Origin of the sequence: Pseudomonas sp. BRG-100, from assembly GCF_000737955.1 — a bacterium.
Classification (GTDB): domain Bacteria; phylum Pseudomonadota; class Gammaproteobacteria; order Pseudomonadales; family Pseudomonadaceae; genus Aquipseudomonas; species Aquipseudomonas synxantha_A.
The window spans coordinates 465,964-581,306 of record NZ_JPRX01000001.1; the positions used below are offsets into that span (position 1 = coordinate 465,964).

Annotated in this window: 90 protein-coding genes and 2 pseudogenes (1 of these 92 running past the window's edge); 45 read left to right on the forward strand and 47 right to left on the reverse strand. The window is 60.2% G+C overall.

What is annotated here, in order from left to right; genetic code table 11:
* On the forward strand, window positions 1-2,835 hold the 3' portion of the coding sequence (locus JH25_RS24780; protein ID WP_236648012.1) for an SET domain-containing protein-lysine N-methyltransferase. Its footprint begins 1,347 nt before the window's first position; the window shows 2,835 of its 4,182 coding nt (coding positions 1,348-4,182); its start codon lies beyond the left edge, outside the window; its stop codon occupies window positions 2,833-2,835.
* Window positions 2,836-2,876: 41 nt separating this feature from the next.
* Here the strand turns inward: JH25_RS24780 and JH25_RS24775 are convergent, their stop codons facing one another.
* Together JH25_RS24775 and JH25_RS24770 are read right to left on the reverse strand one after the other, a co-directional pair.
* Entirely contained in the window at window positions 2,877-3,902 is a 1,026-nt protein-coding gene (locus JH25_RS24775; protein ID WP_032875949.1) for an acyltransferase family protein, read from the reverse strand.
* A gap of 81 nt (window positions 3,903-3,983) precedes the next feature.
* Window positions 3,984-6,275 carry a fatty acid cis/trans isomerase gene (locus tag JH25_RS24770; RefSeq protein WP_032875951.1) on the reverse strand — a complete coding sequence of 764 codons (2,292 nt, stop codon included), beginning with the start codon at window positions 6,273-6,275 and terminating at the stop codon, window positions 3,984-3,986.
* Window positions 6,276-6,442: 167 nt separating this feature from the next.
* Between JH25_RS24770 and metH the strand changes: the two genes are divergently transcribed.
* On the forward strand, window positions 6,443-10,153 hold the full coding sequence (metH, locus tag JH25_RS24765) for a methionine synthase (protein ID WP_032875953.1): 3,711 nt from the start codon (window positions 6,443-6,445) through the stop codon (window positions 10,151-10,153).
* Window positions 10,154-10,197: 44 nt separating this feature from the next.
* Here metH and JH25_RS24760 read toward each other — a convergent pair whose 3' ends face one another.
* Window positions 10,198-17,439, reverse strand: a complete 7,242-nt coding sequence (locus JH25_RS24760) for an NEL-type E3 ubiquitin ligase domain-containing protein (protein ID WP_032875956.1) — start codon at window positions 17,437-17,439, stop codon at window positions 10,198-10,200.
* Window positions 17,440-17,618: 179 nt separating this feature from the next.
* Here JH25_RS24760 and JH25_RS0126755 point away from each other — a divergent pair, with 179 nt between their 5' ends.
* Both JH25_RS0126755 and JH25_RS24755 read left to right on the forward strand, forming a co-directional pair.
* Complete coding sequence (locus JH25_RS0126755) at window positions 17,619-22,163, forward strand: dermonecrotic toxin domain-containing protein (RefSeq protein WP_236648013.1); 4,545 nt, start codon at window positions 17,619-17,621, stop codon at window positions 22,161-22,163.
* A gap of 416 nt (window positions 22,164-22,579) precedes the next feature.
* Entirely contained in the window at window positions 22,580-22,798 is a 219-nt protein-coding gene (locus tag JH25_RS24755) for a DUF2970 domain-containing protein (protein WP_032875959.1), read from the forward strand.
* Here JH25_RS24755 and JH25_RS24750 read toward each other — a convergent pair.
* Window positions 22,795-23,862, reverse strand: coding sequence for an ABC transporter substrate-binding protein (locus JH25_RS24750; protein ID WP_032875962.1), 1,068 nt, complete (start codon window positions 23,860-23,862; stop codon window positions 22,795-22,797). The genes JH25_RS24755 and JH25_RS24750 overlap by 4 nt on opposite strands.
* Window positions 23,863-24,286: 424 nt before the next feature.
* Here JH25_RS24750 and JH25_RS24745 point away from each other — a divergent pair, with 424 nt between their 5' ends.
* The 3 genes from JH25_RS24745 to poxB all read left to right on the forward strand — a co-directional run bounded on the left by JH25_RS24745 (window position 24,287) and on the right by poxB (window position 28,466).
* Complete coding sequence (locus JH25_RS24745; RefSeq protein ID WP_032875965.1) at window positions 24,287-25,945, forward strand: nitrite/sulfite reductase; 1,659 nt, start codon at window positions 24,287-24,289, stop codon at window positions 25,943-25,945.
* Window positions 25,929-26,423 (forward strand): DUF934 domain-containing protein, encoded by a 495-nt coding sequence (locus JH25_RS24740; RefSeq protein ID WP_005788729.1) that lies wholly within the window; start codon window positions 25,929-25,931, stop codon window positions 26,421-26,423. Before JH25_RS24745 ends, JH25_RS24740 begins: the two co-directional genes overlap by 17 nt.
* 318 nt (window positions 26,424-26,741) lie before the next feature.
* On the forward strand, window positions 26,742-28,466 hold the full coding sequence (gene poxB, locus JH25_RS24735; protein WP_032875968.1) for a ubiquinone-dependent pyruvate dehydrogenase: 1,725 nt from the start codon (window positions 26,742-26,744) through the stop codon (window positions 28,464-28,466).
* Between the two features lie 51 nt (window positions 28,467-28,517).
* Here the strand turns inward: poxB and JH25_RS24730 are convergent, their stop codons facing one another.
* On the reverse strand, window positions 28,518-29,075 hold the full coding sequence (locus JH25_RS24730) for an NADPH-dependent FMN reductase (protein ID WP_005788734.1): 558 nt from the start codon (window positions 29,073-29,075) through the stop codon (window positions 28,518-28,520).
* Window positions 29,076-29,302: 227 nt separating this feature from the next.
* On the opposite strand from JH25_RS24730, the gene JH25_RS24725 reads away from it, so the two are divergent.
* Entirely contained in the window at window positions 29,303-29,539 is a 237-nt protein-coding gene (locus JH25_RS24725; RefSeq protein ID WP_032875971.1) for a hypothetical protein, read from the forward strand.
* Between the two features lie 62 nt (window positions 29,540-29,601).
* On the opposite strand, the gene JH25_RS24720 is transcribed toward JH25_RS24725, so the two are convergent.
* On the reverse strand, window positions 29,602-29,940 hold the full coding sequence (locus JH25_RS24720) for a hypothetical protein (protein WP_032880976.1): 339 nt from the start codon (window positions 29,938-29,940) through the stop codon (window positions 29,602-29,604).
* Between the two features lie 183 nt (window positions 29,941-30,123).
* On the opposite strand from JH25_RS24720, the gene JH25_RS24715 reads away from it, so the two are divergent.
* A complete protein-coding gene (locus JH25_RS24715; protein ID WP_032875974.1) occupies window positions 30,124-31,032 on the forward strand; it encodes a LysR substrate-binding domain-containing protein in 909 nt (302 codons plus the stop codon).
* A gap of 8 nt (window positions 31,033-31,040) precedes the next feature.
* Here the strand turns inward: JH25_RS24715 and JH25_RS24710 are convergent, their stop codons facing one another.
* The 5 genes from JH25_RS24710 to JH25_RS24690 all read right to left on the reverse strand — a co-directional run bounded on the left by JH25_RS24710 (window position 31,041) and on the right by JH25_RS24690 (window position 36,116).
* Window positions 31,041-31,610 carry a GNAT family N-acetyltransferase gene (locus JH25_RS24710; protein WP_032880978.1) on the reverse strand — a complete coding sequence of 190 codons (570 nt, stop codon included), beginning with the start codon at window positions 31,608-31,610 and terminating at the stop codon, window positions 31,041-31,043.
* Between the two features lie 23 nt (window positions 31,611-31,633).
* A complete protein-coding gene (locus JH25_RS24705; RefSeq protein WP_032875977.1) occupies window positions 31,634-33,889 on the reverse strand; it encodes an Orn/Lys/Arg decarboxylase N-terminal domain-containing protein in 2,256 nt (751 codons plus the stop codon).
* Window positions 33,890-33,994: 105 nt separating this feature from the next.
* Window positions 33,995-34,735 carry a DNA polymerase III subunit epsilon gene (gene dnaQ / locus JH25_RS24700; RefSeq protein WP_164699548.1) on the reverse strand — a complete coding sequence of 247 codons (741 nt, stop codon included), beginning with the start codon at window positions 34,733-34,735 and terminating at the stop codon, window positions 33,995-33,997.
* A gap of 84 nt (window positions 34,736-34,819) precedes the next feature.
* Window positions 34,820-35,272, reverse strand: coding sequence for a ribonuclease HI (gene rnhA / locus JH25_RS24695; protein ID WP_003173571.1), 453 nt, complete (start codon window positions 35,270-35,272; stop codon window positions 34,820-34,822).
* A gap of 85 nt (window positions 35,273-35,357) precedes the next feature.
* A complete protein-coding gene (locus JH25_RS24690) occupies window positions 35,358-36,116 on the reverse strand; it encodes a class I SAM-dependent methyltransferase (protein ID WP_032875979.1) in 759 nt (252 codons plus the stop codon).
* 65 nt (window positions 36,117-36,181) lie between these two features.
* On the opposite strand from JH25_RS24690, the gene gloB reads away from it, so the two are divergent.
* From gloB to JH25_RS24650, 8 genes are all read left to right on the forward strand, one after another.
* Window positions 36,182-36,949, forward strand: a complete 768-nt coding sequence (gene gloB / locus JH25_RS24685) for a hydroxyacylglutathione hydrolase (RefSeq protein ID WP_032875982.1) — start codon at window positions 36,182-36,184, stop codon at window positions 36,947-36,949.
* 98 nt (window positions 36,950-37,047) lie between these two features.
* On the forward strand, window positions 37,048-38,448 hold the full coding sequence (locus JH25_RS24680) for a transglycosylase SLT domain-containing protein (RefSeq protein ID WP_032875985.1): 1,401 nt from the start codon (window positions 37,048-37,050) through the stop codon (window positions 38,446-38,448).
* A gap of 210 nt (window positions 38,449-38,658) precedes the next feature.
* A complete protein-coding gene (locus JH25_RS24675; protein WP_032875987.1) occupies window positions 38,659-40,488 on the forward strand; it encodes an extracellular solute-binding protein in 1,830 nt (609 codons plus the stop codon).
* The gene (locus JH25_RS24670) at window positions 40,485-42,323 is read left to right on the forward strand and encodes an extracellular solute-binding protein (protein WP_032875990.1); all 1,839 of its coding nucleotides are present in this window, start codon (window positions 40,485-40,487) and stop codon (window positions 42,321-42,323) included. The genes JH25_RS24675 and JH25_RS24670 overlap by 4 nt, the downstream gene beginning before the upstream one ends.
* Window positions 42,324-43,397 (forward strand): microcin C ABC transporter permease YejB, encoded by a 1,074-nt coding sequence (locus tag JH25_RS24665; RefSeq protein WP_032875993.1) that lies wholly within the window; start codon window positions 42,324-42,326, stop codon window positions 43,395-43,397. It abuts the gene before it with no gap.
* A 1-nt stretch (window position 43,398) separates the two neighbouring features.
* Complete coding sequence (locus tag JH25_RS24660; protein WP_005788757.1) at window positions 43,399-44,418, forward strand: ABC transporter permease; 1,020 nt, start codon at window positions 43,399-43,401, stop codon at window positions 44,416-44,418.
* A 1-nt stretch (window position 44,419) separates the two neighbouring features.
* On the forward strand, window positions 44,420-46,021 hold the full coding sequence (locus JH25_RS24655) for an ABC transporter ATP-binding protein (RefSeq protein ID WP_032875996.1): 1,602 nt from the start codon (window positions 44,420-44,422) through the stop codon (window positions 46,019-46,021).
* 77 nt (window positions 46,022-46,098) lie between these two features.
* The gene (locus JH25_RS24650) at window positions 46,099-46,992 is read left to right on the forward strand and encodes an AraC family transcriptional regulator (protein ID WP_032875999.1); all 894 of its coding nucleotides are present in this window, start codon (window positions 46,099-46,101) and stop codon (window positions 46,990-46,992) included.
* Here the strand turns inward: JH25_RS24650 and JH25_RS24645 are convergent.
* A complete protein-coding gene (locus JH25_RS24645) occupies window positions 46,934-47,521 on the reverse strand; it encodes a LysE family translocator (protein WP_032803577.1) in 588 nt (195 codons plus the stop codon). The two genes, JH25_RS24650 and JH25_RS24645, sit on opposite strands and share 59 nt — an antisense overlap.
* Before the next feature lie 173 nt (window positions 47,522-47,694).
* Between JH25_RS24645 and JH25_RS24640 the strand changes: the two genes are divergently transcribed.
* Entirely contained in the window at window positions 47,695-49,152 is a 1,458-nt protein-coding gene (locus JH25_RS24640) for an alpha/beta hydrolase (RefSeq protein WP_032876003.1), read from the forward strand.
* 58 nt (window positions 49,153-49,210) lie between these two features.
* On the opposite strand, the gene JH25_RS24635 is transcribed toward JH25_RS24640, so the two are convergent.
* The gene (locus JH25_RS24635) at window positions 49,211-51,280 is read right to left on the reverse strand and encodes a PTS sugar transporter subunit IIC/EAL domain-containing protein (RefSeq protein WP_032876006.1); all 2,070 of its coding nucleotides are present in this window, start codon (window positions 51,278-51,280) and stop codon (window positions 49,211-49,213) included.
* A 343-nt stretch (window positions 51,281-51,623) separates the two neighbouring features.
* Here JH25_RS24635 and JH25_RS24630 point away from each other — a divergent pair, with 343 nt between their 5' ends.
* Both JH25_RS24630 and JH25_RS24625 read left to right on the forward strand, forming a co-directional pair.
* Window positions 51,624-51,878, forward strand: a complete 255-nt coding sequence (locus JH25_RS24630; protein WP_228309798.1) for a hypothetical protein — start codon at window positions 51,624-51,626, stop codon at window positions 51,876-51,878.
* Window positions 51,879-51,888: 10 nt separating this feature from the next.
* A complete protein-coding gene (locus JH25_RS24625; RefSeq protein WP_032876009.1) occupies window positions 51,889-52,218 on the forward strand; it encodes a DUF6388 family protein in 330 nt (109 codons plus the stop codon).
* A gap of 8 nt (window positions 52,219-52,226) precedes the next feature.
* Here the strand turns inward: JH25_RS24625 and JH25_RS24620 are convergent, their stop codons facing one another.
* The 15 genes and pseudogenes from JH25_RS24620 to tssA all read right to left on the reverse strand — a co-directional run bounded on the left by JH25_RS24620 (window position 52,227) and on the right by tssA (window position 69,533).
* Window positions 52,227-53,069, reverse strand: coding sequence for a serine/threonine-protein kinase (locus JH25_RS24620; RefSeq protein WP_032876012.1), 843 nt, complete (start codon window positions 53,067-53,069; stop codon window positions 52,227-52,229).
* Window positions 53,066-53,797 (reverse strand): PP2C family protein-serine/threonine phosphatase, encoded by a 732-nt coding sequence (locus JH25_RS24615; RefSeq protein ID WP_032876015.1) that lies wholly within the window; start codon window positions 53,795-53,797, stop codon window positions 53,066-53,068. The genes JH25_RS24620 and JH25_RS24615 overlap by 4 nt, the downstream gene beginning before the upstream one ends.
* Window positions 53,794-57,162, reverse strand: a complete 3,369-nt coding sequence (gene tssM, locus JH25_RS24610) for a type VI secretion system membrane subunit TssM (protein ID WP_032876018.1) — start codon at window positions 57,160-57,162, stop codon at window positions 53,794-53,796. The genes JH25_RS24615 and tssM overlap by 4 nt, the downstream gene beginning before the upstream one ends.
* Window positions 57,163-57,178: 16 nt before the next feature.
* Window positions 57,179-58,039 (reverse strand): type IVB secretion system protein IcmH/DotU, encoded by an 861-nt coding sequence (gene icmH / locus JH25_RS24605; protein ID WP_032876021.1) that lies wholly within the window; start codon window positions 58,037-58,039, stop codon window positions 57,179-57,181.
* Window positions 58,040-58,044: 5 nt separating this feature from the next.
* Window positions 58,045-59,373, reverse strand: coding sequence for a type VI secretion system baseplate subunit TssK (gene tssK / locus JH25_RS24600; RefSeq protein ID WP_032876024.1), 1,329 nt, complete (start codon window positions 59,371-59,373; stop codon window positions 58,045-58,047).
* Between the two features lies 1 nt (window position 59,374).
* Window positions 59,375-59,860 carry a type VI secretion system lipoprotein TssJ gene (gene tssJ / locus JH25_RS24595; protein ID WP_032876027.1) on the reverse strand — a complete coding sequence of 162 codons (486 nt, stop codon included), beginning with the start codon at window positions 59,858-59,860 and terminating at the stop codon, window positions 59,375-59,377.
* 5 nt (window positions 59,861-59,865) lie between these two features.
* Complete coding sequence (gene tagH, locus JH25_RS24590; RefSeq protein WP_032876030.1) at window positions 59,866-61,062, reverse strand: type VI secretion system-associated FHA domain protein TagH; 1,197 nt, start codon at window positions 61,060-61,062, stop codon at window positions 59,866-59,868.
* An 11-nt stretch (window positions 61,063-61,073) separates the two neighbouring features.
* The gene (locus JH25_RS27760) at window positions 61,074-61,205 is read right to left on the reverse strand and encodes a type VI secretion protein (protein WP_078821533.1); all 132 of its coding nucleotides are present in this window, start codon (window positions 61,203-61,205) and stop codon (window positions 61,074-61,076) included.
* Window positions 61,206-61,239: 34 nt separating this feature from the next.
* Window positions 61,240-62,769, reverse strand: coding sequence for a sigma-54 interaction domain-containing protein (locus JH25_RS24585; RefSeq protein WP_032880979.1), 1,530 nt, complete (start codon window positions 62,767-62,769; stop codon window positions 61,240-61,242).
* An 8-nt stretch (window positions 62,770-62,777) separates the two neighbouring features.
* The gene (gene tssG, locus JH25_RS24580) at window positions 62,778-63,791 is read right to left on the reverse strand and encodes a type VI secretion system baseplate subunit TssG (protein WP_032876032.1); all 1,014 of its coding nucleotides are present in this window, start codon (window positions 63,789-63,791) and stop codon (window positions 62,778-62,780) included.
* Window positions 63,755-65,542, reverse strand: coding sequence for a type VI secretion system baseplate subunit TssF (tssF, locus tag JH25_RS24575; protein ID WP_032876034.1), 1,788 nt, complete (start codon window positions 65,540-65,542; stop codon window positions 63,755-63,757). Before tssF ends, tssG begins: the two co-directional genes overlap by 37 nt.
* The gene (tssE, locus tag JH25_RS24570; RefSeq protein ID WP_032876037.1) at window positions 65,532-65,933 is read right to left on the reverse strand and encodes a type VI secretion system baseplate subunit TssE; all 402 of its coding nucleotides are present in this window, start codon (window positions 65,931-65,933) and stop codon (window positions 65,532-65,534) included. The genes tssF and tssE overlap by 11 nt, the downstream gene beginning before the upstream one ends.
* 14 nt (window positions 65,934-65,947) lie before the next feature.
* Window positions 65,948-67,426 (reverse strand): type VI secretion system contractile sheath large subunit, encoded by a 1,479-nt coding sequence (tssC, locus tag JH25_RS24565; RefSeq protein ID WP_005788785.1) that lies wholly within the window; start codon window positions 67,424-67,426, stop codon window positions 65,948-65,950.
* Window positions 67,427-67,453: 27 nt separating this feature from the next.
* On the reverse strand, window positions 67,454-67,951 hold the full coding sequence (tssB, locus tag JH25_RS24560) for a type VI secretion system contractile sheath small subunit (protein WP_032876040.1): 498 nt from the start codon (window positions 67,949-67,951) through the stop codon (window positions 67,454-67,456).
* 28 nt (window positions 67,952-67,979) lie between these two features.
* Window positions 67,980-69,533 (reverse strand): annotated as a pseudogene (gene tssA / locus JH25_RS0126760) (type VI secretion system protein TssA).
* A 483-nt stretch (window positions 69,534-70,016) separates the two neighbouring features.
* Here tssA and JH25_RS24555 point away from each other — a divergent pair.
* Window positions 70,017-70,532: an Hcp family type VI secretion system effector gene (locus JH25_RS24555; RefSeq protein WP_005788794.1), complete on the forward strand. Its 516-nt coding sequence runs from the start codon at window positions 70,017-70,019 to the stop codon at window positions 70,530-70,532.
* Window positions 70,533-70,585: 53 nt separating this feature from the next.
* On the opposite strand, the gene JH25_RS24550 is transcribed toward JH25_RS24555, so the two are convergent.
* Window positions 70,586-71,407 carry an aldo/keto reductase gene (locus JH25_RS24550; RefSeq protein ID WP_032876043.1) on the reverse strand — a complete coding sequence of 274 codons (822 nt, stop codon included), beginning with the start codon at window positions 71,405-71,407 and terminating at the stop codon, window positions 70,586-70,588.
* A gap of 106 nt (window positions 71,408-71,513) precedes the next feature.
* Here JH25_RS24550 and JH25_RS24545 point away from each other — a divergent pair, with 106 nt between their 5' ends.
* The 12 genes from JH25_RS24545 (at window position 71,514) to JH25_RS24490 (ending at window position 87,044) form a co-directional block, all read left to right on the forward strand.
* Entirely contained in the window at window positions 71,514-72,008 is a 495-nt protein-coding gene (locus JH25_RS24545; protein ID WP_032876046.1) for a DUF1543 domain-containing protein, read from the forward strand.
* Window positions 72,009-72,115: 107 nt separating this feature from the next.
* A complete protein-coding gene (locus JH25_RS24540; RefSeq protein WP_005788801.1) occupies window positions 72,116-72,397 on the forward strand; it encodes a peptidylprolyl isomerase in 282 nt (93 codons plus the stop codon).
* A 130-nt stretch (window positions 72,398-72,527) separates the two neighbouring features.
* Window positions 72,528-74,387, forward strand: a complete 1,860-nt coding sequence (locus tag JH25_RS24535; RefSeq protein WP_032876050.1) for an extracellular solute-binding protein — start codon at window positions 72,528-72,530, stop codon at window positions 74,385-74,387.
* Complete coding sequence (locus JH25_RS24530) at window positions 74,387-75,445, forward strand: microcin C ABC transporter permease YejB (protein ID WP_032876053.1); 1,059 nt, start codon at window positions 74,387-74,389, stop codon at window positions 75,443-75,445. The genes JH25_RS24535 and JH25_RS24530 overlap by 1 nt, the downstream gene beginning before the upstream one ends.
* The gene (locus JH25_RS24525) at window positions 75,445-76,467 is read left to right on the forward strand and encodes an ABC transporter permease (RefSeq protein WP_005788807.1); all 1,023 of its coding nucleotides are present in this window, start codon (window positions 75,445-75,447) and stop codon (window positions 76,465-76,467) included. Before JH25_RS24530 ends, JH25_RS24525 begins: the two co-directional genes overlap by 1 nt.
* Window positions 76,468-76,477: 10 nt before the next feature.
* Entirely contained in the window at window positions 76,478-78,049 is a 1,572-nt protein-coding gene (locus JH25_RS24520) for an ABC transporter ATP-binding protein (RefSeq protein ID WP_032876056.1), read from the forward strand.
* A 22-nt stretch (window positions 78,050-78,071) separates the two neighbouring features.
* Window positions 78,072-79,475 (forward strand): sigma-54 interaction domain-containing protein, encoded by a 1,404-nt coding sequence (locus tag JH25_RS24515; protein ID WP_032876059.1) that lies wholly within the window; start codon window positions 78,072-78,074, stop codon window positions 79,473-79,475.
* A 280-nt stretch (window positions 79,476-79,755) separates the two neighbouring features.
* Window positions 79,756-81,147 (forward strand): GntP family permease, encoded by a 1,392-nt coding sequence (locus JH25_RS24510; RefSeq protein WP_005788811.1) that lies wholly within the window; start codon window positions 79,756-79,758, stop codon window positions 81,145-81,147.
* A gap of 7 nt (window positions 81,148-81,154) precedes the next feature.
* Window positions 81,155-81,928 (forward strand): 3-hydroxybutyrate dehydrogenase, encoded by a 774-nt coding sequence (locus JH25_RS24505; protein ID WP_032876062.1) that lies wholly within the window; start codon window positions 81,155-81,157, stop codon window positions 81,926-81,928.
* A 162-nt stretch (window positions 81,929-82,090) separates the two neighbouring features.
* A complete protein-coding gene (locus JH25_RS24500) occupies window positions 82,091-84,046 on the forward strand; it encodes an acetoacetate--CoA ligase (RefSeq protein ID WP_032876064.1) in 1,956 nt (651 codons plus the stop codon).
* 141 nt (window positions 84,047-84,187) lie between these two features.
* Window positions 84,188-86,725, forward strand: a complete 2,538-nt coding sequence (locus tag JH25_RS24495) for a PAS domain-containing hybrid sensor histidine kinase/response regulator (protein WP_032876067.1) — start codon at window positions 84,188-84,190, stop codon at window positions 86,723-86,725.
* Window positions 86,726-86,768: 43 nt separating this feature from the next.
* A complete protein-coding gene (locus JH25_RS24490) occupies window positions 86,769-87,044 on the forward strand; it encodes a peptidylprolyl isomerase (protein WP_003174397.1) in 276 nt (91 codons plus the stop codon).
* Window positions 87,045-87,153: 109 nt separating this feature from the next.
* On the opposite strand, the gene JH25_RS24485 is transcribed toward JH25_RS24490, so the two are convergent.
* The 8 genes from JH25_RS24485 to JH25_RS24450 form a co-directional block, all read right to left on the reverse strand.
* Window positions 87,154-88,059: a sugar kinase gene (locus JH25_RS24485; RefSeq protein WP_032876070.1), complete on the reverse strand. Its 906-nt coding sequence runs from the start codon at window positions 88,057-88,059 to the stop codon at window positions 87,154-87,156.
* Between the two features lie 109 nt (window positions 88,060-88,168).
* Entirely contained in the window at window positions 88,169-89,377 is a 1,209-nt protein-coding gene (locus tag JH25_RS24480; protein WP_032876073.1) for an amino acid deaminase, read from the reverse strand.
* 9 nt (window positions 89,378-89,386) lie between these two features.
* Window positions 89,387-90,151, reverse strand: a complete 765-nt coding sequence (locus JH25_RS24475; RefSeq protein ID WP_032876076.1) for an IclR family transcriptional regulator — start codon at window positions 90,149-90,151, stop codon at window positions 89,387-89,389.
* A 167-nt stretch (window positions 90,152-90,318) separates the two neighbouring features.
* Window positions 90,319-90,708 (reverse strand): RidA family protein, encoded by a 390-nt coding sequence (locus JH25_RS24470; protein WP_005788829.1) that lies wholly within the window; start codon window positions 90,706-90,708, stop codon window positions 90,319-90,321.
* Window positions 90,709-90,723: 15 nt separating this feature from the next.
* Window positions 90,724-91,506 (reverse strand): amino acid ABC transporter ATP-binding protein, encoded by a 783-nt coding sequence (locus JH25_RS24465; protein ID WP_032876079.1) that lies wholly within the window; start codon window positions 91,504-91,506, stop codon window positions 90,724-90,726.
* Window positions 91,503-92,165 (reverse strand): amino acid ABC transporter permease, encoded by a 663-nt coding sequence (locus JH25_RS24460; RefSeq protein ID WP_032876082.1) that lies wholly within the window; start codon window positions 92,163-92,165, stop codon window positions 91,503-91,505. The genes JH25_RS24465 and JH25_RS24460 overlap by 4 nt, the downstream gene beginning before the upstream one ends.
* A 12-nt stretch (window positions 92,166-92,177) precedes the next feature.
* On the reverse strand, window positions 92,178-92,840 hold the full coding sequence (locus tag JH25_RS24455) for an amino acid ABC transporter permease (RefSeq protein ID WP_005788836.1): 663 nt from the start codon (window positions 92,838-92,840) through the stop codon (window positions 92,178-92,180).
* Between the two features lie 52 nt (window positions 92,841-92,892).
* Entirely contained in the window at window positions 92,893-93,741 is an 849-nt protein-coding gene (locus JH25_RS24450; RefSeq protein ID WP_005788838.1) for a transporter substrate-binding domain-containing protein, read from the reverse strand.
* Between the two features lie 325 nt (window positions 93,742-94,066).
* Between JH25_RS24450 and JH25_RS27765 the strand changes: the two are divergent.
* A pseudogene (locus JH25_RS27765) lies at window positions 94,067-94,339 on the forward strand (thioredoxin family protein); the annotation flags it as partial.
* Between the two features lie 37 nt (window positions 94,340-94,376).
* On the opposite strand, the gene JH25_RS24445 reads toward JH25_RS27765, so the two are convergent.
* The 3 genes from JH25_RS24445 to rpiB form a co-directional block, all read right to left on the reverse strand.
* A complete protein-coding gene (locus JH25_RS24445; protein ID WP_032876087.1) occupies window positions 94,377-95,945 on the reverse strand; it encodes a TerC family protein in 1,569 nt (522 codons plus the stop codon).
* A gap of 331 nt (window positions 95,946-96,276) precedes the next feature.
* Complete coding sequence (locus tag JH25_RS24440; RefSeq protein WP_005788844.1) at window positions 96,277-97,257, reverse strand: sugar-binding transcriptional regulator; 981 nt, start codon at window positions 97,255-97,257, stop codon at window positions 96,277-96,279.
* Window positions 97,258-97,320: 63 nt separating this feature from the next.
* A complete protein-coding gene (gene rpiB / locus JH25_RS24435; protein WP_032876090.1) occupies window positions 97,321-97,782 on the reverse strand; it encodes a ribose 5-phosphate isomerase B in 462 nt (153 codons plus the stop codon).
* Between the two features lie 283 nt (window positions 97,783-98,065).
* Between rpiB and JH25_RS24430 the strand changes: the two genes are divergently transcribed.
* The 7 genes from JH25_RS24430 to dhaL all read left to right on the forward strand — a co-directional run bounded on the left by JH25_RS24430 (window position 98,066) and on the right by dhaL (window position 105,429).
* Window positions 98,066-99,553 (forward strand): sugar ABC transporter ATP-binding protein, encoded by a 1,488-nt coding sequence (locus tag JH25_RS24430; protein WP_032876092.1) that lies wholly within the window; start codon window positions 98,066-98,068, stop codon window positions 99,551-99,553.
* Complete coding sequence (locus tag JH25_RS24425; RefSeq protein ID WP_005788849.1) at window positions 99,550-100,527, forward strand: ABC transporter permease; 978 nt, start codon at window positions 99,550-99,552, stop codon at window positions 100,525-100,527. The genes JH25_RS24430 and JH25_RS24425 overlap by 4 nt, the downstream gene beginning before the upstream one ends.
* 34 nt (window positions 100,528-100,561) lie before the next feature.
* Window positions 100,562-101,569 carry a substrate-binding domain-containing protein gene (locus JH25_RS24420; RefSeq protein ID WP_032876095.1) on the forward strand — a complete coding sequence of 336 codons (1,008 nt, stop codon included), beginning with the start codon at window positions 100,562-100,564 and terminating at the stop codon, window positions 101,567-101,569.
* A gap of 153 nt (window positions 101,570-101,722) precedes the next feature.
* The gene (locus tag JH25_RS24415; protein WP_032876097.1) at window positions 101,723-102,478 is read left to right on the forward strand and encodes an SDR family oxidoreductase; all 756 of its coding nucleotides are present in this window, start codon (window positions 101,723-101,725) and stop codon (window positions 102,476-102,478) included.
* 27 nt (window positions 102,479-102,505) lie between these two features.
* A complete protein-coding gene (locus tag JH25_RS24410; RefSeq protein ID WP_032876099.1) occupies window positions 102,506-103,621 on the forward strand; it encodes an MDR/zinc-dependent alcohol dehydrogenase-like family protein in 1,116 nt (371 codons plus the stop codon).
* Window positions 103,622-103,777: 156 nt separating this feature from the next.
* Window positions 103,778-104,779, forward strand: a complete 1,002-nt coding sequence (locus tag JH25_RS24405; RefSeq protein WP_032876100.1) for a dihydroxyacetone kinase subunit DhaK — start codon at window positions 103,778-103,780, stop codon at window positions 104,777-104,779.
* Window positions 104,780-104,781: 2 nt separating this feature from the next.
* Window positions 104,782-105,429: a dihydroxyacetone kinase subunit DhaL gene (gene dhaL / locus JH25_RS24400; protein ID WP_005788858.1), complete on the forward strand. Its 648-nt coding sequence runs from the start codon at window positions 104,782-104,784 to the stop codon at window positions 105,427-105,429.
* On the opposite strand, the gene JH25_RS24395 is transcribed toward dhaL, so the two are convergent.
* Entirely contained in the window at window positions 105,386-106,282 is an 897-nt protein-coding gene (locus JH25_RS24395) for a LysR family transcriptional regulator (protein ID WP_032876102.1), read from the reverse strand. The two genes, dhaL and JH25_RS24395, sit on opposite strands and share 44 nt — an antisense overlap.
* 150 nt (window positions 106,283-106,432) lie before the next feature.
* On the opposite strand from JH25_RS24395, the gene JH25_RS24390 reads away from it, so the two are divergent.
* The gene (locus tag JH25_RS24390; protein ID WP_032876104.1) at window positions 106,433-107,941 is read left to right on the forward strand and encodes an MFS transporter; all 1,509 of its coding nucleotides are present in this window, start codon (window positions 106,433-106,435) and stop codon (window positions 107,939-107,941) included.
* Window positions 107,942-108,417: 476 nt separating this feature from the next.
* Here the strand turns inward: JH25_RS24390 and sohB are convergent, their stop codons facing one another.
* Window positions 108,418-109,443, reverse strand: coding sequence for a protease SohB (gene sohB, locus JH25_RS24385; protein WP_032876106.1), 1,026 nt, complete (start codon window positions 109,441-109,443; stop codon window positions 108,418-108,420).
* A 194-nt stretch (window positions 109,444-109,637) separates the two neighbouring features.
* Here sohB and JH25_RS24380 point away from each other — a divergent pair, with 194 nt between their 5' ends.
* Together JH25_RS24380 and JH25_RS24375 are read left to right on the forward strand one after the other, a co-directional pair.
* Window positions 109,638-110,348 (forward strand): histidine phosphatase family protein, encoded by a 711-nt coding sequence (locus tag JH25_RS24380; RefSeq protein ID WP_032876109.1) that lies wholly within the window; start codon window positions 109,638-109,640, stop codon window positions 110,346-110,348.
* Window positions 110,349-110,404: 56 nt separating this feature from the next.
* Window positions 110,405-110,719 carry an SCP2 sterol-binding domain-containing protein gene (locus JH25_RS24375; protein WP_005788868.1) on the forward strand — a complete coding sequence of 105 codons (315 nt, stop codon included), beginning with the start codon at window positions 110,405-110,407 and terminating at the stop codon, window positions 110,717-110,719.
* 68 nt (window positions 110,720-110,787) lie between these two features.
* Here JH25_RS24375 and JH25_RS24370 read toward each other — a convergent pair whose 3' ends face one another.
* The 4 genes from JH25_RS24370 to JH25_RS24355 form a co-directional block, all read right to left on the reverse strand.
* Window positions 110,788-111,375: an NUDIX domain-containing protein gene (locus JH25_RS24370; RefSeq protein ID WP_005788870.1), complete on the reverse strand. Its 588-nt coding sequence runs from the start codon at window positions 111,373-111,375 to the stop codon at window positions 110,788-110,790.
* Window positions 111,376-111,403: 28 nt separating this feature from the next.
* Window positions 111,404-112,267, reverse strand: coding sequence for an SDR family NAD(P)-dependent oxidoreductase (locus JH25_RS24365; protein WP_032876113.1), 864 nt, complete (start codon window positions 112,265-112,267; stop codon window positions 111,404-111,406).
* 348 nt (window positions 112,268-112,615) lie between these two features.
* Complete coding sequence (locus JH25_RS24360) at window positions 112,616-113,245, reverse strand: ribonuclease T2 family protein (RefSeq protein WP_032876116.1); 630 nt, start codon at window positions 113,243-113,245, stop codon at window positions 112,616-112,618.
* Between the two features lie 44 nt (window positions 113,246-113,289).
* On the reverse strand, window positions 113,290-114,267 hold the full coding sequence (locus JH25_RS24355; RefSeq protein ID WP_032876119.1) for a Gfo/Idh/MocA family protein: 978 nt from the start codon (window positions 114,265-114,267) through the stop codon (window positions 113,290-113,292).
* Between the two features lie 126 nt (window positions 114,268-114,393).
* Here JH25_RS24355 and JH25_RS24350 point away from each other — a divergent pair, with 126 nt between their 5' ends.
* Window positions 114,394-114,756, forward strand: a complete 363-nt coding sequence (locus JH25_RS24350) for an NUDIX hydrolase (protein WP_032876122.1) — start codon at window positions 114,394-114,396, stop codon at window positions 114,754-114,756.
* Between the two features lie 15 nt (window positions 114,757-114,771).
* Here JH25_RS24350 and JH25_RS24345 read toward each other — a convergent pair whose 3' ends face one another.
* Window positions 114,772-115,020, reverse strand: a complete 249-nt coding sequence (locus tag JH25_RS24345; protein WP_032876124.1) for a DUF1652 domain-containing protein — start codon at window positions 115,018-115,020, stop codon at window positions 114,772-114,774.
* Window positions 115,021-115,343 lie beyond the last annotated feature (323 nt).

Consider the following 115,343-nt stretch of genomic DNA (forward strand, 5'->3'; position numbering starts at 1 on the left):
CAATCCCTGCTTGCCCACCTGGGTTCTGACACCCTTAATGTGGATCAAGACGAAATCACGGTGTACTCATTGCGAAAAGCCCTGGACAAGGTTCCGGTCGAATATGAAGACAAACGCAAGACCGATGCCGTTCGTTACCGGGCAGGTTTCATCCTTCGAATCGTAAAACCACGCCAGCCCTTCCAGGCCAACTACATCGAGGTGTTCCCCCTCGCCGGATTGATTCGTCGACGTCCTGACATCAAGACCCTGCCGCTGGACGGCAAGGTCGTAGAACTACGCGATGCGATGAGTTGGTGTAAATACAGGTTGGCCACCGAAGTCCCCTTTGATCCAAATGCCTACAAGGAGAGCAATACCCCTGTTGCAGGCCGCAAGGCCGAGTTGATCGTTGAGCAAGTCGGCGAAACATTGCCGGCCATCGATGCCCTGGGACGTCGAATCGAATCGTTCGCCCCTAATACCCTGTATGCCCCGCGCAGTGAACAATTGGCGAGTATGATCGCCCGAGAGCTGTTTTTCCGCGACGAAGAAGCGCTCCTGGAACAGACCCGCAAAAGCACACGAGAAATGGACATCGGCCGCGATGTACTGGAAGACATGACGTTCTGGGGCAAGGTATTTGTTCCCTTCTGGGCCGGCATTGACGACCTCGCATCCGGGGATCCCCAGCGCATCAAACCGGGGATCGCGAGCCTGACCATCGACTTCGTGTCTTTTGCCTTGCCGGTCGGAAGGTATGTTGCCGGCTCCAGCCGTCTGATCATCCAGGCCGGGAAAACCGGGTTGCGCCTGGCCTTGCCAAAACTCGCAAAACTGACAGGCACGCTGGTGATTTCAGTTCTGCAGGAACTCAACCCCCTGGCGGCGGTACCCAACCTGCTCAGGCTGGCGCGCTTTGGACTGGTCAAGCTTGGCCGTATTGCCATGCGCCAGACGAAACGCGGGGTCGCCCTCCTACGCGATGGAACCCTCGCTGCCCGCCACATGAAGTCAGTTGACCCCACGACCTGGAAGCCACTTCAGGCCGGCGATCGACTCTTTACCGTCGACGGTTTCCCTGACATTCCGATGCGTAACGTCGGTAGCCTCGACGCGCCAGATTTTCGCCTCATCGATGCCGCGTCCAATAAAGCCTTCGGCCCGCGTTATCGCGAACCGATCACGGTGATCAGCAACAGCAGCCCGTTGATCCGTCAATACGCCGTCGACCCTCAGTTGATCAGCGGTCTCAAACCCGACGCACGCGGTATCTTCTCCCGCGCGGACTACAACCAGAAGTTCATCTGCAATGTCGATGACAAGGGCAAGATCGCGGTGTATCAGGTACGTGACAATTCCTATGGATTTATCCAGGAAACCGCCGCGGGCGCCGACAACAGCTTCTCGGTGGTCATGGTCAACCCGAAGAACAATCGCGACCTGTCGATCACGCTATCCTCCGTAGAACCGGGGCATTGGTACTCAAGCCAGATCAAAGTCACGGGTGGCGCGCCGGATGTCACGAACGTCGTGACCCCCTCGATCCTGCAGAAATGGACCGAATCCAGTGAACACGCCTTGAAAAAAACCCTGGACACCTTCATCAAGACCTACAATCTGGACCCCACCGCATTCCGCCAATTTGTCAAAAGCCGCGACACGTTGACACCCCGAGGGCAACAGATGCTCGACCGTGCGGGAACCGCCCGTACCGCCATTACCCACGACCATCTGGAGCATTGGCGCAACAGCTCGCAACGAGAACGCAACAGCCTAACCCTTGAAGGCTTCGCCGCTGACCATAACCTGGACCCACGGGATTTGGCACAGTACGTCAACCTCGATGGCAGCTATCGCGCCGCCGGCAAAGTGCTCGCCAAGCATGCCAACGGTGGAGAATTCACCGTACTGACACCTGAACACCTGGACGAATGGCACAAGCACTACATTACCCCTGGTTCAAGGCATTCCGTGCTCACGTTTGTCGATGAGAAAAACCTCAATCCGGTGATCTGGAGCGCCTACGTCAATGACAATGGCAGCATGACCCGCGCCGGCAGGGAAATGTTGATCTTCGGGCAGAGGAGCCCGCTGGATCAACCGATCGCCAGGAAACGCCCCGCTCCGCCACCTACGGCAGGCGGCTCGAAACATCCGCGCCTGGATGAAGAGGCCGTCCCTGCCCGCCGGCGCTCCACTTCAATCACGGCGTCCTTTGACCATAAAATCAACAACAACGCACCGATCCTGCAGGACCCAAACGATGTCAGGCGCAGCTTGACCCTGGAACTGGAAGGCCCACTGCAAAACATCAAAATTACCGATGCCAACGGCTTTTTCGATGAGTTCATCGGCATGCAACATGTGGAAGTCAAGGAGGCTGCCACCAAGAGCATTCGCGAATGGATCTCCAAGGAGGGCAACCATCATCGCAAGCTCGATCGATTGCTGGAGGTCAAGAAACTCAACGAGGGCACGGAACGCGGACTCTCGGTCGTGGCCCGCACCGACATCAAGCGGTTCGATGTGCTGGGGCCGTACACCGGCAAGCTGCACTTGGACCAAGCTTCGGTGAATACCGAAATACTTGAAAAGGGTGAAGCGGCGGTCGGCACATATCTATTTCAGACCAACACCAGCGGTGCCAGCATTAGCGGCCACGGCAACAGTAATACGCTGAGCCTGATCAATGCGGTCAAGGTACCGGGCATTACCGATGTCGGTATCGAGAACGTCGGCTCCCTGTGCGTAGGTAAATACATGGTATTCATTGTCGCGTGGCGGGATATTCCGGCCGGGACCGAGTTATTGATGGACTATGGCAAAAGCTATTGGAAGTACTTGAAGCCCTGAGACCGGCCACTTGTAAAGCGCTTCGCCGACCAGATCCCTGGTCACCGAGGCGCTGTCGAAAGGGGTGCCGGAGCATCAACGCCAAACCAGCGTGTGAGCGTGCGGTAGGCAGGCCTCTCCAGCCATTGGTAACTCACAAATGCGCCCAGTCCGATGATGACGATACATCCAGGCAATATGGCGTAAGGGTCGATCCCCGTGCGGTCGGCGATCCAACGCCCGGCGCTGAGCACCAACACGTGGAGTAGATAGACCGAGTAGGAGCAATCCCCGAGCACCTTCAACAAGCGCGCGCCCTGGAAGTAAGGTTCCAGTGCCACGCAACTGAAGACCACTATCGCGCTGGGCACTCCCCACTCCAGGGCTCGGGGTATGTCCGCGCCATGATCAATAGCCACCAGGGCCGCTGCGATACCCAACAATGCCAGCCACGGCTTGGCCCGGCATAGGCCGCGCCGATACAGCATGCCGATCACCACGCCCATCAGGAACTCGAAAATAATGTCCTCATGGTAGAAGCCACTGGCCAGGTCAACGGCGGGAGTGATGATGTAGCACACCAGATACAGCAGCGCTGCTACCACCCACAAGCGATAGGCCGCGGGCACCAGCAAGGCAAAGGCAAACAGGCAATAAAACAGCATCTCGAAATTCAGTGTCCACCCGACATCGAGCAGTGGGTAGACGCCGAAGCCTCCCGGGTTTTGGGCCGGTATAAAGAGCATCGACATGAGTACATGACCGGGTTCGAGCCGAGCCTCTGGAAAGATCGCAGGCACAACGGCAACCACGAGAATCATGAGCAGGGTATAGAACCAATACGCCGGAACAATCCTCGCCACGCGCATCAGCATGAAACGCCCGGGGTTCAGCGCTTTGTCGGCAGTCGCCAGGTAAATCACCAAGCCACTGATGACAAAGAACACATCCACCCCAATGGCGCCTTTGTCGACAAACAGAAATTCCAGCGCGTTGCTGGCTTCAAAGTTGAAAAACCCTTGCATGAAATGGTGGCCCACCACACTCCATGCCGCCAAGGCGCGTAGAAACTGCACTGAAATCAACATCGGTGTCCCCTGTCCAGTCCGTAGGTAGGTATCCGACTGCTTCAGCGCTCACTTGGAGAAATGACCGGACCAATACAGTAGTTATAGATTCTCGTAGCGGTTCATGTCCAATACACCCTCTTCCACTGGCGTGGTTTCACGAATGTACCGCGACAAATCGTGGAAGTATTGCCAGAACTGCGGATGACTGCGGCGTACCCCCCAGCGATCGACTATTTTCTCAAACCGCTTGGCATCCTTGGCCTGCTCCATTTGCGTGACGAATTGCGGCACCTCTTGAGCTGGAATGTTGAACATGAAGTTCGGGTAACTGCTCATCACCCCCGGATAGATGGTCAGTGTGTCGAGGCCCGGCTGGTAGCGATAAGCCTCACCCAACAGGAAAGCCACGTTACTGTGGGCACGGTTACGCAGCATGCTGTAGACCACGCGCTGGCCACTCTGGGTTTCGATGCGCAGCATGGTGGCTTCGGGCAACTGGTCGATCACCTTGAGCCCCGCCGCCGGGCGCGACGTCAGGCGGCTAAGCGCCTGTTCGGCGTCCTGCAAGGCCGGGTCGATACCGGTGCGCGAGCAATAGGCCCCGGTGCAGCGGTTGATCGGGTCCGGGCTGACGTTCAAACCGCCGTAACGCGTCAGCAGTTGGTTGGCAAAATCGCGCTTGGGATCTTTCTCGTCCAGATGCAGCCCCGTGGGCTTGTCGTCATCAATGGCTTCATAGTCCAGCCACAGCTTGAGCTTGCCACTGTTCTGGTACCAGTCGTCAAGGAAGTCCTCGCGGGTGTCGGCCGGCATCAGACGCAGGAAGTTCTGTTCGGCGCCGTTGCGGATCAGGTCGAAGTACAAGCGCGTCTGGGCCTGGTGCGACACATTGCCGAACACGTCGAAGTTGACTGCCAACTGGTAATAAGTGCGCTCCAGCAGTGGGTAATCGAACAGCCACATCGTCTGCGGCACCTCACCGATCAGGCCCTTGGTCACCGAGGCGCTGTCGAAATGGCGAAAGATGGTCAGCAAGGCATTGTCATTACCCGCCCACAAGCTCGACCAACTCGGCGGCGGCACATCTGCGTAGCTATCGCGGCGCAACGCCTCATACTGATTACGCTTGTCGCGATAGGCCAGCCACAGGCCCAGCACACTGCCCACATCATCGTTTTGCCCAGGCATGGCCAACAATGGCGTGGCCTGGCCGCGGTAACGGGCATCGGTGATGTACAGGTCATGGTCCGGCTCCTGGAACAGTGTCCAGAAGTTGTCACGGATCACGTCCGTGGCGATCTGCCCACGGCATACAGGACCGCGGATGAAGGTGCGCACGAAGTATTCGGCGTTATCCAACATGAACTGATAACGCGCCTTGGCCGGTATGGCTTCGAAGGTTTCGAACGGGTTGGCACGGCGCCCCGGTCCGTAGCCCGGCAAGGCGCTCACCTGCCAGTCACCGGAATAGAACAGGTCTTTGATCCGTGCCATTTTCGCCGCGCTGAACGGGTAAGTGATGTGGGTTTTATGCACGATCACGCCCTGTACCGGCCACAGGCGGTAATAGACCTGAGTGCCTGGGTCATCGTTAGGACGACGGGTCGCGATCAAGTCGATCGGCTGCCCGCTCGGCGTACGCGAACGCACCCACTGGAAGTAATGCCCCGGCTCGCCGTTTTCGAAGTAAATGTGGGCGAGGAACAAATGCTCGTACAACCAGCGCGCCACCAGGCTTTGCCGGGCGCCCGGCTGGTTGAACAGGGTTTCCCATTGCTGCACCTGCAAGGCTTCCCTGGTGCTGGGAGCCAGACTCTGCTCATCAATCGGCGCACCGGAGGCCAGCCAGCGTTGCAGGGTCTGGTATTGCTGGTCGGTCAGGCCGGTGACGGCCAGCGGCATGCCCTCCTTGGGATGGGCGCCGGCATAGGCGTTGAACTCGCCGGGCGTCGCGCACATGTTTTGGCGGTTCAGGCCCAATACAATCTCGTCGGGCAGTTTGGCATTGGGTGGCAATGGCGCGTTATGCCCCAGCTCCAGCATACGTGCCATCAACGCAGCCTGGCTGCCCTGGGCATCCAGTACCGAATAGAAGCCCTTCTGCTGCCAGGCTTGTTTGCCGAACGCGTCATAGAACAGCCGTGTAGTCGGTGTGGCCTGGCTACGCTCGCCGTCGTACACCGGCACCTTGCTCGCGCCACGGGCCGCGCCCTCTGCGCTGCCAAGGTTGAGTTGGCAAGCAGAGTCGTAGCAGGCATGGCAGGCCACGCACTTCTCGGTGAAGATCGGTTGGATATCGCGGGTATAGGAAATCGCCGAAGCGCGGCCGTCAGCCTGCGCGGTACTGGCTATCAAGGCCAGGACGGCGCTGACGATCAAACGAAGTGACATGTATCGGGTCCCGATTCAAGGCGTGCGGTCTGTGAAGTGGCGGTGATTCTACCGGGCCATGACTGCCGACAACATGAGCGATATTCATGCAGAACCCTGACATGCTCTAAATCGGCACAGGTTTGCTATGATTCACGCCCTCCGTAATGCCTGACCAGAGTAGTCCCATGCCCGATCGTAGCGCTCGCCTGCAAGCCCTTCACAAAGCCCTCAAGGACCGTATCCTGATCCTCGACGGTGGCATGGGCACGATGATCCAGAGCTATAAGCTTGAGGAGCAGGACTACCGAGGCAAACGCTTCGCCGACTGGCCAAGCGACGTGAAGGGCAACAACGACCTGCTGGTCCTCACTCGTCCCGACGTGATCGGCGGAATCGAGAAGGCCTACCTGGACGCCGGCGCCGACATCCTTGAAACCAACACCTTCAACGCCACGCGGATCTCCATGGCCGACTATGGCATGGAAGAGCTGGCCTATGAACTGAACGTGGAAGGCGCCCGCCTGGCGCGCAAGGTGGCCGACGCCAAAACCCATGAGAACCCCGCCAAGCCGCGTTTTGTCGCCGGTGTACTGGGCCCGACCAGCCGTACCTGCTCACTGTCCCCGGACGTGAACAACCCTGGCTACCGTAACGTGACCTTCGATGAGCTGGTGGAAAACTACACCGAGGCCACCAAGGGCCTGATCGAAGGCGGTGCCGACCTGATCCTGATCGAAACCATCTTCGATACCCTCAACGCCAAGGCGGCGATCTTCGCCGTGCAAGGCGTGTTCGAAGAACTTAATATCGAACTGCCGATCATGATCTCCGGCACCATCACCGATGCCTCCGGCCGTACCCTGTCGGGCCAGACCACCGAAGCGTTCTGGAACTCCGTGGCCCACGCCAAGCCGATCTCGGTCGGTTTGAACTGCGCTCTGGGCGCAAGCGAGCTGCGCCCCTACCTGGAGGAGTTGTCGAACAAAGCCAACACCCACGTTTCGGCGCACCCCAACGCCGGCCTGCCCAACGAATTCGGCGAGTACGACGAACTGCCGTCACAAACCGCCAAGGTCATCGAAGAGTTCGCCCAGAGCGGTTTCCTGAATATCGTCGGCGGCTGCTGCGGCACCACACCGGGCCATATCGAAGCCATTGCCAAGGCCGTTGCCGGTTATGCGCCGCGCCCGATCCCGGACATTCCCAAAGCCTGCCGCCTGTCTGGCCTGGAGCCGTTCACCATCGATCGCAGCTCGTTGTTCGTCAACGTCGGCGAGCGTACCAACATTACCGGCTCGGCCAAGTTCGCTCGGCTGATCCGCGAAGACAACTACACCGAAGCCCTGGAAGTCGCCCTGCAGCAGGTGGAAGCCGGCGCCCAGGTGATCGACATCAACATGGATGAAGGCATGTTGGATTCGAAGAAGGCCATGGTCACCTTCCTCAATCTGATTGCCGGGGAGCCGGACATCTCCCGTGTGCCGATCATGATCGACTCCTCCAAGTGGGAAGTGATCGAGGCCGGCCTCAAATGCATCCAGGGCAAGGGCATCGTCAACTCCATCAGCATGAAGGAAGGCGTCGAGCAGTTCATTCATCACGCCAAACTGTGCAAGCGTTACGGCGCTGCGGTAGTGGTGATGGCCTTCGACGAAGCCGGGCAGGCCGACACCGAAGCGCGTAAAAAAGAGATCTGCAAACGCTCCTACGACATTCTGGTGAATGAAGTCGGCTTCCCGCCGGAAGACATCATCTTCGACCCGAATATCTTCGCCGTCGCCACCGGTATCGAGGAGCACAACAATTACGCCGTCGATTTCATCAACGCCTGTGCCTACATCCGCGACGAACTGCCGTATGCGCTGACCTCCGGCGGCGTATCCAACGTGTCATTCTCGTTCCGCGGCAACAACCCGGTGCGTGAGGCGATCCACTCGGTGTTCCTGCTGTATGCGATCCGCAACGGCCTGACCATGGGTATCGTCAACGCCGGCCAGTTGGAGATCTACGACCAGATCCCGGTCGAGCTGCGTGACGCCGTGGAAGACGTGGTGCTTAACCGCACGCCGGAAGGCACCGACGCCCTGCTGGCGATTGCCGACAAGTACAAAGGCGACGGCAGCGTCAAGGAAGCCGAGACCGAGGAATGGCGTGGCTGGGACGTCAACAAGCGTCTGGAACATGCGCTGGTCAAGGGCATCACCACGCATATCGTCGAAGACACCGAAGAGTCGCGCCTGTCGTTCGCACGTCCGATCGAAGTGATCGAAGGCCCGCTGATGTCCGGCATGAACATCGTCGGCGACCTGTTCGGCGCCGGCAAGATGTTCCTGCCTCAGGTGGTAAAGTCCGCCCGCGTAATGAAGCAGGCCGTGGCCCACTTGATCCCGTTTATCGAGCTGGAAAAAGGCGACAAGCCGGAGGCCAAGGGCAAGATCCTGATGGCCACGGTCAAAGGCGACGTGCATGACATCGGCAAGAACATCGTCGGCGTGGTGCTCGGGTGCAACGGCTATGACATCGTGGATTTGGGTGTAATGGTGCCTGCCGAGAAGATCCTGCAGGTGGCCAAGGAGCAGAAGTGCGACATCATCGGCCTGTCCGGCCTGATCACGCCGTCCCTGGATGAAATGGTGCATGTGGCCCGCGAGATGCAGCGCCAGGACTTCCACCTGCCGTTGATGATCGGTGGCGCGACCACCTCCAAGGCGCACACGGCAGTGAAAATCGAGCCCAAGTACAGCAATGACGCCGTGATCTACGTGACCGACGCCTCGCGCGCCGTGGGTGTGGCCACGCAGTTGCTGTCCAAGGAACTGAAGGCCGGTTTCGTCGAGAAAACCCGCCTGGAATACATCGACGTGCGTGAACGCACCTCCAACCGCAGTGCGCGTACCGAACGCCTGAGCTACCCGGCGGCCATCGCCAAGAAGCCGCAGTTCGACTGGAGCACCTACACCCCGGTCAAACCGACCTTTACCGGCGCCAAGGTGCTGGACAATATCGACCTCAACGTCCTGGCCGAGTACATCGACTGGACGCCGTTCTTTATCTCCTGGGACCTGGCCGGCAAGTTCCCGCGCATCCTCGAAGACGAGGTGGTCGGTGAAGCCGCCACTGCGCTGTACGCCGATGCCCAGGAAATGCTCAAGAAGCTGATCGACGAGAAACTCATCAGCGCCCGCGCGGTGTTCGGTTTCTGGCCGACCAATCAGGTGCAGGACGATGACCTGGAAGTCTACGGCGACGACGGCCAGCCCATCGCCAAACTGCATCACCTGCGCCAACAAATCATCAAGACCGACGGCAAGCCGAATTTTTCCCTGGCCGACTTCGTCGCGCCCAAGGACAGCGGCGTGACCGACTACATCGGTGGTTTCATCACCACCGCCGGCATCGGTGCCGAGGAAGTGGCCAAGGCTTACCAGGACGCTGGCGACGACTACAACTCGATCATGGTCAAGGCCCTCGCCGACCGCCTGGCCGAAGCCTGCGCCGAATGGCTGCACCAGCAAGTGCGCAAAGAACACTGGGGCTATGCCAAGGATGAACAACTGGACAACGAGGCGCTGATCAAGGAGCAGTACAGCGGCATCCGCCCTGCCCCCGGCTACCCGGCGTGCCCGGATCACACCGAGAAAGCCCAGCTGTTCCAACTGCTGGACCCCGAGGCCCGTGAAATGCACGCCGGGCGCAGCGGGGTGTTCCTCACCGAGCACTATGCGATGTTCCCCGCAGCAGCAGTCAGCGGCTGGTACTTCGCCCACCCGCAGGCGCAGTACTTTGCCGTGGGTAAGGTCGACAAGGACCAGGTCGCCAGCTACACCGCGCGCAAAGGCCAGGACCTCAGCGTGACGGAGCGCTGGCTGGCGCCGAACCTGGGGTATGACAACTGAGGTTAAACCCCGACCACCCGGTGCGGCGCTCTTATAGTGCTGACTCAGGGGCGCCGGGACGGGCCCGGCTGAGGTGACGACGGAGCGGGCATGACAGGTTCCATGCCCGATAACCGTTGTATCTCCGCCCGGGACAGCTCCATGCGTTTCTGAGTACGGGCGGCGGCCCGTTCGATCTCCAACTGGCCTATGGCTTGCTCATAGCGCGCCATGCTCTGGGCATCGCCCCGATCACTGTGCGCGTCCTCCAAGGCTTCATAACGGCGTGCCAGTTCGTCCTCAAGGGCCTCGAACTGTTCGGCGTAACGCTCATCCAGATAACGCAACCAGTACTCACGTTGAATCAGGCTTTCGACAAACGCATCGGTACTTTCAGTTGCCAGGATTTGTGCGCGTAACTGTGCCTGTAGCTCGGCATTGATCGGGTTTGCGAACGCCATGTAGGTCGGCTGCCCAGGCAGCTCCAGGCCGTCGGGCCAGCCGCGGGTCAAGCCGATCCGGTAACTCAAGCGCACCTCGGCCCGGTCCATGCCCACCGCGGCGGCTTCTGCGAGTTGATCGGCCCTGCTCAACCGAAACAACTGCCGCGACAGGTTCAGCAGCGCCCGGCCCCTGAGGTCGAGCCGCTGCTGTGGGATATCGCGCAAGGCGCGGTATTCGAACACCCGCACTTCCATCTCACTGAACGTGAGGATGCGGCCATCGATACAGGTGCCATGGGTTTCGGCTTCGATGAACAGGGTACCGCGCAACTCGGCATTTTCTGCGGCCCCCGCGATAACGCCCCATACCCGTTGCGTGAGGCTTGGACGATTGAGGTTGAATTCCGAGGTCAGGCGCAACAGCGAAATGAGGTGGAAAAACCGATCATGATCCTGCGCCTGTGCCAGTTGATTCCACAGCGCTGTTCGTTGTGTCGCCAACTCCGCTGAGGTATCGGCCAACCAGGGGTCAAGTGCCGGCTGCGCGGTATTTTGCAGCGGGTTTTCAATGCTCTCAGCCGGCAGGTAGCCGGCGTCCGGATCACTATCATCGTCGTCAGAACCAGAGCCCGAATCAGCATCGGAGTCGGAGTCCGGGTCCGACTCAGTGTCGGACCCGCCATAATTGCGACGATGGGCGCGGTCCAGTTCTGCTCGCGAAAAGCCCATGACCTCATTGGCCTCATGCGCCTCGGCGTAATTGCGCATTTGTTCAAGGGCTTGCGCGGTCAGGTTATGGTTATCGGACAGGTCCGTACCTGACACCAAGCCGTCGTGCGCGCCTTCGAGTAAAGACTGCGGGAAGGACACCAGCGCATTGCCGCTCAGGTTCAGCCGGGTCAGGTGCTGCGACTCCAACGCACCCTCGGGCCAGCTTGCGATGTCGTTGTAGCTCACGTCCAATGTCTCCAGGCGACTGAAGTCCCGCATATCAAAGGCCTGCAGGTTGTTATGATTCAAGTCCAACCAACGCAAGCGCTCACTGCGCAATCGAGCAGGCAACGACGGCGCTTGCGTGAAGGCGTTGTAGGCCAGTTCCAGACGCTCAAGCTGCTCCATGCGTTGAACGGCTTCGGGCAGTGCTGTCAGCTCATTACCACTGAGTATCAACCGGTTCAATGGGCCAAAGGCGGCTAAAAACCCGTTGCTGCCTTGCGCAGTGAGCTTGACCCCCGTCAGATTGAGGCTGCGCACATGGGTAAACGGCACGGAGAGCGCGGGAAAATCACCAGGTTGGGTCGCCTGCAAGCTCAACGTCTCGACCTCGCCAGCCGGGCGCCCTTCTACCACAGCCCGAACCCAGGATTCGCGGATCGCCTGCGCGGGGGTTACTCGCTTCAGACTGTCGAGACTGTCGCCAAAAGCGCGCGCCTCGCGGGTAAACAACCAACCATTCAACTCACGCGTCAGCACGTCGTGGGTCTGATACCACCGAGCGACCTGCGTATCTATTTGCAGGTCGCTCAGCCCCGTCTCGCGCAGTTGCCTGACCCTGGCCATGGCTTGCTCTTGCGTCAAGAGCGGGCTTAACGCCCTTATCGCATTTTCCGGAACCCCCTCAAAGTGTCCACTACCCGATGGCAAGGGCAGCAAATAGTGCGCTACCGAACCTGCGGTGTGCTTCGGGGGAAACACCAGGGGTTCCTGATCCAGCGCAAACCGGCTCAACGCCCCCTCAGGCAATCCTTTGGTCGTCTCGATCCGACGCCGCGCTGCATTGAGTACCGTCGTGCCTTCGACGCTCAACGGGTTGCCTGCCAACTCAGTGCGCATCAACACATCTGAATCATCAATCGCAAGCGGTGCAAGGCTCGTCAACTGATTGTCACGTAAGTCCAGGCAAGCCAATTGCGCGAGGTGTTCAGCGCCTTGCGGCCATTCCCGTAGCATCGATTCGCGCAGGTTCAGCGCCGTCAGGCGGGTCAGTGCGCTGACGTCGAGGGTGCCCAGCCGGTTGTATTGCAGGCTCAGCACTTGCAGCCTGTTCAACCCATTGAATTGAGCCTGTACTGCCGGGGTCACTGCGATCTGGTTGTCGGACAAGTCCAGGTGTGTCAATTCCGGCAGGATGCCCGCACTGATCGGTACATCAGTCAGGCGACTGAAGCGCAGTTCAAGGCTTTGCGTTCCGGCGAACGCCTGGATGAAACCACTGAGCTGATCAGGCGGCACATCCTCCAGCCAATTCACCTTTAACGTTTTGACATGCGAAAAGGTACCGGCCGGCAACACCGGCAATTCGCGGATTTTTTCAGCGACCAGGGGATTGGTCGGCGACATCTTTGGATCCGGCAGTTCAAACATCGAAATATCGATATCGGTCGGCAGGCCATAGCGTTGGCATACCGCCCCGCGCCAGCTTTTCTTCAGCAACGCCAGGATGCTTGCATTCTGCCCGTCCCTCCAGCGCACCCGGAGTACGGGGACCAAAGAGGGTTCGTAGAACGGCTTGAAAATGCCGAGGTGTTCTTCACGCAGCGCTTGCACGGCGTTCATCCGCGTTTGTGGCGTGTTCCACAGGCCCATGACCACGTCCGTCATTCGACGGCCGACAGGGACCTCGCCCATCAGCAGGCTCAATTCTCCGCGTGCAAAGCCTCTGACCATTTCGTCCAGGTTCGCCAGGTGTGGCCCGAACGACCCCGCATAATTCCTGACGTGCTCATAGGCTGGCTTGAAGTCTTCATAGCTGAACGTCGACCAGTCCAGCGATAACCCGCTCCATAACCGCTCGTACCCGCTATAGAGCTCGGCAGGCAACGTGGCAATGGCGGTCTGGGCCAGATCCAGTCGCTCCAGAAGCGGCAGTTTCTGCACATAGGCGGGCCATTGCATTGGCACGTTGGGCGCCACGATCTTCAAGCGTTTCAAGCGTTGCAAGGGGCTTAAATCCAGGCCGTTGAGGACGTGGCCGTCGTAGGCGAAATAACCGAGCTCCAGGTGTTCAAGGCCGGCCAGTGCCGTCAATTGCGACGATAACTGCGCGGTCAACTGATGTGCATCGAAGCTGACTGCCAAATGTTTGAGCCCTGTGAACTGTGCCAACACCTGGGGCACGCGGGTCAACTTCGGGCTGGCATCCGTGGTTTCTACGGTTGGGAAATAGGGCGGCCGCAAGGTCAGTTTTTCGAGAGAGGGAAACTGGCTCAGAAACCCATCGATATTGGTGTCATGCAGGGCCGTACCGAGAACAGATAGTTCACGCACGTATGAAAAGTTCGCCGTCAATGAAGGCAACGGTTCATTGAGGGTCAACGCCAAGGCATCGGCACTCGGCACTTTCCCGGCCAACCAAGAACGGCCCCAGCTACGCTTGAGCGCTTCCCCGGCGAGGAAATTGCTCTGACGATTGGCTACCGACGAGCGATTGACCCAATGATTGAGCGCGTCATGCAGCGCCTGGCGCTCTTCAAACAGCGCTTTCAACCTGCTGACGATTGCTCGGCCATCGTTCCCCGCCCGTACCAGCTCAAGGAAAAACGCATTGATCTGCACCTCATCCAGATCCGGATAGATTATGCGCACCTGATGAGCCAGCAGCGGGCTCACACTCGGCCCCCGCCCACTGGCCTGATAACCTATCAGCGTGTCGTTGATGCGCACCGGCGGCTTGAACCTGGGCACTTTTGGCTCCAGCCACGCCGAGGCCTCCAGACGATGCGCATCGGCTTGCTCGATCAGTTTGCGTTGCAACACGGCGTGTTGGCTGACCTGCGGCACTCCCAGGCTCTGGCGCGCCTCATCGGGCAAGGCATGCATCAGCGAGGCGAAAAAGTTGTCGCCCTCCGGTGCCAGACTGTTGAGTGCTTCGCCCCGCTCATCGAACGCCTGGTAGCTGGGGCCGTGCTTGACCAAGTATTTTTTCTGCGCCGCGGTGGGCGCACCAATGCTGTCGATCAGCGTGCCACGCGTGTGGGTGCTGCGCACTTCCAGGCGCAACGTATCCGGCCAGCCCGGCAGCGTTTGAAGGGCATGCAGCGCCAGCCGTCGGCTGTCGGCCGCGGCAATCGTCTCGCTACGCAGCCCGGCGTAGGCTCGGGCCAACCGTCCTTGTCGCGCATACCAGCGAGCTTCCTCGAGCATGTTCAAGGGTACGCGCGCGGTGGCGGCTAGCCGTTCAAGCTCATCGACACGGGCGTGGTCGAGCACCGTTTGCGCTGCCGCCTTGCTGAGCCCCGGGCAAGTGCGTTGCAGCAGGCTGATACGCTTGTCCAGCGGCTCGGTGCCGCCGTAGATACTGTCGAAAATCGCCGGCCTGCGCTCGCGCGCATAGTCGGCCAGTCGCTGGTTGAACCTCGCCTTGCGCGCGTCGAGGCTGCCTGGGCCGTCGGTGCCGAGCAACTGCACCCGCTCTGAATCGTCCAACGCCAATAGAATCCGCGCAGGCACTTCGCCGCCGAGAATATCGCTGCGCCCCACCTTGATCGGCAGCGCTGCGCGCCCACCTTTAAACGAGCGGTGAGCACCATACTTGACCGACCGGCCGAAGGTACCGGCCCCCTCGAACACTTCCAGTACGCGCCCTCGCGGCCAACCGGGCATTTCAACGATCAACGGCAGCGCATACAGGTACAGGTCATCAATATCACGGGTACCCTCTAGTTGCTCGATCACCCGCGACACATCTGCATCCGCCTTGAACAGGCGCAGCGCATCAATCAGCTCGGGCGGCCCAAGCGTATGGTCCATATGCATCTTGCGCAGCGTGTTGTCGCTGACGCCGCTGACATCGGCGACCTTGAGCAACTCCTGGTCAGTGAATACCTCGGTTTGATGCCCCATGCGCCGCAACAGCGTCAACCGATCCCACTCCAGCGGGCGCTCCAGGGTATGCCGCCAGGCGCCGTGACCGTTGTGCTCAAGCATCGGTTGGTAGGCCTGGGGGTCGGTGGGGTGCTTGATCCGCCACTTCTGAATTGACTCGTCAAAGTATTGCTCGTAAACCTGAGGGCCTTGGCGGATATAGGTCCTGCCCTCTTTCACATACTGCCCTTGGGCGTTGGGGTAGGCGGCGCGGTCCAGGGTCACGGGGTGTTCATAACCACTCAGGCTCGGCTTCCACAAGCGTACCTGGCCATCGGGCCGCTTAACCTCGCTAAGTGCCTCGATCACCGGCTCGGCCTTGGCCGCTCGCCAGCGACTGACGCCCGCCCCCACACCGGCCATCACGGCGATCTGTGCCAGGTTCTCGGCCACGTCAATCAAGTGCGCCTTGGCCGCCTGGCGGTCACCTTCGCCCCATTCAATCGCACCTTCCAGGGTTTCATAGAGCAACTGCCCGGCCATCACCCCCATCATGACCTCGCCCAGCACCGGTACGAACATCGACACCATGTTCAACCCCAGCATGCCGATTTCCAGCAGGTGCGCCAGTTTGGCGTCACGGGCCTTGGCATCCACGTCCGCGGTGGGCACGGCATGGGCCCGTGCATCTGCGATTACCTGCTCGCGGTGTTGCTCGTAGAAGTACTGCCAAGGGTCGATGTTCGCCGCCCAGATCCCTTTACCGCGCCGCGTGCGCGTTGAGGGATCAAGGAAAGGGTCGGGGTTGGGTTCAAGCTTGGCAGGCGCCTCGGGCGGCAACTCCTTGATGCCGGTGATGAAGTGCGGCGTGGTGAAATCCAGCAATTTCTTCCACGGTGAGCGCCAGATGTCGGTGGGTGAGTCGGCGGCTTTCTGGGTGAACTGGCTGAAGTAGTAGGGCCGCTTGTCGTAGGGCACGAAGCGACTGAAAAACTGCTGGTACGGCGTCGGCGAGGGATCATTGGCCTTGGCCGGGTCGCGGGCGGTGAACAGGCGCTTGAATTCAGCCTGCATTTGCCGCCAGCGGTAGCGCTTGAGCGGATGCTCAGGGTCCTGGGGCACATAGATGATCAGCTCGTCCGGGTAGCTGTATTTCTTGCAGATCGAGAACACCATGCAGCCGGTCATCCGCAGCCGCATCAGGCCCAGGGTCCTGAACCAGACCTGCTTGTCGCCCATCCAGGGATGAATTTCACCCTCGATCACCGACAGCAGCATGCGGTGATCGGCCGGCTCGATATCGCCGGTCAACAGTGCCTGCTCGGCGGCGGCCCTGACGGCGGCCTTCTGATTGGCGATGAACTGGTCACGCAGGGTGACTTGCGCGCTGGCGTCTTCGGGGTAGAAAAATGATTGCAGGTAGGCCTGGTATTTGGCGCCGATATTGAGGTTTCGACACAGCGTCAAAAACTGGCTGACCTTCAGGTTGATCGCCACCGAGTGGTAGGTGCCGGAGGTGCCGGTGGCTTGCATGAACCCGGAGGTCTTGTGGTAAGCGCCCTCCTTGCACTCGTAGGCCTCAAAGTTGTGCAAGGCCGCTTCCAGCAGGGGCAGTTTCAAAAACTCGAAATCCCCCGCCTCGACTTCGGCAATCCCCACCGCCAGCGGGCGGCGCAGGCACAACAGGGTTTTGTCGACATCGAGGTCCAGTCGGTACTGATCCTTCAGGGCTGTGAGCAGCAAGGGCCGGGCGAAGTCGTCGATGCCCTGGAAGGAGGCCATCGTCTTGTCCAGTTGCGTCTGGGTGGTGAGGTTGGCAAGAAAACGGCCGGTCACCTCATTGCGTTGCTCAGGCGTGGCGTTCGCGAGCCACGCTGGCATGACCGTGCTGGCGTCCTTGAGCGCCTGCTTGCGGGCCGGCGTCGCGCTGATCAGCCAATCAGGACTGCTGCGCTCCAGGAAGTCACCGTGCAAGCTTTGGGTGGCGTTGAGCTTTTTCACCGGCTCAGGTACGTCGTTGGTTGGCACGCCCGGCGAAGAAAGCTGGGATGAAGAGTCCATCGTGTCACTCCTTTGAAATGGACTGACAGCACATCACGGCGCCCGCTAGGCCAGGCGGTGCATATATGACGTCGTGCGCGTTCGGGGCGGGGCGCCGGCAGTGGTATTCCTGTACCGCCTGCGGGGTCACCACATTCGATTTCCTGTCGCTTCTCTCAAACAGGTAAAAGGATTTCATCATGCCCACCCCGAGCACCCCCACGACCCTGAGCCAACTGCCCGCCCAGGCCATCCATGCGCATTTCGCTACGCGCCCGGCCTTGTATTCCGTGGTGTTCAATACCCTGCGCGACCGTATCCTGGAGCGCTATCCGTCGCTCAAGCTGGACTTGGCTACCGTCAAGCTGGCCATCCCGCACCCCGATGGGGTGTACACCTACCGGTCGTTGATGGAAGTTGCCATCGCCCATGTGCTCAACCCACAGCTGCTCGACCTGCAGCCAAAACGCGAGCTGGCGTACTACTTGACGCAACAGATCCCCACGATCCTCAAGCCTGATGCCGCGCCGCTGATCGACATGCAGGCAATCGCAAGCATCATTGATGAACTGCCCGAATCGATTCACCTGTATTTCCAGGCTGCGCTGGCCGACTACTGGAGCGAAACCGACAGCCATGGCAGCAGCCGTTGGCAGTGGCTGGGCGAATTTCTCAACGGCCGGATGACGGCAATAGCCGCCAGCCAATCGAGCTTGAACCCGACCCAGCGGGACATGCTCAGGGTCGTCGCTACCTGGCCGGTGCAAGCCGAGCGCCTACCCCAATCCTCACCCGCCACCTATGTTTATTTGATTGAGAACACATTCACCCATGCCGGCGAACAGGTCAGCCTGCTAACCCCCGACCTGCTGCTGGTGCGCGACAAGCAGGTGCTGCTGTACAGCGTGGCCGGGGATATCCAGGCGTTTGACGGCCTCGATGACTTCGGTGTTGCCTGGGGAGCCAGGATGCAGGCGCGCTTCCAGTTCGACAGCCTTACGTGGCGGCGCAACGAACCGGACGGCAATGTGTTCGAGCAGCAGGCCGGCCTGATCCTCAATCAGCAACTGGAAGATCTGGCGACGTTGAAATTTCAGGGCCAGGACGAAAGAACGCTTGAACGACGCCTGGGAAAACTCACCGATCCGGCGCTGCTGTTTACCCAGGTGCCGACAGCCGCTGAGCCGACCTTGCAAAAGGTCAATGAGCAACTGCCGCCATGGCTCGCCCAGGCCAGCGCCACCGACCGTTTTGCCTACCATCGCCACGTACAGGACATGGCGCAGGTGCTGCAACGCAACCAGGGCCGCTCGTTCAACGAGGGCATTGAAAACATCTACGGTTTCAGCCGCGCCGCGCTGCGCAAGCAGATGCAAGCCGATCATGGCGACTGCGACCCTGACGAAGTGGTGCTGGACTTTGCCGTGGCCGCCGGTTATCCAGGCGGCGCCGGTATTATCGAGCATGTGCGCATGTCGCTGACGGAGTTGGCGCTGAAGAACCTGGCCGGCAAACCTAAAGGCACACTCACGCTGTCCTCCAAAAATGCAACGCCCCTTCCAAGCTGGCTCAATGAAGACTACCTGCTGGGCAGTACCGGGCTGATCCAGCGTGTCGATATCGGCGCCACCTATCCACAAACAATCAAAGACACCTTGTTGTCCGACACGGTTGACGCGCGCCGCCGGGAAACCCTGTTTACCCGCGAACTCAAGGTCAAGCTGCCGATGCAGGCACTGGAATACAAGATTCGCGGGCAGCATGGCGTCACCGTCACCGGTTATCGCTACGTCAAAGCGTTGATGGGTGAAATGCCCTCGGACCGAATCGTCGACGAACAGGAGATTGTTCTGCGCCCATTGGCCCTGTGCCGCAAGCCCGGGGCCGCACCGGATGAAGTCAACAACGCGTTCATTATCGAGCCGCGTGATACGAGTGTCGGCCCGCACCTGCTGTACCAGCCGCTGTATGCCGAGGCCCTGCATGAATACCCGACCCGCCAGGCCTTGCTCGACGCACTGGCCGCGCCCGGTGCGTTGCAAGACACGGTGCTGGCGTGGCTGAGCGACACGGCCCGCCCCATCTATGACCATGGCGGCATCAAGGAACCGCACATCATTCGTTTCCTGCCCGGGGATGAATTCAGCATCCCTGAAAAGCCAGCACCTGCGACGCTCGCCGTCGATGAAGGCGCGGGCGAATGGCTGCAATCGCAAGTCAACGGTCAACTGCTCAATCATCTGTTCGGCAGCACGGCACGGGCCTTGGTCGACCTGGCGGACCGCGAGTCGGTGTCCAACCACGAAAGCCGCTGGGCCGTCGTGATGGAAGGCGCGTGGTTGCTGTTCAATACCCTACTGTTACCGCTGGTACAGGGCCCGGCCATGCTGGCTGGTTGGTTCATGGTGCTGGTCAGCAGCCTGGAGCAGGATCTGGCCGGCCTGGACAGCAACGATCCCACCACCCGTGAGGTGGCCCTGATCGATCTTTTGCTCAACACCGCCATGGTGCTGCTGCACGCCACTGCCCGTTCCGATCGGTCTCGACAGCCGTTGTCGGAGCCCTCCGCGCAGGAGCATGCCCTGCACCTGGAAACGTGGCACCGCTCGGCGGGACTGCCCGCTGCGCAAGAAGCGCCCATAGTGCGCCATGGCCCAGTATCGCTGCCCGGTGAACCACCGGCGACCGGCCACACGGCCCTGGACTTCGGTCACTCGATTGCCAGCCCTCAAGCCGGCGCGAAGTTGCTCAAGGCGCTGCTCGATGTGCAAGTTCCGTGGCCCACTCCGCTACCCTCCCCTCTAACACACGGTGTTCTCAAAGGGCTGTACTGGATTGACGGCAAGTGGCACGCCAGCATCGGCGGGTTGTTGTTTCAGGCGAACGTGGTGCCGGGTTTCAACGAGGTCTACCTGGTGCATCCGGACCATCCCCAGCATCCCGGCTTCAAGCTGGTCAGCGATGGCCAAGGGCATTGGCGGCTGGACCGGCGTGCCAGGCTGGAGGGTGGCATGCCCAGGGACAGCTTGAGTGGGTGGAAGTCAAAGCGTGACCAGCGTATTCGCACGTTAAAACAAGAATTTGACGCGCTCTTGATAGAGATGAATTCAGAAGTGATCTCTACCGCTGTGTTGGAGTCCATCTTGAATACGACCCGCGCCAATCTGGCCGACCAGGCAACACTTCTGAGAAAGGACTGGCTACTCCTCGGCACCTCAGCCAGCATCCCGCAGCTTCACGCCCAGGTCGCCAGGCGCCACGCGGCCAGGCGAGTCGATACAGCACATGCCAGGGCCCAGTGGGAAACAGCACTCGACAACTACCAACAAAACGGCCGGACATTGATCCCTGTGATGCAACGAATCGAAGCCAAGGCCGATGAACTGATGCAAGCCGACCGCACAGATTCCACACGCAGGCAAACACGAGATAAGGCCACAAGAATCATCTATAGCTACTGGAGTTCGGTCTTTGCGTGTCTGGCGCAAAAAATGGCCGACACTCTGGTAAGCGACAACGGCGAAAACTCCGACGAGCTCGGTGAGCGCGCCAATCGAGAATTACCGGAAAACATCACACATGCCTACGATGAGTACATCAACACCAAAAAGCGCCAAGTAGCGGCCCTCAATCAAATGATCGAGCCGGCAGAAAAGATCGAGACCTTCCTCAAGCAAGCCGACCCTGCACTGCGCCCATTACTGTTGGAAGGAGACCCTTCCGATCAAAACATCTCCTCAGTGGCGATCAAACAGCATGCACTGCTAGTGTTCACTGATTTGGTGTTCAATCGAACCCATCGCCCAATGGGGGTGATGGAGTTTCCGTTCATCCGTGTACTCCACGACCCCCAAATCGTCAGCATTGTGCTCGCACATACAGAAATGCGCACCACCTCAGGCTACTCGACGGTGGAGCAAATCAATGTCCTCAAGGGTGCCCTTGAGCGCTATGAGCAACTGGAGAATGCCGTTAAGTCGTTGTACGAAATGAACTCCGGTTTCGTGCGGGAGGCTTATCGCGTGTCGTACCTGGAACACCTGGGTGAGGCACGTTCAAGCCTTGAGGCGCAACTGGCCAACTTGATCCTCGTTGAAGAAAAGATTGCCCCCAGGCCGGCTCTCGACAAAACCAAACGACAAAAATCCACCACCCGGCGGGTGATCAAAACCGCAGACAAGAAGAGTCTGGTGGGCGACATGCGTACGCACCAGCCCAATGAACCGGGCAATTATGTCGACATTGCCGACCCACTCACCGGCGCAATCATCGCCTCTTACCACGAACATCCCAGCGAAGGCGTTTGGAAAATCGTCAAGCCCGAGAGTGTGCCGGCAAAAACGCCCGCGCCTGTGGTTCGCTCATTGAAAAGAATCAAAGCGGATGCACAAACCATCGAAAACGAGCGAACCAGTATCAATGAACGTATTAGCTTCCAACAGCGCAAACTCCAGGAGCCCAGTCAACGCGAGACAGTCAACCCCAGGGATTGGGAGGAGATGCTGAGTCAACATGCGGCAAAATTTTCAGCATTGGCCAAGGAGCTTGAGAGCGCGACTGGCGAAGAAGCCGCTGCCCTGCGCAAGCGCTACGATGACGCGGCAAAAGCTGCCTCTAAACAGGCTCACAAGGTGTGCGCCGAAGGGTATCTGTTACAGCGCCCCAAAGCCTACAAGGTCGATTATTTACACACACATGGTTTTGTTGATATCAACCTGGTGAAGAAAAAAAACGTATTCCACTGAAGGCCGGTGACTTTCTCACCGAATATGTCATACGTGACAAACGTAAAATCAAACCAGGAATAAAGTGGGAGGAAGCTAACCTGTGGTACGCGCACTTCCATTACACCTCCGTCGACTCTCCCGTCTCACCGCCTAATTACGGCCACCTGAAGACCCCAGCAGAACGCCTGTTTACGCGCAAAGAACTGATGGAGCGGGACAAGGCCAATAACCGCGTCGTGATCTATCTGGATGACGCACGGATCGATGCGCCGCTTGATCAGAAGCTGTTCCTGCACCTGGAGGTGTACGGTCGTTCTTGATCGTTTCCACTCGTGGGAACGATCAAGAAGCAGGGTTCAGAGGGCTGATACAAGCCAGCCGCGTGCTGCCCAATTGTCTATGCTCTGTAAGACAGCCTTGCGCACGAGGGTTTTATGAACGATCCAGCCAACAACAAGCCGCCAACCTTCTGGCAAATGCTCCACAGCGTCCTGGCAGCGGCCTTTGGTGTTCAGAGCGGCAAGAACCGCACCCGTGACTTTACCCACGGCAAGCCCAGCCACTTTGTGATCCTGGGCCTGCTTTTCACGGCGGTATTTGCCTTGACGTTGTTCGGCATCGTCAAGCTTGTGCTGCACTTGGCCGGGGTTTAACGCAGCAGTAATTGCAGGCTGAACGGGTACCGGTAGGATGCCGGCTTGCCTACGGCCGACAGTGCGCGAAAATCCACCGACGGCGTCGACGCCTGCAACTGTCGCGCCTGGTCGGCATCGATCAGTTGGAACAATGCTTGTTGACGGTCGCGCGTGCCGGTCGCGCCGATATCGATACCCTTGGCATGGTCATTGATCAACACCATCGCCCATCCGCCCAAAGTGAAGTGCCCTGCCACCAAGGTACTCAGGCGCCCATCCAAGCGTGCCCTGAGGATTTCTGGCGAGCTATTGAGCGCACTGAACAACACGTCTTTACCCGGCACCCGCCCGCTGTCTTGCAGGGCCTGCATGGCACCCAGTGCCATTTCATCATTGGCCGACCACACCAATGCGGCCTGCGGGTAGCGTTTGAATAACAGTGTGGCCTGCTCAAAGGCACGCTGGCGGTTCCACTCACCGTAGACAAGCTGACGCAGACGCACTTGGGGGTGCTCGGCCAACGCACGGCGCAAACCTTTTTCACGCAACTGCGCAGCCGGGGTGTTCTTGGCTCCGGAAAACGCCAACAGCTCAAGGGATGCCCCTGGCGCGAGCGGGGCATGGTTGCCTAGCAGGTCGATGAGCATCAGGTAACCGGCCTGCTCATCGTCGGCCACCAGGCTGCCGATCCACTCAGCGTCTTTATGGGCATCCAGCAATTGCACCTGATCGCCGGTCAGTGCGTTATTCACAATCAGTAGCTTGACCCCACTGCCCCGGGCCATGCGCAAGATCGGCGGGGCTACATATTGCTCATTGACCAGCACCAGATAGTCGGGCCGCTGACTGCCTTGCAGCGTCTCACGGGCTTGTGCCAGGGTGTTATCGGCATTCCGCTCGGAATAGCGCACGCGCAAATCCAGGCCGAGGTCCTTGGCGGCGGCCTGCATGAATTGCGCATAACTGACCCAAAAGGTTTCCGTGGACGAGCCTGGGTTAAGAAAAACCACCGACGCCGCCCGGGCCATCGCCCCGTACGTCGATCCTGCTAACCACATACACGTAATCAGAACCTTCAACATGGTTGTTTCGAGCCTGGAATATTGATCGCCATAATAGTGGCAATGCGACAGCAAATCGAGGCTCAGTCAACGCTCTTTTACTGGTGGCTGACCCAGAACACGGCCGTCCCGACCACCAAGATGATCAGGAACAGAATGGCCCAAGCATCCACGGTACTGTCAGGTTTACGGGCTTTGGTGGAATTGCTCATTGCATCGCCTCTTGTCAGTTTTATAGGTGACGGCACTAAGACTCGACCACAGTAAAGACCAGAGTTGCCCCTATGACAAATGTGGGTATGGCGATAACAGTTCTCATTAGTCAGTTTGGTTATTTACATATACCCAAACATCACTTTTGCGCATATACGCAAACTGGTATCGTGCGCCGGCTCCGTTGGGAGTGCGCGGCCGTGCGCGCAGATTTGCCGAGAACAGGACCTATATGTACGTATACGACGAATACGATCAGCGCATCATCGAGGACCGCGTCAAGCAGTTCCGTGATCAGACCCGACGCTACTTAGCAGGTGAACTGAGCGAAGAAGAGTTCCGCCCTCTGCGCCTGCAAAATGGCCTTTATGTTCAGCGCTTTGCGCCGATGCTGCGGGTCGCCGTGCCCTATGGCCAGCTGACTTCGCGCCAGACGCGAATGATGGCCAGGATTGCCCGCGACTTCGACAAAGGCTATGCCCACATCAGTACCCGCCAGAATGTGCAGTTCAACTGGCCGGCCCTGGAAGACGTGCCGGACATCCTGGCTGAACTGGCCACTGTGCAAATGCACGCCATTCAGACCAGCGGTAACTGCCTGCGCAACGTGACCACCGATCAGTTTGCCGGCGTCGCTGCCGACGAGTTGATCGACCCACGGCCGTGGTGCGAGATCGTGCGCCAGTGGACTACCTTCCACCCTGAGTTCGCCTACCTGCCGCGCAAGTTCAAGATCGCCATCAATGGCTCGACCTCGGACCGCGCCGCCATCGAAGTGCACGATATCGGCCTGGAGCCGGTGTACAACGCTGCCGGTGAGCTGGGTTTCCGCGTGCTGGTGGGTGGTGGATTGGGCCGTACCCCGGTGGTCGGCGCGTTCATCAACGAGTTCCTGCCGTGGCAGGACCTGCTGAGTTACCTCGACGCCATCCTGCGGGTCTACAACCGCTACGGCCGTCGTGACAACAAGTACAAAGCCCGGATCAAGATCCTGGTCAAAGCGCTGACCCCTGAGGTGTTTGCCCAGAAAGTCGACGCCGAAATGGAACACCTGCGCGGCGGCCAGACCACCCTGACCGAAGCCGAAGTGCACCGCGTCGCCAAGCATTTTGTCGATCCTGAATATAAAGCCCTGAGCAACCAGGACGCCGAACTGGCCGCCCTTGACCAGCAACACCCAGGTTTCGCCCGCTGGCGCACGCGCAACACCCTGGCGCACAAGAAGCCAGGCTATGTGGCGGTGACCCTGTCGCTCAAGCCCACCGGCGTTGCCCCAGGCGATATCACCGACAAGCAGCTGGACGCCGTTGCCGACCTGGCCGAGCGCTACAGCTTTGGCCAACTGCGTACCTCCCACGAGCAGAACATCATTCTTGCGGACGTCGAGCAAAGCCAACTGTTCACCCTGTGGGGCGAGTTGCGCGAAGGCGGTTTTGCCACGCCGAACATTGGCCTGTTGACCGACATCATCTGCTGCCCGGGCGGCGACTTCTGCTCCCTGGCCAACGCCAAGTCGATCCCGATTGCCGAATCCATCCAGCGCCGTTTCGACGACCTGGACTACCTGTTCGACATCGGCGAGCTGGACCTGAACATCTCCGGTTGCATGAACGCCTGTGGTCACCACCACGTCGGCCACATCGGCATCCTGGGCGTGGACAAGAAAGGCGAAGAATTCTACCAAGTGTCCCTGGGTGGCAGCGCCAGCCGCGATGCGAGCCTGGGCAAGATCCTTGGCCCATCCTTCGCCCAGGAAGCCATGCCCGAGGTGATCGGCAAGCTGATCGACGTCTACATCGAACAGCGCACCGAAGATGAACGTTTCATCGACACCTACCAGCGCATCGGCATCGACCTGTTCAAGGAGCGCGTCTATGCAGCGAATCATTAAGAACAACGAAGTCGTCGACGAAACCTGGCACCTGCTGCCCAAGGACGCGAGCTTCGACGGCATCTCCAACTGCGACGACCTGATCGTGCCGCTGGCCCTGTGGCGCGAACACGGCCACGCCCTCAAGGCCCGCGATGGCGGCCTGGGCGTGTGGCTGGACGCCGATGAAGAAGCCGAGGAAATCGGTGACGACGTGGAACACTTCCAGGTCATCGCCCTGAACTTCCCGGCGTTCACCGATGGCCGCAACTACTCGAACGCCCGCCTGCTACGTGACCGTTATGGCTACAAGGGCGAACTGCGGGCGATTGGCGATGTGCTGCGTGACCAGTTGTTCTACCTGCACCGCTGCGGGTTCGATGCCTTCGCCTTGCGCGCCGACAAAGACCCGTACGAAGCGCTGGAAAGCCTCAAGGACTTTTCGGTGACCTATCAGGCTGCGACGGACGAGCCGCTTCCGCTGTTCCGTCGACGCTGAGTATCAAAATGTGGGAGGGGGCTTGCCCCCGATGACGGAGTACCAGTCAACAGATTCGTTGCCTGATCCACCGCTATCGGGAGCAAGCCCCCTCCCACATTTGGTCCTGCTTGGCTCTGCAAATTTAGGTGGGCAGACCAAGGCCAACGTCGCCCCGTGCATTGCGCTGGTACGTGACCAGTGGTTCATCCCCCGGCGCCCCCGCCAATACCGCGTGGCCATGAAGCAATCTTCACACTATAGGGTGAGCATTCGCTGTAATCGAACTGTCCTCTACTGATCAGCAGTTTTTAACCTCACTGACGACTGGAGTTCCTTATGGCGAAAATCAACCTGGCCCAGCAACTGGCGACCACCCTTGAACAGGCGGGTATCAACCGCATCTGGGGCCTGACCGGTGACAGTCTCAATGGCCTGACCGACGCACTGCGCAGCATGGACAGTATCGAGTGGATGCATGTGCGCCACGAAGAAGTCGCCGCCTTTGCCGCCGGTGCCGAAGCCGCCGCCACGGGGGAGTTGACGGTGTGTGCCGGCAGTTGCGGGCCGGGCAACCTGCATTTGATCAATGGTTTGTTCGACTGCCATCGCAACCATGTGCCGGTGCTGGCGATTGCTGCGCAAATTCCGTCGTCGGAGATCGGCCTCAACTATTTCCAGGAAACCCATCCCCAGGAACTGTTCAAGGAGTGCAGCCATTTCATCGAGCTGGTGAGCAACCCCGAGCAGATGCCCCAGGTACTGCACCGTGCCATGCGCTCGGCAATCCTCAACCGCGGCGTAGCGGTGGTGGTGATTCCGGGGGATGTGTCGTTGCTTGAAGTGGAAGATAAACTCAAGCCCTGGCCAGCTCTGCACGCACCGCGCACCTTACCGGCTGAGCAGGACCTGCAACGCCTCAGCGAGATCCTTCAGGGCAGTGAAAAGGTCACCCTGCTGTGCGGCAGCGGCTGTGCCGGTGCCCACGACCAAGTCGTAGCGCTGGCCGATGCGCTCGGCGCGCCGGTGGTGCACGCGTTGCGCGGCAAGGAACATGTGGAGTGGGATAACCCGTTTGACGTGGGCATGACCGGCCTGATCGGTTTCAGTTCCGGTTACCACGCCATGCTCGACTGCGACACTTTGATCATGCTCGGCACCGACTTCCCCTACCGCCAGTTCTACCCCACCGATGCCAAGATCATTCAGGTTGATCGCGACCCGCAAGCCCTGGGACGACGCGCCACGCTGGATCTGGGCATCGCAGCCGATGTCAGGGAGACCATCGATGCCCTGCTGCCGCGCCTGACCCGCAAGACCGATCGCAGCTTTCTTGAGACCTCGTTGAAGCACTACGAGAAGGCCCGTCAGGGGCTGGATGACTTGGCGCAACCCTCCAAGGCGAATCGACCGATCCACCCCCAGTACGTCGCACGCTTGCTCAGCGAGCTGGCCGACGATGATGCGATCTTCACCGCCGACGTCGGCTCACCCACGGTGTGGGCGGCGCGTTATTTGAAGATGAATGGCAAACGCCGGCTGATCGGCTCGTTCAATCATGGCTCGATGGCCAACGCCATGCCTCAGGCCATCGGCGCCCAAGCGGCATTCCCTGGGCGCCAGGTGATTTCGATGTCGGGCGATGGCGGTTTTACCATGTTGATGGGGGATTTCATTTCACTGGCGCAGTTGAATTTGCCGGTCAAACTCATTGTGTTCAATAACTCGTCCCTGGGGTTTGTGGCCATGGAAATGAAGGCTGCCGGGTACCTGGACACTGGCACCGAGCTGAAAAACCCGGACTTCGCGGCCATGTCCAATGCCATGGGCATCCTGGGGATTCGCGTGGAGCAATCCGAAGACCTCGAGCCGGCTTTGCGCCGCGCATTGGCCCATGATGGCCCGGTGCTGGTAGACGTGGTGACCGCCACTCAGGAACTGGTGATGCCGCCAAGTATCAAGCTGGAACAGGCCAAAGGGTTCAGCTTGTATATGCTCAAAGCGGTGATGAGTGGGCGCGGGGATGAGGTGATTGAACTGGCCCGGACCAACTGGCTGCGTTAAACGAAAAGGTGGGAGGGGCTTGCTCCTCCCACACCTGAGCGCATTGCCCGATCAAGCCTTCTGTTTTTCCACCCATTTGCCGTAGGCATCGATAAATGCTTGCAAGAATGGTTTGGTCTTTTCCGACACCTTGCCCGCCTCATCGAACACACTGCCCGCCCCACCCAGGTAAGCTTCCGGCTGCTGCATGCACCACACATCCAGGAACACCAGTGACTGGCGCAGGTGATGATTGGCGCCGAAACCACCAATGGCACCCGGCGACACACTGATGATCGCACCAGGCTTGCCGCTCCAGGCGCTTTGCCCATATGGACGAGAACCTACGTCGATAGCGTTCTTCAACGCTGCCGGTACGGAGCGGTTGTATTCCGGGGTCACGAACAGCACCGCGTCGGATGAACTCACCTGTTGGCGGAAAGTACTGTAGGCTGCGGGCGGTGTTGCACCGTCGATGTCCTCGTTGTAGAGCGGCAAGTCGCCGATTTCAACAATGTTCAACTTGAGATTGGCAGGCGCCAGCTCGGCCAAGGCCAGGGCGACCTTGCGGTTGATCGACGCTTTTCTCAAGCTGCCCACCAGGACGGCAATCGTGTAGACCTTGCTCATTGAGGTTTCCCGACTTCTGAATAAAGGAGCTTGTAGTTATAAAGGCTTAGCGGCGTGTTCACCAGAGGGTTTCGATGATTACCGGGGCGTTTTCCTTGCAGTAACCTGCGTAGGAAGTGTCTGAAAATATCAGCGAATAGTATTTTTTTCTTATAGGTAAACTACCCCGCTCCCTGACGGTCTACAGAACCGCAAATCGAGCGTTTATCTCCAGAGGTTCTAAACAGATGGCAGCAGTACTAGTCGGACAGTTCCATGCCAGAGACGCGGAAGGCCGCGTATATTCGGTGCATGAGTTCCAGGAATCCAACCCGGCGCAAGGCGACCTGGCTGGCTCGACGCCCACCACCACCTACAAGCTGGCCATTGGCGACCGTGTAGAGAAACTGGAAGGCGATGAATTCAAACTGATCCAGTCGGGGACCATTCTCGTCCGCGAATCGAAAACTACCCTGGCATCATAAGGGTCCCCGTTTGTACACCCGCTCAGTCCTGGCCATCGATGGCGTTGACTGGGCCGGGGCCATCAAGGACTGCGGATCTGCGTCACTTCGATGCCCTGCTCACTTTGTTTGAGCGTCACCACCAGTTGCCCTCTCTCCCCCTCCACCGCGTACATCGAGCGCTTGTAGCCCGACCGGTTGGACGCGGGGTACGCCTCCACTTGCTTGATCAAGGTAACCGCCAACACGGTGCCGACCTGCTCGTTCACTTTTTCCTGGGAACGGATGAACGTTTCAAGTGCAAGGCCTTCGGATGGGTGTTCCGTGGGGTCGTTGAAGAGGTAAGCCGCCACGCATCCCACGGTCACAAGAACCACGAGTTGCTTGGCCGTCACCCCGAAGAACGTCGAGGGTAGAGGCATTTGAGACCAGACCTGTTTTTTGCTGTAAGTACCGGCAAGCCGGCATTGGTCGTTGCTGATCAGACGCACCATTCTAATGAGGTCATGGCCGAGCGCCATAGGCCGGGGCGACCCGCGCAGTCTTTTTTGCGCCTGAGGGCTTGCACCATTGAATACCCATCGCGCTGCACATAGACTCCGGCCATGCGTTTACGTCATATCGAAGTGATTCAGGCCATCTTGCAAACCGGACACCTGGGCACGGCCGCCGAATGGTTGCAACTCTCTGTGGGTGAAGTAGACGCAATCCTGAAGGACGCCGAGTTGCAGCTGGGGTTCATGCTGTTTGCCAGCGTGCGCGGTCGGCTCCAGGCAACACGGGAAACGCTGGAGTTGCAGACGCACATTGCCCAACTGTACGAAGCCTTTGAGCCAGTACAGCGATTGGCCAGCCGTTTGAAACACCATCACGCTCCAACCCTGCGTGCCCTTTGCACCCCGCCCCTGGCCAACCAGCTGTTGCCGCACAGCATCGCCGTGCTGCGCAGACGTTTCCAGGATACGCCGTGCAATCTGTCGAGCCAGCCGACCCGGGATATCGTCAGGAGCCTGCTGCTGCACGAAGCGGATGTGGGCCTGAGCCTGCATGACCCGGAACATGCGCAAATCCAAAGCACGGTGCTGGCCCAGGGCAAGCTGCAATTGCTCGCGCCCCATGGCTGGCTCAAACCCAGGCAGAAGTACATTGCGCTGCAAGACCTGGCCGGGCAGTCGCTGATCGGACTTGAGGGGCATGACCCGCTCAGCCGCCTGCTGGATGCCAAGCTGCAAGCCCTGCGCCCGCTGCCGGTGGTGCAAACGCGGGTGCAGACGTACCAGATGATGCGCAGCATGGTCGAGGCCGGAGAAGGCTTGGCGATTGTCGACCCATTTACCGCCTTTGGTGCAAGGGAGGCCGGGCTGGATGTATGCCCGGTGTCGCCCCCCATACTGGTCAGCCTCTATGCACTGACCCTGAAGGACGGTGCGACATCACCAGCCTTGAATGCGCTGCTGGAAATAGTCACCCAGAAAGCCGAAAGCCTGGCTTGCAACGACACCAAACCCTTGTAGAAGCGAGTTCAGACTGCTTCCACCTCGGTCTTGAACAACCGATACCAGAAAATCGCCACCTCGCGTGTTTGTGGATCAATCCCGCGATAACGCAGTTGGTCTATCCCGCCCATCACGTACCCGCAGCGCTCATACAGGCGGCAGGCACCCAGATTATTGTTCTGGGTTTCCAGCATCATGCCCGGTAGGTTTTTCTTGCGCGCCCAGAACTGCGCCACATCCAGCAGCGCCTTGGCCACGCCATGGCGTCGCGCCGGCAACACCACGGCCAACTCATCAACATGCGCAAAACCGTTCCAGTTGGTGCTGACCACAATGTGCCCTACCGCACGGTCATCCAGGTAGGCCATGAAGATCGCACTGTCGGCGGCATCGCGAAAGCTGGCGAACTCTTCCGGGTCGATGCCATAGCATTTGCGATACGTCAGGACGCGCTCAACCGGCCATTGCTCGACGCGCTGGCCCATCTGCGGTATGCCATAGGCGCTGACCTCGAAGCTGAAGTCATTGCCCCATACGTATGCGTCGAAGCCTTCGTCGGCGACGCGCACACTGAGCCCTGGGTACTTCGGGTTCATCACAGCTTGCTGCATAAACATTCTTAACCCTTGATGCAATCGACGGTGTAACGACGGCCACTGCCGTCATCTTCGTGTTGCAGCCCATGAACATCGGCGACAAAACCGGGGAAACTGCTATCGAACGTGCGGGCAAATGCCAGGTAGTCGATGATTGACCGCGTTGATTCAGTAAAGCGCTCGCCGGGCATTATCAATGGAATGCCCGGTGGATAAGGCACCAGCATTACGGCTGCGACGCGTCCTGGCAAGGCATCGATGGATACCGCTTCAACTTCGCCTCTGACCAGTTGGTCGTAGGCATCGGCGGGTTTCATCGCTATCTGCGGCAATACCGTGTACATGCGCTTGAGATGCTTGGCGGTGGCGTTGCTACGGTAACAGCTGTGCAACTGGTCGCAAAGATCGCGCAGGCCCAAGCCCTGATAACGTACCGGCCCCTGGGCGTACACCGAGGGCAAACAACTGGCCAGGCTGACGTTGGCATCGTAACTGCGCTTGAACTCCAGCAACTCGGTGAGCAAGGTGCTCCACTTGCCTTTGGTGATCCCCATGGAAAACAACACGAGGAACGAATAAAGCCCGGTTTTTTCCACCACCAGGCCGCGCTCCCAGAGAAACTTGCTGACCACCGCGGCGGGAATCCCACAATCGCTCAAGGCGCCACCTGCATTGAGGCCAGGCATCACCAGGGTGACTTTGATCGGGTCCAGCAAGACATAATCTTCAGCCACATCGCCAAAGCCGTGCCAATCATCCTGGGGATGCAATAGCCAGTCCGCCGTGGCAACGCGGTCGATACCCGCCACCGATTGTGGCTGCCAGATCGAAAACCACCAATCCTCGGCAGCAATATGCTGGCGCAGATTGGCCAGCGCGCGGCGGAAACTCAGGGCCTCGTCGAACATTTCCTGCAACAGCGAGCGCCCGGCGGGGCCTTCCATCATCGCCGAAGCGACATCCAGCGAAGCGATGATGCTGTATTGCGGTGAAGTCGAGATGTGCATCATGAAGGCTTCGTTGAAACGGTCACGGTCCAGCTGCCGTGCGCCGCCATCCTGCACATGAATCATCGATGCCTGGCTGAATGCGGCCAGCAGTTTGTGGGTGGAGTGGGTGGTAAATACCAGCGGGCTGTCCGGTGTGCGCGAGGTGCCCATGCCATAGCGCCCGGCGAAAAACTCGTGAAATGCCGCATAGGCATACCAGGCTTCATCGAAGTGCAGCACCTCTACGCTATTACCCAATTGCTGCTTGATCAGTTCGGCGTTGTAGCACAGGCCGTCGTAGGTGGAATTGGTCACCACCGCCAGCTTCACCTTGGGTGGCCGGCCATATGCCAACGGGCTGGCGTCGATCTTGGCGCGGATTGACTCGGGGCTGAATTCGCTCAGGGGGATCGGGCCGATGATCCCCAGTTCGTTGCGCTCCGGGCACAGGTACAGCGGGATAGCGCCGGTCATGATGATCGAGTGCAACACCGATTTGTGGCAGTTGCGGTCCACCAACACCAGGTCGTCGCGACCGACCATGGAATGCCAGACGATCTTGTTGGCGGTGGAGGTGCCATTGATGACGAAGAACGTATGGTCGGCGCCAAAGTTGCGCGCGGCGCGGGCCTCGGCTTCGGCCAGGGGCCCAGTATGATCGAGCAGCGAGCCCAGTTCAGGGACAGAAACAGACAAGTCCGAGCGCAGGGTGTTCTCCCCGAAGAACTGGTGAAACGCCTGCCCCACCGGGCTTTTACGATACGCCACGCCACCGCCATGGCCAGGGGTGTGCCAGGAATAATTGGAATCGGCGGTGTGCTGCACCAAGGCCTTGAAGAACGGCGGTAACAGGCCGTCCAGGTAAGTGCGTGCAGAGCGGGCGACCTGGCGCGCCAGGAACGGTACGGTGTCTTCGAACAGATAAAGAATGCCGCGTAGCTGGTTAAGCTCGCTCATCGCATCGGCCGGCGCGTTTTCCAGGGTGACTTGCTCACCCAGGGCAAAGATCGGCAGGTTGGGTGCCCTCACCCGCGCCAGGCGGATCAGCTCGACCATGTTTTGCAGCAGGTGGGTATTTTCCCCGGCGCCTTCTGCTGCGATCAACATGCACGCCAAACCGTGATGGGTGGAAGCCACCAACCGCCCTTCGGCGTAGTCCACCGCAGAAAATATACTGAAGCCCTCTTGTTCCAACTCCCTGGCGATGCCTCGAACCCGGTCACCGGCAACGGTGTCGGCCTTGATGTCACGGTGCACGATAAGAATAGGGAACTTGAGGTCTTTGTACATGAGCGCTCTTACTCCGGAGGGCTTTGCACTCAGGGTAGAAGCTGGAAGCGAATGTGGCGAATGAAGATTTGGCAGCCCATCAAGATCAACTGCACTGCCCCGTGCTTATTGTTGTGTCAATTGAGTCCACAACGCCGGCGCACCCGCCGCCTTGGCAATCGCTTCCAGCCGCGCCACGTGCTCGGCCAGGTCCTGCTCGCTGGCGCGGATGATCGGCGTAGGCTTGCGATCGGCCGGCAGGCGGCGGATTTCCGAAGGGCGATTGCCGGAGCCTTCTGCCGAGCCGCTGCCATCAGAGGCATTACCAGCCAGGGACAGGCTGGTTTGCCCGCCGGTCATGGTCAGGTAAACGTCGGCCAGGATCTCGGAGTCGAGCAAGGCGCCGTGCAGTTCACGGCCGGAGTTATCGACACCATAACGCTTGCACAAGGCATCGAGGCTGTTGCGTTGGCCCGGGTGACGCTCACGGGCCATCATCAAGGTATCGAGGATCGTGCAGTGCTGGGAAATGTCCGCACGGTCCGTCTGCCCCATCAGGGCAAATTCGTTGTTGATGAAGCCGATGTCGAACGCCGCGTTATGGATGATCAACTGGGCGCCGTTGATGAACTCGAAGAACTCATCAGCGACTTCGGCAAAGCGTGGCTTGCCCTTGAGGAATTCATCGGTGATGCCGTGGACGCCGATCGCGCCTTCGTCACTGTCACGGTCCGGTTGCAGGTAAACGTGGAAGTGGCGGCCGGTCAGCCGGCGCCCCATCAGTTCGACGCAACCGATTTCGATGATCCGGTGACCATCGGTCACCGGCATGCCGGTGGTTTCGGTATCGAGTACAACAGATCGGATGGCCATCAGGGTTCAGCTCTCAACGGTGTGGTGTGCAATGTGATGTGGTGAATCAAAGGGCGCGATGTTAACACGTGAGCTGATTCAGCTCTGCTTGTAGCCGCGCACTTCATCCACGCCACGATTGGCCAACTGGTCGGCGCGTTCGTTGCCAGGGTGGCCGATGTGCCCACGCACCCATTTCCAGGTGATGTCGTGACGGTTGCATTGCTCGTCGAGCAACTGCCACAAGTCAGCATTCTTGACCGGCTCCTTGGCCGCCGTCTTCCAACCGCGCTTCTTCCAGTTGACCATCCACTCGTTGATGCCCTTCATCACGTATTGCGAGTCGGTCACCAGCAAGACGTTGCAGCGCCGCTTGAGCTCTTCCAGGCCACGAATAGCGCCCATCAGCTCCATGCGGTTATTGGTGGTATTGGCTTCACCGCCCCACAGTTCCTTCTCCACGCCCTTGCACACCAGCAAGGCGCCCCAACCGCCGGGGCCGGGGTTGCCCTTGCAGGCGCCATCGGTGAAGAGTTCTACGCTATCGGTCATCGGTTGTATCCATCAAAACGGGCTGGCGGTAATCGACCGACAGTATCCCGAGGCCGGACAAACCGGCCTGAAATCAAAAAAGGGTTCAGCGTTCGCTTTGCTTGCGGTTGACCTTGGCCATCGGCATCGGCACGAGCTTGCCAATGGGCTGGCGCGCAACCTGACGCACCGGCCGCAAACCGACCACGATCTTGCGCGCTACCAGTAGATAGAAGCCGCCGCCGGATAATTGCCAGGCACCCGCACGGCGTTCCCAGCCCGCCAGGCGGCCCTGCCACTTGGCTGTCGCAAGCGGCGGACGATAGCACCCGAAGCGACGTTTCTCCAGCGCAAAGCCCAGCAGGTTCAGCCAGTCTCCCACCCGCGATGGCGAGATGCAGCGCGCCTGACGCAGGCCATCACGGGCGAACACACGGCGCAAGCCCCAACTGCTCCAGGGGTTGATACCGACAATCAGCAAATGGCCACCTGGGCGCACGCTGCTCGCGGCTTCGCGCAGCAACCCATGGGGCGACAGGCAGAAATCCAGGCCATGCTGCAGCACCACCACATCAGCGGCGTGCTCGCTCAAGGGCCAGGCCTGTTCCTCACAGACGATTTCCACCCCCGGCAGCGGCGCGCCCAGGCGAACATTGCGTTGCACCTGGGGCGCCGAAGGCGGCGTCTGGGCCGAGGGGCCGTAATGCACCAGATAGCCGCCAAAGAACCGGCCCAGCTCGTCGTCGAGCATACGCCGCTCTTCGTCCAGCAGAAATTGTCCAATCGGCCCGGACAACCATTCGCGGGCCGCGCTGATCAGGGCCAGCCACTCAGGATCGGCCTGGGCGAACGCTTTATCAGTCATTGCATTCTCCAACTCGCCTAGACGTTCTAAGATGCACCAATGTGTTCAGCTTGGCGAATCGAAGAATGATACAGATCAGTGCCCTACCCGCCTTCACCGACAACTACATCTGGTTGTTACAAGACCCTTCCACCCTGCGCTGCGCCGTGGTCGACCCCGGCGATGCCGCGCCGGTGCTGGCCTGGCTCAAGCAGAACACCGAGTGGACCCTCAGCGACATTCTGGTCACCCACCATCACCATGATCATGTGGGCGGTGTCGAGCAACTGAAAAATATTACCGGCGCCAAGGTCTACGGCCCGGCCAATGAAAAGATTCCGGCGCGGGATGTAGCCCTGCACGACAATGACCGCATCAACGTGCTGGGCTGGGACTTCGACGTGTACGCCGTGCCGGGGCACACGCTGGGGCATATCGCCTTTTACCACCAGGGCGTGTTGTTGTGTGGCGATACGCTGTTCGCTGCCGGTTGCGGCCGCCTGTTCGAGGGCACGCCGGAGCAGATGCATGCCTCCCTGCAGCGCCTGGCTGCCCTGCCTGCCGATACACTTGTGTACTGCACCCATGAATACACACAAAGCAACCTCAAGTTTGCCCAGGCCGTTGAACCGGACAACATCGATATCGCCGAACGGGTGGAAAATGTTGCCCAACTTCGCGCCCGTGGCGAGATTACGCTGCCTTCGAGCCTGGCGCTGGAAAAACTCACGAATCCCTTTTTGCGCACCGCTGAAACATCCGTTAAACAAAAAGCGGACGAACGGAATGGCCGCGACAACCGCTCTGGGGCCGAGGTGTTTGCTAGCTTGAGGGCTTGGAAAGATAAGTTCTAAGAGGATGCAGTCTGATACGTAATTTCTGAATGGTTGACCGGAACCAAAGCGCTTTCTAGAATCGCCCGACATTTTTGCCCGGAACTTACTTCCAGCCAATGTCGTCATCTATTCGTAAATCCATTTCTTCAGACGCATTGACCCGCCTGGCTCAAGCCGTGGCGGTGGCCGTTTCCGCAACTCTGGCGGGCTGCCAATCGACCAATTACGCTGCACAATCCACCGTGCAACCCAAACCCAATCTTGCTGCCAAGATCAAGCAAAAACCTATTTGGCTATCAGAGAAGCCCAGCCCCGAAGTACCCCAGGATGTCTGGGAACGCATGCGTCGGGGCTTTCAATTGCAGGACGGTGTCGGCGTCAACCCACGCATCGAGCAACAGCGTCTGTGGTTCGCCAGCAACCCGTCCTTTCTGGAGAACGCCGGTGAACGCGGCAGCCTCTACATTCATTACATCGTCGAACGCCTTGAAGAACGCAACATGCCTCTGGAGCTGGCCCTGCTGCCAGTGATTGAAAGTGCCTACAACCCGATGGCTTATTCGCGCAGCGATGCGGTCGGCTTGTGGCAGTTCATTCCCTCCACCGGGCGCTACTTCAACCTGCGCCAGACCCGTGCCTACGACGGCCGCCGCGACATTACCGCCTCCACCACCGCCGCCCTGGACTATCTGACACGTCTGCATGACATGTTCAACGGCGACTGGCTGCTGGCATTGGCGGCTTATAACGCCGGCGAAGGTACGGTCAGCCGGGCGATCGAGCGCAACGAAAAGCTCGGCCTGCCTACCGATTACTGGAACCTGCCCCTGCCCCAGGAAACCAAGGACTATGTGCCCAAGTTCCTGGCCCTGTCCCAGGTGGTTCTGGCGCCGGAGGCCTACGGTGTCAACCTGAACCCGATTGCCAACACGCCGTATTTTGAAGTGGTTGAAGTCAAGCAAAGCATGGACCTGTCACGGGTTGCCGCGTTGGCCGAGATCGACGAAGACGAACTGTTCCAGCTCAACCCGGCCCTGAAACAACGCACCACCCTGGACGGCCCCCAGCATTTGCTGGTGCCGACCTCCAAGGCGCAGCTGCTCACCAGCACCCTTTCGACGATGAAGCCGGAAGAATTGCTGAGCATGCGCCCCAAGAAGCCGGTGTTCGACGAAGTCGAGACCAAGTCGGTGGCCGGGCGTACCCGCAGCTACAAGGTGCGCAGTGGCGATAACCTTACCTTGATCGCCAAGGCCAACAAGGTCGACGTGCATGACCTGCAACGCTGGAACAAGCTCAACGGCCAGGCACTCAAGGTCGGCCAGACCCTGGTGATGCAGGACACCCGCAAGGCCGCCGCGAGAAAACCGGTGCAGTACAAGGTCAAGAAAGGTGACTCGTTGTACATGGTCGCCAAGCGTTTCAACGTTGAGATGCAACATCTCAAGCGCTGGAACCCGCGCACCGGCCAGGCGTTAAAGCCAGGGCAGATGCTGGTGGTTTCCGGGCCAAGATAAAGCCCTCAAGAACACCGGAGGCTAATGTGGGAGGGGGCTTGCTCCCGATAGCAGTGGGTCAGTCAGCCTATGTATTGGCTGACATGCCGCTATCGGGAGCAAGCCCCCTCCCACATTGGATCGCCATCGCCCTAACTGGCTTTTTCCAACCCGAACAAGCTGTTACTGTACCGATCATAAAGCCCAAGCCGCCTGGATCGGATCTCTGACTTGAAGCGTCCTCTCCTTCTACTAACAAGTCTGGCCTTGAGCTTTGCTGCGAACGCGACGATTACCGAGAGCCACGGTTACGCGCAGTTCGGCTCACTCAAGTACCCGGCCAAATTCACCCATTACGATTGGGTAAACCCTGCAGCGCCCAAAGGCGGCACGCTGCGGGTTATGGCCTTTGGCACCTTCGACACGCTCAACCCCTATACCTTCAAGGGCACCAGCCCGGTTTCCACCGGCAATTTCCTGCAATACGGCGTCAATGAGCTGAACGAACCCTTGATGGTCGGCACCGGCCAGTACGCGCCGTCGGGCGACGAGCCCACTTCCAGCTATGGCCTGATTGCCCAGTCGGTGGAATACAGCGAGGACCGCAGTTGGGTGGTGTTCAACCTGCGCCCCGAAGCGCGCTTTCACGACGGCAAGCCGATCACCGCCGCAGACGTGGCGTTTTCCTATCGCACGCTGTTGACCGAAGGCCATCCGCAATACCGTACGAGCCTGCAGGAAGTGGCCCGGGTCGATATTCTCAACCGCCACCGCATCCGTTTTGTATTCAAGCGTGCGGGCAACCCGTTGCTGATCCTGCGCCTGGGCGAATTGCCGGTGCTGCCCCTGCACTACTGGAAGAACCGCGATTTCAAGGCCACCACCTTCGAGCCGCCGCTGGGCAGTGGACCGTACCGCATCACCAAGGTCGCCCCTGGGCGGCAGTTGGTGTTTGAACGGGTCAAGAATTACTGGGGCAAGGACCTGCCGGTCAACCGAGGCTTCTACAACTACGACAAGGTCGAGGTGGAGTTCTATCGCGACAGCGACGTGGCTTTTGAAGCCTTCAAGGCTGGTGAATTCGACATTTATATCGAGCATCAGGCCAAGAACTGGGCCACGGGCTACAACTTCCCGGCGGTCAATCGTGGCGATGTGATCAAGGCGCAGATTGCCCACCAGATCCCCACCCAGAGCCAGGGCCTGTTCATGAATACCCGGCGGCCCGCCTTCAGCCAGACCAAGGTCCGCGAAGCCCTGGGGTTGATGTTCGACTTCGAGTGGACCAACCGCACCCTGTTCAGCAGCGCCTACAAGCGTTCGGTGAGCTATTACCCCAACAGCGAATTCTCGGCCACCGGCCTGCCCGTGGGCCATGAGTGGCTGATGCTCTCGCCCTATCGCGACCAACTGCCGGCCGCACTGTTTACCCAGCCGTTCAGCCTGCCGCAGACCGACGGTCGCGGTATCCCCCGCGACACGCTGCGTCGCGCCCTGGCACTGCTCGGCGAAGCCGGCTGGAAACTGTCGGGCCAACGCCTGCTCAACAAGGATGGGCAACCGCTGCGCCTGGAGATCCTGTTGGTCAACCCGAACCTTGAGCGCATCCTGCAACCTTATGTCGAAAATCTGACCCGCATCGGCATCGACGCCCGCTTGCGCACCGTCGACCGGGCACAGTACAAACAGCGCCTCGATCAATTCGATTTCGACATGATTCTGATGACCCTCAACCAGACCTTGAGCCCGGGTCTAGAGCAGTGGCAGTACTTTCACTCCAGCCAGGCCACGATCAAAGGCAGCAAGAACTACGCCGGCATCGCCAACCCGGTGGTCGACCATCTGTTGGATCAACTGCTGGCGGCGCAGACCCGCGAAGAACAACTGGCGGCCGGCCGCGCCCTGGACCGCGTGCTGCTGTGGCAGCACTACAGCATTCCCAACTGGTACCTCAACTATCATCGCCTGGCGTACCGCAACCGGTTCGCCTTCGTTACCACGCCGCCCTATAGCCTGGGCCTGAGTGCGTGGTGGCTGAAAGCTTCGGAGAAAGCCCAATGATGTCTTTGCGTACTACCCTGTTCGCCAGCCTGTTGCTGTGCACCGCGGCCCAAGCCGCCCCGCAACACGCGCTGACCCTCTACAACGAGCCCCCCAAGTACCCCGCCGACTTCAAGCATTTCGACTACGTCAACCCCGACGCCCCCAAAGGCGGCACCTTCCGCGAATCGGCCATGGGCGGCTTCGACAGCCTCAACCCCTACATCAGCAAGGGCGTGCCGGCGGATAACCTGCCGTTGATCTACGACACCCTGGCCATGCAAAGCCTGGACGAGCCCATTACCGAATACGGGCTGGTGGCGGGCAAGATCGAAAAAGCCCCGGACAACAGTTGGGTGCGTTTCTACCTGCGCCCCGAAGCGCGCTTCCACGATGGCCATCCGATGCGCGCCGAGGACGTGGTGTTTACCTTCCAGACCCTGATCAAGGACGGTAACCCGCTTTACCGCAACTACTACGCCGATGTCGACGAAGTCGTGGCCGAAGACCCGTTGCGTGTGCTGTTCAAGTTCAAGCGCACCAACAACCGCGAATTGCCGCTGATACTCGGGCAGTTGCCAGTACTGCCCAAGCACTGGTGGGCGACTCGCGACTTCTCCAAGGGCAACCTGGAAGCGCCCCTGGGCAGCGGGCCGTACCAGGTGTCGGAGGTCAAGCCCGGACGCATGATTCGCTACGAGCGGGTCAAGGACTACTGGGCCAGGGACCTGCCGGTGAACAAGGGCTTCTACAATTTCGACACCCGCATCACTGATTACTACCGTGACAGCACCGTCTCCCTGGAAGCCTTGAAGGCCGGGCAGTTCGATTACTGGCTGGAATTCAGCGCAAAGAACTGGGCCAATGCCTATAACATCCCGGCGGTGACCCAGGGCCGACTGATCAAGGAAGAGATCCCCAACGGCAACCCCACCGGTATGCAGGGCTTTGTGTTCAATATGCGCAAGCCGATGTTCCAGGATGTGCGGGTGCGCAAGGCGATCAGCCTGCTACTGGATTTCGAATGGAGCAACAAGCAGCTGTTCAACGGCGCGTACACCCGAACCCGCAGCTATTTCGAAAACTCGGAAATGGCCGCCACCGGTTTACCTGGCCCGGATGAACTGGCGATCCTTGAGCCTTTGCGCGACAAGATCCCGCCCGAAGTCTTCACTCAGGCCTTCGAACCTTCCAAAACCGATGGCAGCGGCATGATCCGCACCCAGCAGCGCGAGGCTTACCAGCTGTTGCAAGCTGCCGGCTGGAAGATTGTCGATGACAAGATGGTCGACAGCACCGGCAAACCGGTGACTATTGAATTCCTGCTGGCCCAGACCGAATTCGAACGCATCCTGCTGCCGTTCAAGCGCAACCTGGCCGACCTGGGCATCGACCTGGTGATTCGCCGAGTGGATGTCTCGCAGTTCGTCAACCGCCTGCGCTCACGGGATTTCGACATGCTGGTGGGCAGCTTCCCACAGTCCACCTCGCCCGGTAACGAGCAGCGCGAATTCTGGAAGTCGTCCAGCGCCGACAAACCCGGCAGCCGTAACTACATGGGCCTCAAGGATCCGGCCGTTGACCAACTGGTCGAAGAGCTGATCGATGCCGGCTCGCGCCAAAGCCTGATTGCCCACGCCAGGGCGCTCGACCGCGTACTCCAGTTTGGTTACTACGTGGTGCCCAACTGGCACATCAAGACCTTCCGCGTGGCGTACTGGGACCACTTGGGTCATCCCAAGGTCTCGCCACGCTACGACGTGGGCACGGCCACCTGGTGGGCCAAACCCGATGTCAAACCGGCGGTCTCCCTGGACACCACACAAAACGCCGATGCGGCGAGCGGAGGCGATTGAATGCTGGCCTATATTGTTCGCCGCCTGTTGCTGATCATTCCCACGCTGTTCGGGATTTTGCTGATCAATTTCGTCATCATCCAGGCCGCCCCCGGCGGGCCGGTGCAGCAGATGATCGCCAAGCTGGAAGGCTTCGACGGCGCCACCAGCCGTATTGCCGGGGGCGGGGCCGAAGTTGCGGTGGCCGGCTCCAGCTACCGTGGCGCCCAGGGCCTGGACCCGGCGCTGATCAAGGAAATCGAAAAGATGTACGGCTTCGACAAGTCGGCGCCGGAACGCTTGTGGATCATGGTCAAGAACTACGCCCGGCTGGATTTTGGCGACAGTTTTTTTCGTGACGCCAAGGTCATCGACCTGATCAAGGAAAAGATGCCGGTGTCCATCTCTCTCGGGTTATGGAGCACCCTGATCATGTACCTGGTGTCGATTCCGCTGGGGATCGCCAAGGCCACGCGACACGGCAGCCACTTCGATGTGTGGACCAGCTCGGCCATCATCGTGGGTTATGCGATTCCGGCGTTCCTGTTTGCGATCTTGCTGATCGTGGTGTTTGCCGGCGGCAGTTATTTCGACTGGTTCCCCTTGCGCGGGCTGACCTCCAACAACTTCGACGAGTTGAGCGTTGGCGGCAAGATCCTCGATTACTTCTGGCACTTGGCCTTGCCCGTCACCGCACTGGTGATCGGCAACTTCGCGACCATGACCCTGCTGACCAAGAACAGCTTTCTCGACGAGATCAACAAGCAATACGTGGTCACTGCCAAGGCCAAAGGGCTGACCAACCACCGCGTGCTCTACGGCCACGTGTTCCGTAATGCGATGCTGCTGGTGATCGCCGGCTTCCCCTCGGCGTTCATCGGCATCTTCTTTACCGGCTCGCTGCTGGTGGAGGTGATCTTCTCCCTCGACGGCCTGGGCCTGATGAGCTTTGAAGCGGCAATCAACCGCGACTATCCGGTGGTATTCGGCACGCTGTTTATCTTCACCCTGCTGGGGCTGGTCGTGAAACTGATCGGTGACCTCACCTATACCCTGGTCGATCCGCGTATCGACTTCGCCAGCCGGGAGCATTGAGATGAACCTGTCCCCCCTCAATCGCCGCCGGTTCGAGCGGTTCAAGGCCAACAAACGTGGCTGGTGGTCGCTGTGGCTGTTCCTGATCCTGTTCGGGCTGAGCCTGGGCGCCGAGCTGATCGCCAACGACAAACCCCTGGCCGTACATTACGACGGCGACTGGTATTTCCCGGCGCTCAAGCGCTACCCCGAGACCACCTTCGGCGGCGAATTCCCCCTGGAAGCCAACTACAAGAGCCCGTATATCCAGGAGCTGCTCAAGGCCAAGGATGCCTGGACCTTGTGGGCACCGATCCCGTTCAGCTACCAGAGCATCAACTACGACCTGAAGGTCCCCGCCCCTGCCCCCCCTTCAAGCGTCAACCTGCTGGGTACCGATGACCAGGGGCGTGACGTGCTGGCGCGGGTGATCTACGGCTTTCGCGTATCGGTGCTGTTTGCTCTGACCCTGACCGTGCTCAGCTCGATCATCGGCGTGATTGCCGGCGCGTTGCAGGGGTTCTATGGCGGCTGGGTCGACCTGGCCGGGCAGCGCTTTCTGGAGATCTGGTCGGGGCTGCCGGTGCTCTACCTGCTGATCATCCTCGCCAGCTTCGTGCAACCCAACTTCTGGTGGCTGCTGGGGATCATGCTGCTGTTTTCCTGGATGAGCCTGGTGGATGTGGTGCGCGCCGAGTTCCTGCGCGGGCGCAACCTTGAGTACGTGCGCGCAGCACGGGCGCTGGGCATGCAGAACGGCGCGATCATGTTCCGCCATATCCTGCCCAATGCGATGGTCTCGACCATGACCTTTTTGCCATTCATCCTTACCGGCGCCATCGGCACCCTCACCGCCCTGGATTTCCTTGGCTTCGGCCTGCCGGCGGGTTCGCCGTCGCTGGGTGAACTGGTGGCCCAGGGTAAATCCAACCTGCAAGCGCCGTGGCTGGGCATGAGTGCCTTTGCCGTACTGGCGATCATGTTGAGCCTGCTGGTGTTTATCGGCGAGTCCGCTCGCGATGCGTTCGACCCGAGGAAATGAGATGAATCCGGACAATCTGATTGAAATCCGTGACCTCAGTGTCGAGTTTGTCACCGGTGAACATCACCACCGCGTGGTCAACCAGGTGAGTTTCGACATCAAACGGGGTGAGACCCTGGCACTGGTCGGCGAAAGCGGCTCCGGAAAGTCGGTAACGGCCCACTCGATCCTGCGGCTGCTGCCCTACCCGTTGGCGCGACACCCGAGCGGCACTATCGAATACGCCGGGCAAGACCTGCTGACCCTTAAAGAAAAGACCCTGCGGCATATTCGCGGCAACCGCATTGCAATGATCTTCCAGGAGCCGATGACCTCGTTGAACCCGCTGCACTCCATCGAGAAGCAAATCAACGAAGTACTCGGCCTGCACAAGGGCCTGACGGGCAAGGCCGCCACCCGGCGCACCCTGGAATTGCTGGAGCTGGTGGGCATCCCCGAACCGCACAAACGCCTCAAGGCGCTGCCCCACGAATTGTCCGGCGGCCAGCGCCAGCGGGTGATGATCGCCATGGCGTTGGCCAATGAGCCGGAGCTGCTGATCGCCGATGAGCCGACCACGGCCCTGGATGTCACCGTGCAGTTGAAGATCCTGGAGTTGCTCAAGGAGTTGCAGGCGCGGCTGGGCATGGCGCTGTTGCTGATCAGCCACGACCTCAACCTGGTGCGACGCATCGCCCATCGCGTGTGCGTGATGCAGCAAGGTTGCATCGTGGAGCAGGCCGAGTGCGAGACATTGTTCCGGTCGCCCCAGCACCCCTATACCCAGGAATTATTGGCAGCAGAGCCCAGCGGCGGGCCGGCCGGCAATGAGGTCGGCCCACCGTTGCTGGAAGTAGACGACCTGAAAGTCTGGTTCCCGATCAAGAAAGGCTTTTTGCGCAACACCGTGGATTACGTCAAGGCGGTGGACGGCATCAATTTCAGCCTGCCCCAGGGGCAAACCCTGGGCATCGTCGGTGAAAGTGGCTCGGGCAAGTCCACCCTGGGCCTGGCGATTTTGCGCCTGATCGGCAGCAAGGGCGGGATACGCTTCGAAGGCCAGCAACTGGACACGCTTACCCAGCAACAGGTGCGCCCGTTGCGCCGGGAAATGCAGGTGGTGTTCCAGGACCCATTCGGCAGCCTGAGCCCGCGCATGTGCGTCAGCGAAATCGTCGGCGAGGGCTTGCGCATCCACAAGATGGGCACGCCTGACGAGCAGGAAGCAGCGATTATCGCAGCGCTCAGGGAAGTGGGCCTGGACCCCGAATCCCGTCATCGCTACCCCCACGAATTCTCCGGTGGCCAACGCCAACGTATCGCCATCGCCCGCGCCCTGGTGCTCAAGCCGCGCCTGATTTTGCTGGACGAGCCCACCTCGGCCCTGGACCGCACGGTACAACGCCAGGTGGTTGAGTTGCTGCGCGGCTTGCAGGCCAAGTACAACCTGACGTACCTGTTTATCAGCCATGACCTGGCGGTGGTGAAGGCGCTCAGCCACCAACTGATGGTGGTCAAGCAAGGCCAGGTGGTGGAGCAAGGCGATGCCAAGGCGATTTTTGCCGACCCACAACATGCCTACACCCGCCAATTGCTCAAGGCCGCCTTTTTGGTACCTGCCTGACATCACATCAAGGCTGACGCCACTGGCGGTGTGTGTAAAGATCAGCCCTCGATCTCTCAAGGGATGGAGCCACCGCCATGTCGCTGAACACCACTGCCCGCCCCGCTCAGGCGCCTTGTTTCTGGCGCGACGAACGCTTGCCGTTTATCGAGGCGCGCACCATTGCCGACGGGCGCAAAGTCACCTATACCCGGCACGCCCATGAGCACTTTTCCATCGGCGCGATTACCGCCGGGCGCAGCTATTACCACTACGACATACAGACGTTCGAGATCAGCGCAGGCACCGTGGTGCTGATGAACCCCGGCGACGTGCACGCCTGTAACCCTATCCAGAATGAGCATTGGTCCTACCATATGCTCTACCTGGACACACCCTGGCTGACCGACCTGCAGCACCAGTTGGGTTTCAGCACCGACCAGGGTTACCGCCCGTTCAGCACCCCCTATACCCTAGACGTCTCGCTGTATAACGGCTTATTGGCGTTGTACCGACTGTTGGTGGATGAGCAGGCCGAACTGCTGCACAAACAGAGCGCGCTGGTGGGTTACTTCAGCGAAGTCCAGCAGCGTTTGAACCCCTCGCTTACGCCGATACGGGAGGTCAATCACAAGCTGGAGCGTGCAGCGGACTTCATCCGTGAACACTGCACCGAGGCGTTGAAGCTGGAGGACATTTGCCTGGCAGCCGAGCTATCGCCGTCGTACCTGATTCGCGCCTTCAAGCAGTATTACGGGCTGACACCCCATGCCTTCCTGGTCAATCGCCGTATCCAGTTCGCCCGCGCTCGATTGCGCGACGGCGAACTGATTGCCGATGTCGCCCTGGCCGCAGGCTTTGCCGACCAGGCGCACTTCCAGCGCACGTTCAAACAGCACTTTGCCGCCACGCCCGGGCAGTACCGCGAGAACCTCAAGCCATCAGCAAATAACCCACACTGGCCACCAGCAACGCGGCCATTGAGCGGTTGAACAGGCGCACGCCCTGCGGGTTGTTCAGGTAGCGACGCAAAAACGTCCCGGCATACGCCCAGCACGCTACCGACAGGTAGCAAATCACCAGGTAAAGCGCCGCAAACAGCCATACCTGCCCCGCATCGCCATCGGCCACGAACAGCCCCATCCCGGCCACGCATGCCAGCCAGGCTTTGGGGTTGAGCCATTGCATGATCGCGCCGTACAGCATCGATGGCGCGGTAGCGGCGCCTTCAGCGTCAAGTCGACCGTCATCCATCGCCAGTTTCCAAGCCATATACAACAGGAAAGCCACCCCGCCCCACTGGATCACCTGAGTCAGTATCGGCCAGCGCACCAGCACTTCATGCAGCCCCAGGCCGATCAGCACCAGCAGTAAAGTGAAGCCGACTGCCGCGCCGAACACATGTTTCTGGCTGGCGGCAAAGCCAAAGCGTGCACCGCTGCTCAGGGCAACCACGTTGACCGGGCCAGGGGTAATGGAGGTGGCCAGGGCGAAAGCAGCCATGGAAATGATCAAGCTCATTGCAGTCCCTTCTTGTTAAGTCAAACACAGGTGACTTCACGGTAAAGGCTCAGACACTGCGGATATTGAACAAAATGCCCCTTGGTGAACATTTGTGGTGATTCTGTAAAGGCGTGATTCCAGGCCACCTATCTCGGTTAAGGTAGGCGCCCTTTGGCCTTGACTCACTCTTCATGTCAACACTCAAGCACCTGCTGGTACTGCTCCCGCTGATCATCCTGTCCCAGTCTGCCCACGCCCAGCCCGGCGCTGTGCGTTGGCAGCCGTGCACCGACAGCCCGTTCGACAATTGGTTTGACGCTGAGCCACCGGAGGATCTGCTGTGCGGCTATGTTGAGGCGCCTTTGGGATATTCGGGCCACGCCAAGGCGGACAAGGTACGACTCGCGCTGACCCGCTTGCCTGCCACCAGCGTCAAACAGGGCAGCGTAGTGGTGATCAGCGGGGGACCGGGGCTGCCCGGGATCAACCCCTTCCTGGCCGATGACGACACCGTGGCCAGGCTCACGCGGTCCTACGACATTATCGGCTACGACCCGCGAGGCGTGGGGCAGTCAACACCGAAGATTTCCTGTGCCTTGCCCGAGCGAGACGAAAAAACGGTCATCGACGAAAACGACGTTGGCGCCTTGGAAGCCCAGGTCCGCAAAACCCTGGCCGCCTGCATCGAACATACCGGCGCAAAGGTCTTGCAGCACATGGGCACCGACGACGCGGTCAATGACCTTGATGTGATCCGGGCTGCGTTGGGCGAACCCGGTTTAACCGCAGTGGCCTACTCCTACGGCACCCAGGTCGCGGCACTCTATGCCGAACGTTTTCCAGCGCAAACCCGTGCATTGGTGCTGGACGGCGTGGTGGACCTTTCAGAGGACGATTACACCCAACTACTGAATCAGGCTCGCGGCTACCAGCAGACCTTCAAGCGCTTTGCAGCGTACTGCGCGAAAAACCGTGACTGCCCTTTACCGCCCGATGAGGCGGGAGCGAACGAGGCGTTTCATCAACTATTACGCCAGGTATACGACACAGCCTTGATCACGCCCGACGGGGACGAAGTGACCGCCGACGACCTATTGACCACCACTCAAGCACTGCTGCTGTGGTCCGACCGCTGGCCCGAGCTGATGGCTTTGTTGCAAAAGGCCAACGACAGGATCGCCGATGAACAGGTAGCCGGGTTGATTGACGAAAACGTCGGGGAAGATGCCGATGATGCCCTGAGCGTAATCTCTTGTGCAGACGTCGCAATCCCGGGTCGCGATGTTCAGTTATTGCGCAAACAGAGACAGGCGATTCGAGAGGCCTCGCCCTTCACCAATTACCTGGCGGTGCAGCAGTCGGGCCTGGAACTGTGCGACCTGTGGCCATGGCGCGGCACACTTTCAGCCCACGTGCCGGTGGCCGCACCGAGCCTGCCACCGTTGCTGTTTGTCGGCCAGCGATTCGATCCGACTACGCCCTACATCAACGCACGGCAGATGGCGAAATGGTTTAAAAGCCCACTGGTCACCCGTGAGGGAGACGGGCACACCCTGGTGCTCAACGGCATCGACCGCTGCGTGGACGAGGCTGTCGTCGACTATCTGCTGGCGCCTCGTGAGACCAGAACGGACAAGACCTGCCGCTAGCCAAGTGCCGAGTGGTGGGGCAAGAGCGTCTGGCTATCCGGTCGTCCCCACCGCCGGATCAAACCACCGCCGCCCGCTCGCGCACAAAGCGCGGCAACTGATCACCCGGCAATGCCTTGCTGAAATACCACCCCTGGATAAACAACTCAGGTCCCGTACTCAAGAACGCCAGTTGCTCGGCAGTCTCCACCCCCTCCACTACCACGCCCAGGTTCAACGCCTCACAAAACCGCAACATGCCGGTCAGCACTTGGGCGCCCTTGGGGTCGCGCTGGGCCACCACAAAACTGCGGTCGATCTTGATAAAGTCCACAGGGAACTGGTGCAGGTAACTCAACGCGGAAAACCCGGTGCCAAAATCATCGAGATACACTTTTGCTCCGGTGGCCTGCAGTTTATGGATGGTTTGGCGGGCGGCGGGAATATCGCTGACCAGCGCATCTTCGGTGATTTCCACCGACACCCGGCCATCGGCCTGGGCAAGAATTTCCACCAGGCGATCACCATAGGCAGCGTCCTTCAAGGTGGCACTGGAAATGTTTATGGTCATGGGCAGTTCAAAGCCGATCTTGCGCCACTTCTGATACTGGCGCACGGCCTGGGACGCCACCCACACGTCCACGTCCGGCATCAGCCTGGCTTGTGCCAGCCATTGCAGGAACTCCCAGGGTGAATGCACCGTGCCGTGGCTGTCCCGGGCGCGCATCAATGCCTCGCACCCGGTGCACAAGCCGGTACGGGTAGACACCTGGGGTTGGAATTCAAGGTAGAACTCGTAATCGCTGATCTGCTGGATCCGGCTCAATTCAACGGCCTGCCGCGCCAGGGTCCGGTGGGAGGCCATTACCGGATCGAACTCCAGCAGGCGGCCTTTTTCTTCGAGGCCGCGAAAGGTCATGTCAAGAGACTTGAGATAAACCGTGCCACCGTCGATGGACTGACGATGAATGGCCCGCACGTAGGGCGCATACACCAGCGTGCCCATGCCCAACAGCAACACTTGCAGGGCCACAGCCGCCACGTCGCCATGGGTGCTGAGGTAGGCATTGAGCAGCACCGGCGCGGTAAACGGCACGCTGGCCACCGCCGGCGAGACCCAGCCCAATTGCACCACCGTCAAAGCCACCATCGCGTTGAACGCCGGCACCAGTAGAAACGGTATGAACAAACGCGGGTTGAGAATGATCGGCAAGCCAAACAACAGCACCTCGCTGACGTTGAATAACGACAACGGCAAGCTGGCGATCGCCAGCAACCGCATGGAGTGGCTGCGGGAAAACACCAGGATCGCCAGCAGCAGGCACAAGGTCGCGCCCGATCCGCCGATAAACGCAAAACTGCCGAGCAGGCCGTTATTGAGCAGGTATTGGACCGGCTGCCCCGCCGCCAGCGCCGCACCGTTGAGCACCACGGCCTGGTCCAGTACATCGAACAACGGCTGCATGGCATAGACGCCGTGAATGCCGAAGAACCACAGCAGCGAATTCATCAGCGTTACAAACAACCCAGTGCTGTAAGGCGATTGCAACGCATCGAGCACCTGAGGCCCCTGCAATTGCGCCACGTAGGGAATCAGCAACAGCAACGTCAGTATCATCACCAATGACAACGCCGTGATCGCGCCAGGGATCACCATGTTGATGGTGCCCTTGAGGTTATGCCCAACCAGGTCTTCGTTGACCAGGCGTGTCCAGCGAAAACGGTGCAGCCAGGCAATGACCGGCACATTGATCAAGGGCGAAGCGATGGCAATAAACAGCAGGAAGGTGGCCGACGCCCGGGGATACTCGCGCAATACAAACGTGGCAACCACCACGTGGGTCAGGCACAGGAAGGCGACCGGCAGCTGTGGCAGGCGATGCTGGATCGCCAACATGTAACCGATGGAGGCCGCAACCAGCAAGGGAATCACCGAGCTGATCTGGTTGTGCAACCCCGCCAGGAAACTCACTACCTGGGGGGCGAACCCCAACGCCTGGGCGCACTCGGACAGGATCAGGAATCCGGCGGATACCAACAAACACGGCAGTATCCACAACAACCCCTCGCGAATCGCACGCAACGACTCGGTGCTGGCCAAGACCGCCAGGCGCTGGGTAAGGAAAAGTTTGAACAGCGTTTGCGCCATGAGCCGTCCTCTGCCCGTCACCTATTGCCGCTGGAAGCCAGGGCCGGAAACACACGCTAACGCTACACGCCCTGAGAGCAGGAGCGAAAGACTTTTGCCAACCCGTACCGCGCTTCTTGGGATAAAACGCACGATAGCCGCACCTATTTCCCACCGAATTATCGAACTTTCTGACTTGAAGCAACCCCTAAGGCTATCTGAGTCGGTATCATCCGCGTCTGTCTGCGTGTTAAAGGATGTTACAACTTGCAAACCAGCAGGTACGCAGTCAGGGAATCAGGCCTGGAACGACAACAGGCACAAAGGAGAGAGCTTCACTATGCAAGACAAGCGGTCAAGCAACATGCGTCCCCTATTTGTCACCATTTTGCTGTGGTTGTGCAGTGTGGTGCTGCTGTTTGTAATCAAGAATGTCATTGAGCTGTTCACCGGGCCTGTCGCTGAAACCTGGGTTGACCTGGCACTGGTGCTAGTCGCTTACCTGATGTTCTTCTTGCTGGCGCCGTTGCAGAACTGGATGCGACGCAGAGCCCGCAAACGTGCGCGCCTTCACCCCAGCGCGCACTCAGGCGATTCCAAGTCCCGTCCTTCGCACTAAGGGCACATCCTTGTCAGCACCCAGCGATACTTACCAGCTCGCCTTGGACAGGTTTTTGCGCGATCAGCCACACATCGCCGCTGAGCTGGACAACCTCAACCCGTTGGCCGCCCAGGCCAGGGGGGAAACCCTGGCGCAGTATCGCGCCGAGCGCTTGCACGAAGCGTTCGAAGCCCACGCGGAGCAGCAACACCTGTTCGCCTGGGAACTGACCCTTAAACTGACGGCCGACTCCACCGAAACCTTCGAGGCCCAGCGCCGCGAAGTGCATAAAGAAGTCGCACAGATGGCCGGTATGGACTGGGTGGAGTATTGCCAGCTGCATGGCCTGGCGGTCTGACCTTTACCCTACAAGTACCAGCGTGGCCGGCTACAGGCCATCACTTGGCGCAATTCGGCGACTGTTACGGTTCGACGCTGCGGATCTATCGCCAACGCCGAATGTAATGCCGGCCAGCAGTGCCTGGGTAATTGCGCGGGCCGGGCCAGCCGGTCAGTGAAAGAGCGTGCGCCGATGCGCTGGCCACTAGCCAGCTCATACACAATGCAAGCCATGCCGTATACGTCCGCAGCGCCGCTCAGCGCACCGCCGTCCAGTAACTCCGGGGCCGCGTAGGCGGGTGTCCAGGCATTGAAACGAGTACGGCTGACACTTGGCAAACCCATCGCCTCCTGCGTCTGAGCATGCCCCAGGCCAAAATCGAACAAACATACGCCCTCCTCTCCCACCATGACGTTGGCGGGTTTCACATCGCCATGCAGGACGTTCTTCTGGTGGATGTAGGCCAAAGCATCCAGCAACTGCAGCGCGATGGGTTGCAGTTCCTGCCAGGGCAAACCATAGGGGCACTCCAGCAGCAGCCGGTCGAGGGTCACCCCTTGCAGCAGCTCCATGGTGAAAAACGCAATTTTGCTGTGGGTGTCGACCTCAAAGGAAAACACCCGTACCACACGGTCATGTCGCAGGCTGCGAGCCAACGCAAACTCGCCGTACAACAGCACATGCGCGTCGGGGCACTGGGAAATGGACTCGCCCAGCAGCTTAAGTGCCACCCTGGAGCAAGGCTGGCCCAATTGCTCATGCAACAGATCGCGCGCGCGGTACACCACACCCATGCCGCCGCTGCCCAGGACGTGCTCAAGGTGATAACGCCCTGCCAGCAGACGGGATGGTGCGACCGCCAGGTTCAAGGTTGCACCACAACTGCGGTCAGGTCATCTCGCACCGGCCTGCGCAACGCCCCGGCGAATAATTGTTCCACCGCCTGCCGGGGCGTTCTCCTGCTCAACGCCCGTCCCACCTCGACATGGCTGAGGGTCTGATACAGGCCATCGCTGCACAGCAGGAATACATCCCCAGGGCGAGTACTGAGCTCCAATACCTCAAGGTCCAAACGCGAGCGCGCACCAACGGCGCGGGTCAAGGCCCTGGCATCGGGGTGCGCCTGGGCTTGCGCCACGCTGATATGACGCTCGTCCATGAGGCGCCGCAGCAGCGAGTGATCCTTGGACAACTGGTACAAGTTCTGGCCCCGCCATAGATAGCAGCGACTGTCTCCAGCCCAGACACAGGCCGCCCGCCCGTTCTCCAACAGCAAGGCAACCACGGTACTGCCCATCGTCGCGCCATCATTTGTGTCGGGCTCTGTCCACGCGCGCCGCAATCGCTGGTTAACGCCTTGCAAACTTTCCCGAACGGCATTGATCCGTTGATGGAGGTTGCCATGAGCCGGCACTGAAGCCAGGTGGCTGACCACCCAACGACTGGCGACATCACCGTGCCGATAGCCGCCCATTCCGTCCGCCACAGCCCAGCAACCGCCATGCGGGTTGTCCAGAAACGCATCTTCATTACGCAGTCGCGCCTGCCCTCGCTGGGTGCGCCCGGCACTGCGCCAATGGGCGCCGGCCTGGCTCACAGTTGCTCCGGCAATCGAAAGGTGCGCCATGTGTCCATATCAAACGGCCCTGGCGTGCGCTGGCTGGTCAGCAGGTAATTGGCGCGCAGACCGGCGAGGTCTGCCTTGAAAATCTGCATATTTGCACCACTTGCGGGTTCTTTCTGCAGCAGATCGAAAAACCGGAACAGCGACCAGGCCCCTGCGTTTTTCTCGATCCCCAACGGGCGCTGCTCCGTACCTCTGTCCAGCACAAGGCTGCTGCGCCCATTCTCTGCCTCGGTGGGCCAATGAAACGGCATGGGCGTGATCGGGCCGTGCCGATATTCCAACTGCTGGTCGCCAAACCGCAGTACGGCTCGGCTGACCGATTGGTCCAGGCTGTAGGGCGCCAAGGTAAATCGCACAGATAACTCCCCCGAGTCCTCGCTGAAAAAGCCGCGGCGGATTACCTGGGTTTTCGTCAGTTGGTCCAGCAGCGAGCGCGAAACCGGCAAACTCTGGCCATCCAACCCACGCAACCTGTAGCGGCTGCCATCGGCGCTGATGAAAGGCCGAAGATATCCCTCATAAAAACGTGCCATTACCCCCTGCGGCTTGAAGAACTCCTGAAAATCATGCAGCGCAACATCACTGCTTGCATGGGCATTGAATGGATAACGTCGGCGAAGGGCCTTGGCATAAAGGCTATGTACGTCGCTTTGATACCGTTGATTGACATGCACATACGCCTGCTCCAGCAAATGCCGCCAACTGTCGTCGGCCACGCCCTCGAACCAACCGGCAAGCGGCAGCGGCAGACGCGCAGCAGCATCACGCAAATTGCCCAGTACATCCTGCTGCCCCTCCATACGCTGTCGAGCCCGCAGGAAGGCCGCCTGTTCTGGCGCACTGTCACGGTTCAATGCCGTGAGTTGCAGGTGCAGCTCACCGAGCAAACGCAACGCCTGGGCCAGCTCTGCGCCGGGGTTGTGCTGCTCATCGAGCAACTGATGCAAGGGTTCAAACCGCTGCTGCAATGCCCGCCGTGGCGCATCGTCAAAAACCGACTGCCCATCCGTCAACGTCGCCTTGGCCAGCCCTGCCAGCTCTCCCGAATGCTGGGACACCTTATCCAGCAGCACATGGCCTGGCAGCAAACGAGTGTTTTCCCGCAACTGCTGCAATAGCCGAATCAACGGGGACTGTGCCGAGGTCAGGCTCATGAGCTGGTCGGCATCCTGGCGCAGGCTGTCGGTCTGTTGCAGCCTGACTCGTCCGAGTACGTCGCTCCAGGCATCGGCATACTCACTGAAGTAGCGTTGCTGCAGTTCTGCCATCAACCGCCGCAGATCCTGTGGCCCCAGGTCGGTGCCCTGCCCCAGCACCCAATTATCCTGAGCGATGGCATTGACCAGCCTCGGGCCCTGCGCCTCAAAGTACTGCACATATCTTTTTGTATAGAAACCGGGAACAGGCGGGTCGATCGTGGCAAATACCTTACCCTCGGCCAGGCGCAACGGTTCCAGGTTGCGCGCTTGTTCGCGCAATACTCGATACACGCCATCGGCCAAAGATTCCCCTCTCAGCACTTCGCGGGCCTGGGCCACTCGTTCATCGTTGAGCGGTGTGACAAACGGCCGTTCAAGCAGCCGTGCCAAGTGCTCTCCCAGACGCTTCTGCGTGGGCATATCCCCGGCAAAACGCACTGACCAAAGGCCTGTCACATGCTGTGCCAGCCAGGTGGCGTCACGGCGCTCGCGCAGATTGAGCATCAAATACGCACGCAGGTTATCCAATAACCGTTCGCGGTCCCCCAGGCTTGCGTCTATCTGTTCTTCAAGCTGCGCGGTTATCCAGACCAGCAGCTGCTGTTGCAGCGCCTGCTCATAAGCCTGGTCTACCCAGGCACGACTCACCTCGCCCTGATACAGGCCGAGGCGCTCGACCAAGCGCACATCCTGCGCCGCCGGAAACACCCGGGTCGCCGCCAACCGCGCATCCAACAGCCCCAACAACGCCGGGCTTTCATCGTTTTGAGCCCCTGTGGCCGGCATCGTCTGGGCGACCAATGCCGCCAGTTGGACCAGGCGTAGCTGGTTGACGCTGTAGCTGTACATCCACAGGCCACCGACACCGCCAAGAATCAGCGCGACTGTCATCGCTTGCAGGCCCTGGCGCTGACGGATGCGCTGCTGCTCCTGGGCTTGCAGGCTGGCAAGACCGGCTTCGGCAAAGATCACCTGGCTGAACAGCCCCCTCACAAAACGTGCATGCCTGTCATCGGCACAGGTCAGGAAGAACCCTCGCAAACCATTGATGGGTTGGTAGCGATGAGCAGAAAAGGCCATTTCAGCGAACAGGCTTACACGCTCACCGACGCGTGCCGCCTGTTGGGGAAACTCCAGGATCTGACCACGACGTTCAACGTTGCCCTCCTGGTGCAGTCGCGCAATCAGCTCACCGTTCAAACGCTGCAACAATCCCTCGACGGCCTCGTGCACCTGAGTAATTTCAGCCATGCCGCTGCCGACGTCCAGTGGCTGCCCCAGCAGACTGTCGGCACTTTCCCCATGGGGTGAATCAAAGAACTCAGCGAATCCCGGCAATCGATCGGCCTGGGTCAACACCAGATAGATCGGCACATCCACATGTAGCGTTTGCCGGATCTCCTGCAAGCGCGCGTGCACACGACGGGCATGGTGATCCAGGTCGTACTCGCTGGTGTTGAGCAACGTGTCTACCGACAGCGCCACCACCACGCCGTTGAGCGGGCGCACCCGGCGGCGCCACCTGAGGAGATTCAGCAGGGTGGCCCAGCCTGCGGCATCCACTGCACTGTCAGGTTGGGTCAGATAGCGCCCCGGGGTGTCGACGAGTACGCCTTCGTCGGCGAAGTACCACTCGCAATGAGCACTGCTGCTCGTCGGTCGCCTGTCAGCGTGTTCAGGCGATAACTGCAAGCCGGCTGCCGCCAGCAGCTGCGTCTTGCCACTGCCCGGCTCACCCATCAACAGGTACCAGGGCAACTCATGGCGCCAACGCGCGCTGCGCTCTCCATAACCGCTGGAGGTTTTCAGCAGGTGAACCGCATCCTTGAACCGAGTGCGTACGCAGCGGTATTCGTTCTCCACACGTGTCGACGGCTGCTGGCGGGGCTGGCGCTCAGACCGTGGACGCCGGGCGGCACGACCACCGCCGGCAAGGACCATCACCAACCCCCAAAGCAGAAACACGACACTGATGGTGACCAGGCGAGCCGTCGCGCCCTGCCAAACAGGCTGATCATTCACCGCCAGCAGCGGCCCCCAAAACCACACCACTGCCGCACACGAAAGCGCCAGCAACAGGCTCCAAACCCAAATCCGGCCCAGCACGGCGCCCACACCCTTGAAGAATGCGCTCATTCTTTGCTCCCTGCGTTTACAAGGACGTGCGGATCAAATCCGACGCCGAAAATTGAAGCGGTTGCAGCGCGTTCGCGCGCTCCGTGCTCAGCACCCAGGCAAATCCTGTGTACATTGCCAGCAAGCAAACCAGGGTGAAGATGACCAACCAGGTAACGGGAACAACGCACAACCCCGTACGCCGGCTCGCCCCGTGCATCGCGGGTACGGGTGGCGCCGGCGACGGCTCCCCGCGTACGTGCCGGATCTGGCGATACAAGGCATCGCGAACACCCTCCAGTTGCGACATGCCGCGCTCCATCACTCGGTATTTGCCCTCGAACCCCAGGGATAGGCACAGGTAAAGCAGCTCCAGCATCGGCAGGTTCTTCACCGGGTCGCGTGATAGACGCTCCAGCAGTTGGAAAACTTTTTCGCCCCCGAAGGTTTCGTTATGAAAGCGGCTCAACAGGCTAACCTTCGACCATTCACTCTGTGCCCCCCACGCCGTAGTAACAACCGCCTCATCGATCACACTGCACAACACATAACGCGCCGACATGACTTGGCTGCTTTCAACACCGCCCTGCAAGGCGCGGGTTTCGAATTGAGTCACCGTCAATGACAATCGGTCGTTGAGCGTGCCCAGGTCTTCGCGACCAGAGCAGACCCTGAGCGCCACGATCTCGGACAACACCGCCCAAGCCGCAGCCACCAGCGGGTTGAGCCCAGCCTTGAAGCTCGACGCATCGAGCATACGGCCGGCATAGATCATGCGATCTTCCAGCTGCTCATAGCGTGGCGGCGATGGGAAGTCCGTCAATGCCCCCTGTGCAGGCCCATGACCCTCGCGGTCGAGCAGGACGGTTCTTTCATCCTGTGTGTACTCACTGTCCATGGCATTCAATTCCTGATGGCCCAAAAGTTGAGTTCAAGCCCGGCGAAGTCACCGCCTACGTGGAACGCGAAACCGCCCGACTGCTGCAATTGCGCGATCTCGGGGGCACTCATATCGAGGATGAAGTAGGTCTTGCCGGCATGAAACGGAATCTGCCGCGGCGCCACTGGCAGCGGCTTGACCTTGATACCGGCCAGGTGCAGGTTGACCAACTCACGTATGCGCTCTACCGGCCCGACTTTCAGGTGTGCCGGCAGGCGCTGGCGCAGTTCCTCTGCCTCACACTGCGCGGTGGCTGCCAGGATGAACGTGGCCGTGCCGAGCAATTTCAACTCGTTGACCGGGCAGACCAGAACGCCGTACTGGCGTGGTTGCAATGTCAATTCGATCGCATGTTGCTCAAGCACCACCGACAGGACGGCGCGTAGGCGCTCCATCAACCCACGAAAACTGGCGCCCTGGTCGCTGTGTCGATAATGCACGTCCAGCTGCGCGCGTTTACTGTCACAGGCGAACGTTGATAGCTCGCCGAGCATCGACACCAACAGGCGGAACAGCGCTTCGGGTCGAACCTGGGCCTGGCTCAGGCAGTGCCGCAGCGCAAGTTCGGTACGATTGATCACCTGCAGCATCAGGAAATCACCGAGTTGTGTGCTTGCAGCCGTGCTCTCGCCACGAATGCGCGCCGCGATGGCATCGCCGCGGCTGGCAAGCAGACCGACGACTTCGTTAAGGCACGACGCCAAGTAGCCATGCTCCTGCACGAAAATGAAGGTCGGGATGAACGCGGTATCCAGGCTCACGCCCCCTTCACCGCTGACCTCCAGTACCTGGGCAACCTTGAGTTTGACGAAGCTCTGATCACCCGCCTGCTCGCCCAATACAAGGCGTAAGTCGGGCCGTGCGCAGCTGATTCGGCAACGCGCATCTACACCCAGGTTGGAGTCTCCCACTTCCACTTCGCATCGCAGGTAACGCGCCAGAACATCGCTCTGTTCAGGCTGGCGGACCTCAAGGTGATTGCCGCTGGCCAGGGGCAGTGCCAGGTAAATGCCCTGCCTGCCCGCATCAGTTGGCACCTGCAACACCAGCGGTTCCATAGCGGCACTCAAATCAAACAAGCTACCGTCCGGCAAGACGCCACTCGCCTGGTTGACCACCAGCTTGCCCAGCTTTAGGTATTGCTCATTCAATTCCAGCGTAAGGAAGCCCCAGGCATCACTGCCCAACAGGCGCGTCTGGTTGAGTTGCTGCTGGTAATAGCGGTCGTTGTGCTGCAAGTGCTGTGGCCGCAGCAACATGCCTTCTTGCCAGATCACTTTATGAACAGGCATCTCAGCGCACCTCCATCCCGGCGAGCGAGTCGACGACGCGTATACCGTCCTGGTCCAGCACCAGATCGGCACGGTTGCGCTGGTGCATAGTCACGGGGATCAACTGCCGCCATTGAACGTGCGGCAAGTCTCGGTAAGCCGCCAACACCCCTACAAAACGACTGTCGGGACCGATACGGAGTTTGAGCGCCAGGTGGTCACCTGGACGCAGCTCGACTTCTTCACTGCTTACCCAGTCCTTTGCCAGCAATTGCTGCGCCTTGTCATACAGGCTGAAGAAGTCGGCATGTTCGAAGGCTACGCCATGGCGCAGTTCGATCAACTGCACCACCACGGGAGAGGGGCGACCGTGCAGGTCAGGGTTGACGTGCTCGTTGGCGGTCAACACAACGTCCAGCTTGGTCAGCGTGGAAAAAGGCGATACGGCGCTGCAACCCGCCAAGAAACCAAACAAAAGCAACACCAAAGCACGGGTAGCTCGATACATGAATATCATCCTGAAAAATCAATGTGCAGGGAGGAGATCAGGCGCACCTGTTCTTCATAGGCCGTGGCGAAATCGCCGTTCAACGGGCGATCGTTCAACGGCCCTTGCGCCACCAAACGCTGGTAGTGACGCTGGTAAGCACGCCAACGCGCGCCATCGGTGAAAAATCGTGGCGGCTTGCCCTGAGATTCAAAGCACCAGGCCAAATGGTTCGGCTCGAAGGCCGTGTACACCTTGTTCACGGTGCTGCGACAGGCAGCCTGCAGCGCGACCTGATGTACCTGCAGCTCCCGATGAGCCAGACCAATGGCCCGCGAGGCGGGCATTTGGCCCAAAGCCCCTGTATCCAGCAGTGCGGATAACGCCGCGTTGGTGTCGCTGAACATTTTCAAAGGGTTCCGGGCTGCGCCCTGACTGTCGAACGACGACCTCCCCCATTCGTGATGCAACTCTTCACGCGTGCGCAGGGCTTGTTGCAGCCCCTGGATCGTCAAGCGAAACAAGCCCGCGACCTTGATCGCCAGCACCTCCCTGGCCGCTGGGTCGAGTGCGTCGAGCCCCACGCCCAAGGCCGCCGCGAACTTTGACCAGAACACTTCATCAGTCGAGGGTGCCATTGCACTAACGTGCACCGCAGCAACCTCTACCCCGGGTTCTGCCCGGCGCGGGAATGTCACATGCTCCCTATCGGTCCCGTGGCGTTCGGCCCACACCCCTTGCTCATCAACGGCCTCGCTCAATGCTGCCAGGTCATCCGAGATGGCCTGCTGCTGGTGCTCCAGGTCCAGCGCGTGCAGAGGGTCCAGGGACAGGAAGGCATCATCGGGAATCGGTACTGCCACACTGGCACGCAGCTCGCCGCAAGGTCGTGCGGGTTGCAACAAACGCGCACGTAGCACCAACGCCCCAAGTTCGAATACATCGCCATCATTGATCAATCGCGCCTGCCCCTTGCGCAGGCGTTCAGCACTGCCTGCCACGCCAATACCGTTGCGGCTGATATCAGTCAGGAAATAGCGTCCCTCACGGTAACCGACTAATCCATGGTGACTGGAGAGCACGCGGCTGGGGTCGGGTATCACCCAGTCACATCCGGGGCCGCGGCCAATCACGCCGCCCACTGCGTCAAATACTTTGTGGGCCGAGGGTTCGGCGCTGGCGCTGTCGACCGTACAGACCTCAAACACAAGCTGCATCGTCATGATCCCTCTATTCATCGGCCACGAATAATTGCCTGTGGGTCACCCAGAGGACGGTACTCGGCATCATCGAACACGTAGTTGGCGTTACAGCCACCCAGCAAACACAACACAAGCAACACGGCGTGCCATGGACGGTCAGGCATCAGGTTTCTCCCACAGTAAAAATCAAGTGCACCACTAGCATTTCCCCCTGGCATCGCCGACGGGGATATTCAAGCGTGCAAGACGGTAAAGCAGCGTGCGTCGGGCAACCCCTAGCTCCCTTGCGGTACGGGTGCGATTGCCATGGTTCTTGTGCAAGCAATCGAGCAGGAACACTCGCTCTACTCGTTCCATGCGCTGGCGCAGCGTCACATCGTCGCTCGCGGCCGGCGCCGCAGTCGGTGGCAGCGCCAGGTGCTCCGGCAAGATCACGCCGGCGTCACACAACAACACGGCACGCTCAACCATGCATTTAAGCTCGCGTACGTTGCCGGGAAAGGCGTGGCCGGACAGTTGATCAAGGGCCAGGGTGGACCAACCCACGGGTGACCTCTCCAGCGCCGCGCACGCCTCGTCAGTGAAATAGCGCGCCAGTTGCAGCAGGTCGCCGTCTCGCTCGCGCAGGGCCGGTAACGTGATCGGAAACTGCACGAGCCGGTAATAGAGGTCTTCGCGAAAGCGCCCCTCGGCGACCATCGCAGCGAGGTCGCGATGAGTGGCCGCAATGATCCGCACGTCGACCTTATGCGCCGCGCTGGCACCCAGCGGCCGGACCTCGCCCTCCTGCAAGGCCCGCAGCAATTTGGCTTGCAGTGCCAGCGGCATGTCGCCGATTTCATCCAGCAGCAACGTACCGCCGTGCGCGGCATCAAACAGACCCGCATGATTGCGCTCGGCCCCCGTGAACGCACCTTTGCGATAACCGAAGAGCTCGCTCTCAAGCAGCCCTTCAGGGAACGCTGCGCAGTTCTGCACGACGAAGGCTTTCTCCCGGCGCGGGCCGGCCGCATGAATGGCCCGAGCTACCACTTCCTTGCCGGTACCGGTCTCGCCGCACAGCAGTACGGTATACGGGGTATGCAGGACTTTACTGATCAAATGGCACGTCTGTTTCATCGCCGCACTGGAGCCAATCAATCCGTACTCCCTGGCCAATGGCTTGTTGCACCTGAGCCTTGAATCAACGTTGGGCTGCATACTGCGCAGTACCAGCAGCTGGTTCACGGCGAAGCTGCCCAACTGCGCCAGGGAGGTGGCGTAGCCTTGCAACTGGCCCGGCTGTTGCCGAGCGCACAGCAGCACACCGGCGACCCGCTCACCACGATTGAGCAACGGCACGCTCAACAGCGCCCGCCAGGGCTTCACCGGTACGGGCAGGAAATTAACGTCATGGCAACTGCTCTGCACATCTTCCAGGCTCAGGACAGCACCTTGGCTCAAGGTATGGTTCAACAGGGGTGGATGGTGCAGATCAGAATCTGCGACCGCGACGACCATCGATGCCGCCTCGGACAAATGTTGGGCAATCAGTTCAAGGCGACCGGTCACTTCATTGAGCAGGTAAAACTGGCTGAGTTCGCACTGGCTCAGTTGTGCCACACCGGCGACGAGCGCGTCAGGCAGCGCCTGTTCATCACGGTACAACGCCAGGCGTGTAAAGCAGGCGGCCAGCGCATTGGCGTATACCAGTGGGTCGGACAATTCGCCTGGCAGGTCCACATTCATCATGATCATCAACCCCTGTGAAAATTGCTGGCAAGCGTAACCACGCCGTCGGCCTGTTCATGCGCCAGCCAGGTGGTCCAGCCCAGGCGGCAAAGCGTGTTTTCGCCGATGTGCAACGGCCTGACCTCGCCCGGCGCCAACGTCAGGCGCAGGTCGTATTCCAGAGGGTCGCGCAGGGTCAGTCGCACCAGCGCGCACAGCCGCTGGTACGCCTCAGCGATAGGCAGAAAATCATGGAAACGCTGCCAACCCAGCGCCAGAAGATGCACCCTGAACTTACCGCTGCGGTCAGCGATGCGATGCCCCAGGACAAGGTCCTGACCAAGGGCACTGTTGGCCCGCCCCAGATGATTGCATTGCAACTGGCTGACCTCGACCGTGCGTTCCACCCATTGCTCGATAAACAACGCGTCGTGCTTGAAGTAGTAACGCAGGACAGCCTCGATCAGCGCAGCCGAGTGCACTCGCAAACTCAGCAGGCCCAGGTAAGGCAGCAGGCGCTTGCAATCAAGCTGCGAAGCACTGCGAATTGCGCTGTCGCCCAGCCCCATCAAGGCAAACATCTGCTCGGAAAACCTGTCGTTAGCACCTGCCCGGAAACACGCCCGATAACGGTATTTGCGCCAGATCGGCAACATCAAGCGCTGCAGGCGATGATGGAACAGATCAAGGAAATCTCGAGTCGGGTTGCCGCCCGAACGCTCGGCAAACGCTTGCTCGGCGTAAAACGCAGGTAGCGGCGAGCCAGCACCGAATAACCCCAATACGTTGAGACGCAAGCGAGCGCGCAAGGCCCCGTGCTCGCTGAAAAACTCCACACGGTCGATATCGTGCGCGGCAAACCCAAAACCGGGGTTGGCCTGGAACTCCAATTGGTCATACAGCGCCTCGTCATCCAGCAGCGGATGAGCCTCGCGCAGTCGTTCGATGACCTGCACAATCGCCTGAAATAGCGTGTACTCACGAATCACACGGCAAAGTTGAGTCAAAACAGCGGTTGCTGCCCCATCCGGGATGGCCATAGGTACACGTCTCCTTGTGTGCTGATGACCCGCAACTCGTGATACGAATTGAGGCTTGCATAGAGCGCAAAGAACTGATTGAGAACAGAGGCGAATACAAACAGATCGCCCTGACCGACAAAGCCCTGGGAATCAACCGTCAGCTCGACCTGCAAGCCTCGAACAGGCAGACCGCGGTGCAGACGGTCCACTGCCTCATGGCGAATGGAGCGCAAAGCGCTCAACCTTTTCTGACTGACCTTCAGCGCCTGTCGATCGTGATAGCGCGGCAAGTCGTAGGTTTGGAGTATCACTTTCAAGGCATTGATATCGGTCAACGACAGATAGTTGACTGACATATTGCTGATGAGCTTCCACAAAAAATCCTGGTCCAGTGGCGGCGCAAAGCTCGCGGTGGGCGTGGTGATGTTGCAAAACCCCAATGACTCCGGGGTCTGTTCCCCGGGCAGGGTGATTTCGCCTGCACGAAGTTGGCGCGGCAGGTTGCAATTGGTACAGGTCAGTTCGACCGACAGGGTTTCCTGGCCCTGTTCGCGGCGGCTGGGGAATCCGATCCAGGTATCAAGCCCGCCATGCTGTACCGACGAACGCTGGCGAATGCTGTAACTGGAGGGGGCCGCCATAGCCTCGTGATCGCCGTCATGTTCAAACGACTCGAACGGCACATAGGTCTGGTAGCCCAACCCGCCGGGGCGCCACCCGGTGACCTGGTCCACGGAAAACACACTGGCATTGCCCGGCGTATATTCCCCAGGTACCAACAGGTACTCATCCTGTTTACCGTCCAGGCGAATGGGGATCGCATCCTGTTTGAACAGGTTGACGATGGGCGTGCAATACAGCTTCACGTTGTCCAGGGTTGGACGCAGGGGATCACGGCCCTGGGTGTGAAGTTCGAAGCGCATCACCATGCCATGCGCCTCCCGGAGCAGCTCGTCAGGCAGCGTGTGCACCACGTTCAGCCCTTCGACGTCGACAAACAGGTATTTCTCGGGAAAAGCGAAGTACTCCTGCAGATGCCGATAACCATCGAAGGTGTTCTGCGGATAAGGAATCAGCGCCTGCTCCGGGGAAAACCCCACTGGCTGAACCTGGCCGGCACTGAGGCGCAGCGTCACAGGTTGCCCGTCGCGCGTCCTCACCGGTACACCCTCGTGATCCAGCAGCGACAGGCAGATACTGTCGACATGGCGCAACAGGCTGAGGTACAGGCCCTGACTGATGTAGTGGTCGCCAGCCAAGTGCAGCCTCAGCGAATCAAATGCCAACTCACTGAAGTTACCTTGGGTACTCATGGTCAGTTGCAATTCCAGCCAGGCCCCCTCGCCCTGGCAGCGGTATTCCAGGCCACTGAGTTGCAGGGGCATGATGTCGGTGGCATAGCATGTGCGGAACCGGCAACGCTCACCCTTGGTGGGAGCGCTTTCCACGGCGGTGTCCCGGGCCACTCGAACACTGGGGCCGGCACGTTTCAAGGGGTCGAATTGCAGGATGCTGAAGGCCGGTGTTGGCCGCATGTAATGGGGCCATAACAAGTGCATCAACGAATGCGTCAGCTCCGGCAGTTCGTCATCCAGCTTTTGTCGCAGGCGAGCGGTCAGAAATGCAACCCCCTCCAGTAAACGCTCGACATCCGGGTCCTGGCCGGCCTCAGCAAGAAACGGCGCCAGAGCTGGATTGCGCTCGGAAAAACGCCGCCCTTGTTGGCGCAGCGCGCTGAGTTCACTTTGAAAGTAGCGGTTAAACGTCATGGACGAAAACCTCTACCCGCCCGGCTTGCGCAAGACGGGCCTGAAACACGACCGGTTGCAGGACGCCGTCGATAACTCGCTCAGCTTCAATTGCAAATGCCAGGACCAGGGACCCACGCACATCGGGCAACAGCCTGACATGCACATTCGCCAGTCGCGGTTCGTAGGCCTGGATAAAACGCTCGATATGCAGCCGCGACTGAGTCAATGATTCATGCAGGCTCAGTCGCATGTCGTTGAGATCAGGCAAACCATAATCAACCAGTGTCTGGACACTGCCCGCACGTGTGCTGAGCATTTTCCCCAGATGTGCGGCGATGGACGCCACAGGACACCCTTGCGTCGATGCACCGTATTCAAGACGCTCGAAAAGGCTGTTGTGCTGAATCATGCCCTGGCCTCTGCTCATTCTTTATCGAGCTTGCCAACCAGGGACAAGGTGAAGTCTGCCCCCATGTACTTGAAATGCGGGCGCACTGTCACGTTGACGCGGTACCAGCCTGGCTCGCCCTCGACATCACTGACGACGATGCGCGCGGCACGCAGTGGGCGCCGTCCACGCACTTCGGCGCTGGGGTTTTCCTGATCCGCCACATATTGGCGAACCCACTTGTTGAGTTCCTGCTCAAGGTCCGTGCGCTCTTTCCAAGCGCCCAACTGTTCGCGTTGCAGCACCTTGAGGTAATGGGCCAGGCGGTTGACCACCATCATGTAGGGCAATTGGGTGCCCAAGCGGTAATTCAGTTCTGCCGCCCTGCCTTCTTCACTGATGCCAAAGGATTTGGGCTTTTGCACGGAGCTGGCGGAAAAGAACGCTGCATTGTCGCTGCCCTTGCGCATGGTCAAGGCGATGAACCCTTCTTGGGCCAGCTCGTATTCGCGCCGATCCGATACCAGCACTTCGGTAGGGATCTTGGTTTCAATCTCGCCCATGCTCTGGAAGTGATGCAGTGGGAGGTCCTCGACGGCCCCGCCGCTTTGCGGCCCGATGATATTCGGGCACCAGCGAAAGCGAGCGAAACTGTCTGTCAGGCGCGTGGCAAAGGCATAGGCGGTATTGCCCCACAGGTAATGCTCGTGGCTGTTAACCACGTTTTCCTGATACGCAAAGGTTTTGACTGGGCACTCAAGGGGGTCATACGGGGTGCGCAACAGAAAGCGCGGGACGGTAAGGCCAATGTAACGGGCGTCTTCGCTCTGGCGAAAGCTTTGCCATTTGGCAAACTGCGGCCCTTCGAAGTGATCCCGCAGGTCTTTCAGGTCGGGCAGCCCGGTGAAGCTTTCCAAGCCAAAGAAACTCGGCCCCGCCGCAGCAATAAAGGGGGCGTGAGCCATGCTGGCGACGCTGGAGGCGTATTGCATCAGCTTTACATCGGGCGCACTGGGCGAGAGAAAATAATTGGCAATGATCGCACCCACCGGCTGCCCACCGAACTGACCGTATTCAGCGCTGTAAACATGCTTGTAAAGCCCGGACTGAGTGATTTCCGAGGAATCCTCGAAATCATCCAGCAGGTCTTCGCGTGAGACATTCAACAGCTCGATCTTGATGTTCTCGCGAAAATTGGTGCGGTCGACCAGCAACTGCAACCCCCGCCAGGAAGCTTCCAGCGCCTGGAAGTCGGGATGGTGCAGGATCTCATCCATTTGCTGGCTGAGCTTGGTATCGATTTCGGCGATCATCCGGTCGACCAGGCGTTTCTTTACCGGTTCGTCACGGTTGTGTGGCTTGAGCAGCTCCGCGATAAACGCCGATACGCCGCGCTTGGCGATGCCGTAAGCCTCGTCGTCGGCGCTCAGCAATGTCTGGGCAGTGATGTTGTCGAGGATGCTGCAGGTGTGGATAGTCTGTACCGATTGCAGCTCGTGTTGAATCGTGGTCATGGTATCAGTGTCCTTTTACTGAAAATGTCAGGCGTCTGGGCTGGGCAGCCCAAGCTCGGCCAGAACTCGTGCGCGGGAATCACCATGGGTCAATGCCTGCTCGATCGCCTTGCGAAAGCTTGGGGTGTTGCCCAATGGTCCCTTGAGCGCCACCAGTGCTTCACGCAGTGCCATCAGCTTTTGCAACTCCGGGATCTGCTCGACAAGATTCGCGGGATTGAAGTCTTTCATCGCGTTGATGCGAACCTGGATCGCCAATTCTTCCACGTCGGCTTGATCCTGGAGGCGATTGGGTACGTTCAGCGTCAGGCTCACTGCTTGCTTGGCCAACACCTCGTCGAGGGTGTGCTTGTCGATACCGATGGGCTTGCGATCTTCCAGCTTGCGCAGGTCCGCACGTTTGGAAAAATCCCCCAGCACCAGCAGCTTCAACGGTAGCTCGACCTCTTCCTGGGCACCGCCGAGCGCGGGTTTGAAGGTAATATTGATACGTTCCTTGGGGGCTACCGAACCGTCTTTGGCCATGGTGCTTTTCCTTTTATTTGATGAGGCGCTATTGAAGTACTGCTTCCAGGTCGAAATGACACAACCGGCGATGCAGGGCATCCTTGCCGTCGCGTATGGCTTGGCTTTGAGGTAGCAGGTCGTAGCAGCGGTACAGGAGCTGAGCGACTTGCAGGGCCAACGCCGGCTCCCAACTTTCCAGGCCCGTGCGCTGTAATTGAAGATCGAGTTGCTCCAGCTGGATCCTGGCCAGCTCGTGTTTGCCGGCCGCCATGCACAGCCTGGCCAGCGCCAGGCGCCAATGAAAACGGCAGCGATCACTGACCGCGCCCTACAAGCCTTGCTTGATCACACCCACCGCGGCTTTGAGCCCGTCCTTGCGCAGACAAGGCATTACCGCTTCCAACGCCGCGTCCCAGGGTTGGGTCGTCAGGTCGGTCACGACTTCACTGGGCGCAGGCTTGCGCACATGGCGCATCACGTGCAGCGCAATCCACTCGGCTGTCGCAGTGTCGGCAAAGGGGGTGCCGTCGTCGAAGCGGTACTCCGTCAGGTTTGGCAGGCGCTGCAGCAGCAGCGCGAAATGTATCTCCAGTTCGGCCATGGCCAGGTCCGCGTGCAAGCCGTCCAGACACTCCCAGGCCATGCGCAAACCATCGAACCAGAACAACGCACCGGCCAGACTGACTTCCAGTTCGAACAACACATCGGCGTAATGGCCTTGGCTCAAGCGCTCCTGATAACGCTTGAGCTTGTCGGCGGCCAATGGGCGCAGCGCGGTTATGCGTTCACTGTTGGCGTCGGGGTAGTTGACGAGCATCAGCCATGCCAAGGTTCGGCCCAGGCGCAAAGCCCGCAGGTCGGTGGCGTTCTGACGCAACCACCAGGCGCATAAAGGCCGGGCCTGTTCCTGTAATGAGCGCAGTAATTTGTGCGCCTCTTTTTCGCTGTTGACCGATTGCTCGGGGGTGGGCAACTGGACCGCTGCTTGCCTCACGCCGGGAATAGCACCCGCGCGCCCATCAGTTTCTGGCGCCCCTTGCGCGGCATCGGCCAGGCGCTCCGCCAATTGCCGTCGAATCGGCAGCAGCACGGGAGCATCACTCCCCAGATGTTGGGCCCATAGTTGGTCCAGATGTTCGAGGTGTTCCAGCAACGCTTGAAATAAAGGCTGTTGATCATTGAGCGAGATCTTTTTTGCAAACGCTTGCTCAAGGCGCGACACCAACCAGCCAAACGCTGCAACGCGGGTACGCAGTTTGCCAGGGTAGACGTGCACCCAATGGTGCTCGCAGAGCTCACGCAGCACACCGAGGCCGGCCAGCAATCCAGCCAATGAATCACGCTGATACAAGGCCCAGGTCAACCAGCAGGCGACACGCAGATCCTTGGAGTGCTCACGCAGCAGGCATTCGCTGATTTCGCTGACCCGCTGCCAATCCGGCAGCCCATTGCCATGAACCGACTGCGCTTTGCCAAGTTCGCCTTCCAGCGCTTCGAACTCGTTGGAAAAGCGCATATCAATGCCCACGAAACTACCTGGCGAACAGGCTGCTCGTGCAAGTAGCAAATAATAGGCATACAGTTCTTTTGAATGACTCATTTTCGGCCGCACACAACCATCCAAGGCAAAATAGGCAAACTTAACGCCATTAAAGTACGTATCAGAGAGCCCTTAAGTTCCGTTCAAACATATCGAGACACAAGAACCTTAGCCATGCATAAAGCAATGAGCAAGCGACGGACCAAAACTTAAGAAACATCCTACGCGCCGCTATAATCTTGGCCTGCGCAGCTATTTGCGCACACATTCGAGTAACAACAACTCTGTTAGCTCGGCCAGCCGTATACTTCACCGTAAAAACACGTGAGCAACTAAGTGCGCATCGATGCGCAACTTTTATAACTAAAAACAGCCCATAGCCCGGAATAAAAACCCAATACGCAGCGCACCAAACAGTGCTCACCCTTATTTCATTGAACTTCACACTTTCAGGCACGCTTCTTGTTATAGGTTATAGGCACCTACCCGTTCAGCCATTTCGCTGTTCGGCAAAACCTACTCAACCCGGCAAGGAAACCAATCATGCCAACACCCGCGTACCTCTCCATCACCGGAGTCAAACAAGGTTTGATCACGGCAGGCACATTTACTCAGGACTCGGTAGGCAACATTTATCAGGAAGGTCATGAGGATCAGATACTGGTCCAGGCATTTGCCCATCAGGTGATCATTCCTCGCGATCCGCAATCGGGCCAGCCGACAGGTCAGCGCGTGCACAAGCCGCTGATGATCAGCAAGGTTTTCGATAAATCGTCACCGTTGCTGTTCAGCGCCCTGACCAGCGGTGAAGAAGTCTCCTGCCGCCTCGAATGGCTGCGCACCTCGTCCGCCGGAACCCAGGAGCACTACTTCACCATTGAACTGGAGGGTGCGACTATCGTGGACATCCAGTCACGCATGCCCAACTGCCAGGACCCCGACAACGCCCACTTCACTCATCTGGAGGATGTGCACTTCACCTATCGCAAAATCATCTGGACTCACGAAGTGGCCGGAACTTCCGGCTCGGACGACTGGCGCAGCCCAGTGGCCGGCTAACCACGGCTAGAGCGGGAACAGCTGCCAGGGAAGGCGCCGTTCCTGCTGGCCGGTTACACCATCGCCAATGGGTGCTTACGCTTGGGCGCTGCGAACACACGATCGATAGCGTCCAGGTCATGTTCATCCAACACCAGCTTCGCAGCTGCGGCGTTGAGTCGGATGTGTTCAGGTGTGACCGCCTTGGGGATTGCGATGACACCCTCCTGGCGCAGGACCCACGCCAGCGATACCTGGGCCGGTGTGACCTCATGGCGACGTGCGATCTGCTTGAGGGTCGGGCTCGACAGCAGCTCACCACCCTGGGCGATGGGACAATAAGCCATCAGTGGCAAATGATGCTGTTGCCACCATGGCAACAGGTCGAACTCGATCCCGCGCTCTTCAATGTTGTAGAGCACTTGATTGGTCGCACATGCAGGGGATGCGAGCTCCTGCAGGTCTGCCACATCAAAGTTGGAAACACCCCAGCGGCCGATTTTGCCGGCCTCGCGCAAACGCTCGAACGCTTCGACAGTTTCTTCAAGTGGGTACTGGCCGCGCCAGTGCAACAGATACAAATCAATGTAATCGGTGCCAAGGCGCTGAAGGCTGGCTTCGCAGGCGCGAGGCACCCCCTTTTGGCTGGCGTTATGCGGATAGACCTTGCTGACCAGAAATACCTGGTCGCGCTTGCCACGAATCGCCTCTGCGACCACCTCTTCGGCACCGCCGTCGCCATACATCTCGGCGGTATCGATGAGCGTCAGGCCCTCATCTATACCCAGTTGCAGCGCAGCAACTTCGGCGCGGCGCCGGCTTGGGTCTTCGCCCATGCGCCAGGTCCCCTGGCCGATGACAGGGACGGGAACACCGGCCAGATCAATGGTACGCATGACAACCTCCTGGTGAGTGTGCTGATTAACAATGTGGCATTGAGCGGACAAAAGGGTTCAATCGCAGTATGGTTGCCCTTTCGCCAGTCGCCAGGAATCACCGGTAATGCTGTTTGTCGTCATGCTCGGGGGCAAGCATCCACGGGCAAAAATCGAAGTACACGATGTAGTGTTCGCCGTGGCGGATACGTTGCAGGCCAGCTACCCGCAATTGCGCGACGCCTGGTTTGGCAGCCCCAAGGGTGTGCACATCGACTCATGGATGGCGGTCGACGGCGTCGACGGCTGGAAAGTTGAACTGAGCCATCTGGCGCCTCATGGCGACGCGCCCCGCCTGTACTTCATCAACCTCGGTGGCTATGAAGCCCATAGCTTCGGCGAGGCCCATCACTACCTGCTGGTAGTCGCTCGTAACAAACAGCAGGCCATGAGCCAGGGCAAGCAGCAGATGCTGCGCCACTGGTCCCAGGCCCACACCGACGGCGTGCTGGATATTGACGACTGCCTGCCGATCGACTTGGTGGACGGCCGTTACATCCACCTGGTGCAGGGGCCGCACCAACCGATCGTGCAGCGCAACGACTACATCGTGTTGCCTTGAACCGCCACGCTGAAAAAGACAGGACTGAACAACAGCGGAACTTTGCCAGGAAATAACCGCCTGAATCCGGTACGCTCACCGTTTTTTTACTCTAGGAGTTATTCCCCATGGCCAAAGCCACCGCCCGTCACATCCTCGTTTCCACTGAAGACAAGTGCAACGAACTCAAGGCCCAAATCGAAGGCGGCGCTGATTTCGCAGAAATCGCCAAAGCCAATTCGTCCTGCCCATCCAGCCGCCAGGGCGGTGATCTGGGTTCGTTCGGCCCAGGCCAAATGGTCAAGGAATTCGACACTGTCGTATTCAGCGCCCCGGTCAATACCGTGCAGGGCCCGGTTAAAACCCAGTTCGGTTATCACCTGCTGGAAGTCACCAGCCGCCAGGATTGATTCAATCGGCGCAGATGCGATAAACAACGGCCCGCCCTTTGGCGGGCCGTTGTGCATGTGATGACTGGCGATGCCCAGGCCGTTAGCGTACAAATCCCTATTCTTCTTAACCCGGCGTTCAAGGCTGATAATGCGATTGGCTTTTTCATCTCTGCTCTGCTCCACCCTGGCCCTGCTGATGGCCAGCACTGCGGCGATCGCGGCCCCGCAAACCTACCTGACGGTTTACGGCGAGCCCGCCAAGTACCCCGCCGGTTTCAGCCACTTCGACTATGCCAACCCCAACGCGCCCAAGGGCGGCAGCCTGCGGCGCTCGGCGCTGGAGGTCGGGCGGTTTGATCATGTGCTGCCGTATATCGACAAAGGTATTGGCGTGTCTCAGGTCGACGGCTGGGTGTATGCGCCCCTGGCGCTGCGCTCGCTGGATGAGCCCTACACCGTTTATGGCCTGGTGGCAGAAAAAATGGAGCGCGCCGACGACGGCCTGTCGCTACGTTTCTACCTCAATCCCAAGGCGCGTTTCGCCGACGGTACCCCGATTACAGCCGAAGACGTGCGCTACAGCTTCGATCTGCTGATGACCCAAGGCAGCCTGCGCTTTCGCACGTTGTTTGCCGACGTCAAGCACGTCGAAGTCGAAGGCGAGCGTCAGGTACGCTTCGACTTCTCCAGCAACGACAACCGCACCCTGCCCCTGGATATCGCCACCTTGCCGGTGTTCCCGGAGCATTGGTGGAAGACCCGCGACTTTGCCAATGGCGGCGGCTACGAAGCCCCGCTGGGCAGCGGCCCGTACAAGGTCAGCAAGATCGACTCCGGCAGCACCATCACCTTTACCCGCGATCCGGATTGGTGGGGCAAGGATTTGCCGGTCAGCCGTGGCCTGTACAACTTCGATCACCTGAGCCTGGAATACTTCGGCGACACCGAAGTGGCGCGCCAGGTGCTGCGCGGCGGCGCCTACGACTTCAACCGTGAATTCTCCGCCACCGGCTATTCCATCGGCTACAACGGCCCGGCGCTGGACGATGGTCGCCTGCAGCGCGCACACCTGGCCAAAGAGATGCCGCAACCGGCCCAAGGCTATGTGTTCAACGTGCAGAAGCCGATTTTCAAAGATCGCCGCGTGCGCCAGGCCTTGGCGATGCTGTGGGATTTCGAATGGGCCAACCGGCAAATGATGCGCAACCTGTACATCCGCCAGCAAAGCTACTTTTCCAACAGCCCGCTGGCGGCCAGCCAATTGCCGACCCAGGAAGAACTGGCGATCCTGGAACCGTTGCGCGGGCAAATCCCGGATGAAGTGTTTACCCAGGTATTCAAGGCCCCGGTCACCGACGGCAGCGGCATGATCCGCGATAAACAACTGCAAGCCCTGGCACTGCTTGAGGACGCTGGCTGGAAACCGGTGGGTGACAAACTCGTCAACGCCCAGGGCGAGCCGCTGGAGTTCACCTTCCTCAACGTCCAGAACGGGCTTGAGCGCCTGTTGCTGCCCTACAAGCGCAACCTGGCGCAGATCGGCATCACCCTCAATATCCGCCGCATCGACTCGTCGCAGTACGTGAACCGCCTGATGGCCCGTGACTACGACATGATCGTCACCGGTTTTCCGGTCACCACCTCGCCCGGCATGGAGCTGTACAACTACTTCGGCTCCGCCGCTGCGTTCGATCCGGGCGCCAACAACTACATCGCACTCAAGGATCCGGCCGTCGATACGCTGATCAACGGTTTGGTGAAGGCCGACACCCAGGCGCAGATGCTCACCTACGCCCACGCCCTGGACCGTGTGCTGCAATGGAATTACCTGTGGATCCCCAACTATTACCCCCCGGGCACCTCCGCCGCGTGGTGGAACCGTTTCGGCCGCCCGGCGATCGAGGCGAAGAATGACGAAGCTCTGGAAACCTGGTGGGAAGTCAGCCCCACGCCACTGACTAACGAGCAAATGCAGGCCGAGCTGAAAAAACGCGGAGGAGCCCGTTGATGTTTGCCTATATCGTACGGCGCCTGCTGCTGATCATCCCGACGCTGGTGATCATCCTGCTGGTGAACTTCGTGATCGTGCAGGCCGCGCCCGGCGGGCCGGTGGAACAGGCCATTGCCCATCTGCAAGGCATTGGCGGCGGCGGTGTAGCGGGCGCATCCGGCGAAGGTATCAGCGGCTCCCGGGCCAGTCGTGGCCTGGACCCGAAGCTGATCAAGGACATCGAAAAACAATACGGCTTCGATAAGTCCGCACCGGAACGCCTGTGGCTGATGCTCAAGAACTACGCCCAGCTGGACTTCGGCAACAGTTTCTTTCGCGGCGCGACGGTGACCGACCTGATCCTGGAAAAGATGCCAGTTACCATTTCCCTTGGCCTGTGGGCGACGCTGATCACCTACCTGGTGTCGATACCCTTGGGGATACGCAAGGCCGTGCGCCATGGCAGCAGCTTTGACATGTGGAGCAGCACGGCCATCGTGATCGGTTACGCGATGCCGGCGTTCCTGTTTGCGATGTTTCTGATTGTGGTATTCGCCGGCGGTACGTCGCTGAACTGGTTCCCGGTGCGCGGGCTGGTGTCGGAAAACTTTGCCGAACTGAGCACCGTGGGCAAGGTTGCCGACTATTTCTGGCACCTGGTTTTGCCGGTGACGGCGCTGGTGATCGGCGGGTTTGCCACCTTGACCATCCTCACCAAGAACTCTTTCCTCAATGAGATTACCCGCCAGTACGTGGTGACCGCCCGTGCCAAGGGCCTGAGCGAACGCCGGGTGCTGTATGGCCATGTGTTTCGCAATGCCATGCTGCTGGTGATCTCGGGGATTCCCCAAGCGTTTATCAGCGTATTTTTTGCCGGCTCACTGCTGATCGAAGTGATCTTCTCCCTCGACGGCCTGGGCCGCATGAGCTACGAGGCGGCAGTGTCCCGTGACTACCCGGTGGTATTCGGCTCGCTGTTTATCTTCACCCTGTTCGGCCTTTTGATAAAACTCATCGGTGACCTCTGCTACACCCTGGTGGACCCGCGTATCGACTTTGCTGCGAGGAACGCCTGATGCTTGACCTGTCTCCCGTTGCGCGTCGGCGTTTCGAACGCTTCAAGAAAAACCGGCGTGGCTGGTGGTCGCTGTGGTTGTTTATCGGCCTGTTTATCCTGACGCTGGGCGGCGAGTTGATCGCCAATGACAAACCCTTGGTGCTCAGCTTCAAGAACGAACTGTATTTTCCGGTGTTCAAGCGCTATACCGAACAGCAGTTCGGCGGGCAGCTGCCGTTCCAGGCGGATTACCGCAGTGACTATGTGCAAAAGCTGATCAAGCAGGACGGCGGCTGGATGCTGTTCCCGCCGATTCCCTTCAGCGACGACACCCCCAATTATGAGCTGACCCGCCCTGCCCCGAGCCCACCGTCGGCGGTGAACTGGCTGGGCACCGATGACCAGTCCCGCGATGTACTGGCGCGGGTGATCTTCGGCGCAAGGGTGTCGATCTTGTTTGCCCTGGCCTTGACCGCCATCAGCGCCGCCATCGGCATTGCCGCCGGGGCGTTGCAGGGTTACTACGGCGGCTGGGTGGATTTGCTCGGGCAGCGCATTCTGGAGGTGTGGTCCGGCCTGCCGGTGCTGTACTTGCTGATTATCCTGTCCGGGTTCGTCGAGCCGAATTTCTGGTGGTTGCTGGGGATCATGGCGCTGTTTTCCTGGCTGGCGCTGGTGGATGTGGTGCGCGCCGAGTTCCTGCGCGGGCGCAACCTGGAGTACGTCAAGGCCGCGCGCGCCCTGGGCCTGGGCGACGCCAAGATCATTCGCCGGCATATCCTGCCCAATGCCATGACCGCGACGCTGAGCTATCTGCCGTTTATCTTGACCGGGGCGATATCCACCTTGAGCGCCCTGGATTTCCTCGGCTTCGGTATGCCGGCTGGCAGCGCGTCCCTGGGTGAGCTGATCGCCCAGGGCAAGCAGAACCTGCAAGCCCCCTGGCTGGGCCTGACCGCGTTTTTCACCTTGGCGCTGATCCTGTCGTTGCTGGTGTTTATCGGCGAGGCGTTGCGTGACGCCTTCGACCCTCGCTCATGAGTAATTGCCTATGAACCTGATCGAAATCCGCGACCTGTGCGTCGCGTTCAGCGGCCAGACCGTGGTACGCAATCTGAGCCTGGATGTGCGCCCCGGCGAGTGCCTGGCGCTGGTGGGTGAGTCGGGCTCGGGCAAGTCAGTGACCGCCCATTCAATCCTGCAACTGCTGCCGCAAGCCGGTACCGAAACCACGGGCTCGATCAAGTATCGTGGCCAGGAGTTGATCAGTGCAGCGCCGTCTACCCTGCAAAAACTGCGCGGTAACCGAATTGCGATGATCTTCCAGGAGCCGATGACGTCCCTGAACCCGTTGCACAGCATCGAAAAGCAAATCGGCGAAACCCTGCTGCTGCACAAGGGCCTGGGCGGCAAGCAGGCGCGGGCGCGGATTCTCGAACTGCTGGAGCTGGTGGGTATCCAGAAACCCCAGGAACGGCTCAAGGCCTACCCGCATCAGTTGTCCGGCGGCCAGCGCCAGCGGGTGATGATCGCCATGGCCCTGGCCTGCGAGCCGGAGTTGCTGATTGCCGACGAGCCCACCACCGCGCTGGACGTGACCGTGCAGCGCAAGATCCTGCTGCTGCTCAAGTCTTTGCAGCAACGCCTGGGCATGTCGCTGCTGCTGATCAGCCATGACCTTAACCTGGTGCGCAGTATCGCCCAGCGGGTCTGCGTGATGCGCGCCGGGGAAATTGTCGAGCAGGCTGACTGCCAGACCTTGTTCACGGCCCCACAGCACCCTTACAGCCGCCTGCTGCTGGACGCCGAGCCCACGGGCGATGCGCTGTGCAGCGATGCGTGCGAGACGGTGTTGCAAGTAGACAACCTCAACGTCGATTTCCCCTTGGGCGGCGGGTTGTTTCGGCGCAAGACCTACCTGCGTGCGGTCGACGGCATCAGCCTCAGCGTGCAGCGCGGCAAGACCCTGGGGATTGTCGGTGAGTCCGGCTCAGGCAAATCGACGTTGGGCCAGGCGATCCTGCGTTTGCTTGACTCCACCGGCAGCATCCGCTTCCAGGGCGAGGCCCTCGACCCGCTCAACCATCAGCAGATGCGCCCGTGGCGCAAGCAGATGCAGGTGGTGTTCCAGGACCCCTATGGCAGCCTCAGCCCGCGCATGTCGGTCGAGCAGATCATCAGCGAAGGCCTGGAAGTGCATGCGCCATGCAGCCTGGCCGAGCGCGATGCCCAGGTGATCCAGGTGCTCAAGGACGTGGGCCTCGACCCCGCCAGCCGGCATCGCTACCCCCATGAGTTTTCCGGTGGCCAGCGCCAACGCATCGCCATCGCCCGCGCCCTGGTGCTCAAACCGGCGCTGATGCTGCTCGACGAACCCACTTCGGCCCTGGACCGTACGGTGCAGAAACAAGTGGTGGCGTTGCTGCGTGAACTGCAGGACAAATATGGCCTGACTTATCTGTTTATCAGCCATGACCTGGCCGTGGTGCGCGCCATGGCCCATGACATGATCGTGGTCAAGGATGGCAAGGTAGTGGAGCGCGGTGCCAGTCATGATGTGTTTGATTCGCCCCAGCACCCCTATACCAAAGAACTGCTGGCTGCAGCGCACATCCCTTTGTGATGATCAACAGGACTCTGCCTCCATGAGTACCAGCCTCAAGGATTATCAACACGTTCGCGGCCTGGCCATTCAGTCGTTGTTCGAGATCATCGAGCAGTCCAGCGAAGGCACGGTCATCGTCGACCGCGACGCGAACATCGTGTGGATGAACGAGCGCTACGCCAGGCGTTTCGGCCTGCACAGCGCCGATGAGGCCATCGGCCAGCCCTGCGAGCAGGTGATTTCCAATAGCCTGTTGCGCCAGGTGGTGCACAACGACCGGCCGATACTGCTGGATATCCAGGACACCCCCAAGGGCCCGCTGGTGGTGATGCGCCTGCCGATCCACGACGATGCCGGAGTGGTGATCGGTGCGATTGGCTTTGCGCTGTTCGATGAGTTGCGCAACCTGTCACCGCTGATCGAGCGCTACCTGAGCATGCAGCAAGAGCTGGCCTCGACGCGCTCGCTGCTGCGCTCGCGGCAAAGCAAATACAACTTCGCGCATTTTATCGGCACCAGCGCTGCCAGCCTGGAGGTCAAGCGCCGGGCGCGGCGCAGTGCGAGTGCCGAGTCGCCAGTGTTGCTGCTGGGGGAAACCGGCACCGGCAAAGAACTGCTCGCCCAGGCTATCCACGGTGCGTCACCGCGGGCGCACAAAGCCTTCGTGAGCATCAACAGCGCCGCGATTCCCCATGACCTGCTCGAAGCGGAGTTCTTCGGCACCGCCCCCGGCGCGTTTACCGGCGCCGACCGCAAGGGTCGCCCCGGCAAGTTCCAGATCGCCCAGGGCGGCACGCTGTTTCTCGATGAAATTGGCGACATGCCGCTGCCGCTGCAAAGCAAATTGCTGCGGGTGTTGCAGGAAAAGGAATTCGAACCGGTGGGCTCCAACGAGATGCTGCACAGCGATGTGCGGGTGATTGCCGCGACATCCATGGATCTGGAGGCAGCGATCAAACGTGGCGAGTTTCGTGCGGATTTGTATTACCGCCTCAACGTACTGCCGATCCAGGTACCGCCGTTGCGTGAACGGCTGGAGGATATTCCAGCGCTGAGCGAGGCGATCCTCGAAGAGCTGCGCAGCCAGCACGAACTGGACCCTGAGGCGCTGGTGTTGCTCGCACAACATGCATGGCCGGGCAATATCCGTGAACTGCGCAATGTGCTGGAGCGGGCGGCGTTGCTCAGTGATGACCTGATGTTGAATGCCGCGCAGGTTCGTGCAGCGATTGGTACGTTCAGCCCAGTAGTCCGTGGCCCGGTGGACGCGATCGAGGGTGAAACCTTTGCGGCGGCGCGGGAGCGGTTTGATCGGCAGGTGATTGGGGCGGCGTTGCAGGCGTGTACCGGGAATGTGGTAGAGGCCGCCAGGCAGTTGGGGCTTGGACGGTCGACGCTGTACAAGAAAATGGTGGCGCTGGGGCTAACTCAGTCTCCATATTGAGACCCAATTCTCAATACAAAGACAATCCATTGTGAGAGGGGCTTGCTCCCGATGGCAGCCTGTCAGGCTGAGCATCTGTACCTGACCCACTGCTCTCGGAAGCAAGCCCCCTCCCACATTAGGCATTTGCTTGTCTCAAAATAGAGATAAAATTTCAAAGCGCTGTTGAAAATTCTGAAAATATCGTTGTTTTTCAAATAGTTAATAACATGGCACACATCTAGCTATAGCCCTCCCACCGCTTCACCCCACAACAATAACAATCCGATGGAGACACACCATGAGTGTGATCATTGCCCTGGCCGCGCTCGCGCTGCTGATGCTGGCTGCGTACCGTGGCTATAGCGTTATCCTGTTCGCCCCCATCGCCGCCCTCGGCGCGGTGCTGCTCACCGACCCATCAGCCGTCGCCCCCGCCTTTACCGGGGTGTTCATGGAAAAGATGGTCGGTTTTATCAAACTGTACTTCCCGGTGTTCCTGCTCGGCGCAGTGTTCGGCAAGCTGATCGAGTTGTCGGGTTTCTCGCGCTCGATCGTGGCGGCTGCGATCCGCTTGCTGGGCACGCGCCAGGCAATGCTGGTGATCGTGCTGGTCTGCGCCCTGCTCACCTACGGCGGCGTGTCGCTGTTCGTGGTGGTGTTTGCGGTTTACCCGTTCGCGGCGGAGATGTTTCGCCAGAGCAATATCCCCAAGCGCCTGATCCCGGCAACCATCGCCCTCGGCGCGTTCTCGTTCACCATGGACGCCCTGCCCGGCACGCCGCAGATCCAGAACATCATCCCCAGTACCTTCTTCAACACCACTGCCTGGGCGGCGCCGTGGCTGGGGCTGATCGGCACGATCTTCGTGTTTTGCACCGGTATGCTCTACCTGGCCCGCCAGCGCAACAAGGCCCAGCGGGCCGGGGAAGGTTATGGCACCGAGTTGCGTAACGAGCCGGAAACCGCCGAGAACCTCAGCCTGCCCAATCCCTGGATCGCGCTGTCGCCGTTGATTCTGGTCGGGGTAATGAACCTGCTGTTTACCCACTGGATCCCGCAGTGGTACGGCAAGACCCACAGCCTCAGCCTGCCAGGCATGAGCGCACCGGTGACCACCGAAATCGCCAAGCTCACCGCGATCTGGGCGGTGCAGGCGGCGTTGCTGGTGGGGATTATCGTGGTACTGGTGTTCGGCTTCTCCGCGATCAAAAGCAAGCTGGCCGAAGGCAGTAAAAGTGCGGTCAGCGGCGCGCTGCTGGCGGCAATGAACACCGCCTCGGAATACGGCTTTGGCGCAGTAATCGCCTCGCTGCCAGGCTTTCTGGTACTGGCAGACTGGCTCAAGGGCATCCCCAACCCGCTGGTCAACGAAGCAATTACCGTGACCCTGCTGGCGGGCATCACCGGCTCGGCTTCCGGCGGCATGAGCATTGCCCTGGCGGCGATGTCCGAGAGCTTTATTTCAGCGGCCCATGCGGCCAATATCCCTCTTGAAGTGCTGCACCGGGTCGCGGCCATGGCCAGCGGCGGCATGGACACCCTGCCCCACAACGGCGCGGTGATCACGCTGCTGGCGGTCACCGGCTTGACCCACCGCGAAGCCTACAAGGACATTTTCGGCATCACGATTATCAAGACCCTCGCGGTGTTCGTGGTGATCGGTACTTTCTATGCCACCGGCATTGTGTGAGGTTTTCATGACGACTTTGAATGGCAAGACCGCCTTGGTCACCGGCTCCACCAGCGGCATCGGCTTAGGGATAGCATTGAGCCTGGCCAAGGCTGGCGCCAACCTGATTCTCAACGGCTTTGGCGACGCCAGCGCGGTGATCGCCCAGGTGCAGGCGTTTGGTGGCAAGGTCGGGCATCACCCGGCGGATGTCAGCGACCCGGCGCAGATCGCCGACATGCTCGCCTACGCCGAGCGCGAGTTCGGTGGCGTGGATATTCTGGTCAACAATGCCGGCATCCAGCATGTGGCGGCGGTGGAAGACTTCCCGGTGGAGCGCTGGGATTCGATTATCGCGATCAACCTGTCCTCGGTGTTCCACAGTACACGTTTGAGCCTGCCGGGCATGAAGGCCAAGGGCTGGGGGCGTATCGTCAATATCGCCTCGGTGCACGGCCAGGTCGGCTCAGTGGGCAAGGCTGCCTACGTGGCGGCCAAGCATGGCGTGATCGGCCTGACCAAGGTGGTGGGCCTGGAAACCGCCACCAGCAATGTGACCTGCAATGCGATCTGCCCGGGCTGGGTGCTGACGCCGCTGGTGCAGAAGCAGATTGATGATCGCGTGGCCAGTGGGATCGACCCGCAACAGGCGCAGCAGGATTTGCTGGCTGAAAAGCAGCCGTCCCTGGAGTTTGTGACGCCGTCGCAGCTGGGTGAGCTGGTGCTGTTTTTGTGCAGCGAGGCTGGCGCCCAGGTGCGCGGTGCGGCGTGGAATATCGACGGTGGCTGGCTGGCCCAATAACCCCCCAGACACCGGAGATCAAAATGTGGGAGGGGGCTTGCTCCCGATAGCAGTGTGTCAGGGTAGACATTTGTAACTGAACCACCGCTATCGGGAGCAAGCCCCCTCCCACATTGGAACGCTATTGTTTGGAAGACCGATACTAGAACAAGAGATTTCGCTATGTCCGACATCCTCTGGCAACCCTCGCCCGAACGCATCGCCAACACACGGATGGACCAGTTCCGCCGCTTCATCAACCAACGCCACGACCTGCACCTCCACGACTACCCTGCCCTGCACCAATGGAGCATCGACCAGCGCCCGGACTTCTGGCAGGCGATTGTGGCGTTCTTCGACGTGCAGTTTCGCAGCCCGCCCAGCGTCACACTGATCGAAGACATCGAGATGCCCAGCGCCCAATGGTTTCCCGGCGCCACCCTGAACTTTGCCGAACACCTGTTGCGCCGCCGCGACAATCATCCTGCGGTGGTGGCTGTCAGCGAAGACGGCCAACGTGAACAACTGAGCTATGCGCAACTGGCGGAACACGTTGCCGGCCTGCAAAAAAGCTTGCGGGCGGCCGGGGTTGGCATGGGTGACCGGGTGGCCGCGTGCATGCCCAACACCTGGCAAACCCTGGTGGGTATGCTTGCCACCACCAGCCTCGGCGCGATCTGGTCATGCTCTTCGCCGGATTTCGGCACCCAGGGCGTCATCGATCGATTCGGCCAGATCGAACCCAAAGTGCTGATTACCTGCGCCGGCTACCGCTATGCAGGCAAAAACATCGACCAGAGCGCCAAGCTCAATGAAATCCTTGCGCGCCTGCCCTCCCTGCAACAGCTGATCATCGTGCCGTACGCCCGGCCTCAGGCACAGGTCGACGATTACCTGAGCCAAGCCCGGGTCACGCTGTGGGACGACTTCTATCAGGCCGGCGGCGTGCCTGAATTTGTCGCAGTGCCGTTCGATCATCCGCTGTATATCCTCTATTCCAGCGGCACCACCGGCATCCCCAAATGCATCATCCATGGCACCGGCGGCGTGCTGCTCACCCACCTCAAGGAACACGGCCTGCACGCCGACCTGAGCCGCGAGGACTGCCTGTTCTACTACACCACCTGCGGCTGGATGATGTGGAACTGGCTGGTGTCGGTGCTGGCGATGGGCGCCACGGCGGTGCTGTATGACGGCTCACCGTTCCACCCCGGCCCCGAGCGTTTGATCGACTTGATCGATGCGGAAAAAATCAGTGTATTCGGCACCAGCCCGAAATTCCTCGCTACCCTGGAGAAAGCCGGGTTGCGGCCACGCCTGAGCCACGACCTGAGCAGCCTCAAAGGCCTGATTTCCACCGGCTCGCCGCTGTCACCCCAGAGCTACGACTATGTGTACCGCGAGATCAAGAACGAGCTGTGCCTGTCGTCGATGTCCGGTGGCACCGATATCGTCTCCTGCTTCGTGATCGGCAACCCGGTGCTGCCGGTGCGGCGCGGTGAGATGCAATGCAAGAGCCTGGCCATGGCCATCGAGGTGTGGGACGACCAGGGCCGGCCGCTGATCGGGGAAAAAGGCGAGCTGGTCTGCACCCGGCACTTTCCGGCCATGCCCATTGGGCTGTGGAACGACCCGCACCAGCACAAGCTGCGCGCCTCCTATTTCAGCCAGTTCCCCGGCGTATGGGCCCAGGGTGACTATGCCGAGCAGCGGGCCAATGGCAGCCTGCTGATTCATGGGCGCTCAGACGCGGTGCTCAACCCTGGCGGCGTACGCATCGGCACCGCCGAGATATACCGCCAAGTGGAAAAAGTCCCACAGGTGCTGGAAAGTCTCGCCATCGGCCAACGCTGGCAGGACGATGTGCGTGTGGTGCTGTTTGTGCGCCTCAATGACGGCGTCGAGCTGGATGAGGCGCTGCAACAGCAGATCCGCCAGGTAATCCGTGCCAACACTACGCCGCGCCACGTACCGGCCAAGATCCTCGCTGTCACGGATATCCCGCGCACCATCAGCGGCAAGATCGTGGAGTTGGCGGTGCGCAACGTGGTACATGGGGAGCCGGTAAAGAACACCGATGCCCTCGCCAATCCCGAAGCACTGGAGCAGTTTCGCCGACGCCCTGAACTGGATTTTTAGATGAAAGGTTTCAGCGCTGAACCGCTGTTTTGAAGAAAAGCCGTCAATGCGTGCTATTTTTCCGGGGTAGTCATCCATTGATGATCCTTGGGACAATGGATGTGGTCATTTTTCAAAGCGTCGTGTTCAGGGCTTTTTTTCATGAATGGAACATCCACCGGTAGCGAAGCCGCTGCATTGATCAAGCGGCTGGACTGGGCGCAAAGCCCCCTCGGTGAGGCCACTGATTGGCCGCAGAGCCTGCGCACCGCCGTCGATATCGTCGTGCATTCGCCGATGCCGATGGTGCTGCTGTGGGGCCCGCAACTCATACAACTGTATAACGATGGCTTCGCCCAACTGGTGGGCAACAAGCACCCCGGCGCCCTGGGCCAACCTGCGCACCAGACCTGGCCGGAGCTGCAAAGCTTCGCCGCGCCGGTGTACGACGCGGTGCTCGGCGGCCAGGTGCGCACCTTCAGCGAGCAGCGTTTTGTCTTGCAACGCGAATGTCGCGACACCGAAATCTGGCTCGACCTGACCTACAGCCCGGTGCGCGACGAAAGTGGCCAGGTGGCAGGCATCCTGGTCACCGCCATCGAAACCAATGAACGGCGCAGCAAAACCCTGGAACTGCAGCAGCGTTCCGAAGCGAGCCTCAAGGCCCAGCACAACACCGAGCAGCGCCTGCAACTGGCACTGGCGGCGACCGATGCCGTGGGCACCTGGGACTGGGACATCGGTGAAGATCACTTTATCGCCGATGCACATTTCGCCTACCTGCACGGTGTCGACCCGAGTGACGCCGGCCTGCTGCCCATCAGCGCCTATCTGCTCGGTGTGCATCCCGAAGACCGTGGCATGGTCACGCGCAGCATCAAGCATTGCATCACCTTCGGCACTGAATACGCCGAGGAGTACCGCCTGCTGCAAGCCGACGGCCAGGTGCGCTGGGTGTTTGCCCGTGGCCGCTGCTACAAGGACCAACAAGGCCGACCCGCACGCTTCCTCGGCGCCGCGCTGGACCTCACCGAGCGCAAACACACCGAACAGGCGCTGCGCCAGAGCCAGACCGAGCTGCAACTGATCATCAACGCCATGCCGGTGTTGATCGGCTACGTGGACCATGAGCAGCGCTTTCGCCTGAACAACAGCGCCTACCTCGACTGGTACGGCAAGACGCCCCAGGAGCTGTACGGCAAGACCATCCGCGAAGTGCTCGGTGATGAGGTGTATGCCGGACGAATAGACAAGATCGAAGCGGCCCTGAACGGCAAGGCGTGCAGCTTCATGACCCTCACGCCCCATCGCGACGGCCGCCCGCGCCACGCGTTGATGAAATACCTGCCGCGCTTCAGCAATGACGGTTCGGTGAATGGCTTCTACATTTTTGTCATCGACGAGACCGAACGCAAACTCACCGAGGAAGCCCTGCGCCATCTCAACGAGAACCTCGAAGAGCGTGTGGCCCAGCGTACCCAGGCGCTGGCCGAGGCCAACCAGCGCCTGCAGAACGAGATGTTCGAGCGTGAACGCGCCGAAGACGCCCTGCGCCATGCGCAGAAGATGGAAGCGGTGGGCCAGCTCACCGGCGGTATCGCCCATGACTTCAACAATATGCTCACCGGCATCATCGGCAGCCTGGACCTGATGCAGCGCTATATTGCCGCCGGGCGCAGCGATGAGATTGGCCGCTTTGCCGATGCCGCCGTATCCTCGGCCCATCGCGCCGCCGCCCTTACCCACCGCCTGCTGGCGTTTTCGCGGCGCCAGTCGCTGGACCGCCGCCCCGTCGACCCCAACCAGCTGGTGGCATCCCTGGAAGATCTGTTCCAGCGCACCAAGGGCGCGCATATCGCGCTCAAGGTGCAACTGGGCAAGGACATCTGGCCGGTGAACACCGACGCCAGCCAATTGGAAAACGCCCTGCTCAACCTGGTGATCAACGCCCGCGACGCCATGCCCGACGGCGGCGAGTTGCTGATCGAAACCGCCAACAGCTACCTGGACGGCACCGACATCACCACCCTGGAGCCGGTCAAGGCCGGCGACTACGTAATGCTCGGCGTGAGCGACAACGGCAGCGGCATGGCGCCGAAAATCCTCGCCAAGGCATTCGACCCGTTCTTCACCACAAAGCCTATCGGCCAAGGCACCGGCCTCGGGCTGTCGATGATTTACGGCTTTGCCCAGCAGTCCGGTGGACATGTAACGATCCAGAGCGAACCGGGCCAGGGCACCTGCGTGCGCCTGTACCTGCCGCGCCTGTACGGCACCGCACTGGAAAGCGACCTGCCCGTCAGCCTCACCGAAGCCCCGGTGGCCCTGGCCGGTGAAGCCGTGGTGGTGGTCGAGGACGACCCCGCAGTGCGCATGTTGGTGGTCAACGTCCTCGATGAACTGGGCTATACCGCGCACCAGGCGGCCGACGCCCGTGCCGCGCTGCCGCTGCTGGAGTCGGATTTGCGCGTGGATTTGCTGGTGACCGACGTCGGCCTGCCAGGCATGAACGGCCGGCAACTGGCGGAAATCGCGCGCCAGCATCGCCCCGGCCTGCGGGTGTTGTTCATGACCGGTTATGCCGAGAAAGCCGCTGAGCGCCAGGGCTTTTTGGAAGACGGCATGGACATGGTCGCCAAGCCCTTTTCGATCGACCTGCTGGCCACCAAAATCCGCAGCATGATCGGCGGCGAGGCCTGAGTTCAGGCATAATCGCGCGCCGTCGCACACCTGGTAGAGATCAATGAAAGCCCAAGCCCGTCATATCCTGGTGAAAACCAGCGAAGAAGCCGAACAACTCAAGCAGCGCATTGCCAAGGGTGAAGCCTTTGACGTGCTGGCCAAGAAGTACTCCACCTGCCCGTCGGGCAAGCGTGGCGGCGATCTGGGCGAAGTGCGGCCCGGGCAGATGGTGGGCGCGATTGATGCGGTGATCTTCAAGAAGCCGGTGAAGGTGGTGCACGGGCCGATCAAGAGCAAGTTTGGCTATCACCTGGTGCAGGTGTTTTACCGGGATTGAGCACTTGGCTCCAGACGCTATCGCAGGCAAGCCAGCTCCCACATTTAACGGTGTACACCCGGCAAAATGTGGGAGCCGGGCTTGCCCGCGATCCGCCGCAGGCGGCCATTCACCTCGGTATCAGCGCCCCCGGCAGCTGAATCACCCGACTCGCCAGCCGATGCCCCGCCAATGCAGCCTCTTGCGGCGAGCCACCTTTGAGCCGCCCGGCCAGATACGCCGCACTGAACGAATCTCCCGCCGCCGTAGTGTCCACCACCTTTTCCACCTTCAACGCCGGCACCGCAAAACGCTCTCCCGCACAGCGAATCAAACACGCATCCGCGCCACGCTTGAGCACCACTTCTGCAATCGATGGATAGGCCGCAAACACCTGCTCGCTGTCCTCATAGCCAAACAACGCGTGCTCGTCATCCTCGGTCAACAAGGCTATATCCACTTCGGCCAACACCTTGCGATAAGCCGCACGGGCCGCTTGCACATCAGCCCATAGCCGTGGCCGGTAATTGTTATCGAACACCACCTTGCCACCTCGGCGGCGGGTTTCGACCAGGGTGTCCAGCAAGCGCTCGCGCCCAACCTCGCCCAGCACCGCCAGGGTAATGCCGCTGAAATACACCACGTCATAATCCGGTAACACTGCCAGGATCGGCTCGGCCGCAGCCGTGGTAAAGCAGTCACGCACGGCCGCTTCGTTGCGCCAGTAAAGAAACTTGCGCTCGCCACTGGCGTCGGTCTGGATGCAGTACAAACCCGGCAGACGCCCGGGCAGGCGCTGGACCATGCTCAGGCCAAGGCCCTCGGTTTGCCACTGCTGGCACATGGCGTCGCTGAAACTGTCATCGCCCAAGGCGGTGACGTAGTCGACGCTGGCGCACTCGCCCAGCTCACGGCGCAGGTACACCGCCGTGTTCAGGGTGTCGCCGCCGAAGCTCTGGTGCAGGCTGCCATCGGCGCGGTGTTGCAGTTCGATCATGCATTCGCCGATAAGGGCGATGCGGGGTTGGGTGGTCATGGCTGCTGTCTCGGTGGGGCTGATGGCCTCATCGGGGGCAAGCCCCCTCCCACAGGGGAATGCATTCCAAATGTGGGAGGGGGCTTGCCCCCGATAGGTGCGACGCGGTCTAGAAACAGGTACGCAGCGACTCGACCACCTGCAACTGCTCATCCACCAGGCAACCCACCTGCCATTTGTCGAAGGTCAGGCAGGGATGGGACGTGCCAAACGAAATGATGTCGCCAATGCGCAACTCAACACCCGGCGCTACGGTCATGAACGCATGTTGGTCCATCACCGCGGTGACCTTGCACGCACTCACATCATCACCCTGCGCCGGGACGATCCCGGCCTTGTAGCGCTTGAGCGGCACCGGCAAGCCGGCGTCATAGGCCACGTCACGCTTACCCAGGGCAACCACGGCAAAACCCGGCTCCGGCAGCGACTGCACGTGCGCCCAGACCTCCATCGCCGGGCGCAGGCCCTCGTTGAGGTCGCTGCGTCGGTCGAGCACACAGCATTGCGCGTCTTTGTAGATGCCATGGTCGTGGGCCACGTAGCTGCCTGGGCGCAACACACTGAGGAAACGACCGGCAGCGTTCTGCGCCTCGAACGACTCGGCGATCAGGTCGTACCAGGCCGAGCCCGACGCCGTGATGATCGGTTTAGGCAGGTCGAACAGGCCGCTGTCTTGCAGGTCCACCGCCAGGCGCACCAGGCTGGCAGCGAAGTCACGGATGCCGCTGATGGCGTGCTCGCCGTGGATCACCCCTTCGTAGCCTTCGATGCCGGTCAACGCCAATGCCGGTTGGGCCTTGATTGCCCGGGCCAGTTCACGCACTTCCTGTTCGCTGCGACAGCCACACCGGCCGCCGACCACGCCGTATTCGATCATCACGTTCAGACGCAGGCCGCGCGCGGCGAAGAACAGGCCCAGATCCGCGACGTTGTCCGGGTGATCAACCATGCAATGGAAGTCGAAATCCTGATCGGCCAGCAGGTCGGCGATCAGCGCCATGTTCGGCGCACCCACCAATTGGTTGGCCATCAGCACACGACGCACGCCGCCGGCATAGGCGGCGCGGGCTTGTACGGCGTTGGCCAGGGTGATTCCCCAGGCACCGGCGGTGATCTGACGCTCGAACAGCGCAGGCATCATGCTGGTCTTGCCGTGGGGCGCCAGCTCGGCGCCGCTGTGGCTGACAAAGTCCTGCATCCAGCGAATATTGTGCTCCAGGGCGTCACGGTGCAGCACCAGCGCCGGCAGGCTGACATCGCGGACCAAATGGGCACCGACGGCGGCGGCACCTTTTTCAACGGCATTGAGGGCAGACATGGAAAACTCCTATTCGTTGATGCGCCGGGCCAGGCTGTTGGCGCTGTCGATCAGCACCCGGCGATAGTCGTGGTAGTGCTTGCTGGCATCGGCTCGCGGGGCAACGATGCACAGGGTCGCAATGCTGATGCCCTGGGCGTCCCGCACCGGGGCGGCGAAGCAATGGGTGAAGGTGTCGGCCACACTGTCGAAGGAAAAGAACCCATCGACGGTGGCCTGGCGGATCTGCGCCAGGAAGGTATCGAGCGGCAGGCGCAGGCCGTCCGGCAGGATGAAATCGTCGGGGTCGATCAGCTCGATGATCTGCTGGTCGCTCAAATGCCCCAGCAACAAACGCCCGGAAGCGGTCCACGGGATCGGCGCGTTTTCACCGATATCCGAAGAAATACGGAAATGCCGCTGGCCTTCGCGCATCAGCGCCACCGTGTACTTGCGCCCGTTGAGCAGGCACATCTGCGCGGTTTCGTGGGTCTGGCTGACGATTTCCTGCAGGGCGTGATCGGCCTCGCGGGTCAGGTCGAAGTGCCGCAGGTGCGCCTGGCCGAGGAAATACAGCTGGCGCCCCAGATACACGTGACCGTCCTTGCCCACGGTTTCCAGAATGCGCCGCTCCAGCAGGGACGCGACCAATTCGTAGACCGTGGACTTGGGGCTGCCGATGCCGCTGGCAATGTCATTCGGGCGCAGGGGTTGGCCGATCTCCTTGAGAAAATCAAGGATATCGAACGCACGGTCCAGGCCTTTGGCGCGGCGTTTGATGGTGTCTTCGGTCATGGCAGTGATGGGTCCGGTCAAAGGTGTTTGCTGCACGGTAATCCCCTGTGGGAGCGGGCTTGCCCGCGATGACGGTGGGTCAGTGACAAAGGTGTTATCTGGCACTACGTCATCGCAGGCAAGCCAGCTCCCACATTGATCTTCAGTGATCTCAAGAGTGGGGGTATTCAGCCCTTTTTCTTGTAGGCCACGCAGTCGATCTCAACCTTGCAATCAACCATCATATTGGCCTGCACACAAGCCCGCGCCGGGGCGTGCTCGGGGGTGAAGTATTCGCCGAAGACCTTGTTGAAACTCCAGAAGTCCCGTGGATCTTCCAGCCACACGCCCACGCGCACAACATCCTTGAGCTCATAGCCGGCTTCTTCGAGGATCGCCACCACGTTGCGCATGGTCTGCCGGGTTTGCTCGACGATGCCGCCACTGATGATTTCGCCATCCACCGCCGGCACCTGGCCCGACACATACAGCCAGCCATCGGCCTCCACCGCACGTGCGAACGGGCGTGGCTGGCCGCCACCTGCGGTGCTGCCGGTACCGTAACGAGTAATGCTCATAAAAGTTGCTCCTTGTTAAAAACGAATGTTCTTTAAAAATTCCGCCAGTCGCGGCGACTGCGGCCGCTCGAAGATGTCCTTCGCAGTGCCCTGCTCTTCAATGCGGCCCTGGTTCATGAAGACGATCTGGTCGGAAACTTCATAGGCAAAGCGCATTTCGTGGGTGACCAGCAACATGGTCATGCCCTCCTCCGCCAGCCCCTTGATCACGCTGAGCACTTCGCCTACCAGCTCCGGATCGAGGGCCGATGTGACCTCGTCGAACAGCATCAGACTGGGGTTCATGGCAATGGCGCGGGCAATCGCCACGCGCTGTTGCTGACCACCAGACAATTGGCCGGGAAAGTGGTTGCGCCGCTCCAGCAGGCCGACGCGGTCCAGCCACTTTTCGGCCAGGGCCACGGCTTCATCCTTGCCCATCTTCTTGACCTTGAGCAAGCCAAGGGTGACGTTTTGCAGCGCGGTCAGATGCGGGAACAGGTTGAATTGCTGGAACGCCATGCCGGTCATGGCGCGGTGCTGGGCAATCACCCGCTCCGGGTGCCGTACGCGCTTGCCGCCGACCTCGCTGTAGCCAATGGACTCGCCGTCCAGGGTGATCTGCCCGCTCTGGAACTCCTCAAGCAAGTTCACGCAACGCAGCAAGGTGGTCTTGCCCGAGCCGCTGGAGCCGATCAACGTCACCACATTGCCGCGCTGCATCGACAGATCGACACCCTTGAGCACTTCCACCCGGCCGTACTGTTTACGCAGGCCACGAATGTCCAGCAGCGCTGGTTTGGTTTGAGCTTGGTTCATGGCAAGGCCACCCGCTTTTCAATGTAGCGCCCGAATAATTCGATGGCGTAGTTGATGACAAAGAACATGAAACCGGCGAACAGGTAGAACTCCAGGGTCATGAAGGTGCGGGCGATCACCTGCTGGGTGCTGAGCAGCAATTCGGCCACGCCGATCACCGACAGCAAAGTGGACGCCTTGACGATTTCGGTAGAGGAATTGACCCAGGTCGGCAGGATCTGACGCAGGGCCTGGGGCAACAACACATAGCCCAACGACTGGTAAAACGTCAGGCCAATGGCCTTGCCCGCTTCCAGTTGCCCACGGGGAATGGCTTGCAGTGCACCGCGCACGATTTCCGACACGTGGGAGCCACAGAACAGGGTCAACCCGACCGCACCGGCCTGGAATGCACTGATTTTCCAGCCCAGGGCCGGGAGCATGTAGAAACACGCCAACACCAGCACGAACACCGGGGTGCCTCGGATCAGATCGACGTACAGACGAAACGGTGCACGCATCCAGAACTTGCCGTAGGTCAGGATCAACCCGGCGACGATACCGATCAGGGTGCCGAAGATAATCGCCAGTGCCGAGACCGACACACTGGCCTGGAAGCCGGCCCACAGGGTCTCGCGGGCGATCCACAATTCATGCAGCCAACTGGGGGATTCGTACATGCAAACCCTTCCTTAACGACGGATCGCCAGACGCTGCTCCAGGTAACGGAGCAGCATGGCAATCAGGTAACAGGCAGCCACATAGAGCGCGGTCGTAACCAGCCAGGTTTCAATCACCCGGTAGCTTTCAACGTTGATCTTGCGGGCGTAATAGGTCAGCTCCGGCACCGCGATCGCGGCGGCCAGGGACGTGTCCTTGAACAGCGAGATAAAGTTGTTCGACAGCGCCGGCAGCACGTTGCGCAGCATCACCGGCACGGTGATATAGGCGCGAATCCGCCATTCGCCAAGGCCGATCGCCAACCCCGCTTCACGCAAGCCCTTGGGAATATTCAACAGTCCGGCGCGGAATACTTCGGTCAGGTAGGCACCGGCGTACAGCGACAGGGTGACGATGAACGAAGGGATTTTGTCCAGGCGAATCCCCAAGGACGGCAAGGCGAAATAGATCAACAGGATCAACACCAGGATCGGCGTATTGCGCACCACCGTCACGTACACCGAAGCGAGGATGCGCAACGCGCGGTGCCGGGACAGCATGGCGAACGCCATCAGCAGGCCGATCACGCAGCCGATGGCAATCGACAGCAGAGCCAACTGCAGGCCCAGGCCGAGCCCCGCCAGCAAGGTGTCGAAGTCACGCCAGACGGCGGCAAAATTCAACTGATAGTTCATGGTCGGCAATACCTGAGTGAGGCGTGCTCAAGCACGCCCCGGCTGTTCCGGATCATTTGAATTCCACGGGAAAACCGATGGCCGGTTCTGGCAGGTCAACGCCGAACCACTGCTTGAAAGAAGCCTTGTAGGTGGGAAACTCCACACCGGTCATGGCTTCATGCAGCGCGGTGTTGACGAAGTTCAGCCAATCCTGGTCGCCACGCTTGACCGCACACGCGTAGGTTTGCGGGCTCCAGGCGTAAGTGGGGCTGCGGTAGCGACCGGGGTTCTGCACCATCAGGTATTTGACCGAGGACTGATCGGTGGCAGCCGCGTCGGCGCGACCGGAGTTCACGGCCTGGTACATCAGGTCGACACTGTCGTACTGGTCGACCTTGGCTTTGGGCAGTGCCTGGTGCACCAGCTCTTCGGCGTACACGTTTTGCAGCACGGCCACGGTCACGTCATCGCCTGCGGCTTGAAGGTCTTCGATTTCCTTGTACTTGCTGTTGTTGGGCAACAGCAGGCCGACACCTTCGCGGTAGTACGGCAAAGTAAAAGCCACCTGCTGCGCACGGCTGGCGGTGACGGTGATGAACTGGCAGCTCATGTCGACCTTGTCCGTCAGCAGGTTGGGAATGCGCGCATCGGATGACTGCACCACAAACTCGACCTTGCTCGGGTCATTGAACAAACCCTTGGCCACCATGCGGCCGATGTCGATATCAAACCCCTGCAATTTGCCATCCGCTCCCTGGAAGTGCCACGGCGCATTGGTACTGCCTGTACCCACGATCAGATGCCCGCGCTTGAGCACATCATCCAGCTTGCTGTCCGCCGCCTGCACCATGCTTGTGAAGGAAGCCGATGCGGCAACAAGAAAAACACACGCTTTGAATACGGAAGGTCGGTGATGCATGACAAGCACTCCAGGGGCTGTGTATTCCGTTATACCGGAACTTGGTATGTAACAACGGAATAGACAGCAGAAAGTGTGCCACAGCCACGGGAGGAAAAATATGCGGTCGGGAAACTCTTTAGGGTTCAGTAAGATAGGTATTGAAGCGCTTAACGGCTTTGCGCCGCCAGCATCGGGTGTTGCTACGCAACGCCCCACAACGGTGTTACTGCGCCCCCATACTGACCGCCTCGGATCGACGCACACCTGTGAAGGTTGACAGTAGACGGTGGTACCCCACCGGCTTAGCGTTGGCAAAAACCAACACAGCCGGAAGGGGATCGACATGGGAGTCGCCACGCGCAGAATTTCCAGCGCCAAAGAGTTCAATCGGGTACTGAACACCCCGCGCCCGGTGTTCATTCTGTTTGTTTCCGAGCACTGCCCTGCCTGTGCGCAAGCAGGCTCCTTATTCGAACAGGCCGCTTGGAAGCATCCCTGGCTAGTCAGTTTGGTACTCGATTGCGCCCATACGCCGAGGCACCCTGATGTGACAGGCACCCCGACGCTACTGATCTACCAGGAGGGAATCGTGGTAGAAAAACTCAAGGGCTTCGGCCCACTTGAAGAACAAGAGCAGTGCGTAACAGACATCTTCAACCGTTATGACCTGAGCAAGGGCGCAAGTGCACTTGCGTCACTCGACGCTCCTCCACTTCAGCTACCGTCAAACGCCAACCCTCATGTTCCAGGCTATCGCCCACCACCGGCAAACGGTCGAGCAGGCTCATCACCAACCCCGCCAGGGTTTGATAATCCTCGGTCGCCGCAGCCTTGAAGCCCGTGCGCTGACGCACCAGATTGAGGTTCAAGGCACCGTTGGCACGAAAGCCGTCGTTCTGCTCGACGATGTCCGGCCCTTCGATTTCGCTGGCATCGGGCAATTCACCGGCGATGGATTCCAGAATATCGGTCATGCTCAACACGCCCATGAAGTCCCCGAATTCGTTGATCACGAAGGCGATGTGGGTGGACTCCTGGCGCATCTGCTCCAGGGCATTGAGGATCGAAAAGCTCTCCAGCAGGTTGATCGCCCGGCGCGCCAGGTGCTCCAGGTTCGGCTCGTTACCGGCCAGGTACTCCTTGAGCAGTTCCTTCTTGTGCACAAAGCCCAAGGGTTCATCCACCGCACCGTTGCGGATCAGCGGCAAACGCGAGTAGGACGAATGCATCAGCTTCAGGCGGATCGTGTCGGGATCGTCCGCCAGGTCGATGCAGTCAACCTTGGCCCGTGGTGTCATCAGGGTACGAATCGGCCGTTCGGCCAGTTGCAGCACACCGCTGATCATCACCCGCTCACGTCGATCAAACAGCGGGCCCTGTGCAGTATCCGGCTCGCCCAGCAAGTCAGCGACCTCTTCACCCACCTCTTCCAGCGCCAGGCTGCGGCCACCCAATAAACGCATCACTGCATGGGCCGTACGCTCACGCACCGGCAGCACACCTTGTGCCGATTTCTTGCGACGCGAGCGGGCAATCTGGTTGAACACCTCGATCAGAATCGAGAAACCAATGGCCGCGTACAGGTAGCCCTTGGGAATATGGAAGCCCAAGCCTTCGGCGGTCAGGGCGAAACCGATCATCATCAAGAAGCCCAGGCACAGCATGATCACCGTAGGGTGGGCGTTGACGAAACGGGTCAGCGGCTTGCTCGCCACGATCATCAAACCGATGGACACGATCACCGCGATCATCATCACCGCCAGCTCATCGACCATGCCCACTGCGGTAATCACCGCATCGAGGGAGAACACTGCGTCGAGCACCACGATCTGCGCCACGATCGGCCAGAACATCGCATAAGCCACATTGCCCTTGTGCTGGGCCACGTGGCCTTCCAGGCGTTCGTGCAGCTCCATGGTGGCCTTGAACAACAGGAACACACCACCGAACAGCATGATCAGGTCACGGCCGGAAAAGCTCTTGTCGAACACCTCGAACAACGGCTGGGTGAGGGTCACCAACCAGGAAATACTCGCCAACAGGCCCAGACGCATCAGCAACGCCAGGGACAAACCGATCAAGCGTGCACGGTCACGCTGCTCCGGCGGCAACTTGTCTGCCAGGATCGCGATAAACACCAGGTTGTCGATACCCAGCACCAGTTCCAGCACAATCAAGGTCGCCAGGCCCAGCCAGGCCGTTGGATCCGCTAACCATTCCATTTATAGAGTCTCTGTATTCAAAGTTTTCAGAATGCCGGACACGGCAATGCGCGGTCAGTGGACCGGGACAAGGTTAGCAGTCGGAATACGGGGTGCTTCAGGGGGAACAGCGACAGTAAGTGTCTTGGAGAAAGACGACTGGGAGGCTCCGAGAGGGTGTTCATGCAAGTCCTGAAATAACAAAAGGACTTGAATCCTACAGCCCAAATACACAATTCCCACATAGCAAAACTATTACAAAACCTGTCTTCCAGCCGATGCAAAACCAATGTGGGAGGGGGCTTGCTCCCTCCCACACAAGCCCCCATTCCACATTCGGAACGGTGTGGTATCAAGACTTTCGGGTGGCATCATCCAGCGCCAGGATGGTGTGGGCATTGGTGACGGTCGTCGCCAGCGTATTGATCACCCCCGACCGCAACGCCCCCAGCGTCGCCGCGGCCTTGGTGTTTTCACTGGCAATCGCCACCACATCCGGGATGCGGAACAGCTCCTGCACCGTCAACCCGATCACTCGGCCTTGAATGGCGTTGACCGCCGGCTGGCCGTGAATATCGATAAAGTCATAGCCCATCATATCGCCCACCGTGCCGGACAACCGCGCCTGGGCGATTTCCTGGGGCGAGAACCAGCCCATGCGCACCATGTTGCTGTTTTCGCTCATATCACCAATGCCGATCAGGGCAATGTCGGCACGCCGGGCGCGGTCGAGGGTGGAGCGTACCGTGTCGTTATTGATCAACACACCACGCAGTTCCGGGTTGGCCACCAGCGCCGGGGCGTACAGGCTTTCGCTTTCGCCGCCAAAGCGCAGGGCAAGGCGCCGGCAGATATGGTCGGGGTTCATGTACTCGCCGGCCTTGAGCGAACCACCGATAGCACATACGAACGTGCAGTTGCGCGTCACCGGCAGGAACACGTTATCGGCCACCGCGCCGACGTTACGGCCCATGCCCACGGCGACGATCATGCCATCGCCCAAGGTTTTGTTCAGGTAGTTGGCGACCAGGCTGGCGACTGCCGAGCGCTGGGTGTCGGGGTCGCTATGGTCAACGGCGATCAAGGCGCGGTCGAGCTTGAAGCGCTCCACCAACGCGCGTTCCAGTTCGTTGTTCATCGCCGGGTGCTGCAACACGCGCACCTCGACGATGCCTTCATCTCGCGCACGCTTGAGCAGGCGGCTGACTTTGGCCCGCGACAGGTCAAAGCGCTTGGCAATGGCTTCCTGAGTGACGTTCTCAAGGTAATAGAGCATCGCCACTTCGGTCATTTGATCGATATCGCTGGCCATGCGCTGGGTACTGTCACTCATGGGGACGGGCTTCCGTTTCGGCGTCAAAGGCGCATTCTCCCGACTCTTGCCCCGTGCCGTCCACTACTGATGCCCATCGCGCTCGATTGCGTTGATGCGCTCGACCTTGGCCCCGGAACGCGCCACCTCGAACTCCGAGGCCAGGAACGCCGTGACAATGCTCTTGGCCAGTTCGGCGCCGATCACCCGCGCACCGATGGACAGAATCTGCGCATCGTTGCTCTTGCGCGCCCGCTCCGCCGAATAGGTGTCATGGGCCTGAGCCGCGCGGATACCCAACACCTTGTTGGCCGAGATGGCCATGCCGATGCCGGTGCCGCACACCAGCACACCGAGGCGCTGCTGCCCGGCGCTGATAGCGTTGGCCACGGCCAGCGCGATGTCCGGATAGAGCACCGGCGCGATGGAATGGGTACCGAAGTCAGTGACCGGGTAACCCAGCGCCTCGATATGGCGCTTCAACAGCTCTTTAAGCTCAAAACCCGCTTCATCGCATCCGATAGCCACCGGAAAAGGTGTGTTCATGGCGTCTGGCTCCGCTGCCCTGATCTAGATTAAGACTGATCATATGATCACTCAATGAAATTTCGCTCAGTCATTTCGCGATCATTATGCCCTTCATGTCAAGCGCGATTTAACTGACCTCCCAGTCAAAGCGGTATAAACAGCCATTAAAGCCACTACAGATGAGAATCAACGCTTTTTAATGAAAGAGATTGACTGATCAGAATTTCATTTGATACACATATGATCACAGCGAAACATGACTGTGCGACCTAATAAGAATTCACAGCACGAGGACACGCCGATGGCCAAGCCATTACTGCTCCAGGCTGAACACGTCGCCAAGGCTTACGCCGGGGTACCTGCCCTGCGTGACGGGCGCCTCTCTCTGCGCGCCGGCAGCGTCCACGCCCTGTGCGGTGGCAATGGCGCCGGCAAGTCGACCTTCCTGGGCATCCTGATGGGCATCACCCAGCGTGACGCCGGCACCATTGCGCTCAACGGTGCACCGGTGCAGTTCAACCGCCCCAGTGAAGCCTTGGCGGCCGGGATCGCGATGATCACCCAAGAGCTCGAACCCATCCCCTACATGACCGTCGCCGAAAACATCTGGCTGGGCCGCGAACCGCGCCGCGCCGGTTGCATCGTCGACAGCAAGGCCCTGAACCGCCGCACCCGCGAGCTGCTTGAAAGCCTGGAGTTCGACGTCGACGCCACCAGCCCCATGCACCGCTTGAGCGTGGCGCAGATTCAACTGGTGGAGATCGCCAAGGCGTTCAGCCATGACTGCCAGGTGATGATCATGGACGAGCCCACCTCGGCCATCGGCGAGCGCGAGGCAGAAACCCTGTTCAAGGCCATTCGCCGCCTCACTGCACGGGGTGCCGGTATCGTGTATGTGTCCCATCGCTTGAGCGAACTGGCGCAGATCGCCGATGACTACAGCATCTTTCGCGATGGTGCCTTTGTGGAAAGCGGGCGCATGGCCGATATCGACCGCGACCACCTGGTACGCGGCATTGTTGGCCAGGAACTGACGCGCATCGACCACAAGGTCGGCCGTGAATGCGCCGCCGACACCTGCCTGCAAGTCGACAACCTGAGCCGCAACGGCGAGTTCCACGACATCAGCCTGCAATTGCGCCGTGGCGAAATTCTTGGCATCTACGGGCTGATGGGCTCCGGGCGCAGTGAGTTTCTTAACTGCATCTACGGCCTGACCGTAGCCGATTCCGGCAGCGTCACCCTGCAAGGCAAGCCCATGCCCATCGGACTGCCCAAGGCCACCATCAACGCCGGTATGTCGCTGGTCACCGAAGACCGCAAGGACAGTGGCCTGGTGCTGACCGGCAGCATCCTCTCGAACATCGCGCTGTCGGCCTACAAGCGTTTGTCGAGTTGGTCGCTGATCAATGCGCGCAAGGAAGCCCAACTGGCCGAAGACATGGTCAAGCGCCTGCAGATCAAGACCAGCTCTCTGGACCTGCCGGTGGCGTCCATGAGCGGCGGCAACCAACAAAAAGTCGTGCTCGCCAAATGCCTGTCCACCGAGCCGGTGTGCCTGCTTTGCGACGAACCCACCCGCGGCATCGATGAAGGCGCCAAGCAGGAGATCTACCACCTGCTCGACCAGTTCGTACGGACCGGCGGCGCCGCCATTGTGGTGTCGTCCGAAGCCCCGGAACTGCTGCACCTGAGCGATCGCATCGCCGTATTCAAGGGCGGCCGGCTGGTGACCATCAGCACCGACACCGCTCTTTCCCAGGAAGCCTTGTTGAGTCTTGCCTCATGAATGCCAAAACCCTTGCCGCCCCTGTCACCACCGCGCCACGCAACCGCTTGCGCCTGTCTCTGGACCGCTTCGGCCTGCCGCTGGTGTTTATCCTGCTGTGCGTGGTGATGGCGTTTTCCAGCGAATACTTCATGACCTGGCGCAACTGGATGGACATCCTGCGCCAGACCTCCATCAACGGCATCCTCGCCGTGGGCATGACTTATGTGATCCTGACCAAGGGCATCGACTTGTCGGTAGGTTCGATCCTGGCCTTTGCCGGATTGTGCAGCGCGATGGTCGCCACCCAGGGCTATGGCCTGTTGGCGGCGGTCAGCGCCGGGATGTTTGCCGGGGCGATGCTTGGCGTGGTCAACGGTTTTATGGTCGCCAACCTGTCGATCCCGCCGTTCGTGGCCACCCTGGGTATGCTCAGCATCGCCCGCGGCATGACCTTTATCCTCAACGACGGCAGCCCGATCACCGACCTGCCCGACGCCTACCTGGCGCTGGGTATCGGCAAGATCGGCCCAGTGGGCGTGCCGATCATTATCTTCGCTGTGGTCGCGCTGATCTTCTGGATGGTGCTGCGCTACACCACCTACGGCCGCTACGTGTACGCGGTGGGCGGCAATGAAAAAAGCGCACGCACCTCCGGCATCGGCGTGCGCAAGGTGATGTTTTCGGTGTACGTGGTTTCGGGCCTGCTCGCCGGATTGGCCGGCGTGGTGTTGTCGGCACGTACCACCTCTGCCCTGCCCCAGGCCGGGGTTTCCTATGAGCTGGACGCGATTGCCGCGGTGGTGATCGGCGGCACCAGCCTGTCGGGCGGTACCGGTAGCATTGTCGGCACCTTGTTCGGGGCGCTGCTGATCGGTGTGATCAACAACGGCCTGAACCTGCTCGGCGTGTCCTCCTATTACCAGCAGGTCGCCAAGGGCCTGATCATCGTGTTCGCAGTACTGATCGACGTGTGGCGCAAGAAAAAACGCTGAAGAACGACCGATAACAATAACTGGAGTTCGACTTATGAAACTGGGTACTACCCTGGCCGCCGCGGCGGCCCTCTCCCTGCTCGCCAGCAGTGTCGCCATGGCAGCCGATGGCAAGACCTACAAGATCGGCGCAGCCGTCTACGGCCTCAAGGGCCAGTTCATGCAGAACTGGGTGCGTGAGCTCAAGGAACATCCGGCCGTCAAGGATGGCACCGTGCAGTTGACCGTATTCGACGGCAACTACGACGCCCTGACCCAGAACAACCAGATCGAAAACATGGTGACCCAACGCTACGACGCGATTCTGTTCGTGCCCATTGATACCAAGGCCGGCGTCGGCACAGTCAAGGCGGCCATGAGCAACGACGTGGTGGTCATCGCCTCCAATACGAAAGTAGCCGATGCCAGCGTGCCGTATGTGGGGAACGACGACGTCGAAGGCGGCCGCCTGCAGGCCCAGGCCATGGTCGACAAGCTCAACGGCAAGGGCAACGTGGTGATCATCCAGGGCCCGATTGGCCAGTCGGCGCAGATCGACCGGGAAAAAGGCGAGCTGGAAGTGTTGGGCAAACACCCTGATATCAAGATCATCGAGAAGAAAACCGCCAACTGGGACCGCGCCCAGGCCATGACCCTCACCGAAGACTGGCTCAACGCCCACCCCAAGGGCATCAACGGCGTGATCGCCCAGAACGACGACATGGCCCTCGGCGCTGTGCAGGCCCTGAAGTCCCACGGACTGACCTCCAGAGAGGTACCCGTGACCTCCATCGACGGTATGCCGGATGCGATCCAGGCGGCAAAAAAAGACGAAGTCACAACATTCCTCCAGGACGCCCAGGCCCAATCCCAAGGCGCACTGGACGTGGCCCTGCGCGCCCTGGCCGGTGAGGACTACAAGCCGCAATCGGTGATCTGGGAGCGCTACGCCAAGGACGTGAAATGGGATGACGGCACGGCCAGGAACTACATCCTGCCGTGGGTGCCGGTGACCAATGCCAATGCGGATGCGCTGTACAAGCAAGTCAGCGGCGGCAAGTAGTCAGTGGCTTGAAACACAGTCAACTGTGGGAGCTGGCTTGCCTGCGATGCAGGCACCTGGGTGCATCAGGTAGACCGGGTCGATGCAATCGCGGGCAAGCCAGCTCCCACATTGGACCGCGTTCTACCTTTTGATCTGTAACGGGAGTTATTCATGTCTGGTTTCTGGAACCAAGCCTTCGACCTCAGCGGCCGTTGCGCGGTCATCACCGGTGGCGCCGCCGGCATTGGTCTGGCCTGCGCCAACTTACTGGCGGAACGCGGCGCAAGGGTGGCGCTGCTGGACCGCGACCCGGCCGTGGTCGAGGTGGCCGCCAGCCTGGGTGCCGGGCACCTGGGCATTGCCGTCGACCTCGGCCAGACCGGCCAGATACAACCCGCCATCGACCGCGTATTCACACATTTCCAACGCCTGGATTACCTGATCAACAGCGCAGGCGTGGTGTTGCTGGACAAAGCCATCGAGGTCAGCGAAAGCGCCTGGGACACTACCCTGGACATCAACCTCAAGGCGAGTTTCTTCGTGGCCCAGGCCTGCGCCAGACATATGCTCGCCCAAGGCAGCGGGCGCATCGTCAACCTGGCGTCCCAGGCCGCTGTGATTGGCCTGGACCGTCACGTCGCCTACTGCGCCAGCAAAGCCGCCATCGTCGGCATGACCAAGGTATTGGCCATGGAGTGGGCGCCGCAGGTGAACGTCAATGCCATCTCCCCCACCATCGTCGAAACCGCCCTGGGCAAAAAAGCCTGGGCCGGCGACGTGGGTGAGCGGGCCAAATTGCAGATCCCGGCGGGGCGTTTTGCCCAGCCGGAAGAAATCGCCGGGCTGGCGCTATACCTGCTCAGCGATGCCGCGCAGATGATCACCGGCGCCAACATGGTGATCGACGGCGGCTACAGCATTCAGTAATTCATCTTTATGTCGTGAGGTCTTGTCATGTCCACCGTCACCGAACGCACACCCGAACAACTTGCACCGAGCATCCCCAAAACCATGCAGGCCGTGGTCTGCCATGGGCCGGAAGACTACCGCCTGGAAACCGTCGACGTGCCCACCCCCGGCCCCGACGAGATCCTGACCAAGGTCGAGCTGTGCGGCATTTGCATGGGCGACATCAAGACCTATCGCGGCGCGCCGTCGTTCTGGGGCGATGCCGAGCAACCGCGCTATGTGAAGCCGCCGATGATTCCCGGGCATGAGTTCGTGTGCCGTGTGGTCGCCCTTGGCCCAGGCGCCGAAAAGCGCGGCGTGGCGGTCGGCGACCGGGTGATTTCCGAACAGATCGTGCCGTGCTGGGGTTGCCGCTTCTGCAACCACGGCCAGTACTGGATGTGCCAGAAGCATGACCTGTATGGCTTCCAGAATAATGTGCAGGGCGCCATGGCCCAGTACATGATTTTCACCAAGGAAGGCATCATCCACAAAGTGCCGGAATCCATCGCGCCCGACGAAGCGATCCTGATCGAGCCGCTGGCCTGCTCGCTGCACGCGGCGGAGCGCGCCAACGTCGACCATGACGACATCGTAGTGGTCGCAGGCGCCGGCACTTTGGGCCTGGGCATTATCGGCGCGGTGCGATTGCGCAACCCGAAAAAACTCATCGTGCTGGACATGAAGCCCGAACGCGCCGCCCTCGCCCTGCGCATGGGCGCCGACGAAGTCTGGAACCCGGCCGAGGTCGATGTGCTGGCCAAAATCCGCGAGATCACCGACGGCTACGGTTGCGACATCTACATCGAAGCCACCGGGCACCACAAGGCGGTCAACCAGGGCCTGGCGATGCTGCGCAAGCTGGGGCGCTTCGTCGAGTTCAGCGTGTTCAATGACGAGGCCACTGTCGATTGGTCGATCATTGGCGATCGCAAGGAGCTGGACATCCTCGGCTCGCACCTGGGGCCCTATATGTACCCGAGAGCCATCGACTTTATCGGCAACCGCAAAATCGACATGCGCGATGTGGTGACCCACAAGTTTGCACTGGCGGATTTCAAGGAGGCGTTTGCGGTGATGGAGCGCGGCGATAAATCGCTCAAGGTGGTGCTCGAACCCTGATTCCAGCAGCAACACACAAACTGTGGGAGCTGGCTTGCCTGCGATGGCGGTGAATCAGATAAAGATTCCCCAACTGACACACCGCCATCGCAGGCAAGCCAGCTCCCACAATGGAGGGGTGTCACCCCTTAGAACAAGAACACAGGAACCCGCGTTATGAATCGAGTCATCAACGATCCCGACCAAGTGGTCGAAGACATGCTGCGCGGCATCCTGGTCGCGCACCCCGAACTGCGCCAGTACGAAACCAACCCACGGGTCATCGTCAAGGCCCGGCCCTCCGGCCAGGGTCGGGTCGGCATCGTCACCGGCGGCGGCTCCGGGCATGAGCCGGCGTTCCTCGGCTATGTCGGCCCGGGCCTGGTAGACGCCGTGGCTGTCGGCGAGATTTTCTCCTCGCCCACCGCCAAGAGCTTTTTCGACGCCTTCCGCGCCGCCGACCATGGCGCGGGCGTAGCCTGCCTGTATGGCAACTACGCCGGCGACAATATGAACGTCAAGCTGGCGATGAAAATGGCCGCCAGCAAAGACATGCGCATCCGCACCGTGGTGGCCAACGACGACGTGGCCTCGGCGCCCAAGGCCGATATCGCCAAGCGTCGCGGAGTGGCCGGGGAAATCTTCATGTGGAAGATCGGCGGTGCCGCCGCCGCCCAGCATTACGACCTCGACGGGGTGATTCGCGTCGCGCAGAAGACCGTCGACCACTGCCGCTCGATCGGTATCGGCCTCACGCCCTGCACCATCGCCGCCGTCGGCAAGCCGAACTTCCAGATCCCTGACGGCCAGATGGAACTGGGCATCGGCCATCATGGCGAGCCGGGCATCGAAGTCATTCCGATTGAACCGGCTGCGGCCATGGCCGAGCGCATGCTTGCGCCGATCCTGGCCGACCGCGACTTCAGCCAGGACGACAGTGTGGTGGTGCTGGTCTCGGGCCTTGGCGCCACGCCAGTGATGGAGCTGTACATTTTCTACGCCGAGGTGGAAAAACAACTCAAGGCCAAGGGCTTGAAGATTCACCGTTGCTACGTCGGCAACTACTTCACCTCCCTGGAAATGATGGGCGTGACCCTGACCCTGCTCGGCCTCGACGCCGAGCTGAAAACCCTGATCGACCAACCCTGCCGTTCCATCGGCATGACCCAGGCGGAGTAAACATGAGCCAGCACTTTTCCACCCGTGACGGCAGCGCCATCGTTGCCGACCTGGTCAGCGTCATCGTGGCCAATCGCGAATACCTCAGCGAAGTCGACGGCGCCATTGGCGACGGCGACCACGGCATCAACATGGCCAAGGGCTTCGCCCACTGCGGTCGCACTATCGAAGGCCGCCAACTGAGCCTGGCCCAAGCCCTGGATGAACTGACCCTGAGCCTGATGGAAGGCATCGGCGGCTCCATGGGCCCGCTGTATGGCAGCCTGTTTATTGGCATGGCCGACGAAGTGCGCAATTGTGAAGACATCGACGCCGCGACCTTCGCCCATCTGTTGCGCGGCGGCCTGACCTCACTGCAGGACATCACCGAGGCGGGCGTGGGCGACAAGTGCCTGATGGATACCCTTATTCCTGCAGTAGAGGCGTTTGAACAGGCACATGCATCCGGGGCGTCTTTCAACGATGCGCTGGAGGCGATGAAAACCGCCGCCTCCCAGGGGCGCGATTCGACCAAGGACCTGGTGGCCAAGATCGGCCGCGCCAGTCGCCTGGGCGAGCGCTCTCTCGGGGTGCTGGACGCCGGGGCGGTGTCGTGCTGCCTGATTCTTACGCGCCTGGCCGACTCGGTGCAGCCGCGACTGACTGCTTGACCTGCTGGATATACCGCGCCACCGCCGGCGCTTTTTCAAAACGCCGGTAAATCAACGACAACCACGACGACGCCTCATTGCCCTGGATATTGCGATACACCACGCCCGGCAGGCTCACATGCCCGACCATCGATGCCGGCACTACCGCAACCCCCTGCCCCAACGACACCAGGGCCACCACCGCCACCAACCCGCCCGGCTGCGCGCCGAGGCGCGGTGCGTAGCCGCCCTGGGCGGCGACATGCAAGGTGCCGCTGATTTGTTCCGGCAAGATAAACGTCTCGTTTTCCAGGTGCTCGCAGGTGATTGCCTTAAGCCCCAGCAGCCAGGAATCATGGGCCAGCGCCAGCACAAAGCCTTCGCTGTCCAGGCGCACCGCCTCCACGCCGTCCGGCAGAGTCATCGGCGAACGGATATAACCGATATCGCAGCGCCCCTCGGCCACCGCACCCGGTAGCGCAGCCATAGCCCATTCGCGCAGGTTCACGTTCACATCGGCAAACGCCTGGCTGAACCCCCGTACCTGGCGCTGCAACAGCCCGCAGTACAGCGCCGAGGCCACGTAACCCAACTCAATATGCCCGATCTCGCCACGCCCGGCGCGCTGGGCATTGCGCTGTGCGAACTCGAATTGGCGCACGGCGGCTTCGGCCTCGCTCAGCAGCGCGGCACCCGCTTCGGTGAGGCTGACTTCGCGCTGCCGGCGGACAAACAAGCGCGTGCCCAGGCTGGTTTCCATGTCCTGGATTTGCCGGCTCAGGGTCGGCGGCGCAATGCCCAATTGCTCGGCGGCGCGGGTGAAATTGCGCTGCCGGGCCACGGCCAGGAAGTAACGAAAATGGCGGATTTCCATGGCAGTATTAGCTCAAAGGTAATGAAGTACTTCCTGGTGCCTAACAAAAATGTGATTCGCCAGGGATAAGCTCGCAGTACCTGAACACTAGAGAGCCCTTGCGATGCAAGTCAACCGAGATTTCCGTATTGCCTACCAGGTAATTTGCTTGTGAGCCGGGTCAGTCCACGCCTGACGCTGGTGACCGCCTCCGCTGTCTGCTCGTTGATCGTGCTGGATACCAACATCGTTGCCGTCACGCTGCCGAGCATCGCCCGCGACCTGGGCGCCAACTTTGCCGATATCGAGTGGGTCGTCAGCGCTTATATGCTGGCGTTCGCCGCCTTGTTGTTGCCGGCCGGGAGTATCGCCGACCGCTTTGGCCGCAAGAAAACCCTGGTCTGGGGCCTGGGTATTTTCATCCTCGCCTCCCTGGGCTGCGGCGCAGCACCCACCGCGCTGTGGCTGGACATCGCCCGGGCCGTGAAGGGGGTGGGTGCGGCGCTGCTGCTGACCTCGGCACTGGCGTCTATCGGGCATACCTTCCACGATGAAATAGAACGCGCCAAGGCCTGGGCGTTCTGGGGCGCTTGCATGGGCGTGGCGATGACCGCCGCACCGACCCTGGGCGGCTTGATTACCGAGTACCTGGGCTGGCGCTGGATTTTCTATCTCAATCTGCCGGTGGGGCTGGTACTGATGGCCTTGGTGCTGCGGGCGATTCCCGAGTCCCGCGACACCCGATCGGCGCGCCTGGATCCCTGGGGCAGCCTGGCGTTCAGTGGCAGCTTGCTGTGCCTGATCTGGGGGCTGATCGAGGCCAATCGCATCGGTTGGGATAGCCCGCTGACCTACGCTCGCCTGCTCGGCGGTGGGCTGCTGATGGGTGTGTTTGTGCTGGTCGAGCACCTGCAGCAGCGATCGATGGTGGACTTGCAGCTGTTTCGGCACCCACGCTTTATCGGCGCCTTGCTCGGCATGTTTGCCTACGCCGGTTGCGCCCAGGTGATGATGACGTTGCTGCCGTTCTACCTGCAGAACGGCCTGGGTTTCTCCGCGATTGCCTCGGGCCTGGGCATGTTGCCGTTTGCCTTGACCATGCTGATCTGCCCGCGCGTCGGTGTACGTCTGGCGGCACGCTTCACACCGGCGACCATGATGGCGAGTGGCTTGACCCTGGTGGGCTGCGGCAATCTGTTGAGCGCGTGGGCCGTGCAGGCCGGCGGCTATCTGCCCTTTGCCCTGGCGATCGCCGTCACCGGTGCAGGCGCGGGGTTACTCAATGGCGACACGCAGAAAAACATCATGGCCTGCGTGCCGCGGGATCGCGCAGGTATGGCCTCGGGCATGAGCACCACCATGCGCTTCAGCGCAATCATGTTGGCCATCGGCGTGTATGGCGCATGGCTGAGCAGCCACAGCGAACAGTTGCTGAGCGCGAGTATCGACCCGCAGTGGCAGGCGCAGGTGGCGGGTATTGCTTCGCGGGTGGTAGCCGGTGATATGCCCGCGGCGCTGGACCTGGTGCCCGAAGCAGCGCGAGTAACAGTGCAACCGCTGGCGCGGCAGGCGTTTGTGGGTGGGTTCAGCGGGGTGTTGTCGGTGGCGGGTTTATTGGGGTTGCTGGGCGCGCTGGTGGTGGGGAGCCTGATGCGCAAGCCGATACCCACACACAGCTGAATGTGGGAGGGGGCTTGCTCCCGATGGCGGCCTCAGGGCCGACCGGGATGCTGGATCAGACCGAGTACATATCCGTTATTTAGGTAACGGCCACCATGGGTTCCGCTCTTACAGCGGGTCACTTTCGAAAAGCCGGAATGCCGGCCCAGGCGAAAGTAACCAAAGCGCTCTTGCCCCACCACTCGGCACCTCGCCTAGGCTCGGTGTGCCCGTAATCCGACAGGGATTTGGGGGGCCGCCGCCACGCGCCATCCATGGCGCGGGGCGGCTAAACCGGCATCCCTGCCGGTTTACCCCCCAAATCCCTGTCGAATTCCGGCCAGCGTGGTTTAACGGGGCGCCCAAGATTAAAAAGCAAGATCAAGAGCGGCTCGCTTCGCATCGTGGTTACGGTCGGCAGCTAATAGGTTGTGTGGATATCCGTGCCCATCGGGGGCAAGCCCCCTCCCACAGGGGACCGCCTACAGCCTGAGGATTTACCAGAACCGCTGCTGGGTCAAACGGCTCCACCAGGTCAGCAATACCCGGTCTACCGAACCGCTGGCCGCCAGGCCCACGCGCTCTTGCAGGCTTTTACGCTCGGCATAGTGCAGGTGGAACACTTCGGCAGTCTTGGCCTTGGTGGCCAGGTATTCATCGCTGGTCTGCAGCTCGTCGACCAACTGTTTGTCGAGGGCGGCCACACCCAACCACACTTCACCGGTCGCTACATCATCAATCGCCAATTGCGGGCGGTACCGCGAGACAAAGTTCTTGAACAACTGGTGGGTAATGTCCAGGTCTTCCTGGAACTTCTCCCGGCCCTTCTCGGTATTTTCGCCAAACACCGTGAGGGTGCGTTTGTATTCACCGGCGGTCAGCACTTCGAAGTCGATGTCGTGCTTTTTCAGCAGGCGGTTGACGTTGGGCAACTGCGCGACCACGCCGATGGAGCCGAGGATGGCGAACGGTGCGCTGATGATCTTCTCGCCGATGCACGCCATCATGTAGCCGCCGCTGGCCGCCACCTTGTCGATGCACACGGTCAACGGCACGCCGGCCTGGCGGATGCGCGCCAGTTGCGACGACGCCAGGCCATAGCTGTGCACCATGCCGCCGCCGCTTTCCAGGCGCAGCACCACTTCATCCTTGGGTGTGGCCAGGCTCAGCAGCGCGGTGATTTCATGGCGCAGGCTTTCGGTCGCCGACGCCTTGATGTCGCCATTGAAATCCAGCACGAACACCCGTGCCTTGGCCTGGGGCTTGTTCTTGTCTTTCTTCTTTTCGGCTTTGCTCTCGGACTTGCGCAGCGCCTTGAGCTGGTCTTTGTCGAGCAGGCTCGACTCCAGGCGCTCGCGCAGGCCCTTGTAGAAATCATTCAGCTTGCTGACCTGCAGTTGGCCGGCGGACTTGCGACGACCCTTGCTGCGCAGCGCTGCGAAGCTGATCAATACCACCAGAATAGCGACCACCAGGGTGACGGTCTTCGCCAGAAAGCTCGCGTATTCGGCCAGAAAATCCATATGTCTCCTTAAAAAATGCACTGCGCCAGGCGCGGATGGCCCCAGCATACCGACGCCACTGCGTTGGAGCCAGTGCTCAAACCGCCAGCAGGCGGGCTCCAACGGGCTTTTAAAACAAGCGTATGTTTTTTCATTGACAGCTCGCAGGCATCCTCATAACCTCGCCAGACTTTCAACGTACCGGGAAAACGGACGTGGGCAGCATCTATCTGATTCGACATGGCCAGGCCTCCTTCGGTGCAGACGACTATGACGTCCTGTCGCCCGTCGGCGTGGAACAGGCGCAAGTGCTCGGTCGCCATCTGGCAGACCTGGGCCTGGTGTTCGACCGCTGTATCGCCGGCGACCTGCGTCGCCAGCAACACACCGCCAGCGCCACGTTCGATCAATACCGCGCCCTCGGCCTGCCGGCCCCCATACTCGAAACCGACAGCGCCTTCAACGAGTTCGACGGCGAAGCCATCATCCGCGGCCTGCTGCCTGATTTACTCGGCAGCGAGCCCGATGCCGTGCATATCCTGCGCAATGGCCCGCAGAACCGCAGCGAGTTCCAGCGCATCTTCGCCCTGATCATCGAGCGCTGGCTGGCCGGCACCTATGACCCACCTGGGCTGGAAAGCTGGCTGGGGTTTGTCGAGCGGGTCCAGGGTGGCTTGCAACGCATCCTTGAGGCCGCCCGGAGCGCCGACAAAATCGCGGTGTTCACGTCCGGCGGCACCATCACCGCCCTGCTCCACCTGATTACCCGAATGCCTGCAGCCCAGGCGTTCGAAATGAACTGGCAAATTGTAAACACCTCGCTCAACCAGCTGAAATTCCGTGGTCGCGAGGTGGCACTGGCTTCCTTCAACAGTCATGCCCACCTGCAACTGTTGAAGGCGCCGCAGCTCATCACTTTCCGATGAACTGCGGCCAACCGTGACCCCAAGGTCACTGGACTCACCATAAAAGGATCGAAACCATGACTGACGTAGCCAAAGCTGTAGAAGCAATGAAAGCCAAATTCAACCCAAGCGCTGCCGAAGGCTTGGACCTGGTGTTCGGTTTCCGTATCGACGACACCAAGAATTTTTCGCTGGTGGTCAAGGACAAGACCTGCGAACTCCAGGAAGGTGAAAACCCTGACGCCCAGGTCACCCTGGTGATGGACAGCGAGACCCTGGAAGGCATCGTCGACGGTTCCACCGACGGCATGCAGGCGTTCATGGGCGGCAAGCTGCGCACCGAAGGCGACATGATGCTGGCGATGAAGTTGAGCGAACTGTTCCCTTCCTGATTCGGTAACCCGGGTCAAACAATCCCGTCTTTACAGGCGGGATTTTTTTGCCTGCACGCCTGGTCCCATCACCACCCGTCTCTCAGTATCCGCAACTCCAAATGCTGCAATAACATAATCGTTTTTCCATCCACAATATCCCCACTCTGCACCATCGCCAGCGCCTGCTCGAAGCCCAGCTCCAACACCTCGATATCCTCGCCCTCTTCTTCCAGGCCACCACCCGCCCCCACTCGATCGCCTGGCTGATACTCACCGATAAAAAAGTGAATCCGTTCAGTCACCGATCCCGGGCTCATAAACGCTGCATAGATTTTCTCCACATGCCCCACGCGGTAGCCGGTCTCTTCTTCGGCTTCCAGGCGTATACGCTCTTCGGGGCTGGCGTTGTCGAGCAAGCCGGCCGCTGCTTCAATCAGGTAGCCGGAGTAATCGTTGACGAACGTCGGCATACGGAACTGGCGAATCAGCAGCACCGTGCGGCGCTCGCGGTTGTACAAAAGGATCGTTGCGCCGTTGCCCCGGTCGTAGACCTCACGCGTCTGGGCTTGCCAGCTGCCGTCGCGACGGCGCAGGTCGAAGCTGTATTTCTTCAGCAGGTACCAGTTGTCCGAAAGAGTTTCTTCGCCAGTGATGCGCACGGGGCTATTGTTCATGGTCAAGCCTTGGTAGAGGGAGACAGATTCAGGTGATGGCCTGGGTATGCGGCTGTTTGATGCGCGACCATGCGGCAGCAACTTCTTCAGCACTCCCCGCTTTTATACGGGCGAGATTGCGCGGGTAATCCACGCCGGGATTTTCGCTGAAACGCGTCGCGGTGAATTGACCGTTGCTGGCGCGCAGTATGTAGCCGGTATCCGTGCACTGCGACGAAGCAAGGAACAAGACCCCCGGCGTCACCCACTCCGGCTTGAGTTCGTCCGGCTCGTCGGTCACGCCCCACATGCGTGTCTTGGCCACCGGCGAGATCGCGTTGACGCGGATTCCGGCCTCGGCACCTTCATGACTCAGCGCGTTCATGATGCCCAACTGTGCCATCTTGCCGGCGCTGTAAGCCACTAGCCCGGTTTGCTCGTATTGCGCATACATGGCGCGGTCGGAAGTGGTGAGGATGATGCGCGGCGCTCTAGAGCGCAGCAGGTGCGGCCAAGCATGCTTGCACAGCCACAGCGGCGCGTAGAGATTGATGTCCATGGCGCGCTGAAGGAAGCTGGCGTCCAGTTCTGCGATGGGCTGGTAACCCACCCAACCGGCGTTGTGAATCAGGATGTCGAGCCGGCCGAACATTTCGAGGGCAAACGCGATCAGTTGCCGGCACCCCTCGTCCGTGGACAAGTCACCGCCATGGCCCACAACCGTCAGCCCTTCGTCACGCAGGGTGTCGGCGGCCTGTTGCACCACCGACGCATCGGTGCCTGCCCCCATCTTGTCGGCACCAATATCGCTGATGACCACACGGGCGCCGGCCAGGGCCAACCCTCGTGCATAACTGAGCCCCAAGCCGCGTGCGCCGCCGGTGACGATCGCGGTTTTGCCGGTGAAATCCATGTACTTACCCTCCTGTTGGCCGTCTACCCTAACAATCGGCACCCGTGTTGTTCAATGCTGTAACACTTTCATCCGTCACGACCGTCGTATTAATACCTGCGCTCGCGGACCTTCTGGTAAAACCCGTGTTTCGCCTTTGTCCTGGAGCCTTCATGCCATCCTCTTTTCCAAAGTGACCCGCTGTAAAAGCGGAACCAATAGCGGCCGTTACCACAGGAATGGACATGTACTCGGTCTGATCCAGCCTCGTGGTCGGCCCTGAGGCCGCCATCGGGAGCAAGCTCCCTCCCACAAGATCAGTGTTGCTTTTAGGCCGTCACGAGAACAACCTGGCTGCCGCAATCGAGCTCAGCGCTGCGTCGGAATGCGAATATCACCGCTACGGCATTGGCTTTTTACACTGCGCGGGCATCCGGTGAATGCCAGTTCCTTGGTCAGGCACACGCGCACCTCCGACAGCACCTTGCCCTTGCAGATCACCGCCAAGCCGTGATTGCCCATGCGCGGGTTACTCTCGCGAAACAAGTCCTCAATCTCACGCGCCTGTAGCGACGCGGGTGTATTGAACGGCTGCAGTTGCGGCGGGATGACCACCGCGCCGAGTGCCGTGTCGGTCTTGTCCAGATATTCCAGCGGTTCGAGCCCGCTGCAGGTGCCATGCTTGGCCCACTCGTGCTTGAGCAGCGCACGGGTTGGAAACATTGCCGCCCCCTTGTCCATTTCCTCGTCATTCAAGCGTGACTGTGGCGCACAGGAGGCCGGCCACCCTCCCCGCGCGTATTGCGGCCACAAGCCGTGTAACACAAACCCATAGCCCTTGCCCGTGCACTGTTCATTGCCTGGGTGCGTCAGGCAGAAGGTCGGTGACCACGACAACGACAGCACATAAAAGTCAAACTCCCCCGGCAGCCCTTGGTCACGCGGCGCCGCAGTTGCAACTGTGGCGATCAGGAGCCACAACACCATCCAGTATTTCATCCCGGTATTCCTTTAAAAAATGAAGTCTTACGCTATCGCGGCAGCTAGGGATGATTGGAGTAACGTTGCAACACCTTGTCCAGGATGATATCGGTCTTCAACGCCTCGATCGCCAGCGACGGATGTTCGGCGTCCCCGCGAATATGCGCATTCATGCCCAGTACGTGGTGCCACTGGATATGTGCATGGCACGGCACTTCCAACACCTCGCTGGTTTCGCCTTCCAGGCGCAACGGCTGGTCCTCGAACACTGAAAACTGAATGCGGCCACGGCTGCCGATCAATTCGACACGGTCTTCGCGACGGTCCGCCACGAAGTTCCAGCAGCCCATGCCCAAGGCACCATTGGCGAAGGTCCAGCAGGCCGTCACGGCATCCTCTGCCGCGTAGCGCCCGGCCTGACGCGCGGAAAAGCCTGAGACCTCGACAATATCCCCGGCCAGGTACTGGAACAGGTCGAACCCGTGGCTGGCCAGGTCGGCGAAATAGCCGCCACCGGCAATGGCCGGATCGGTGCGCCAATTGGCGGCGTTGCTATCAGTTGCAGCGGCAGGCTTGCACAGGGTCCAGGTCAGGTGCCGCAACTCACCGATACGCCCTTCCTGCAACCAGCTGCGCACTTGCTGAAAGCGCGGCAACGAGCGCCGATAGTAGGAAACAAACAGGTGCAGCCCGGCGCGCTCGAAGGTGCGTTGCATCAATGCGCTCTGCTCGGCATTCAGCGACATGGGTTTTTCGACGCAGCAATGCTTGCCCGCCGCCGCCACCATCAGGCTGTATTCAAGGTGACTGTCGGGCGGTGTGGCGATGTAGACCGCATCCACCTCAGGGTCATTGATCAGTGCCTGGGCATCGGTATGAAAACGCGCGATACCGTGCCGCGCCGCATAATCGCGCACCGCCTCGATACGCCGCCCCATCACGGCCACCAATGCCGAACCTGGCGCTTTGTAGAAAGCGGGTCCACTCTTTAACTCAGTGACACTGCCACAGCCGATCATGCCCCAGCGTATGGTCTTCATCGAATGCCCTCGTTCGTCTTCGTCAATCGGGCAGTATCCACATACAGAACCCGGCACGCCATAACCACTTAGCATGACATTTGCATTACACTTTTGTGACATTCATCCGGCGCGGGGGCACATACGATGAAAATTAGGGCAACCGTCATTTGCGAACATGAAGGCCATATTCTCTTTGTGCGCAAGGCCAGATCAAAGTGGGCCTTGCCGGGCGGCAAGGTAGAACGCGACGAACGCCCGGTGGGCGCCGCCGAACGCGAGCTGGAAGAAGAAACCGGATTAAGCGTCGATGGCTTGCTGTACTTGCAAGAGCTGAAGGCCCGCGACACGCTGCACCACGTGTTCGAGGCCTCGGTGGTGAATATCGAGGAGGCGCGGCCGTGCAACGAAATCGTTGCCTGCCAGTGGTACGCCTACAGCGCCCTGGACGAACTGGACACCACCGACGCCACCCGTCACATCGTCAAATCCTTCCTGCGGCGCCTCTGACGCCGCGCACAACCACTAACCTACCGCCGCAAACCCACGGCGCCCGGCCTTGATCTCGGCACGCAACTCACCAATCAGGTTTGAGATGGAACGGATGCTGTTTAGGCCTTCAGGGGATACGCACGTCAACAGAAGATCGACGCGACCGGACTGCGGCTCATAGATGCTGATGCGCAGCGAGCCATCGCTGTTCAAGGTGCAGTCGCAGCAAAGAGGCTGGAACCCCGAGGCCATGATGCGGTTGAATTCGACGATCGAGATCATGACAAGCGCCCTTGTACGGGCCTACCTGATGGTTGTGATCCAAACAGCGTAGATGAGGTTTTGCCGCAGGCCGGACGATTGATGCAAAAGTGTTAGCCATGCCTCATTTCGCCCGGCAACGAGCGCGTTTCGAATGACAGGCCGTATCGCTGCCGTTATTGCCCGTACTTAATTCCAGGCAAAAAAAATCCCAAGTAGCTGATGGAAACTTGGGATTTAAAAATGCATAAACCGTGGGAGGTGAACGCCCGGCTATAGTAGCGACTGTAAAAACGTGTAACAAGATTATTTTAATCCTTTCGTCGGATTGAAAGCGCCGTAAG

Bases quoted from the DNA above. Each gene is read 5' to 3' on its own strand.
- JH25_RS24745 (WP_032875965.1), top strand. From the start codon at position 24,287: ATGTACGTATACGACGAATACGATCAGCGCATCATCGAGGACCGCGTC.
- JH25_RS24520 (WP_032876056.1), top strand. From the start codon at position 76,478: ATGAACCTGATCGAAATCCGCGACCTGTGCGTCGCGTTCAGCGGCCAG.
- JH25_RS24740 (WP_005788729.1), top strand. From the start codon at position 25,929: ATGCAGCGAATCATTAAGAACAACGAAGTCGTCGACGAAACCTGGCAC.
- JH25_RS24705 (WP_032875977.1), bottom strand. From the start codon at position 33,889: ATGTACAAAGACCTCAAGTTCCCTATTCTTATCGTGCACCGTGACATC.
- JH25_RS24365 (WP_032876113.1), bottom strand. From the start codon at position 112,267: ATGGATTTCACCGGCAAAACCGCGATCGTCACCGGCGGCGCACGCGGC.
- JH25_RS24525 (WP_005788807.1), top strand. From the start codon at position 75,445: ATGCTTGACCTGTCTCCCGTTGCGCGTCGGCGTTTCGAACGCTTCAAG.
- JH25_RS24720 (WP_032880976.1), bottom strand. From the start codon at position 29,940: ATGCCTCTACCCTCGACGTTCTTCGGGGTGACGGCCAAGCAACTCGTG.
- JH25_RS24690 (WP_032875979.1), bottom strand. From the start codon at position 36,116: ATGACTGATAAAGCGTTCGCCCAGGCCGATCCTGAGTGGCTGGCCCTG.
- JH25_RS24470 (WP_005788829.1), bottom strand. From the start codon at position 90,708: ATGAGCATTACTCGTTACGGTACCGGCAGCACCGCAGGTGGCGGCCAG.
- tssM (WP_032876018.1), bottom strand. From the start codon at position 57,162: ATGAGCGCATTCTTCAAGGGTGTGGGCGCCGTGCTGGGCCGGATTTGG.
- rpiB (WP_032876090.1), bottom strand. From the start codon at position 97,782: ATGAACACACCTTTTCCGGTGGCTATCGGATGCGATGAAGCGGGTTTT.
- JH25_RS24775 (WP_032875949.1), bottom strand. From the start codon at position 3,902: ATGTTGATTTCAGTGCAGTTTCTACGCGCCTTGGCGGCATGGAGTGTG.
- JH25_RS24650 (WP_032875999.1), top strand. From the start codon at position 46,099: ATGTCGCTGAACACCACTGCCCGCCCCGCTCAGGCGCCTTGTTTCTGG.
- JH25_RS24715 (WP_032875974.1), top strand. From the start codon at position 30,124: ATGCGTTTACGTCATATCGAAGTGATTCAGGCCATCTTGCAAACCGGA.
- JH25_RS24635 (WP_032876006.1), bottom strand. From the start codon at position 51,280: ATGGCGCAAACGCTGTTCAAACTTTTCCTTACCCAGCGCCTGGCGGTC.
- JH25_RS24725 (WP_032875971.1), top strand. From the start codon at position 29,303: ATGGCAGCAGTACTAGTCGGACAGTTCCATGCCAGAGACGCGGAAGGC.
- JH25_RS24405 (WP_032876100.1), top strand. From the start codon at position 103,778: ATGAATCGAGTCATCAACGATCCCGACCAAGTGGTCGAAGACATGCTG.
- JH25_RS24760 (WP_032875956.1), bottom strand. From the start codon at position 17,439: ATGGACTCTTCATCCCAGCTTTCTTCGCCGGGCGTGCCAACCAACGAC.
- JH25_RS24540 (WP_005788801.1), top strand. From the start codon at position 72,116: ATGGCCAAAGCCACCGCCCGTCACATCCTCGTTTCCACTGAAGACAAG.
- JH25_RS24555 (WP_005788794.1), top strand. From the start codon at position 70,017: ATGCCAACACCCGCGTACCTCTCCATCACCGGAGTCAAACAAGGTTTG.
- JH25_RS24450 (WP_005788838.1), bottom strand. From the start codon at position 93,741: ATGCATCACCGACCTTCCGTATTCAAAGCGTGTGTTTTTCTTGTTGCC.
- JH25_RS24475 (WP_032876076.1), bottom strand. From the start codon at position 90,151: ATGACCGAAGACACCATCAAACGCCGCGCCAAAGGCCTGGACCGTGCG.
- JH25_RS24425 (WP_005788849.1), top strand. From the start codon at position 99,550: ATGAATGCCAAAACCCTTGCCGCCCCTGTCACCACCGCGCCACGCAAC.
- JH25_RS24585 (WP_032880979.1), bottom strand. From the start codon at position 62,769: ATGAATGTGGACCTGCCAGGCGAATTGTCCGACCCACTGGTATACGCC.
- tagH (WP_032876030.1), bottom strand. From the start codon at position 61,062: ATGACGATGCAGCTTGTGTTTGAGGTCTGTACGGTCGACAGCGCCAGC.
- JH25_RS24455 (WP_005788836.1), bottom strand. From the start codon at position 92,840: ATGAACTATCAGTTGAATTTTGCCGCCGTCTGGCGTGACTTCGACACC.
- JH25_RS24505 (WP_032876062.1), top strand. From the start codon at position 81,155: ATGACGACTTTGAATGGCAAGACCGCCTTGGTCACCGGCTCCACCAGC.
- JH25_RS24500 (WP_032876064.1), top strand. From the start codon at position 82,091: ATGTCCGACATCCTCTGGCAACCCTCGCCCGAACGCATCGCCAACACA.
- JH25_RS24545 (WP_032876046.1), top strand. From the start codon at position 71,514: ATGCTGTTTGTCGTCATGCTCGGGGGCAAGCATCCACGGGCAAAAATC.
- JH25_RS24445 (WP_032876087.1), bottom strand. From the start codon at position 95,945: ATGGAATGGTTAGCGGATCCAACGGCCTGGCTGGGCCTGGCGACCTTG.
- JH25_RS24530 (WP_032876053.1), top strand. From the start codon at position 74,387: ATGTTTGCCTATATCGTACGGCGCCTGCTGCTGATCATCCCGACGCTG.
- tssE (WP_032876037.1), bottom strand. From the start codon at position 65,933: ATGATTCAGCACAACAGCCTTTTCGAGCGTCTTGAATACGGTGCATCG.
- JH25_RS24680 (WP_032875985.1), top strand. From the start codon at position 37,048: ATGTCGTCATCTATTCGTAAATCCATTTCTTCAGACGCATTGACCCGC.
- rnhA (WP_003173571.1), bottom strand. From the start codon at position 35,272: ATGACCGATAGCGTAGAACTCTTCACCGATGGCGCCTGCAAGGGCAAC.
- tssB (WP_032876040.1), bottom strand. From the start codon at position 67,951: ATGGCCAAAGACGGTTCGGTAGCCCCCAAGGAACGTATCAATATTACC.
- JH25_RS24495 (WP_032876067.1), top strand. From the start codon at position 84,188: ATGAATGGAACATCCACCGGTAGCGAAGCCGCTGCATTGATCAAGCGG.
- icmH (WP_032876021.1), bottom strand. From the start codon at position 58,039: ATGGACAGTGAGTACACACAGGATGAAAGAACCGTCCTGCTCGACCGC.
- JH25_RS24640 (WP_032876003.1), top strand. From the start codon at position 47,695: ATGTCAACACTCAAGCACCTGCTGGTACTGCTCCCGCTGATCATCCTG.
- JH25_RS24430 (WP_032876092.1), top strand. From the start codon at position 98,066: ATGGCCAAGCCATTACTGCTCCAGGCTGAACACGTCGCCAAGGCTTAC.
- sohB (WP_032876106.1), bottom strand. From the start codon at position 109,443: ATGGATTTTCTGGCCGAATACGCGAGCTTTCTGGCGAAGACCGTCACC.
- tssC (WP_005788785.1), bottom strand. From the start codon at position 67,426: ATGACCACGATTCAACACGAGCTGCAATCGGTACAGACTATCCACACC.
- JH25_RS24460 (WP_032876082.1), bottom strand. From the start codon at position 92,165: ATGTACGAATCCCCCAGTTGGCTGCATGAATTGTGGATCGCCCGCGAG.
- JH25_RS24510 (WP_005788811.1), top strand. From the start codon at position 79,756: ATGAGTGTGATCATTGCCCTGGCCGCGCTCGCGCTGCTGATGCTGGCT.
- gloB (WP_032875982.1), top strand. From the start codon at position 36,182: ATGATACAGATCAGTGCCCTACCCGCCTTCACCGACAACTACATCTGG.
- JH25_RS24730 (WP_005788734.1), bottom strand. From the start codon at position 29,075: ATGAGCAAGGTCTACACGATTGCCGTCCTGGTGGGCAGCTTGAGAAAA.
- JH25_RS24670 (WP_032875990.1), top strand. From the start codon at position 40,485: ATGATGTCTTTGCGTACTACCCTGTTCGCCAGCCTGTTGCTGTGCACC.
- JH25_RS24490 (WP_003174397.1), top strand. From the start codon at position 86,769: ATGAAAGCCCAAGCCCGTCATATCCTGGTGAAAACCAGCGAAGAAGCC.
- tssF (WP_032876034.1), bottom strand. From the start codon at position 65,542: ATGACGTTTAACCGCTACTTTCAAAGTGAACTCAGCGCGCTGCGCCAA.
- JH25_RS24355 (WP_032876119.1), bottom strand. From the start codon at position 114,267: ATGAAGACCATACGCTGGGGCATGATCGGCTGTGGCAGTGTCACTGAG.
- JH25_RS24345 (WP_032876124.1), bottom strand. From the start codon at position 115,020: ATGATCTCGATCGTCGAATTCAACCGCATCATGGCCTCGGGGTTCCAG.
- JH25_RS24485 (WP_032876070.1), bottom strand. From the start codon at position 88,059: ATGACCACCCAACCCCGCATCGCCCTTATCGGCGAATGCATGATCGAA.
- JH25_RS0126755 (WP_236648013.1), top strand. From the start codon at position 17,619: ATGCCCACCCCGAGCACCCCCACGACCCTGAGCCAACTGCCCGCCCAG.
- JH25_RS24660 (WP_005788757.1), top strand. From the start codon at position 43,399: ATGAACCTGTCCCCCCTCAATCGCCGCCGGTTCGAGCGGTTCAAGGCC.
- tssJ (WP_032876027.1), bottom strand. From the start codon at position 59,860: ATGTATCGAGCTACCCGTGCTTTGGTGTTGCTTTTGTTTGGTTTCTTG.
- tssK (WP_032876024.1), bottom strand. From the start codon at position 59,373: ATGCCTGTTCATAAAGTGATCTGGCAAGAAGGCATGTTGCTGCGGCCA.
- JH25_RS24645 (WP_032803577.1), bottom strand. From the start codon at position 47,521: ATGAGCTTGATCATTTCCATGGCTGCTTTCGCCCTGGCCACCTCCATT.
- JH25_RS24710 (WP_032880978.1), bottom strand. From the start codon at position 31,610: ATGAACCCGAAGTACCCAGGGCTCAGTGTGCGCGTCGCCGACGAAGGC.
- metH (WP_032875953.1), top strand. From the start codon at position 6,443: ATGCCCGATCGTAGCGCTCGCCTGCAAGCCCTTCACAAAGCCCTCAAG.
- JH25_RS24770 (WP_032875951.1), bottom strand. From the start codon at position 6,275: ATGTCACTTCGTTTGATCGTCAGCGCCGTCCTGGCCTTGATAGCCAGT.
- JH25_RS27760 (WP_078821533.1), bottom strand. From the start codon at position 61,205: ATGCCTGACCGTCCATGGCACGCCGTGTTGCTTGTGTTGTGTTTGCTG.
- JH25_RS24665 (WP_032875993.1), top strand. From the start codon at position 42,324: ATGCTGGCCTATATTGTTCGCCGCCTGTTGCTGATCATTCCCACGCTG.
- JH25_RS24440 (WP_005788844.1), bottom strand. From the start codon at position 97,257: ATGAGTGACAGTACCCAGCGCATGGCCAGCGATATCGATCAAATGACC.
- JH25_RS24755 (WP_032875959.1), top strand. From the start codon at position 22,580: ATGAACGATCCAGCCAACAACAAGCCGCCAACCTTCTGGCAAATGCTC.
- tssG (WP_032876032.1), bottom strand. From the start codon at position 63,791: ATGGCCATCCCGGATGGGGCAGCAACCGCTGTTTTGACTCAACTTTGC.
- JH25_RS24395 (WP_032876102.1), bottom strand. From the start codon at position 106,282: ATGGAAATCCGCCATTTTCGTTACTTCCTGGCCGTGGCCCGGCAGCGC.
- dhaL (WP_005788858.1), top strand. From the start codon at position 104,782: ATGAGCCAGCACTTTTCCACCCGTGACGGCAGCGCCATCGTTGCCGAC.
- JH25_RS24360 (WP_032876116.1), bottom strand. From the start codon at position 113,245: ATGAAATACTGGATGGTGTTGTGGCTCCTGATCGCCACAGTTGCAACT.
- JH25_RS24420 (WP_032876095.1), top strand. From the start codon at position 100,562: ATGAAACTGGGTACTACCCTGGCCGCCGCGGCGGCCCTCTCCCTGCTC.
- JH25_RS24515 (WP_032876059.1), top strand. From the start codon at position 78,072: ATGAGTACCAGCCTCAAGGATTATCAACACGTTCGCGGCCTGGCCATT.
- JH25_RS24410 (WP_032876099.1), top strand. From the start codon at position 102,506: ATGTCCACCGTCACCGAACGCACACCCGAACAACTTGCACCGAGCATC.
- poxB (WP_032875968.1), top strand. From the start codon at position 26,742: ATGGCGAAAATCAACCTGGCCCAGCAACTGGCGACCACCCTTGAACAG.
- JH25_RS24350 (WP_032876122.1), top strand. From the start codon at position 114,394: ATGAAAATTAGGGCAACCGTCATTTGCGAACATGAAGGCCATATTCTC.
- JH25_RS24655 (WP_032875996.1), top strand. From the start codon at position 44,420: ATGAATCCGGACAATCTGATTGAAATCCGTGACCTCAGTGTCGAGTTT.
- JH25_RS24630 (WP_228309798.1), top strand. From the start codon at position 51,624: ATGCGTCCCCTATTTGTCACCATTTTGCTGTGGTTGTGCAGTGTGGTG.
- JH25_RS24375 (WP_005788868.1), top strand. From the start codon at position 110,405: ATGACTGACGTAGCCAAAGCTGTAGAAGCAATGAAAGCCAAATTCAAC.
- JH25_RS24535 (WP_032876050.1), top strand. From the start codon at position 72,528: ATGCGATTGGCTTTTTCATCTCTGCTCTGCTCCACCCTGGCCCTGCTG.
- JH25_RS24370 (WP_005788870.1), bottom strand. From the start codon at position 111,375: ATGAACAATAGCCCCGTGCGCATCACTGGCGAAGAAACTCTTTCGGAC.
- JH25_RS24480 (WP_032876073.1), bottom strand. From the start codon at position 89,377: ATGTCTGCCCTCAATGCCGTTGAAAAAGGTGCCGCCGCCGTCGGTGCC.
- JH25_RS24750 (WP_032875962.1), bottom strand. From the start codon at position 23,862: ATGTTGAAGGTTCTGATTACGTGTATGTGGTTAGCAGGATCGACGTAC.
- JH25_RS24465 (WP_032876079.1), bottom strand. From the start codon at position 91,506: ATGAACCAAGCTCAAACCAAACCAGCGCTGCTGGACATTCGTGGCCTG.
- JH25_RS24415 (WP_032876097.1), top strand. From the start codon at position 101,723: ATGTCTGGTTTCTGGAACCAAGCCTTCGACCTCAGCGGCCGTTGCGCG.
- JH25_RS24550 (WP_032876043.1), bottom strand. From the start codon at position 71,407: ATGCGTACCATTGATCTGGCCGGTGTTCCCGTCCCTGTCATCGGCCAG.